The sequence below is a fragment of the Sphingomonas sp. S2M10 genome (assembly GCF_012650175.1).
Classification (GTDB): Bacteria; Pseudomonadota; Alphaproteobacteria; order Sphingomonadales; family Sphingomonadaceae; genus Sphingomonas.
On record NZ_JAAILI010000067.1, the window covers coordinates 1 to 99368 of the forward strand.

Consider the following 99368-nt stretch of genomic DNA (forward strand, 5'->3'; position numbering starts at 1 on the left):
GCAATGGCCCGGGCGGTGGGGGCGGGGTGCCGCTCCGCTGGATCGGCGGCGGGATCAGCGATGCCGATTATCCGCGGGCCGCGCTCGACGCCGGGGCCAGCGGCACGGTGGGGCTGCGCTTCGTGGTGGGCGTGAACGGTCGCGTGTCGAGCTGCACGGTGACGCGGTCGAGCGGCAATCGCGACCTCGACGAGACGACCTGCAAGCTGATCCGCAAGCGCTTCCGCTATGTGCCGAGCAGGGATGCGGCGGGGCGGCCCTATCCCGATACGGTGACCGGCGAGCATCGCTGGTATCTGTACGAGCGGCCGGATGGGGCGTGAGCTAGTCCAAAACCTCCCCTGAAAGGGGCGGTGGCATGCCGAAGGCATGACGGAGGGGTGTCCCGGCCGGTGAGGGCGGTTCCCGTCACCAGCGGGGACACCCCCTCCACCACCGCCTTCGGCGGTTGTCCCCCTCCCCCTCCGGGGGAGGATCGAAACCTACCCCGCCACCAGCGCGTCGATCGCCGCGGCCAGTTGCAGGTCCCTTGTCGACAGCCCGCCCGCATCATGCGTGGTCAGCAGGATGTCGACCCGGTTCCACACATTGGACCATTCGGGATGATGGTCCGCCTTCTCGGCGATCAGCGCGACGCGAGTCATGAAGCCGAACGCTTCGGTGAAATCGGCGAAGAGGAAACGGCGGGTAATCGCGTCGCGCCCCGGCTCGTAATCCCAGGCCGGCAGGGCCGCGAGCGATTCCTCGCGCAGGCCGTCGGTCAAACGCGCTACCATTGCATTCCCCTCCTTGCAGCTTCTCTGCCGCTCCGCCTATGCATTCGGCCATGCCGGAGCAAGCGCCAACCTTCGCCCCCGATGCGGCCCTGATCGAACGGCTCGCCCGCGCCGCGCTGGCCCGCATCCCCGAACCCTTCCAGACGCATCTCGCCGATGTGGTGCTGCTGGTCGAGGAGTTCGCCGACGAAGAGACGCTCGACGCGCTCGGCATCGACGATCCCTTTGCGCTCAGCGGCCTCTATCATGGCCGGCCGATCGGCGAGAAATCGGCGTTCGATTCGGGCGGGCTGCCCGACCGTATCCACCTCTATCGCCGTGCCATCCTCGACGAGTGGGTAGAGACCGGGGAATCGCTCGAACGGCTGGTCCACCATGTCGTGGTCCATGAGGTGGGCCATCACTTCGGCCTGTCCGACGACGACATGCACGCGCTGGAAGACGCTGCCGATTGAACCCCGGCCTCGCCTTTGACGCCGTGACGTGCCTGCGCGGCGGGCGAATCCTGTTCGAGGCGCTCTGCTTTACGCTCGCGCCCGGGGACGCCGGGCTGGTGCTGGGCCCGAACGGCGTCGGCAAGTCGAGCCTGATCCGCATCGCCGCCGGTCTGCTCGCGCCGCTGGGCGGCCGGGTGACGGGCGAGGGCGCACGCGCGCTGCTCAGCGAAACCGCCGCGCTGGATGCGGAGCGGACGCTGGCGGGCGCGCTCGGCTTCTGGGCCGGGCTCGACGGGCGCGGGGACGCGGTCGCCGATGCGCTGGACGCAGTGGGGCTGGCGGACATTGCCGATGTGCCGGTGCGGCTGCTCTCGACCGGCCAGCGGCGGCGCGCGGCCTTTGCGCGCGTGTTGGCGAGCGGCGCGCCGGTCTGGCTGCTCGACGAGCCCGGCAACGGCCTCGATACCGCTTCGGTCGCCATGCTGGAAGCGCGGATCGCCGCGCACCGCGCCGGCGGCGGCATCGTGCTGGTGGCGACGCACCAGCCGATCGCGCTGCCGGATGCGCGGGAGATCGCGTTGTGATCGCGCTGGTGTGGCGCGAGCTGCGGCGGGCGTGGAGCAGCGGCGGGCTGGTGCTGCCGATCGCCTTCTTCCTGCTCGTCGCGATCCTGTTCCCCTTCGCGGTGGGCCCCGGCGGACGGCTGCTCGCGCGGATCGGCGGCGGGGTGATCTGGGCGGCGGCGCTGCTCGCCGCGCTGCTGCCGGTGGAGCGGCTGGTGACGCCCGATGCCGAGAGCGGCGTGCTCGACCAGCTGGTGGTGCGCGGCTTTTCGGACGCGGGGATCGCCGCGGCGAAGATGCTGGGGCACTGGCTGGGCTTCGGGCCCGCGCTGCTGGCGGCGACCTGTGTCGCGGCCGCGTTGCTGCACGTGCCGGGCTCGGCGCTGGGCACGATCCTGCTCGGGCTGGCCATCGGTACGCCGGGACTGGCGGCGCTGGGCGTGGCCACGGCGGCGCTGGTGGCGGGATTGCGCGGTGCGGGCGCGCTGGCGGGGCTGGTGATGCTGCCCTTCGCGGTGCCGCTGCTGATCTTCGGCGCGGGCGCCACCGGCGGCGCGCCCGGCGCGATCAAGCTGCTTGCGGCGATCAGCCTGGTGCTGGTGGCGGGCTGCCCCTTCGTCGCCGGTGCGGCGATGCGCATGGGGCGCGGGTAGGGAGGTGTATCAATCCGTCGATCCTCCCCCTTGACGCAGGGCGATCGCATAGGGAGCCAAGGGCCGGCGGCATCTCAAAGGAACCATCGTCATTCCCGAGAAGGCGGGAATCCATTGGCCTGTGCGCGGGGGGAAAGAACCTCGGCATCAGCGCCAATGGATCCCCGCCTTCGCGGGGATGACGAGGTATTTTGGCCCTATGCGATAGTGCTGCCCCTCTCCCTCCCACCGCCTGCGGCGGTGGGCCCTCCCTCTCCCCGGTGGGGAGAGGGAGCAAAGGCCTCAGTTCCCTTCCGGGCCCGTATAGTTGGCCAGCTCGTCGCCGAGCAGCGTCACCACGTGCAGGACGTTGGTCGAGCCCGGCGTCTTGAACGGCACGCCGGCGCAGACGATCACCCGGTCGCCCGCCTTGGCGAGGCCGTGGCGCAGCGCCATGCGCTTGGCCTTGGCGACCATCTCCTCGAACGATTCGACGTCGCGCGTCTGCACCGCATGGGTGCCCCAGAGCAGGCCCAGCCGCCGCGCGGTGTCGCGCTCCGGAGTCAGCACCAGGATCGGCACCAGCGGCCGTTCGCGCGCGATGCGGCGCGCGGTCGAGCCCGAGCTGGTGAAGCAGATGATTGCCGAGGCCGAAACCGTCGCCGCGATGTTCTTCGCCGCCTCCGCCAGCGCGTCGGCGGTCGTCGGGTCCGGCTTGGTGACGGTGAAGTGGACGCGGTCGCCATGCGCCGGATCGCGCTCCACCGCATCGGCGATCGAGTTCATCATCGACACCGACTCGACCGGCCACTTGCCCGCGGCGCTTTCGGCCGAGAGCATGATCGCGTCGGCACCGTCATACACCGCGGTCGCCACGTCCGACACTTCGGCGCGGGTGGGCGAGGGGCTCTCGATCATCGATTCGAGCATCTGCGTCGCGACGATCACCGGGCGACCCAGACGGCGCGCCGATTCGACGATCCGCTTCTGCAACGGCGGCACGGTCTGCGGCGGCAGCTCGACGCCGAGATCGCCGCGGGCGACCATCACGCCGTCGCACTGTTCGAGGATTTCCTCCAGGCGCGCGATGGCCGAGGGCTTCTCGATCTTGGCGAGCAGCGCCGCCTTGCCGCCGATCAGGCGGCGGGCCTCCATCAGATCCTCGGGGCGCTGGACGAAGCTGAGCGCGATCCAGTCGGCACCCTGTTCCACTGCGAAGCTGAGGTCGCTGCGGTCCTTCTCGGTCAACGCTGCCAGCGGCAGCACCATGTCCGGTACGTTCAGGCCCTTGTTGTTCGACAGCGCGCCGCCGACTTCCACGATCGTGGTGAGCCGGTCGGGTGCCACGGCGGTCACGCGCAGCACCAGCTTGCCGTCGTCGAGCAGCAGGCGGGCATCGGGATGGGCGGCTTCGAAGATTTCGCGGTGCGGCAGCTCGACGCGGGTGGCGTCGCCCGGGGTGGGATCGCGGTCCAGCGTGAACTGATGGCCGGTGACCAGCATCACCTTGCCCTCGGCGAACTTGCCGACGCGGAGCTTCGGCCCCTGAAGATCGGCGAGGATCGTGGTCGGGCGGCCGGTGGTCGCCTCCATGCCGCGGATCGCCTCGAACAGCGGGATCTTCGAGGCCTGGTCGCCATGGCTCATATTGATGCGGAACGCATCGGCGCCGGCGCGGAACAGCTTCTCGATCATTTCGGGGGACGCGCTGGCCGGTCCCAAAGTTGCCAGGACGCGCACCTTGCGCGAGCGGGGGGAGATCGCCTGTGTCATCGTTGTCTTCCTCGGCTTGTGCGTGCCCGCCTCTAGCCACATATGCGTTAACATCAACTGCGGAGGTGCCGAATGGATGAACTAGATCGACTGGACGACGCAACAGCGGCCAAAGCGTTCCGCCGGCTGGTGCGCCATCTGCGGCACCGGCATGATGCGCAGAACATTGATCTGATGGCGCTTTCCGGCTTCTGCCGGAACTGCCTGGGCGACTGGATTCACGAGGCGGACCCGAACATCGCCAAGGCCGACGCGCGCCGAATCGTGTACGGCATGGATCAGGCCGAATGGAAGGCGAAGTACCAGGGCGAGGCCACGCCGGAGCAGCTGGCGCGCATGGAAGAGAGCCTGAAGAAGAACGAGGGCCGCGACGAGGCGCTCGACGAGGCGCTGGACGAATCGTTCCCGGCCAGCGATCCGCCGGCGATGACCGAGCCGGGCCGCTGACGCTTCGCGGGGCTTGAGCGGGAGCGCGCGCTTCTTTAAGCGCGCGTTTTCATCTCTTCCTTCCGGAACGGCTGGGCGACCCGACACGTGATTCGCGGCGCCCGTGCCGTCCGCGTCACGTTTCAGGAGCCAGAACACCCATGTCCGACAATATTTCCGCCGAGCAGCTCCGCCTCCTGATCGAGCGTGTCGAGCGTCTCGAAGAGGAGAAGAAGGGCATCGCCGACGACATCAAGGACGTCTATGCCGAAGCCAAGTCGACCGGCTTCGACGTCAAGACGATGCGCACCATTGTCCGCCTGCGGAAGATGGAAAAGCATCACCGCGAAGAGGCCGAGATGCTGCTCGAGACCTACAAGCAGGCGCTGGGCATCTAAGTCCGCCGCGATGGCGCTCGCCGGCCTTCCGCGCTAAGGCGAGCGCCTTCCACCTTCCTCCAGACCGCAGGCAGTTCGGGTTCACCATGGCAGGCCATTCCAAATTCAAGAACATCATGCACCGCAAGGGCGCGCAGGATAAGAAGCGCTCGGCGATGTTCTCCAAGCTCAGCCGCGAAATCACCGTGGCGGCGAAGATGGGTCTGCCGGACCCGGACATGAACCCGCGCCTGCGCGCCGCGATCAACGCCGCCAAGGCGCAGTCGATGCCCAAGGACAATATCCAGCGCGCGATCGACAAGGCGAGCAAGGGCGAAGGCGATAACTACGAAGAGATCCGCTACGAGGGCTTCGGCCCGGCGGGCGTGTCGCTGATCATCGAGGCGCTGACCGACAACCGCAACCGTACCGCCACCAACGTGCGCACCGCGGTGTCGAAGAACGGCGGCAACCTCGGCACGGCGGGTTCGGTGAGCCATGGCTTCGATCGCCTGGGCCTGATCTCCTATCCGGCGAGCGCCGGCGATGCCGAGAAGGTGTTCGAGGCGGCGCTGGAAGCGGGTGCCGAGGACGTGACCAGCAGCGAGGACGGCCACGAGATCTGGACCGCGCAAGGGGACCTGCACGAAGTCGCCAAGGCGCTGGAGCCGGTGCTGGGCGAGTCCGAAGGCGCGAAGCTCGCCTGGCGTCCGCAGACCATGGTGACGGTGGGCGCGGACGACGCGGCGACTTTGTTCAAGCTGCTCGACGCGCTGGATGACGACGACGATGTGCAGACGGTATGGGGGAATTACGAGATCCCCGACGACGTGATGGAGAAGCTGGGCTGATCTTCAACCTAAGCCCCTCCCCTTCAGGGGAGGGGTTGGGGTGGGGGCTGACCGAGTAGCCAAGCGCCCCGCCGGTGGTGCATCCTGTTTTCCAAGGGGAGGGCAGGGATGGTCACCGAGGACGAACTATACGCCAGAGCGCGCGAAATGCGGCGTAATCCTACCGAGCTGGAGAAGCGGCTCTGGCGGCATCTCTCCAACACCCAGCTTGGGCATAAATTTCGTCGCCAGCAGGTGATCTTCCCGTACATCTGCGATTTCTTCTGTCCCGCGAAAGGGCTGGTGATCGAAGTCGACGGCGACACGCATGATCCGGTTTATGACGAACGCCGCGACGCGTACCTTCTCAGCCAAGGATTTCTTGCCCTGCATTTCTCCAACCATGACGTGTTCGACAATATGGATGGCGTGCTCGCGGCGATCGTCGACGCTCTCAAAAACCGTCCAGATCGCTGGTCTGTCATGCCCCACCCCAACCCCTCCCCTGAAGGGGAGGGGCTAAGCGCGTGATCATCCTGGGCCTTGATCCCGGCCTGGGCACCACCGGCTGGGGGCTGATCCGTGCCGAGGGCAACCGGCTCAGCCATGCCGGCCACGGCAAGCTCGTCACCGACACCAAGGCCACGCTGCCGCGCCGGCTCGCCCATCTCGATGCGATGCTCGCCGCGCTGATCGCCGATCATGCGCCCGAGGCGGCTGCGGTCGAGGAAGTGTTCGTCAATTCCAACGCGCAGTCGACGCTCAAGCTCGGCCAGGCGCGCGGGGTGGTGCTGTGCGCCGCGGCGCGGGTGGGGATCGATGTCGGCGAGTACAAGCCGAGTACGGTCAAGAAATCCGTCGTCGGCGTCGGCAATGCCGACAAGGCGCAAGTCCATGCGATGGTCTCGCGGCTGCTGCCGGGGGTGAAGATCGTCGGCGCCGATGCCGCCGACGCGCTGGCGGTGGCGATCTGCCATGCGCATCATCTGGCGAGTGCGCGGTTCGGGGTGCTTCGGTAGCTAGCTGCCACCACGCACCCTCACCCTCCTCACTGCCTTCGGCGGCGGAGGCGCGTAGCGCCGGAAGGGTGACGGTGTGGGGTTCAAACGACCCCAACCAAACGAAAAGGCCGGAGCGTCGCCGCCCCGGCCTCCTCTAACCCATCCGCAAACCGGATCAGTACACCCGCTTCTTCGGCTTGATATAGTCGATCGCGTCGGTGAGCGTGTAGTCGTGGACCGGGCGGTAATCGATGTCGGTCTTGCCGCCCTTGCCGCCCCAGCCGTCGAACGTCGCGATGGTGTGCTTCATCCAGCCGGCGTCGTCGCGCTCGGGGAAGTCCTCGTGCATGTGCGCGCCGCGGCTTTCCTTGCGATTGATCGCGCTGCGGATCGTCACCATCGCCTGGCCGAGCAGGTTGTCCAGCTCCAGCGTCTCGACGAGATCGGTGTTCCAGATGAGCGAGCGATCGCTGACATGCACATCCTCCAGGCCCTTGTAGACCTGCTCCATGTGCGTCACGCCCTCGGCCATCAGCTCCTCGGTGCGGAACACGGCGCAGTGGCGCTGCATCGTCTTCTGCATGTCGGCGCGCAGCTGCGCGGTGCGGGTGCCGCCATTGGCGTTGCGGAAATGGTCGAGGCGACCCAGCGCCAGCGCTTCCGAATCCTTCGGCAGCGGGTGGTGCGGGGTGTTCGGCTTGAGGATGTCGACGATCCGCTTGCCGGTCGCGCGGCCGAACACCACGAGGTCGATCAGCGAGTTGGAGCCGAGGCGGTTGGCACCGTGCACCGAGACGCAGGCCGCTTCGCCGACCGCGAACAGGCCGGGGACCACCGCATCCGGGTTGCCGTCCTTCAGATGGACGACTTCGCCGTGATAGTTGGTCGGGATGCCGCCCATATTATAGTGGACGGTCGGCACCACCGGCAGCGGCTGGCGGGTGAGGTCGACGCCGGCGAAGACCTTGCCGGTCTCGGTGATGCCGGGCAGGCGCTCGGCCAGGATCTTCGGGTCGATATGGTTGAGGTGAAGGAAGATATGGTCCTTCTCCTTGCCCACGCCGCGGCCCTCGCGGATCTCCATCGCCATCGAGCGCGACACGACGTCGCGGCTGGCGAGATCCTTGGCCGAGGGGGCGTAGCGCTCCATGAAGCGCTCACCCTCGGAGTTGGTGAGATAGCCGCCTTCGCCGCGCGCACCCTCGGTGATCAGCACGCCCGCGCCGTAGATGCCGGTCGGGTGGAACTGGACGAACTCCATGTCCTGCAGCGGCAGGCCGGCGCGGAGCACCATCGCGTTGCCGTCGCCGGTGCAGGTGTGCGCCGAGGTGGCCGACTGGTAGACGCGGCCATAGCCGCCCGTCGCCAGCACCACCGCATGGCTGCGGAAGCGGTGGATCGAGCCGTCTTCCATGCACAGCGCGATCACGCCGCGGCACTCGCCATTTTCCATGATCAGGTCGAGCGCGAAATATTCGATGAAGAAGTCCGCGTCGTACTTCAGGCTCTGCTGGTACAGCGTGTGCAGCATCGCGTGGCCGGTACGATCCGCCGCGGCGCAGGTGCGCTGCGCGGGCGGGCCTTCGCCCATGTTCTGCATCATGCCGCCGAACGGGCGCTGGTAGATCTTGCCCTCGTCGGTGCGGCTGAACGGCATGCCGGCATGTTCGAGCTCGTACACCGCGGCCGGCGCCTCGCGGGTCAGATACTCGATCGCGTCCTGGTCGCCGAGCCAGTCGGAGCCCTTGACGGTGTCGTACATGTGCCAGGTCCAGTGGTCCGGACCCATGTTGCCGAGGCTGGCGGCGATGCCGCCCTGCGCCGCGACCGTGTGGCTGCGCGTCGGGAACACCTTGGTGATGCAGGCGGTCTTGAGGCCCGACTGCGCCACTTCCATCACCGCGCGGAGGCCCGAGCCCCCTGCGCCGACGACGACGGTGTCATAGATATGGTCGATAATCTTGTAGGCGGCGGACATCAGGCAGCCACTCCGGTGGTGGTGAAGGCGATCTTCAGGATCGAGAAGATCGCGAGCACGCGGACGGTGATCGTGAAATATTCGAGCAGGACCAGCAGCACGAAGCGGCTCTCGTCGTGCTGATAGTCCTCGATCACGACCTGGAGGCCGTGACGGAAGTGGAAGGTGACGCTGAGCACCAGGAGGATCAGCGGCACGGCGACCAGCGGCTGGCCGATCCAGGCGACCATCGTCGCATAGTCATAGGCAGGCAGCAGCGCGATCGAGACGATCAGCCACAGCACCAGCAGCAGGTTCGACCCGGCCGAAACCTTGTGCTTCCACCATTCGCCCGCGCCTTCATGCGCCGAGCCGAGGCCGCGCACGCGACCGAGCTGGGTTCCGTTACCCATTCGCCTTCTCCAGAAGCACGACCCAGAAGATCGCGGTGGCGAGGATGCTGACCGCGAAGGTGGTGAGCGCGCTGCGCTTGTTCGCGCGCAGCTCGAAATTCGCGCCGGCGTCGAGGAACAGATGGCGCACGCCCGAGGCCATGTGCTGGAAGAAGGACAGGCTCATCCCGATCCCGACGATATAGCCGAGGATGTTGAGCTTGCCGTTCGACAGCGTGAACACGTCGAGGAACGTCGCATAGGCATCCGGGCCATAGGCGAGCGCGACCAGCCACCAGACGAACAGCCCGGTGCCCACGGTCGCCATGCCGGAGCCGGTGGCGCGGTGGAGGATCGAGACCGCCATGTGCGGTCCCCAGGTATAGATGCCGAGATGCGGCGACAGCGGTCGTGCCGTGTTGCGGACGTTGGCCAACGATAAATCCTTTCGGTCGACGCGGGCTTCCTTAATCCCGCCAGACGAGGATGCAAGACGGATTGCCCTTAGGTTCAGCCGGGCGGTGGACGCAAGATGATGCGGGGCGGCAGTGGCGCACAGGCTCCTAACCGGCTCTTAACCACTGGACCGGCATAGCTTGTCCGGATGGGCCGAGGCACGGCCGCCGACCGGGGAAAAAAGTACGTGAGCGATTCGGTTTCCACCCAGGCGCTTGCCGCCGCCGGCACGATGAGCGCGCGGATCGACGTGGCGGCGCGGCTGCACGTGTTCGACTTCGAAGGCTCGCTGCAGCAGTCGAGCCGCGAATGCTGGGAAGTGCTGGAGCCGGAAATCGAAGCGGTTTCCGCCGCCTATTGGCATCAATGGGTGCGCTGCTTCCCCGAGGAGCGCGACTGGGCGCCCTCCGACACGGCAAAGATGATCGATGTGGGCGTGGTGTTCCTGCGCAGCCGCTTCCTGGAGACGACGACCAAGATCTGGATCGAATCGATCGAGCGTTCGGTCGCCGCCGCCTATGATCAGGGCGTGCCGCCGATGGCGCTGCTGTCGATGATCAGCGCCAGCGACCGGGCAGCGCTGGAAGTGCTGATCCGCAGGACCGGGGGCGCCGATCCTCGGCTGCCGGTGCTGGTCGACACGCTGATGCGGCTGTCCGCGCTGGAAGCCGACATCACCGTCGAAATCTACAACATGTACCGCGAGCACAGCGCCCAGGTGGCGCGCGACCGGCTGGCCAGCGAGTTCCGCGACTCGATCGGTGCGACCGTCGAGCAGGCATCGCGCGGCGGCGAGGAACTGCGCGGCCAGGCGGTGCATACCTCGGCCTCGGCGCGTGGCATGCTCGGCAAGGCCAGCGAAGTCGCGGCGGCGGCCGAACAGTCGGCGGTGGCGATGCGTGAGGCGGCGATGACCGCCGCCGGGCTGATCCGCGCGATCGAGGATGCGCGGACCGAAGTCGAAGCCGCGGCGGCGATCGCCACGCGCGCGAGCGGCCAGGCAACCGACGCGGTGGGGATGAGCGAAATGCTGTCCGACCATGCCAAGTCGATCGAATCGATCCTTGGGCTGATCCGCGACATTGCGGGGCAGACCAATCTCCTGGCCCTGAACGCGACCATCGAGGCGGCGCGGGCGGGCGATGCCGGGCGCGGCTTCGCGGTGGTGGCGCAGGAGGTGAAAAGCCTCGCCAGCCAGACCGCGCGCGCGACCGACGACATCGCCGCCAAGATCGCCGCGATCCAGTCCGCCACGCGCTCGACGGTGGAGACCAACGCCTCGATCCGCGCGACCGTTTCCGAAGTGCAGGAAAGCGCCAACCGCATCCGCACCGCGATGGAAGTGCAGGCGCAGACCGTCACCGCGATCACCGCGGCGGTGGACGAGACCGCGCTGGCAGCCGACTCGATGTCTGCCACGATCAGCGCGATCCGTGCGGACACCGAAGCGGTCGCTTCCGAAATCGATCGCGTGGGTCAAGGCTTCGCGGCGCTCGACGCGCAGCTCGGCACGCTGAAGGGCAGCGCCGGCGATTTCGTCGCCAAAGTCGCAGCCTGAGGAGAGGGGCATGACGGCAGTACGGCAACCCGGGCAATGGAGCGGCGGGACGCGTTCGCTGGGCGAACACCGTCAGGACTATGACTGGGACGGCACGCTGCTTGCCAGCTGCGCGGAGATCGCCGCGCTGATCGACGACATGCACGAGACGATCTCGCGCCGTTGCCAGCAGCATCTGTTGCGCAACCGCATGTCCAGCCGGATGCGCGCCGAGATCGACTCCGAAGCGCATGTGGCGGACGGGGCGCGCTACGACCGGCTGAAATTCGAGCAGCCGTTCAGCGAGGAATGGGCGCAGATGGTCTGCGACTATGCCGCGCGCACCTATGTCATGGGCGTGCCGCTGCCGGTGCTGATCTCGCATTTCGCCTATGCGCACAGCCAGACGCTCGACGTGCTGCGGCACAAGGTCGACGGCGATCTGGACCGCTATGCCCGGCTCAGCGACGCCGTGCAGCGCCTTGCCATGGCAGAGGTGGACCTGATGGCCGCGCATCTCGGCGCGCGCGATGCCGAGTCGGTACACGACGAACGCCGCGCGCGATCGGACCAGTTCCGCGCGAGCATCGCCGAATCGATCGAGGGCGCGACGATGCTCGGCAATCGCATCCGGGTGCAGGCGCAAGGCGCCTCCAGCGCCGCGCGCGGCATGCTGGGCAAGGCGAGCGAAGTCGCGGCGGCGGCCGAGCAGTCGGCGGTGGCGATGCGTGAGGCGGCGATGACCGCCGCCGGGCTGATCCGCGCGATCGAGGATGCGCGGACCGAAGTCGAAGCCGCGGCAGGGATCGCGACGCGCGCTCTGGGGCAGGCGAGCGAGGCGGTGGGAACGAGCGAGATGCTGTCCGACCACGCCAAGTCGATCGAATCGATCCTCGGGCTGATCCGCGACATCGCCGGGCAGACCAACCTGCTGGCGCTCAACGCGACGATCGAGGCGGCGCGGGCCGGCGATGCCGGGCGCGGCTTCGCGGTGGTGGCGCAGGAAGTGAAGAGCCTCGCCAGCCAGACCGCGCGCGCGACCGACGACATTGCCGCCAAGATCGCGGCGATCCAGTCCGCCACGCGCTCGACGGTCGAAACCAGCGCCTCGATCCGCGAGACCGTTTCCGAGGTGCAGGACAGCGCCAACCGCATCCGCACCGCGATGGAGGTCCAGGCGCAGACCGTGACCGCGATCACCGCCGCCGTGGACGAGACCGCGCTCGCGGCGGATTCGATGTCCGCCACGATCGGCGCGATCCGCGAGGACACCAAGAGCGTCACCAGCGAGATCGACACGCTCCAGCACGACGTGACCGAAGTGGACGACCGCCTGAACCAGCTGCGCGCGGCGGCAGAGGACTTCTCGACAGCGGTGGCGGCCTGAACCCCGCGCGGGATCAGGCCGTGGGAATGCGGGCGACGACCTTGATCTCGAAGTCGTAGCCGGCGAGCCAGTTCACCCCCACCGCGGTCCAGCTGGGAAAGGGCGTTTGGGGGAAGGCATCGGCCTTGCACGCCATGATCGTCGGGAACTGGGTTTCCGGATCGGTGTGGAAGGTCGTCACGTCGACGACATCGTCGAAGCTGCAGCCGGCGGCGGCGAGCACTGCCTCAAGATTGCGGAACGCCTGCCGCACCTGGTTTTCGAAGCCCGGCACTGGCTCGCCGTCCACACCGCTGCCGACCTGGCCGGAGACGAACAGCAGCTCGCCGCTTCGAATGGCGGGCGAATAGCCGTGCTTGTCATACAGCGCATGGCGGCTCTCAATATGAATGGCGTCACGAGGCATGGGAGGATTCCTTTGCTGGGAGGTGCCGATCGGCGACGGGCTTCCGATCGTTCGTTTCCGCCTATATACGGCACGTATGTGAATAGTTGACATACGGAGCGTATGTCAAACGAAATACGGTGCGTATGTGAAAAGGAGTGACGGCCATGCCCCCCGCCAAACGCGCGCAGACGATGGCGGAGAACCGCGCCAGATTGCTGGCGGCGGCACGCCGCGCGTTCGCCGCGCAGGGGTTTGCCGAGGCTTCGATGGACGAACTGACAGCCGCTGCCGGGCTGACACGCGGCGCGCTGTACCATCACTTCGGTGACAAGAAGGGGCTGCTCGCGGCGGTGGTGTCGCAGATCGACGAGGATATGGCGGTGCGTGCGCGAAAAGCGGCGCTCGGCGCCGCGGACGATTGGGACGCCCTGATTGTCGAGGGCGTCGCCTATATCGAGATGGCGCTCGATCCGGAGATCCGGCGCATCGTGCTGCTCGACGGCCCGGCCTTCCTGGGGGATCCGTCGCAATGGCCAAGCCAGAATGCCTGTCTCGACCTGACGCAGCAAAGCCTGGCGCGGCTGGCATCGGAAGGACGACTGAAACCGGTGGACGTCGAGGCAGCGGCGCGGCTGCTGAACGGGGCGGCGCTCAACGCGGCGCTTTGGGTGGCGGCAAGCGAGGTACCGGCGGTGACGCTGCCCAAGGCGGTAGCGGCGTTCAAAGCGATGGCCGCCGGGCTGCTGGCCGCACCCCGCTAGCGCACGGGGCGCCGCACGAAAGCCGTCCCCCGCTTGCTCGCCTGTCCCGCCCGTGCCAACGCGCCCGGATGTCCCATAGCTTTCCCCTTGCCGCGTTTATGTTGCTCGCCGGTATCGTTCCCGCACGTGCGCAGCAGGAAGACCGGCAGCTGTGGGAGCAGCTCAACGTCGTGATGCCCGTTACCAAGCAGGTGCGGGTGACGCTGGAGCAGATCGCGCGCACCAGCGACCGGCAGGGGGGCATCTACACGACCGAATATGGCGGGCTGCTGGGATGGCAGATCGCCAAGGGCGTCGAGCTGGGCGTCGGCTATCGCCGGGTCGGCTATTACAATGCCAATCTCGCGGCCGACGAGGATCGCCTTCGCCAGCAGATCGTGTTCAGCCGGGGACGCCTTGCCGCGCGCTTCCGGATCGACGAGCGGTTCAGCACGGTCGGCAGCGGCATCGGCGTGCGGGTTCGCCCGCTGCTGCGCTACAATCTGCCGCTCGGCCGGCCCCGACTGGCCCTGTTCGCCAGCCATGAAAGCTTCCTGCTGCCCAACAATACCCGCTGGGGGCAGCGGGCGGGCTATGAGCGGATGCGCAACCTGCTCGGCATCGCGGTGCCGCTGGGCAAGGCGGTGGGCGCCGATATCGGCTATCTCAACCAATATCGTTTCGGGCGGAGCGGCGCACGGCCGCAGATGGACCATGCGTTGAGCGTCCAGCTGACGGTAAATCTCGGCGCGCTGGGCGTAGAGGTCCTCAACGATTGAGGCCCGCCTGCCGGGGTGACGCGCCGCCGTGCCCGCGCTAGGGCAGAGGCCATGACCACTCATATCCTCCTTACCGGCAGCAGCCGGGGTATCGGCGCGGCGACGGCGGCGCTGCTCGATGCCGATGATCGTGTCGCGCTGGTCGGCCAGGGCACGCGCAGCGGCATCCCCGCCGACTTCACCGATCCCGCCGCCCCGCAGGCGCTCTGGCAGCAGGCGCTCGACGCGCTGGACGGCCGGATCGACGTGCTGATCAACAATGCCGGCATCTTCGAGGCCAATCCGCTCGCTGCCTCTCATGACGACTGGGTCGAAGGCTGGGAGCGCACGATGCGCGTCAACCTCACCGCCTCGGCCGAGCTTTGCCGGCTGGCGGTGCGCCACTGGCAGGAGCGCGGCACCGGCGGCCGCATCGTCAACGTCGCCAGCCGCGCCGCCTATCGCGGCGACAGCCCGGCGCACTGGCATTATGCCGCCTCCAAGGCGGGCATGGTCGGCATGACCAAATCGATCGCGCGCGGCTATGCGGGCGAGGGCATCCTCGCCTTCGCGATCTGCCCCGGCTTCACCATGACCGGCATGGCCGAAGACTATCTGGCGAGCCGCGGCGGCGACAAGCTGCTGGCGGATATCCCGCTCGGCCGGGTCGCAAGTCCCGAGGAGATTGCCGCCATCGCCAAATTCTGCGCGCTCGATGCGCCGCCCTCGATGACCGGCGCGGTGCTCGACGCCAATGGAGCCAGCTATGTCCGCTGAGATCGACAGCTGGAAGGTCAGCCTGCCCTGCACGCGCGCCGAGGCCGAGGCGATCGACGCCGGCACGATCGAGATCGACGCGGTGCTCATGACCACCGAGACGGTGGAGGACGATGTCGAGCATTGGCGGCTCGATGCCTATCTGGAGCAGCAGCCCGATGCAGCGATGCTCGCGGTGCTCAAGGCGCTGGTGCCGAGCGCTGCGGGGGTCGAGCCGCAGGTCGAGGCGCTGACCGCGCAGGACTGGGTGACGCTGAGCCAGGAAGGGCTGGAGCCGATCCGCGAGGGGCGGTTCGTCGTCCACACCAGCGCGCATCCGGTGGCAGCGCCGGAGGGCGGACGCGCGTTCCTGATCGATGCCGGGCGGGCGTTCGGCACCGGGCATCATGCGACCACCTCGGGCTGCCTCGCGATGCTCGACGGCATGGCGGATCGGCGCTTCGCCAACATCATCGATATCGGCACCGGCACCGGGCTGCTGGCCTTTGCCGGCGCGCATCTCTGGCCCGAGGCCAAGGTGATGGCAACGGACATCGACCCCGCCGCGGTGGACGTGACGCGCGAGAATGCGGCGGCCAACGAAATCGCGGGTGTGGATCTGGTGGTGGCGGACGGCGCGCTGTCGGACGCGATCACCGCCCAGGCCCCTTATGATCTCGTCATCGCCAACATTCTCGCCGGGCCGCTGGTCTCGATGGCGCCCGAACTCGCCGCCATCGCGGCGCCGAACGCAACGATCGTGCTGGCCGGGCTGCTGGAGACGCAGCGGGCGCAGGTAGTCGAGGCCTTCGAGGCGTGCGGCTGCACGCTGGAGGCGGTCGACCGGCGCGGCGACTGGACGATCCTGCGGCTGGCGGCCGGCGCGGTGCGCTATGTGCCCGCAAGCCCGCCGGACCCCAAGGGCCGAGACGGCTGGGCGCTGGATATTTGAGGCCCTTGCCATCCTCCCTTTCCGAGGTGGGAATCGCAGAAGGCCACAATAGGTCGTCATTCCCGCGAAAGCGGGAATCCATTGCCCTGAACGCTGGGGGAAGGAACCTCGGCACCAGCACCAATGGATCCCCGCCTTCGCGGGGATGACGGGGGTGGTTTGCCAAGCGGTTAACGGCTTGGAGGGCGTCGCCGCGCCTCAGCCCCGGTGCTCGCGGACGTAGGACAGGATATCCTCCGGCGTGCGGAACAGCGCGTCGGGGGACATGCCGGTCAGCAGGTCTTCGGCGGCATAGCCCCACAGCACGGATCCGGCGCGCATGCCGACTTCGCGCGCGGCGTCGACGTCGCGGGTCTCGTCGCCGATCGCGAGTGCGGCGTCCGGCTCCACGCCCATCTTGCGCAGCACACGGCGGAACTTGGGGGCCTTGCCGAACAGCGACGATCCGCAGGCGTAATAATGGATCTTGGCCGCATGGCGCGGACCCAGGATCTTGCGGGCATTCTCCTCCGAATTGGAGGTGACCAGCGCCAGCTTGACGCCGCTTTCGACCAGCCGCTCCAGCAGATTGGGGGTGCCGGGGAACAGCTCGATCCGGTGCGCCTCGCGACTCACCAGCTTGCGGACGTAGCGGGCGATCCACGGCATCTTCCAGCGCGCGATGCCGAGGAACTCGATCACCTCGCGCGAGCTCTTGCGCCGGAGCATCTCCACCTCGTCGGGCGCGATCTTGCGGAAGCGGAAGCGCTCGGCAAGGTCGTTGGCGACCGAGACGAACCAGTCGCCGCTGTCGGACAGCGTGCCGTCGAAATCGAAGATGACGAGGTCCAGCGGCCGGGTCGCGATGGCGCCCGTTTCAGCCATGTCCGCTACCAGTTCCATGCATCCGGCACTCCGCCCCGTTGCCCAACTCTATCTGTACCGTGCTGTGCCCGATCCGGAAATCGTGCGCGAGCAAATGCTGAAGATGAATCAGAAATGCGTCACCCGGATGACCGTTCGGCATCACGAGATGCGCGGTCAGCGCCGCGTCGGTGGTGCTCATCGGCCAGACATGAAGATCGTGGACGCGGGTGACCCCCGGCTGGGCGAGCAGCGTGTGCTCCACCGCCTCCAGGTCGATGCGGTCCGGCACCGCCTGGAGCACCATGGTCAGCGATTCGCGCAGCAGCCCCCAGGTGCCGACAAGGATCACGACGACGACGACGAGGCTGATTGCGGGGTCGATCCACCGCAGCCCGGTCCACCAGATCAGCGCGCCGGCCAGCACCACCGCAGCGGAGACGGCGGCATCGGCGGCCATGTGCAGATAGGCGCCGCGGATGTTGATGTCGTGCTCGCGGCCGCGCGCGAAGAGCAGCGCGGTGCCGAGGTTCACGACGATGCCCGCGCCCGCCACCAGCATCACCGGGATCGGCGCCACCGCGGGCGGATCGGCCAGGCGCTGGATCGTTTCCAGCAGGATCGCGCCGATCGCGACCAGCAGCAGCAGCGCGTTGGCGAGCGCGGCGAGGATCGAAGAGGCACCCAGGCCATAGGTGAAGCGCGGCGTCGCGGGGCGCTTGCCCAGCTCCGCGCCGACCCAGGCGATCAGCAGGCCCAGCACGTCGGAAAGATTGTGGCCCGCATCGGCGAGCAGCGCCATCGATCCGGTCCAGATCCCCGCACCACCCTCGATCAGCACGAAGGCGATGTTGAGCGCGGTGCCGATCGCGAACGCGCGGCCGAAATCGCCAGGCGCATGGCTGTGGCCGTGGCCATGACCATGATGGTGTGAGTGGCCATGATGATGGCCGTGCGCGTGACTTCCCGACATGTCCGGCGATCCTAGCGGGCGTCGCCCATGTGATGCTAGCCCATCGCAACGAAAGGGTTCAGCGGCGCCCGCGCTTGCCCTTGCCGTCCGGGGGGCTGAAAGCGGGCGGGCGGATCGTCACCAGCTCGCTCCGCTCGATGACCCCGTCCTTGTTCTTGTCGAACCGCGTCCAGATCAGCGCGAAGCGATCCTGGAATTCGCCCCAGCTCACCTTGTTGTCGCCGTCGCGGTCCATCTCGAACGGGCTGGGGAGCGTGTTGCGATCGCCCATCCAGCGCAGCGACCAGTCCGAATAGGCGATATAGCCGAGGCTGCCGGCGTGCCCGCTGTCGGCGCTGTCGAAGCTGTGCTTGAGGCCCGCGTCGAACTCGGCGCGGGTGACGCGGGCGTCGCCGTCCGCATCGAATCCGGCTATCAGCAGCGCGACCGGCTCGGCGATCACCGTCGCCTGGGGCTGCGCACCCGGCGCGTTGACCGTGATCGAATCGGACGCCGCGCGATCCTGGGCCAAGGCGGGCAGGGCGGCGGTACAGGCGGCGAACAGCAGGAACGGGCGCATCGAAATCCCTTTAGCGGGCGGGCAGCAACAGGCTGGAGTCACCGTAACTGTAGAAGCGATAGCCGGTTTCGATCGCATGGGCATAGGCCGCCTGCATGCGATCCAGCCCCATCAGCGCGGAGACCAGCATGAACAGCGTCGAGCGCGGCAGATGGAAATTGGTGATCAGCCCGTCAACGCCGTTGAAGCGATAGCCGGGGGTGATGAAGATCGCGGTATCGCCTTCGAACGGCTGGATCACGCGGCGCTCGTCCGCCGCGCTTTCGAGCAGGCGCAGGCTGGTGGTGCCCACCGCGATGATGCGATTGCCGGCCGCGCGCACCGCGTTGAGGCGGTCCGCCACCTCGGGCGCGATGCGGCCCCATTCGGCGTGCATCTTATGGTCGGCGGTGTCCTCGGCCTTGACCGGCAGGAACGTGCCGGCGCCGACGTGCAGCGTCAGCGTGGTGTGGCCCATGCCGGCGGCTTCCAGCGACGCCATCAGCCCGGGCGTGAAGTGCAGCGCGGCGGTGGGGGCGGCGACGGCGCCCGGCTCGGCCGCGAACATCGTCTGGTAATCGTCCGCATCGCGCGCGTCGGTCGGCCGCTTCGAGGCGATATAGGGCGGCAGCGGCATGCGGCCGCAGCGCTCCAGCAGCAGCTCGACCGGCTCGTCGCCCTGGAAGTCGAGTGCGAAGCTGCCGTCCTCGGCGCGATCCGAGGCAAGGGCGATAGCGCCCGGCCCGAAGTCGATGGCGTCGCCGTCGCGCAGGCGCTTGGCGTTGCGGATGAAGGCGCGCCAGCGGCGCGGCCCCTCACGCTTGTGGAGCGTCGCGCCGATCCGCGCCTCGCCGCGCATGCCCTCCAGCTGGGCGGGAATCACGCGGGTGTCGTTGAACACCAGGCAGTCGCCGGGGCGAAGCTGCGCGGCGAGATCGCGGACGATTTCGTCGCGCGTCTCCGCACCGTCGAGCACGAGCAGGCGGGCGGAGTCGCGCGGGGCAGCGGGGCGCAGCGCGATCCGCTCGTTCGGCAGGTCGAAATCGAAGAGGTCGACGTTCACGGGTTTCGTGCGATCACTTCTTCTTCGGTGCGGGCTTCTTTGCCGCCGGCGCGGGCCTAGTCGCCGGCACGCTGGGGCCCACTGGGATCAGCGTCGGGCCGGTCGCCGCCGGCGCGGCGGGCGCAAGCGGCTGATAGGCCGGGGGATTGTCCGATTCGATATAGGCGTGGATGATCACGGTCGGGTGCTGCGGCGGCTCGCCGCGCTCGATCTTGTCGACCCACTCCATGCCCGAGGTGACGCGGCCGAACACGGTATAGTCGTGGTCGAAGGCGAGCTTGGGCTGCATCATGATGAAGAACTGGCTGTTCGCGCTGTTCTCCGCCTCGGTCTTTTGCTCGGCGGTGGCGTTGTCCGGCGCGCCGCGGCGGGCGGCGGAGACGGTGCCGCGGACATGCGGCAGCGAGCTGAACTCGGCCGGCACGTTGGGCAGATCCGAATCGCCGGTGCCGTCGCCCTTGGGATCGCCGCCCTGGGCGATGTTGTAGGGATCGTCGACCACGCGGTGGAAGGTCAGGCCGTCATAGAAGTGGCGGCGGGTAAGCGTCTTGATCCGCTCCACCATTTTCGGCGCGACGTCCGGGCGGAGGCGGACCAGCACGCGGCCGCCGGTCGACAGATCGAGCACCCAGGTATTCTCCGGGTCGGCGGGAACCAGCACGGAGGGGCGCGTGTTAGCGTCGGAATTCACGCCCTTCAGCGGTTCGATGATGGGCTTTGGCTTGCCTCCGCCACCCTGGGCCAGCGCCGGCACGGCGAACAGCGTGGCGGCCATGGCGGCCATCGTGGCTAGGAAACGCATCGAACTTCCCACTCGTTTTCTGGTGAATGCGCGGCTCTACCGCAATCGCCGGGCAGCGCAAAGCCCGGTGCACGCCCGACTGGCGTTAGTTGCTGCCCTTGCGGCCGAGCAGTTCCACACGGGCGGCAACATCGGCCTCCACGCGCTCCGGAACGAAGCGATGGATCGGGCCCCCGTACATCGCGATTTCCTTGACCAGCCGGCTGGCGATCGGCTGCAGAGAGACGTCGGCCATCAGGAAGACCGTCTCGATCCGGTCGTTGATCTGCTGGTTCATGCCGGCCATCTGATATTCATATTCGAAGTCCGCCACCGCGCGCAGACCGCGGACGATCACGCTGGCGCGCTCGCGCTCGGCGAAATCCATCAGCAGCGAATCGAAGCTGACCACCTCGATCGTGCCGGGCAGCCCCTCCACCTCGCGGCGGACCATCGCCATCCGCTCCTCAACCGTGAACATCGGCGACTTGGAGGGATTGGTGGTGACCCCGATCACCAGCCGGTCGACCAGCTTCGCGCCGCGCCGGATGATGTCCATATGGCCGCGGGTGATCGGGTCGAAAGTGCCGGGATAGACCCCGATACGGCTGTGCATGCGGTGTCTCCCCTGGCGCCTAGCGGTCGCGTTCGAGCGTGAAGCGCGCCACGTCGCGCAGCAGATCGGCCTCGGGGCCGAAGGCGTGGAGATGGGCGATCGCCTGGTCGACCAGCATCCGTGCCTGTTCGCGCGCGCGATCGATGCCGAGCAGCGACAGGAAGGTCTCCTTGCCCGCCGCGCCGTCCTTGCCGAGTTTCTTGCCGACCAGCGCCTCGTCGCCCTCGGCATCGAGGATGTCGTCGACGATCTGGAAGGCCAGGCCGATATCGCGGGCATAGCCGCGCAGGCCGGTGCGTCCCTCGGGCGCGACGCGGCCGAGGATCGCCGCGCTCTCGACCGCGCAGGAGATCAGCGCGCCGGTCTTCATCGCCTGCAGCCGGGTGACGGTGGCGAGATCGAAGCTGGCCTTCTCCGCCTCCAGGTCCATCATCTGGCCGCCCGCCATGCCCGAGGGCCCAGAGGCGCGGGCGAGTTCGGAGATCAGTTCGACGCGGACGAACGGATCGGCATGCGTTGCAGCGTCCGCCAGGATCTCGAAGGCGAGCGCGTGGAGGCAGTCGCCCGCCAGGATCGCGGTGGCCTCGTCGAACGCCTTGTGCACCGTCGGCTTGCCGCGGCGCATGTCGTCATCGTCCATCGCCGGCAGGTCGTCATGGATGAGCGAATAGACATGGATGCATTCGAGCGCGGTGGCGACACGTGCGGCGCATTGCTTGTCAACCGCGAACAACTGCGCCGTGGCGAACACCAGCAGTGGCCGCAGCCGCTTGCCGCCGCCGATCGCGGCATGGCGCATCGCACGGTACAGTTCCGCGCGGGGATCGTCCGGCACGCCGAGCAGGCGGTCGAACTGCGCGTCGATCTCGGCCGCGACCTGGCGCAGCGCCGATTCGAGCGCGAGCGAGGCATGGGGCACGCTCGACACGCCTCAGCCGGCCGCGAAGGGAGTGGTGCCGGCGGCGCGGCCATCGGCATCGGTGCGGATCGCCTCGATCCGGGCCTGCGCCGCATCGAGCCGCGCCGCGCATTGCCGGCGCAACTGGTCGCCGCGCTCGTAGAGGTCGATTGCCTCCTGCAGCGCCGCTTCGCCGCTCTCCAGCCGGCTCACGATCTTCTCCAGTTCCTTCAGCGCCTCTTCGAAGGAGAGGGCCGTGATGTCCGCTTGTTCCGCCATGGGCTCGCTATGCGGCAGGGTGGGGGGCGATGGCAACCGGGGGCGGCGCGATTCCTCGCACAAGCCGGCGGTAGGATTGCGGCGGGCGGCACCACGCGCCTAGGTCCGCGTTGGGAAGCGCGAAGGAGACTTGCGGATGTTCGAGATCATCAACCCGGCGACCGGCGAGACCGTCGATCGCATCGCCGAGCTGGACGATGCCGGGATCGAGGCGGCGCTGGCGCGCGCAGCGGCCGGGTACAGGCAGTGGCGCGAGACGCCGATCGAGGCGCGGACGGCGCTGCTGAACCGGATCGCCGATGCCTGGGAGGCGAACAAGCAGCATCTCGCCGAACTGGCGGTGCGCGAAATGGGCAAGACGATCACCGGCGCGCTTGCCGAGGTGGAGAAGTGCATTTCGGGCTTCCGCCATTATGCCGAGCACGGCCCCGCCTATCTGGAGCCCACCACGGTCAAGACGCCCACGGGCCATGCGGTCGCGCGCTGGCTGCCGCTGGGACCGGTGCTGGCGGTGATGCCGTGGAACTTCCCCTATTGGCAGGCGGTGCGCTTCCTCGCCCCGACGATCCTCGCGGGGAACGTCGCGCTGCTCAAGCACGCGTCCAGTGTGCAGGGCTGCGCGGCGGCGATGGAGGAAATGGCGCGCAAGGCCGGGGCGCCCGCGGGGCTGTTCCAGAACCTCGCGATCAAGTCCGGGAAGGTCGACGCGATCATCGCCGACAAGCGAGTGGTGGCGGTGACGCTGACCGGATCGGAAGGCGCGGGGGCCAAGGTGGCCGAGGCCGCGGGCCGCGCGCTCAAGAAGGTGGTGCTGGAACTGGGCGGCTCCGACCCGTTCATCGTCATGCCCTCGGCGGATCTCGACGCGGCGGTGAAGACCGCGGTGACCGCACGGGTGCAGAATGCCGGGCAGAGCTGCATCTGCTCCAAGCGGATGATCGTCCATGCCGAGGTGTATGACGCGTTCTTGGAAAAATTCGTCGCCGGCATGGAGGCGGTGCAGATCGGCGATCCGATGGAGGAGGACACGGTGATGGGGTCGCTCTCCAGCGTCCAGCAGCGCGATACCGTGCTGGAGCAGTTGGAGAAGGCGCAGGCGGCGGGGGCGACGCTGCTGACCGGCGGGGCCAAGATCGACCGGGACGGCGCGTGGATGACGCCGGGGGTGCTGGTCGATCTCGATCCCGAGAGCGATGTGGCGAAGGAGGAGATCTTCGGTCCCGTAGCGGCGGTCTACAAGGTGGCGGATATCGACGCAGCGATCGCGCTGGCGAACGACGTGCCGTATGGCCTTGGCTCGTCGGTTTGGACGCAGGACGAAGCCGAGATCGAGCGCTTCGCGCGCGATATCGAAGCGGGGATGACCGCGGTGAATGCGCTGCTCGCCTCGGTGCCGGAAGCGCCGTTCGGCGGCGTCAAGCTGTCCGGCCATGGCCGCGAGCTCGGGCCCTGGGGGCTGCACGAGTTCATGAACCTCAAGGCGGTGATGTTCGGCGGCGGCAAGCCGGGGGATTGAGTTCGGAGTCTTCTTAGCCCCTCCTCCAGGGAGGAGGGGTTGGGGTGGAGGGATGCCAGAACGTCTGTTGGTCTCGGTGAGACACAGCCCCACCCCAACCCCGCATCAGGTGAACAGCGCCCCGCGCTGTTCAGGCGCTGCCGGGGGCAGCGCCGACCTGATGCGCCTGAAGGGGAGGGGCTTAACAGAAGGGACTCACCGCCCCGCCTTCACCTCCGCCAGCAGATCCTTGCGGCTGAGCTTGCCGATCATCGTCTTGGGCAGGGCGTCGCGGATCACCACTTCCTTCACCCGCTCATGCTTGCCGAGCTGGGCGTTGAGCCAGTCGCACATCTCCTTGGCGTCCGCCGTCATGCCCTCGTTGAGCGCGACATAGGCATGGGGCAGCTCGCCATGGTAGGGGTCGGGCAGGCCCAGCACGAGCGTCTCCTTCACCGCCGGATGGGTGTAGAGCACCGCCTCGATCTGGCTGGGGAACACCTTGAACCCGCCGACCGCGATCATGTCCTTCAGCCGGTCGACGATCTGGATATAGCCGTCCGCGTCGATGATGCCGACATCGCCGGTGCGCAGCCAGTGATCGTCGACGAAGGTGCCGATATCGGCCTCGGGGCGGTTCCAGTATCCCTGCATGATCTGCGGGCCCTGCACCACGATCTCGCCCGGCTCGCCCTCGGGGGCAGGCTTGCGCGGGTCTTCCTTGTCGACCAGCCGCACCCGCGTGCCGGCGATCGGCTGGCCGATCGTGCCGCTCTTGTTGAGCCCGACATAGGGATTGGCCGAGACCACCCCCGAGCTTTCGGACAGGCCATAGCCTTCGATGATGTGCGCGCCGGTGATCGATTCCCAGTTGAGCTTGAGCTGCTCGGGCAGCGGCGCGCCGCCCGAGATGCAGAAGCGCAGCGAGGAAAAGTCGCTCGGCTTCATCCCCGGCGCGTCGAGCAGCGCCTGGTACATGGTCGGCACACCCGGCAGCGAACGCGGCTTGGTACGCCGCAGTTCGGTCAGCACCTGCTGCGCGTTGAAGCGCGGCAGCATCACGATCTTGCCACCGGTGATCACGGTGCGGTTGAGCACGCAGGTGTTGGCGAAGACGTGGAAGAAGGGCAGCACGCCCAGCACCGAATCCTCGGCCTGGCCGAGTTCGGGGTCGAGTTCCGCCACCTGTCGGGCATTGGCCGAGAGATTCTGGTGGGTGAGCACCGCGCCCTTGGGGGTGCCGGTGGTGCCGCCGGTATATTGGATCAGCGCGACATTGCGTTCGGGATCGATATCGGGACGCGCGCAGTCGCCCTTGTTGGCGATCAGCCTGGAAAAGGCGAGGATGCGGGGATCGTGCGGGCGGGCGGTCACCTCGCTGCCGCGGAACAGCTGGTAGAAGAGCGACTTGGCGGTGGGCAGCGCGCCCGCCACCGAACCGACCACCAGCCGCTCCAGATCGCTCTTCTCGAGCACCTTGAGCGCGGTGGGCAGCAACGCGGTGGCGGAGAGGGTGAAGAGCAGCCGGGTGCCCGAATCGGCCACCTGCGCGGCAAGCTCGTCCACCGAATAGAGCGGCGAGAAGTTCACCACCGTCGCGCCGAGCTTGAGGATACCGTAATAGGCGGCGACGTAATGCGGCACGTTGGGCAGGAACAGGCCGATCCGGTCGCCCGGCCCATAGCCCAGCGCGCGCAACCCGCAGGCGACGCGATTGGCGCCGTCCAGCGTCTCGCCATAGCTGTAGATGCGACCCATGAAATCGAGAAGCGGGGCGTGCGGGTGGGCCGCCGCGCTCTCCTCGAACAGGTCTACCATGGACCGCGGCGCGTAGCTGCGATCCCACTCTCCTGGATGCCGATAGGCGGTCTTCCAGACCATTTCGGGCTTTGTCATTGACATCAGTGTAAGCAACCAGAATTTGCCATGCAAGGGCGGTTTTCACCGCACATGCAGAGTCGTCGCGCACCATGCGCGTTCTGTCTCTACGGCACTATCCGGGGTTGGTTCCGCGCCTCAGCGCGCGAGCTGGCGGCTCCAGGTGACGAGCACCGACACGGCGAGGATGCCGAGATCGATCGCGGCATGCACCTGTTGCGGGGCAGTATCGCCGGCATGATGGGTAAGGATTTCCAGATCGGCGTGCGGGCGAGGCGGGCGCGCGATCGCAACGACCAGCGCAATGGCCCCGGCGATCAGCAACAGGCGCTTGTGACGCGACATCATACCCCGCTTCCTCGGCCTTCCTCTACCGCGAGGCGGTGGCGCAGGCAAGCTCATGCGGCGTCGAGGTGCAGGGCACGGGCGCGATCCCTGCCGGCCGCCTTCGCTTCGAACAGCGCACAGTCGGCGCAGCGATAGAGCGCCTTCCAGTCCAGATCGGTGATCAGCGCGCCGGTGCAGGTGCCGATGCTGGCGGTGACGGTCAGATCGAACGGCATGCGTACCTTGCGCAGCGTGGCGAGCAGCGTATCGGCCTCGATTCGCTGGTCGGCCGGCGTGACCAGGGCGAATTCCTCGCCGCCCATACGGGCTACCAGTACCGGATCGGGCGCGACGTTGCGCAGCGCGGCGGCGAACAGGCGCAGCACCTCGTCGCCGCCGTCATGGCCCAGCGTCTCGTTGACGCGCTTGAAATGATCGATGTCGATCAGCAGCAACTGCTGGGGTTCGGTTCGGCCGATCGCGCGCTGCAGCAAGGCCCGACGGTTGAGCAGCCCGGTCAACGGATCGATGTCGGCGAGATTGCGGGCGACGATCTCGCGGGTGAGCGCAGCGTCGCGCTCGTCGCGCAGGAACTTGATCCGATAGGCGACGGCCAGCGACGAGATCATCGCCTCCGCCCCCATCGACACGACGGTCGAGTTGTCGATCCAGAAGTTCCAGCCGATCAGATGCAGCGAATTGAGCACCCGCAGCACCGCGAGCAGGATCGGCGCGCTCCAGGCGACGGCGAACAGCCACAGAAATTGCGAGCGCTGGTGCCAGGCGCCCCACAAGGTGGGAATTACGATGGCGAGCAGCCCGGCGATCGTCAGGGCGTAGAGCAGATCGGCGATGCGCAGGTTGATCGCGCCGAACGCCGCGACGCCGAATGCGGAGAGCGGCACCGCCATCGCGATCACGGTCGAGGAACGACCGAGCCAGCGCGGCAGGTCCTTGTCTTCGAAAAAGCTGCGCGTGAACAGGGCCGCGGCACCGCCCGCCAGACCCATGAACAGGTAGTTCAGCCGCAGGCGATCATTGTTCGCCAGCGCCGGCGCCAGCCAGGCAAAGGCCCCGGACGAGGTGATCGTGTAGCCGAGCAGCGCCGCCAGCAGCAGGCAGTAATGCAGCTGGAAGCGATGCCGCATCGCGCACCAGAGCGCGAGATTGTAGACGATCAGCGCCAGCGACATGCCGGCGAAGAAGGCGTAGAGCGCCGCGAGCACAAGATTGGCGGCATCTCCTTCGGCACGCGTGGCGATGCGAGGCCCCAGCAGGATGCCGCGGGCATTGGCGGCGTTGTCGACATGGAACAGCACGCGCACCAGCGCCGGATCGCGGACGGGGATCGGCAGCTGCGCGATGGCGCCGAGCTGGATCAACGGCGCGATACCGCGCGCATCACTGCGCCAGGTGCGGATCGCGCCGTCGGCATAGATCAGGTGAATCGTCAGCCCGTCTTGCCAGACGCTGGCGAAGCGTAGCGCCAGGGGATCCGCAAAAGTGGAGCGGTGATCGATGATGCTGGTCATTGCCCAGAAATCGCCGGAACCGAATCGGTGCTGCGGCGTCGTGCAGTCGAACCGTTCCGGGTGCCGGATCAGTTCGGCTTCCCGCTGCCCCTTGTCCGCCAGCAGGCACACGCCAAGTGGTTGACCGGCAACGCCCGCTTGGGCATGTGCCGGGGGCACGATGCACGCGAGCAGCGCGGCGAACGCGATGCAGAGCAGCCGGCGGAAAAGGGCGCTAACCATGATGGCGTCGCTACGCCTGTCGGACAAAGAAGACGTAAATGAGGCCGATGCCGGGCACTGCTGACATTGCCGGAACGCCGGAAAGCACGGGTTCGGCGCCGCCCACCAGCGGAAACGGAAGTTCTCCACGCGGCCGTCTGGATGTGGTGGATGTGCTGCGTGGCTTCGCGCTGATGGCGCTGTTCCTCGTGCACGTCATCGAAAGTTACGAGCTGTTCTGGGCCGCCGAAAAGCCCGGCATGATCACCGACATCGTGTTCGCCCTGTTCATGGGCAAGAGCTTCTCGCTACTCGCGCTTTGCTTTGGCTTCAGCTTTTTCATCCTGATGGACCGTGCCGCGCGGCGGGGGGAGGATTTCACCGCGCGCTTCGCCTGGCGGCTGCTCATTTTGGAAGGCATCGGCTTTCTGCATGCGCTGATCTACCGCGGCGACATCATGCAGACGCTGGCGGCGATCGGTTTCCTGCTGCTGTTGTTCAACCGCATCCGCAGCAATGCCGTGCTGCTCGGCGGCGCCGCCTTCTGCCTGATTGGCCCCAGCCTGATCGTGCAACTGGTCGCCGGGGCGCTGGGCGCCGGCTGGGCCAACGCCCCGGCGCAGTCCTCGGTCGATCCGGGCATGCCCGTCTATCTCAGCGGCGACCTGTGGCAGGTGCTGCGCGTCAACCTCTGGGCCGGGCAGCAATCCAAATACTGGTTCTTCCTCGAATATGGCCGGATGGTGCAGATCCTGGGCTTGTATCTGCTCGGGCTGGTGCTGGGACGCACCAATTTCTTCGGCGACCTTGCCAAGAGTCGCGGCTGGCGGCCGGTGGCCCTGATCGTCGCGGAGTTGCTCGCGATCCTGCTGTTCGTCGGCCGCGAACCGGCGCGCGAAGCCTTTGTCGGGCTTCAGCTGGGGGTGGGTGCGAACCGCGCTTTCTGGGCGCTGATCAACCTTTGGCTGGATCTGGCGGGCACCGCATTCTGGGCGCTGCTGGTGATCGCCCTGTATGACGGGCCCGCGCGGCGGCTGGTGCAGCCGCTCGCCGCGCCGGGACGGCTGACGCTGACCTACTATATCCTGCAATCGGCCGTGTTCGTGCCGATCTTCTACCACTATGGCCTTGGCAAGTACGACGATTGGGACGCGGCGACGCGGCTCTGGGTCGCGATGGGCGCGATCGCGGTGCAGATCCTCGTCGCGCACTGGTGGCTGGCGCGCTTCCAATACGGCCCGATCGAATGGGTCTGGCGGGCGCTGACCTATCTGCGGCGCGACGTGCCGTTCCGCCGCGAGGCCCCGGCGCGCGGCTGACGCGCCGGGAAGCCTCGCTCAGATGTCCTGGACGAGCCTGCCGTACAGTTCCGGGCGGCGATCGCGGAAGAAGCCGAAGGCGGCGCGGTGGCGCTTCACCCGCTCGAGGTCGAGCGTCGCGGTGATCACGCCTTCTTCCGCCCGGTCCAGCTCGGCGAGGATGTCGCCGCGCTCGTCGGTGATGAAGCTGGTGCCGTAGAAGGTCTGGCCATGCTCGGTGCCGATGCGGTTGGCGGCGATCACCGGCACGACGTTGGAGACCGCATGGCCGACCATCGCACGCCGCCACAGGCGGGCGGTGTCGAGGCTGTCGTCATGCGGCTCGCTGCCGATCGCGGTGGGGTAGAAGAGCAGCTCGGCGCCCATCAGCATCATCGCGCGGGCGGTTTCCGGATACCATTGGTCCCAGCACACGCCCACGCCCAGCTTGGCGCCGGGGCCGTCCCACACCTTGAAGCCGGTATTGCCGGGGCGGAAGTAGAACTTTTCCTCATAGCCCGGGCCGTCGGGGATGTGGCTCTTGCGATAGACGCCCGAGACCTTGCCGTCCGGGCCGATCATCGCGAGGCTGTTATAGTGATGCGGCCCGTCGGCTTCGAAGAAGCTGGTCGGAATGTGGATGGCGAGCTCGGCGGCGAGCGCCTGCATCGCCAGCACCGCCTTGTGCTCGGTCACCGGCTTGGCGGTGGCGAACAGGCCTTCGTCCTCGACGCGGCAGAAATACTCGCCTTCGAACAGCTCCGGCGGCAGCACGACCTGCGCGCCGCGTCCCGCCGCCTCGCGGACCAGTTCGGTCACGCGCGCGATGTTCGCATCGATATCGTTCGAGAAGGCGAGCTGGAGCGCGCCGACAATGATCTGGGTCATGCCGCGCCATGTAGTGGATGACGCCCTGGAATCCAGCCCCGAGATGCGCCGGCGCGACCTGCCCTTACTGTAGATTCCACCGAACATGCAGATTCCACCGTCCGGAGGCGAAACGAATCTATAAGAAACAGGAAACAGCCGATGCTTCCCGCTGCGCCTGATGATGGACCGAGATGCGCGGAACGGCGCTCCGGAGGCGCCGACACGCCATGACCGCCTCCTGCGTTGGAAATCCGGATGACGATCAAACAAAAGCTGCTCGGCTGCCTGATCCTGTTCGGCATCGCGACTCTGCTGCTGGTCGGGCTGGGCTATTGGTCGGCCCGGTCCAGCGAGCGCGCGCTGGCGACGCTGGTCGATGATCGCGTGCTTCCGCTGCGCGATCTCAAGATCGTCGCCGATCGCTATGCGGTCCAGATCGTCGATACCGCGCACAAGGCGCGCAACGGCAATATCAGCTTCGCCGAGGCGAGCCGCCACGTGGCCATCGGCAGCGGCGAACTGCACAAGGCCTGGGCGGAGTATCGCAATACCGAGATTTCCGGCGAGGAAAGCAGGCTTGCGCGGGAAGCGGAATCGCGCATGAAGGTGGCCGACCGGAAGGTCGAGCGGCTGAGCGCGATCCTGCGCGCCAAGGACGTCGCGGCGCTCGACGGCTTTGTGCGCAACGAACTCTATCCCGCGATCGACCCGGTATCGGAATCGATCACCAGCCTCGTCGATCTGCAGATCAAGATCTCGGACGAGGTGGCCCGCGGCGCCCGAACCGCCGCCGGCACCGCCCGCATCGGCATGGCCATGCTGGGTGTCCTGGCGGGCATCGTGCTGGTGGTCTCGTTCCTGACGATCACGCGCAAGGTGATCGCGCCGATCCGGAAGCTGGCGGAGATCATTGCCGAACTGGGCCGTTCGTCCGGCGCGGTGACGCTGCCGAACCTGGAGCAGCGGGACGAGATCGGCGACATCACCCGCTCGGTCGACGGCTTTCTCCAGGCGGCGATCGCCAAGGAGCGCGATCGCGCGGCCGCCGCCGCCGCCGAGCAGACCATGGTGACCAGCGCGCTGCGCGACAGCCTCGCTGCCCTCAAGGCCGGGGATCTCACCCTGCCGGTCACCGCACCTTTCCCGACCGCCTACGCGGCGCTGAAGAGCAACTTCAACGAAGCGCTGGACAATCTTCGCACGCTGATCGGCACCGTGATCCAGAGCGCGCAGGGAATCAGCAGCGGCGCCAAGGACATCGCGAACGCTTCCGAGGATCTCGCCCACCGCACCGAGCGCACCGCCGAGTCGCTGGCGGAGACCGCGGCGTCGATCGGCGAAATCGACGGCCGGCTGAAGGCCACCGCCGCGGCGGCGAGCAATACGGTCGACCGTGCCAATGGCGCGATCCAGACGGTGAAGGGCGGACGCGCCATCACCGACGAGGCGGTGCACGCGATGGGCCGGGTGGCGGACAGTGCCAAGGGTATCGACAGCGTGATCGAAGGGCTCGACAAGATCGCCTTCCAGACCCGCGTGCTGGCGATGAACGCCGCGGTGGAGGCGGGGCGTGCCGGCGAGGCCGGCCGCGGCTTTGCGGTGGTGGCGGATCTCGTCTCCGCGCTCGCGATGCGCGCCGAGGAAGAGGCGAAGCGCGCGCGCGACCAGCTGACCGTCACCCAGGCCGAGATCGGCACGGCCGTCGATGCGGTGCAGAAGGTGGACGGCGCGCTTTCGAACATCTCGGAGGATGTCGCGCAGGTGCACCAGCTGCTCGGGACGATGGCAACGGACAACAATGCCCAGGCCGCCGCGATCGTGCTGGTGACCACGGCGGTGCACAATATGGACGGCGCGACCCAGCAGAATGCCGCGATGGTGGAGGAGACCTCGGCGGCGGCGCGCAACCTGTCGAACGAGACGCGGCTGCTCAGCGACCAGGCGGCCAAGTTCCGCGTCTCGGGCGGGGGTGGCGGCGCGTCGCTTCAGCGCAAGTTCGCGACGCCGCCTGCCGAGGCGCGGCCGCTACCCGCCGCCGCCGTCCGGGCGATGACGCGCGACGTGGAGGACGAGCAAGGCTTTTGAGGAACTCGCGGGCCGGCCGGGCCGACCCGCAAATCGGTTCAGAGCGTCGGTATCTGCTGCGAGATGCAGTGGAAGCTGCCGCCGCCGGTAAGGATGTGATCCGCCCGCTGGCCGACGATGTCGCGGCCCGGGAAAATGCCCCGCAGCGTCTCGATCGCGGCCTGATCGTTCGGCTGGCCGTAGAGCGGCACCACCACCGCGGCGTTGCCGATGTAGAAGTTCATGTAGCTCGCCGGGATCACCTCCCCGTCCTCGTCGAGTACCGCGCCGGGGGAGGGCATGCGCACCACCTCGACGCCGAACGCTTCGGCGCGGGCGACCGCATCGGCATAGATGGCGGCGTTGGGATCGTCCTCGGCAGGTGTCGGGATCAGCAGCCGGCCCTCGCCGACGAAGCGGGCGAGATTGTCGACATGGCCGTCGGTATGGTCGTTGGCGAGGCCTTCGTCCAGCCACAGCACGCGCGTGTAGCCCAGGTCCGCCGCCAGCTTCGCCTCGATCGCGGCACGGTCGAGGTCCGGATTGCGGTTGGGATTGAGCAGGCACTGCTCGGTGGTGACGCACAGGCCGGTGCCGTCGCCGTCGATCGCGCCGCCCTCGAGCACCCAATCATGCTGGGCGGTAGGGAGCTGTCGGCGGGCGGCGAGCCGGGCGCCGATCGTGTCGTCGCCTTCCAGGTCGTACTTGCCGCCCCAGCCGTTGAAGCCGAAATCCTGCGCCACCCCGTCGCCGGTGACGATGCCGGCGGTGTCGCGCAGCCAGATGTCGCCGAACAGCTCGGTGACGACTTCGGCGGCATCGCCGGCCATGGCGCGGGCGGCGTCGGCGGCGGCCGCATCGGCGGCGACCAGGATTACGCGCTCGCCGCGGCCTTCGGCATGGACGGCGCGGGCAAAGGCGATCACTTCTTCGCGGGCGGGCTGCAGGTCTTCGACCCAGAGGTCGCCATGGCTGGGGAAGCCGATCCAGACCGCATCGTGCGGCGCCCATTCGGGGGGAGGAGTACGAGTCATGGCGGGGGCTTTAGCCGTGTCTCGTGACAGGGAAAAGGCCGGCGTCTTCTCCCTCCCAGCCGTCATCCCGGCAAAAGCCGGATCCATCGGGGTCGCCGTCGCGGCTCGTGCTGATGCCGAGGGGCGAATGGATCCCGGTTTTCGCCGGGATGGCGGAAAAGGAATGCGTCAGGCCGCCTTACTGCCCCGCCCGTGCCTTGTCGCGAATGCTTCGGAATTCGGCGTCCTTGAACCAGTTCGGCCAGCTGCTGCCCTCTGCCAGCTCACGGCCCAGGCCGTAATAGATCCGCAGGTCCGACAGCGCGCCCTCCCAGTTCCAGTTGGGATCATATGCGTCCTGCGGCTTGTGATAGCGCTGGTCGGTATAGTCCGCCGCGGCCTTGGCGCCGGCCGCCCTGCCGCCGACGACCAGATCGTCGCCGCTTTCACCGTAGAGCATCGGCACGCCCAGCTTGGCGAAGCTGAAATGGTCCGAGCGGTAATAGCCGCCCTTCTCGGGGGTAGGCTCGATGCCGATCACGCGGTCCTCGGCAGCCACCAGCGGCTTGACCAGCGCTTCCAGCTCCGACTTGCCCGCGCCGATCAGCACGAAATCCTTCGCCTTGCCGTGGATGTTGAGCCCGTCCATGTTCACGCCGCCGACGGTCTTCGCCAGCGGGTAGACCGGATGCTCGGCATAATATTGCGAGCCGATCAGCCCCTGTTCCTCGGCGGTCACCGCCAGGAACACCATGCTGCGCTTGGCGGGCCCGGCCTTGGCATTGGCCTCGGCGAGCGCGACCAGCCCGGCGGTCCCGGTGGCATTGTCCACCGCGCCGTTGCAGATGTCGTCGCCGTTCACCGGCTTGCAACGGCCGAGATGGTCCCAATGCGCGGAAAACAGCACGACTTCGTCCGGCCGCTCCGTGCCGGGGAGGATGCCGATCACGTTCTTCGATGCCTGGCGCTTGATGCCTATGCCGAAGCTCGCCGACGCTTTCACGCCCAGCGGCACCGCCGTGAAGCCCTTGCGCTTGGCCGCCTCGACCAGCGAGGCATAGTCCTTGCCCGCGCTGGCGAAGAGCGCCTTGGCCGCATCCTGCTGGATCCAGCCGATCAGCTGCGACTGGTCTTGATGGTCGCCCGGCGTGTCCTGCTCCAGCTTAGGGCCGCCCCAGCTGCTTTCCACCACGCCCCAGCCATAAGCGGCGGGTTCGGTATCATGGATGATGATCGCCGCCGCCGCCCCCTGGCGAGCGGCTTCCTCATATTTGTAGGTCCAGCGGCCATAATAGGTCATCGCCCGGCCGCCGAACGGGCCGTCGAGCGTCATCGTCTGCCAGTCGGGATCGTTGATCAGGATGACGACGGTCTTTCCCTTCATGTCGAGCCCGGCATAGTCGTTCCAGCCGCGCTCGGGCGCGTGGATGCCATAGCCGACGAACACGACCTCGCTGTCCTTCAGGTCGATCTTCGGGGTGACGCGATAGGTGGAGAACACCGCCTCGCTGCCATAGGCGAGCGACACGGGCGTCCTGCCTCCCGTGAAGGAGAGCTTGCTGGGGCTCTGCACGCTGAGTTCGACCAGCGGCACGTCCTGCACCCATTGCCCCTGGTTGCCGGGCTTGAGCCCCGCCTGCTGGAAGCGTTCGATCAGATAGGCGATCGTTTTCTCCTCGCCCGCCGTCGTCGGCTTGCGCCCCTCGAACGCGTCCGACGAAAGGGTCTGGGTGACGGTCTTGAGCGTGTTCACGGCGATGGCGGGGGCAGCGGTCTGCGCCTGTGCGGCGGTGGATGACAGCAAGGCAAGGGCAAGTAGCGAAACGCGCATCCAGGGCTCCATCGGTTCGGAACGAAAACTTTTGTCAGGTCGACCGCCGCTCTGCAATACAAGCGTCGGCAAGGGGGCGCGCCAGGGCGCAAGGGCCATAAAACCTTGTTGGGCAAATTGGGGGAATAGATGAAGACGTTACTTCGCGCAGTGCTGTTGGCTACTGCGGGGCTGCCGGTCACGGTGTCGGCGCAAGGCACGGACGCCGTCAATTTCGGCAGGCGGGAGTTTGTCCAGCAGATCAGCCTGTCACCGGACGGCAGCCATGTTGCCGTTCTCCAGCCGCTGATCGGCCGCGGCGGCGCGCTGATGGTGGCGGATCTTGCCACCGGCAGATCGGCAGTCGTCCTCCGCGCCAGCGGCGATCCCGAGCGACTGCGCAATTGCCACTGGGCCAGCAACACCGGGATCATCTGCAACGTCTACATGATCCAGCGGCTCGCCCAGACGCTGCCCTTCACGCGCATGGTTACCGTCAACAGCGACGGCACGGACCTGAAGGTGCTGAGCTCGCGCGAAAGCTCGAACGCTCTCGACATCATGCAGTCTGGCGGAACCATCGTCGATTGGGGGCCGGACGGTTCCGACGGGTCGGTGCTGATGACGCGCGATTTCGTCCCGGAATATTCCACCGGCACGCATTTGGCCAATACCAAGGAAGGGCGCGGGGTGGAGTTGGTCCACGCGACGACGCTGCGACGCAAGCAGGTGGAGGGGCCACAGTATGGCGCGCGGGAATATATCAGCGACGGGCATGGCTCGGTCCGCATCATGGGGGTGGAGAGCAGGAACGCCAGCGGGCTGCGGACCGGCCGGACCTCCTATAGCTACCGCTTGCCGGGCAGCCGCGAGTGGAAGTCGCTCGGCGAGTTGGTCGACACGCCGACGGGATTCACCGGCTTCGATCCCTATGCGGTCGATCGCGACGCCAACCTCGTCTACGGCTTCGAATCGGTCGACGGGCGGATGGCGCTCTACAGCATCTCGCTCGACGGGAAGCGGACGCGCACGCTGGTGTTCGCCAACCCTCTGGTCGATGTCGACGGGCTCGTCCGAATCGGTCGCCACCGGCGCGTGGTCGGCGCCAGCTACGCTACGGATCGTCGCGTCACCGAATTCTTCGATCCCGAACTGAAGAAATTGCGTACGGACCTCGCCAAGGCGCTGCCGGGCAAGCCGCTGGTGACATTCGTCGATGCCAGCGCGGACGAATCGAAGTTGCTGCTGTTTGCCGGCAGAGACAGCGATGCGGGCACCTATTATGTCTACGACAAGAAGACGCGGCACCTGGAAGAGGTCATGGCGTCGCGGCCGCAGCTGGCCGGTACCAAGCTGGCGAGCGTGCAGCCGATCACCTTCCCGGCCGCCGACGGCACGATAGTCCCCGGCTATCTCACGCTGCCGGCGGGCAGCGACGGCAAGAACCTGCCGGCGATCGTGATGCCGCATGGCGGCCCCGGCGCGCGCGACGAATGGGGCTTTGACTGGCTGGCGCAGTTCTTCGCGGCACGCGGCTTCGCGGTCCTGCAGCCCAATTATCGCGGTTCGACCGGCTATGGCGACGCCTGGTACCAGAAGAACGGCTTCCAGTCGTGGCGCACGGCGATCGGCGACGTCAACGATGGCGGGCGCTGGCTGCTGAAGCAGGGCATTGCCGCGCCGGGCAAGCTGGCGATCGTGGGCTGGTCCTATGGCGGCTATGCGGCGCTGCAGACCGCGGTGCTCGATCCGGACCTGTTCAAGGCGATCGTCGCGATCGCGCCGGTGACCGATCTGGAGACGCTGCGGGGTGAGGCTTCGGGCTTCACCAGCTACGCGCTGGTCGACGACTTTATCGGCCATGGCCGTCATGTCCGCGAAGGCTCGCCCGCACAGAATGCCGATCGGATCAAGGCGCCCGTGCTGCTGTTCCACGGCGACCAGGACCTGAATGTCGGCGTCGGCGAATCGCGGATGATGGCGTCGCGGCTGCGTGGTGCGGGCAAGCAGGTGGACTATGTCGAGTTCAAGGGGCTCGACCATCAGCTGGAAGACGATGCCGTGCGCGCCCGGATGCTCGACAAGAGCGACGCCTTCCTGCGCACCGCGCTGACCCTGCCGGCCAAGCCCTGACAAAAGAAAAGGGGCGGCCCGAAGGACCGCCCCGTTTCTCGTTTCCCGAAGGAGGCCGAAGCTTAGCGCGAGTAGAACTCGACGACCAGGTTCGGTTCCATCTTCACCGGGTACGGCACTTCGTCGAGCGTCGGCACGCGGGTGAAGGTGACCTTCGCCGCGCCGTCCGGGGCGACATAGTCGGGGATGTCGCGCTCGGCGAGGCTCTGCGCTTCCATGACCAGCGCCATTTCCTGCGCCTTGCCGCTCAGGCTGATTTCCTGGCCCGGCTTGATGCGGCGCGAGCCGATGTTGCACTTCTCGCCGTCGACGCGGACATGGCCGTGGTTGACCAGCTGGCGGGCCGCGAAGATCGTCGGCGCGAACTTGGCGCGATAGACGATCATGTCGAGGCGCTGCTCGAGCAGGCCGATCAGGTTCTGACCGGTGTCGCCCTTCATCTTCGAGGCGTCTTCGTACGAGCGCTTGAACTGCTTCTCGGTGATGTCGCCGTAATAGCCCTTGAGCTTCTGCTTGGCGCGCAGCTGGATGCCGAAGTCCGACATCTTGCCCTTGCGGCGCTGGCCGTGCTGGCCGGGGCCGTACTCACGCTTGTTCACCGGGGACTTCGGACGACCCCAGATGTTTTCGCCCATGCGGCGATCGAGCTTATGCTTGGCGCTGGAGCGCTTCGACATATAAAATCCTTTACCAATTGCTGTGACGTTGACCCGGGCAGCAAGCCGTCCTGATCGCGATCCCGGTATCGCCTGTGCTTCTCTGGTGAAAAGCGCAGGGCCACCGCTTCACCGGGGTGCGGGGCCAATTGCGAAGGGGCGCGCCTAGCGGGGTGGTGCGGGGGAGTCAAGGGCGCGGTAGGGCGCGGTGCTCAGTCGCCCGGGGTGTTTCGCGACGCGCGATTGCGCAAGGCGCGGTTCACGTTCGCGTCGTCGCGCTCATGGATGGACTGCCATTCGACGCGTGTGTGGCATTCGCGCTTGAAAAAGTTCGAGCCGGTAACCTGGGTGCGGCGGCAGATCGGCTTTTCATCTGCGGTCGTCTGGCTGCTGGTGGTACCGCCAGTGGACGGCGCCGCCTGTTGGGCAATGACCGGGGTCGAGAACAGGGCCAGAGCGGCGGCAAAAAACGTCAGCATTCGCATTCTCCCCAGAGATACGCTCGCCCGAGATATTGCAGCCGCGGGGCTGCGAAATCCCGTAGGAATACGCGCCAATCTATTCGGAACCAACCGCATTCCGCAAGTGATAGCGACGCCGTGGATCTACGCACCGCCGTCGCGAGATCATGCCGCCGCGTGCCATTCCGCAACGACCAGCGGATCCGGTTCGGCGGCGAGGTGGATCTGGCGCTCTTGACGCCAACGCGGCGGATCCAGCCGTTCCAACGCCCAGACGGCGGCCCCCCGCACCAGAGGCGCGGGATCGTCGAGCAGCGCGAGCACCGGCGCGACCAGCCGGGCACTCCCGCTGTTGCCGGCGGCGATCAGGCAGTTGCGGACCATCCGGTCCCGGCCGATCCGCTTGATCGGGGAGCCCGCGAAGACTTCGCGGAAGCTGGCATCGTCCAGTGCCAGCAGATCGGCGAGGTAGGGCACGGTCAGCTCGGCGCGGGGGTGAAAGGCCAGGTTTGCCTGCGCGGCGGCGGCGAACTTATTCCATGGGCACACCGCGAGGCAATCGTCGCAGCCATAGATGCGATTGCCGATTCCCTCGCGCAGGTCGCGGGGGATGGGCCCCTTGTTCTCGATCGTGAGGTAGGAGACGCAGCGGCGCGCATCGATGCGGTAGGGGGCGGGGAAGGCGCCCGTCGGGCATGCGGTCTGGCAGGCGTCGCAGCTGCCGCAGCCACCGCCGCTCGGGCCATCGGATGCGAGGTCGAGCGTCGTGTAGATCGCGCCGAGGAACAGCCAGCTGCCATGGCTGCGGCTGACCAGATTGGTGTGCTTGCCCTGCCAGCCGAGCCCCGCGGCTTCGGACAGCGGCTTTTCCATCACCGGCGCGGTATCGACGAACACCTTCACATCGGCCCCCGGCGCCTCGGCGACCAGCCAGCGGGCAAGCTCCTTGAGCCGGCGTTTCACGACGTCGTGATAGTCGGCGCCCTGCGCATAGACCGAGATGCGGCCGACCTCGCCTTCGTCCGCCAGCGCCAGCGGATCGGTAGCGGGGGCATAGCTCATCCCCAGCGCGATCACCGAGCGCACTTCGGGCCACAGGCCCTTGGGGCTGCCGCGCTGCTCGGCACGCTCCTCCATCCACAGCATGTCGCCATGCGCGCCATCGGCCAGCCACTGGCGCAGCCGTTCGGCAGTGCGCGGCGCGGCATCGGCGTGCGCCACGCCGCAGGCCGCGAAGCCGATCGCCGCCGCCTTCGCCTTCAGCCGTTCTTCGATGGACTTGTCTTGCCGCACCTGCACCCGCTACCACGTTGCGATTGCAAGGGGGAGGCATCGTTGCAGCAACTGGCCGTGAGTGCCTCCGGGCTGGTCAAGCATTTCGGCGATCGGCGTGCCGTCGACGGCGTCGGGATCGCCGTGCCCAAGGGGCTGATCTACGGCGTGCTCGGCCCCAACGGGGCGGGCAAGACCACGACGCTGCGCATGCTGCTCGGCATTATCGAACCCGATGGGGGCGAACGGACGTTGCTCGGCAGCCGACATCCGCGCGACATGAGCGATCAGGTCGGCTATTTGCCCGAAGAGCGCGGGCTCTATCCCAACATGAAGTGTCGCGAGGCGATCGCCTTCATGGGCGCGCTGCGCGGGCTGCCCTGGGCGACCGGCCGCAAGCGGGCGGGCGAGTTGCTCGAGAGCGCCGGTCTCGGCCATGCCGCCGACGACAAGATCCGCAAGCTCTCCAAAGGCATGGCGCAGCTGGTGCAGCTGCTCGGCTCGGTGGTGCACGAGCCCGATCTGCTGGTGCTCGACGAGCCCTTTTCGGGGCTGGACCCGGTCAACCAGGAACGGCTCGAACTGCTGATCCGCGCCCAGCGCGATCGCGGCGCGACGATCCTCTTTTCCACCCATGTGATGGCGCATGCCGAGCGGCTGTGCGAGCGCATCTCGGTGATCGCCGGCGGGAGGGTGCGGTTCGAGGGCACGGTGGACGATGCCCGTGCGCTGCTGCCGCTCCGCGCCCGCTACACGCCGCATCACGATGCGGACGCGATCGGCGCGATGCTGCCGGGCGACGCCGTGCGCGAGGGCGGCAGCTGGCGCTTCACCGTGCCCGATGGCGGGATAGAAGCGCTGCTGGTCCGGCTGATCGACGCCGGGCACGGCATTTCCGGTCTGTCGATCGAACGACCGGGCCTGCACGACGCCTTTGTCCGCATCGTCGGCGCCGATGCGCTGTCCGACCAGACGGAGACGGCCGCATGATGCCGCGCTTCCTTCGCCACGCGCTGACGATCGCGAGGCGGGACTTCACCGCGACGGTGATGACGCCGACCTTCCTGCTGTTCCTGCTCAGCCCGCTGCTGATGATCGGCTTCGGGGTGATCGGCGGACTGAGCGGGCAGGCGGCGAGCAGCGCCAGCGAGGCGCGGCAGCAGATCGTCGCGATCGCGCCGCTAGGCCAGCATGACGCGCTGCGCGCCGGCGATCGCGAGCTGCGCAGCGTGTTCACCCGCGATTCCGTCCGGCCGCGCCTGCGCCTCGAGCAGCCGCAAGCCGATCCGGCGCGGCAGGCACGCGCGCTGTTCGATGCGGATGCGAGCGAGGTGGCGGCGGTGCTGTACGGCCCGCTCGACCGCCCCATGGTGCTGCGCCGCGCGGGTGCCGAGGCCGAGGGGCGCTATCTCGCCGCGCTCGCCGCGCAGACGCTCCGCGCCGAACAGGCCGGGGGCATTCGCAGTACGCCGCGCTTCGAGACGATCCGGCGGGAAGCACCGACGGTCAGCGGGCGCGGGCAGGCAGCCTATTTCTCCACCTTCGCGATCTTCCTCGTCACGCTGATGCTGTCGGGCCAGGCAGTGGGCGCGATGGCCGAGGAGCGTTCGAACAAGGTGATCGAGATTCTCGCCGCCGCGGTACCGCTAGAAAGCGTGTTCTTCGGCAAGCTGCTCGGTGCCTTCGGGTCGGCGCTGCTGTTCGTCGCCTTCTGGGGCACGCTGGTCGCCAATCTGCCGCGGCTGCTGCCGGGGGACGCGGCGGGGATGCTGAGCAGCCTCAGCGTCGCGGTCGGGCCGATCTTCCCGCTGTTGCTCGTCGGCTATTTCGTGATGGCGTATCTGCTGCAGAGCGCGGTGTTCCTGGGCGTGGGTGCGCTTGCTTCCACCCAGCGCGAGATCCAGATGCTGTCCTTGCCGATCACCATCTTCCAGTTCGCGATGTTCGGCATGGCCTCCTATGCGGCCGGTAACCCGGGGAGCTGGGTGGCGACGGCGGCGGAGATCGTGCCGTTCAGCTCGCCGATGGCGATGGCGGCGCGGGCGGCGAATGCGCCGGAGCTTTGGCCGCATGCGCTCGCCTTTGTCTGGCAGGCGCTGTGGGTGGCGGGCACGCTGACGATCGCGGCACGGCTGTTCCGGCGCGGCGTACTCAAGTCCGGCAGCCCGAAGCGGGGGAAGAAGGCGGTGGCGTAGGACTGAACTCCTCCCCCTTGACGGGGGAGGATAGCGTAGCTTGGCAGCGTGCTGCCTAGCGAAGCTTGGAGAGGGTGAGCGGCGCGCAGCGCCGCGCGATTTGCGTTCGCAAATCGCTCCCCTCTCCCTCCCACTGCCTCCGGCAGCGGGCCCCTCCCTCCCCCGCAAGGGGGGAGGGAAAAGGACCTCAATGCGCCGCGTCGTCGATCGCGTTGCCGGTGCGATCGACGCCGTTCGCCAGCGCGTCACCGGTGTCGTCCGCGCCTTCGCGGATCGCGCGACCGGCGCGGTCCGCACCATTCTCGATCCGGTCGCCCAGCCGATCCGCCGCGTTGGACAGGGAGTCGCCGGTGCGCTCCAGCGAATTGTCGACGCGGTCCTCGGTGCTCGGCGAGCAGGCGGCGAGACCCAGCGCTAGCGCGGGCAACAGAACGGACAGAGTCTTCGGCATATGGTCTCCTGGGTGTCTAGTCAGCGGGCGCACACGCGCGTAGAGGGCCGCCATGCAGCATCGCATCGCCCTCGCCTCGGATCACGCCGCCTTCGCCATGAAGGCAGAACTCGCCGATTGGTTGCGTGGCCTTGGCCACGACGTGCTCGATCTGGGCACCAACGGACCGGAGAGCGTCGACTATCCGGATTATGGCTATCGCCTTGGCAAGGCGATCGAGAGCGGCGAGGCGACCTTTGGCATCGCGCTGTGCGGATCGGGGATCGGCATCTCGATCGCGGTCAACCGCAATCCCGCCGCCCGCTGCGCGCTCGTCTCCGAGCCGCTCTCGGCGAGCCTTGCGCGCCAGCACAACGATGCCAATGTCATCGCGCTCGGCGCCCGGCTGGTCGGCATCGAGATGGCCAAGGCCTGCATCACCATGTTTCTCGAAACGGCTTTCCTCGGCGACCGTCACCAGCGTCGCGTGGAGAAGCTGCGCAACCCCGAAAGGAGCCCCGCATGAGCACCAACCCCGTAACGGCAGGCCTTCAGCCGGATGGCTTCTTCACCAAATCGCTCGCCGAGGTCGATCCGGCGGTGTTCGCCGGCGTCGAGCATGAGCTCGCCCGCGAGCAATATCAGATCGAGCTGATCGCCTCCGAGAACATCGTCTCCAAGGCGGTGCTCGAGGCGCAGGGCTCTGTGTTCACCAACAAGTACGCCGAGGGCTATCCCGGCAAGCGCTATTACCAAGGCTGCCACCCGTCCGACGAGGTGGAGCAGCTGGCGATCGACCGCGCCAAGCAGCTGTTCGGCTGCGGCTTCGCCAATGTCCAGCCGCACTCGGGTGCGCAGGCCAACGGCGCGGTGATGCTCGCGCTGACCAAGCCGGGCGACACCATCCTCGGCCTCAGCCTCGATGCCGGCGGCCACCTGACGCACGGCGCCCGCGCGGCGATGAGCGGCAAGTGGTTCAACGCGGTCCAGTACGGCGTGCGCCCGGACGATCACCTGATCGACTATGACCAGGTCGCCGCGCTCGCCCGCGAGCATAGCCCCAAGCTGATCATCACCGGCGGCTCGGCCTATCCGCGCCACATCGATTTCGCCCGCTTCCGCGCGATCGCGGACGAGGTCGGCGCGATGTTCATGGTCGACATGGCGCACTTCGCGGGCCTGGTCGCCGGCGGCGTCCACCCGACCCCGTTCGGCCATGCCCATGTCGTCACCACCACCACGCACAAGACGCTGCGCGGTCCGCGCGGCGGCATGATCCTGACCAATGACGAGGGCGTAGCCAAGAAGATCAACTCGGCGGTGTTCCCGGGTCTTCAGGGCGGTCCGCTGATGCACGTGATCGCCGCCAAGGCGGTCGCCTTCGGCGAGGCGTTGCGCCCCGAGTTCAAGAGCTATGCGGCAGCCGTGGTCGAGAACGCCAAGGTGCTGGCGGCGACGCTCAAGGAGCGCGGTGCGAACCTCGTCTCGGGCGGCACCGACACGCATCTCGCGCTGGTCGACCTCACCCCGCTGGGCGTGACGGGCAAGGATGCCGACGAGGCGCTGGAGCGCGCGGCGATCACCTGCAACAAGAACGGCATCCCCAACGATCCGCTGCCGCCGATGAAGACCAGCGGCATCCGCGTCGGCTCGCCGGCGGGCACCACCCGCGGCTTCGGCCCGGCCGAGTTCCGCGAGATCGGCAACATGGTCGCCGACGTGCTCGACGGGCTGCGGAACAAGGGCGAGGCGGGCGACGCCGCGGTCGAGGCCGATGTGAAGGCCCGCGTCCGCGCGCTGTGCGAACGCTTCCCGATCTACGGCGGCTAAGTGCGCTGTCCCTTCTGTTCCAATGAAGCCAGCCAGGTAAAGGATAGCCGCCCCACCGACGACGGGGCGGCGATCCGCAGGCGGCGGCAATGCGAGGCGTGCGGTGCGCGCTTCACTACCTTCGAGCGCATCCAGCTGCGCGACCTGACCGTCGTAAAGAGCGGCGCCAATGGCAATGAGGGGCGGCGCGAGCCGTTCGAGCGCGAGAAGCTGATGCGCTCGGTCTCCACCGCCTGCCGCAAGCGCCCGATCCAGCCCGCCCAGATCGAGCGGCTGGTCTCCGGCATCCAGCGCCAGCTGGAGACGACGGGCGAGAGCGAAATCCTCTCCCAGCGCATCGGCGAGCTGGTGATGGAGGCGCTCAAGGGCCTCGATTCGGTGGCCTATATCCGCTTCGCCAGCGTGTATAAGGATTTCCGCGAGGCGAAGGATTTCGAGGAATTCGCCGGTAACGTCAGCGAGGTCGGCAAAAGTTGAATTCCCCCGTGATCGTGCTCGTCCGCCCGCAATTGGGCGAGAATATCGGCAAGGCCGCGCGCGCCATGCTCAACTTCGGGCTGACCGAGATGCGGCTGGTGTCCCCCCGCGACGGCTGGCCGAACCCTTCGGCCGGGCCGGCGGCAAGTGGCGCCGATCTGGTGCTGGAAAAGGCACAGGTCTTCGAGAGCGTCGCCGATGCGGTGGCGGATTGCACGCACGTCTATGCGACCACGGTGCGCAAGCGCGGCGTGACCAAGCCGGTAGTGACCCCCGAGGTCGCCGCGCGCGAGATCCACGGCGCGCCCACCCGCAGCGCGATCCTGTTCGGGCCGGAGCGCTCGGGGCTGGAGACCGATGATGTGGCCCTTGCCCGCACGATCGTCACCGTGCCGATCAACCCCGAATTCGGCTCGCTGAACCTGGCCCAGGCGGTGATCCTGGTCGCCTATGAATGGTCGAAGCATGTCGGGCTGGAGAGCCCGCCCGCGGTCGACCTTGATCCGCCGGCGCCGCAGGAGGAGCTGGACGGGATGATCGGCCAGCTCGACGCGATGCTCGACGATTCGGGCTATTATTTCCCGCCGGACCGTGTGCCCTCGACCAAACGGACGTTGCGCACGCTGCTGACCAAGCCGCGCTGGTCGAGCCAGGAACTGCGCACGCTGCGCGGGGTGCTGTCCGCGCTGGATGGACGCAAGCGGCATCGGGCGGAGTAAGAGGCCGGCGAAGGCACGCCCCGACCCGATAGTCGTCATTCCCGCGAAGGCGGGAATCCATTCGCCTGTGCGTTGGAGGAAAGAACCTCGGCTTCAGCGCCAATGGATCCCCGCCTTCGCGGGGATGACGACCAACAATCTGTGAGGAGGCCGGCTCCCCCTCCACGTCGGGAAGGGGAGCGTTGTCAGCTCAGCGCCCGCGCGGCGGGCCCTTGCGGAAGCCGCCGGGCTTGCCGTTGGCGTTGCTGCGGTTCGGCGGGCCGCGACGCACCGGGCCGTCGGCGCGCGCGCCGGGCTGGGGCGCATCGGCGGCGCGTTCGATGCGAATGCCGTCATCGTCGTCGCCCGCAGTCCGCGCGAACTTGTCGACTGCTGCCGAGAACTTCGCCGCCAGCGGCGCCGGAATCTGGAAGTGCGTCTCGTTCGCCGCGATGCGGATCGCGCCGACTTCGTTGCGGGTGATGTGCCCGCGGCGGCAGATCAGCGGGAGGATCCAGCGCGGATCGGCGTTCTGGCGACGGCCGATATCCATGCGGAACCACACCGTATCGTCGAAGCCGGGGCGATGCCGCTCCTGCTGCGCGGCGCGGCGTGCTTCCGGCGTCGCCTCGATCAGCTCTTCGGGCTCGGGCAGCTGCGAGCGGTGCGCACGCACCAGCGCGGCGGCGATCTCGGCCGGGGTCTTCTCGGCGAGCAGGCGCTCGGCCAGCGCCACGTCTTCCTCGTCGGTCTCGATCGGCTGGAGCAGGGCGGCGATCAGCCGCTCGCGATCGGCGGCACGAATCTGCTCGGGCGTCGGTGCGTCGATCCATTCGGCCGGGATGCGCGCGCCGTGCAGCATCTGCTCGACGCGGCGGCGGCGCGGATAGGGGACGATGAGCACCGCGGTGCCCTTCTTGCCCGCGCGGCCGGTACGGCCCGAGCGGTGCTGCAGCGTCTCGGCATCGCGCGGCAGTTCGACATGCACCACCAGCGTCAGCGTCGGCAGATCGATGCCGCGTGCGGCGACGTCGGTCGCGACGCAGACGCGGGCGCGACGATCGCGCAGCGCCTGCAGCGCATGGTTGCGCTCGGACTGCGAATGCTCGCCGGACAGCGCCACTGCCGCGAAGCCGCGCTCCATCAGGCTGGCATGGAGATGGCGGACATTGTCGCGGGTCGCGCAGAACAGGATCGCCGTCTCCGCCTCGTGCAGGCGCAGCAGGTTGATCACGACATGCTCGATATCGGCCGGGGCGACGGTCACCGCCTGGTAGCTGATGTCGCCGTGCCCGCGATCGTCGCTCTTGGTGGTGATCTGGAAGGCGTTGCGCTGGTAGCGCTTGGCCAGCGCGACGATCGGGCGCGGCATCGTCGCCGAGAAGAGCAACGTGCGGCGGTCTTCGGGCGTCGCGTCGAGAATCGCTTCCAGCTCTTCGCGGAAGCCCATGTCGAGCATCTCGTCGGCCTCGTCGAGCACCGCGACGCGGAGGCTCGAGAGGTCGAGCGCGCCGCGCTCCAGGTGGTCGCGCAGACGGCCCGGCGTGCCGACGACGATGTGCGCGCCGTGGTTGAGCGTGCGACGCTCCTTGGAGGCGTCCATGCCGCCCACGCAGGTGGCGATGCGCGCGCCGGCCGGGCTGTACAGCCAGATCAGCTCACGGCTGACCTGCAGCGCCAGCTCGCGCGTCGGCGCGATGATGAGGGCGAGCGGCGCGCCGGCGGGCGGCAGCATCTCTTCGCCGGCGAGCAGTTCGGGCGCCATGGCGAGGCCGAAGGCGACCGTCTTGCCCGAGCCCGTCTGGGCGGAAACGATGAGGTCGCGGCCCGCGGCCTGGTCTTCCAGGACGGCGGACTGAACGGGGGTCAGCGTGGAATAGCCACGCTGTTCCAGCGCCTCGGCGAGGCGCGTCGGTAGATTCGAAATAGACATTGAGACCCTAAAAGTTGGGGCTACGCGCGGCGCACCGCAAGCCCGTACGACAGTGGCAGGCGCGCCCCTCTAACCTCGCGCGCGATCGATAAGCCAGACGGCGAGCGTGAGAGCGAGCCCCACCGCCAGTCCGGCCAGCAGCCCCACCGTCGCTTGGCCGCGTAGGGCTCCGGCAACCGCGCCGACGAGAATGCTCGCCGTCAACAGGAAGCCGCCGGCCATCGGCGTGCGCGAAGGGGTGGACTGCATGGTGCCCCTTGCCACGAATCTGCGCGAGGCGCCAGCCTTCCCCATGGTTTCCCGATCGTTCACCAGCCTCGTCCACCGGAGCGGAAGGGAAACGGGCGTATCAGGCTGGCACGGGCTGGGGGCTCGCCCATGTGTTGGAGTAGCAATGGACGTCTATCCCTATCTGAGCGATCGGGACGAAGTGCACGACGCGGCCGATCTGATTCGGCGCTTCGGCCATGCCGCCTGTGGCGAAGCCGCGGCGCGTGCCGAGGCGAGCCGAGATCTCGGCAATGTCGTCCATTTCTGCCGCTGGCGCCAGATCGAACGGCTGGTGGTGCTGCTGTCCGTGCCCAAGGTGCTGGGCACGGTGCATTGAGCGCGGCCTGAGCGTGCAATCCTAAAAGCATATCCTCCCAAGAGGATGGCTATCGCACATGAAGCCGTTGGTCTGCGGCTTCAAAAACCAACGTCATTCCCGCGAAGGCGGGAATCCATTGCCCTGAGCGCTGGGGGAAAGAGCCGCGGCATCAGCGCCAATGGATCTCCGCCTTCGCGGGGATGACGACGTATTTTGGGCACATGCGATCGTCCACCCCCTCGCGGGGGAGGACATGGTTGGCCGCCGGAGCCAACCGCGCATCGCGGCGTTAGCTTCCTCGCACCCCCTTCCGCGAGGTTCGCTTGACCACTCCCCAGATCCTCTCCCTCCTCGTGCTCGGCGGCATGATGCTGCTCTTCATCTGGGGGAAGCTCCGCTACGACATGGTGGCGGTGCTGGCGCTGCTTGCGGCGCTGGCGGTGGGGGTGGTGAAGCCCAAGGAGGCGTTCACCGGCTTTGCCGATGACATCGTCATCATCGTCGCCTCCGCGCTCGTCCTCTCCGCTGCCGTCCAGCGATCGGGCGTGATCGAGCGGGCGATGCTGCTGCTCCAGCGGCGGGTAACGCGGGTGCGCTCGCAATTGCTGCTCTTGAGCGCGAGCGTCGGCTTCGCCTCGGCGCTGGTCAAGAATATCGGCGCACTGGCGATGATGATGCCGGTGGCATTCCAGATGGCCAAGCGCTCCAAGGCCTCGCCCGCCACCTTTCTGATGCCGATGTCGTTCGCCTCGCTGCTCGGCGGGCTGATCACGCTGATCGGCACCTCGCCCAACATCATCGTCAGCCGTGTGCGCGAGGAGATGACCGGGCAGCCCTTCGGCATGTTCGATTATGCGCCGGTGGGGCTGGGGCTGACGCTGGTCGGCCTGGTCTTCCTCCGTTTCGCCTATCGGCTGATCCCGCGCGACCGCCGCGCCGCGCCCACCCTGGGCGAGGCTCTCGACATCGAGGACTATGTCACCGAGGCGGCTGTTCCCGAGGGCTCCGCGGCGGTGGGCGAGACGGTCGCCGAATTCCGCGAGCGCCATGACCATGCCGTGACGGTCACGACGATCCTGCGCGGCGGCATCCGCAGCATGCCGTTCCCGGACAATCGGCTGTGCCCCGAGGATGTGCTGATCCTCACCGGCGCGCCCGACGATCTCGAACGCGTGATCGCCACCGATGCGCTGGTGCTGGAGGGGCAGGATCGCGCCCAGCCCGAAGGCGCCACCGGCGAGGTGGGCGTGATCGAGGCGGTGATCGGCACCGACTCCGCGCTGATCGGCCGCACCGCCGGTCGGCTGGGGCTGCACGAGCGGTTCGGCGTCAACCTGATTGCGGTGTCGCGCCAGGGTGCGCGGCTTTCGGCGCGGCTTGGCGACATCGCCCTGCGCGCGGGCGACGTGATCGTGCTGCAGGGCCCGCTCGACCTTTTGTTCGAGCGGCTGGGCGAGCTCGGCTGCCTGCCGCTCGCCCAGCGCGAGCTGCGGCTGGGCAGCGCGCGCAAGGGGCTGCTGCCGCTGGCCATCCTCGCCGTGGCGATGGCGGCGACCGCGACCGGCTATATCCCCGTCGCGGTCGCGTTCTTCGCGGCGGCGGGGCTCACAATCCTGCTCGGCGCGCTGCCGGTGCGCGAGGCGTACGAGCATATCGAATGGCCGATCCTGGTGATGCTCGGCGCGCTCATCCCGGTCAGCGATTCGCTGCGCACCACCGGCGCCACCAAGATCATCGGCGACAATCTCGGTCATCTCGCCGCAACGCTGCCGCCCTGGGGGGCGGTGGCGCTGATCCTGGCGGCGGCGATGGCGGTGACGCCCTTCCTCAACAACGCCGCGACGGTGCTGGTGATGGCGCCGATCGCCGCCACCTTCGCGGGCGAGCTCGGCTATCGGCCCGAGGCGTTCCTGATGGCGACGGCGGTGGGCGCGGGCTGTGACTTCCTCACCCCGATCGGCCACCAGTGCAACACGCTGGTGATGGGGCCGGGCGGCTACAAGTTCGGCGACTATGCCAGGCTCGGCGCCCCCTTGTCGTTGCTGGTGCTGCTGATAGGCACGCCGCTGATCATGGCCGTGTGGCCGATACATTGAGGGACGGAGTTTCCATGGAACAGAGGATTCGCTTCGAGCAGACCGGTGGCCCCGAGGTGCTGCAATGGGTCGAGGTCGACCTGCCCGAGCCCGGCCCCGGCGAAGTGCGGCTGCGGACGCAAGCGGCCGGGCTCAACTTCATCGACGTGTACCACCGTACCGGCGTCTACCCGGCGCAACTGCCCTCGGGCATCGGCGTCGAGGGCGCGGGGGTGATCGAGGCGGTGGGCGAAGGCGTCACCGGCTTCGCGGTGGGCGACCGCGCGGCGACCTTCGGGCCGGCGCTCGGTTCCTATGCCACCGCGCGCAACCTCAAGGCGGACACCCTGTTCAAGCTGCCCGAGCAGATCGACAGCGAGACCGCGGCGGCGGTGCTGCTCAAGGGCTGCACGGTCGAGTTCATGGTCGAGCGCGCGGCGAAGGTGCAGCCGGGCTGGACCGTGCTGGTCCATAGCGCCGCTGGCGGCGTCGGGCAGATCGCGGTCGGCTGGCTCAAGGGCCTCGGCGCGACGGTGATCGGCACCGTCGGCCACGAAGCCAAGGTGGAGAAGGCGAAGGCGGTCGGCTGCGACCATGTGCTGCTGTCGCGCGGGCAGGAGGATGTCGCCGCACGGGTGCGCGAGATCACCGGCGGCGAAGGCGTGCCGGTGGTGTTCGACGGGATCGGCAAGGCGACCTGGGAAGCATCGCTGGGATCGGCGGCGCGGCGCGGGCTGATCCTCAGCTATGGCAATGCCAGCGGCTCGGTGGAAGGCGTGAAGCTCGCCACGCTCAACCAGCATGGCTCGCTGTTCGTCACCCGGCCCAAGCTGTTCGATTATTATGTCACGCAGGAGGAGCGGCAGGCGGGGGCGGCGCGGCTGTTCGCGATGCTGGAGAAGGGCGCGGTGAAGCCGGAGATCGGCCAGCGGTTCGCGATCAAGGACGCGGCAGAAGCACACCGCGCGATCGAAGGCGGGCAGACCACGGGGTCGACGATCCTGCTGCCGTAGGATTGGAGGTCAGCAAGCGGAGAGAGTACGTCGCCCTCTCAAGAACAGTGTCATCCCCGCGAAGGCGGGGATCCATTGGCGCTGATGCTGCGGCTCTTTCCCCCGGACGTACAGGCGAATGGATTCCCGCCTTCGCGGGAATGACGATGGTTTCGTGTGGGGGGATGACTGCCCCCTACTTCCGCTTCCCCAGCGCCGCGACGCAGCTCGCCTGGTCGAGCGGGCTGCCGTTGCGCTGGCGCGCGTCCACCCAGGTCACCGCCGCCGCGCCATTTCCGCGCTCGGGCGGGTACAGATAGGCGTCGAGCACGCAGATCGGCCCGACGAACTGCAGCTTGCGGCCCTTGCCTTCGGTCACGTCGAGCCGCGGCTGGCCGAACCGGGCGAGCAGCTGCGGCGCGGTGAGCCCGCGGATCGGGGCGAGGTTCGCGGGCTGCTCGGGCATGCGGCCCGGCACCGGCAGCGGCGCCGCCGGCCGCGCGGCGGGCACCGTGCCCGAACAGGCGGCGAGCAACAGCGCGGCGAGCGGCACCGACGGCTTGGCAATACGCATGGCGTTCAAACGGTTTTCCCTCGGTTGCACTTGCACCTGCCTCTCTCTAGGGCGACGCCCATTACAATTGGAGCCCTGAACCTTGACCAACCCCAGCTTTGACGTGGTCGCGATCGGCAACGCGATCGTCGACATCCTCGCCCAGGCCGACGACGCCTTCATCGAATCGATCGGCGTGCCGAAGGGCTCGATGCAGCTGATGTTCTCGCCCGAAGAGGCCGATGCGCTCTACGCCAAGATGGGCCCGGGCCGCGAGGTTTCCGGTGGTTCGGCGGCGAACACCGTGGCGGGCATCGCCGCGCTGGGCGGCAAGGCCGCGTTCATCGGCCAGGTGGCGGACGACCAGATCGGCGAAGTCTTCGCGCACGACATCCGCGCCGCCGGCGTCCATTTCGACACCGCCGCCCGCCCCGGCCAGCCGACCTCGGCGCGCTGCCTGATCTTCGTGACGCCGGACGGCCAGCGCACGATGAACACCTTCCTCGGCGCCTCGCAGTTCCTGCCCGCCGCCGCGCTCGACGAGCAGCTGATCGCGAACGGCGCGATCCTCTATCTCGAAGGCTATCTCTGGGATCCGGAAGAGCCGCGCGCCGCGATGCGCAAGGCGATTCAGATCGCCCGCGCCGCCGGCCGCAAGGTGGCCTTCACCCTCTCCGACGTGTTCTGCATCTCGCGCCACGGCGACGATTTCCGCAAGCTGATCGAGGACGGGCTGATCGACATCCTGTTCGCCAACGAGGCCGAACTGCTCGCTTTGTGCGCGCATGCGGACTTTGAGGCGGCGGTGCAGCACATCCATGGCAAGGTGCCGCTACTCGTCGTCACCCGCAGCGAGAAGGGGGCGATGGCGCTCCAGGGCGACGAGCGGGTGGAAGTGCCCGCCGAACCGATCGCGGCGCTGGTCGACACCACCGGCGCGGGCGACATGTTCGCCGCCGGCTTCCTGCACGGCCAGGCCCAGGGCAAGGGGCTGAAGGAATCGCTCCAGCTCGGCGCGATCTGCGCGGCGGAGATCATCCAGCATTATGGCGCGCGTGCCGAGAAGGACCTGAAGGCGCTCGCCGCCGCGAAGCTGGGCTGAGCGGCTTCGGTCACCCTCTCCCTCCCACCGCCTGCGGCGGCGGGCCCCTCCCTCTCCCAAAGGGAGAGGGCCAAGAATCCCTCTCCCTTTGGGAGAGGGAGGGAGGCGCGAAGCGCCGGAAGGGTGAGGGTGACGATACCCAAAGAAGAAGGGCCGGAGGATCGCGCCTCCGGCCCTTTCCTTTTGTCCGCCCGATCCGAAGATCAGGCGTCCTTGTAGCCCGGCGTATGCGCGTCGCCGATCGGCGGCACCGGCTGGGGCGGGGCGTCGGCATCGGCTTCGGGCACCTCGACCAGCCCGCGGCCGACATGGCTGCGCGAACGGCTATAGGCATAATAGACCACCAGGCCCACCGCCGCCCAGCCGAAGAACAGCCCGATCGTCGGGCCGGAAAGGCTGAAGAACAGATAGACGCAGCCCGCGATCGCGATCGGCGCGGTCACCATGATCGCCGGGGTGCGGAACGGGCGGTGGCGGGTGGGATCCGTCCGGCGCAGCACGATCACCGCGATCGACACCGCGGCGAAGGCGAACAGCGTGCCCGAGTTCGACACGTCCGCCAGCAGGCCGACGGGGAAGAACGCCGCGAACAGCGACACGAACACCCCGGTCAGGATGGTGATGACGTGCGGGGTGTGGAACTTCGGGTGCACGCGCGAGAAGAATTCGGGCAGCAGCCCGTCGCGGCTCATCACGAAGAAGATGCGGGTCTGGCCGAACATCATCATCAGGATGACCGAGGGCAGCGCGATGATCGCCGCCGCACCCACCAGCCAGCCGAGGAACGGATGGCCGATCGAGCGCAGCGTCCAGGCCAGCGCTTCCTTCGAGCAGACCACCGCCTGTTCGGTCAGCGCCGAGCAGGCCTGCGACAGCGCGGGCGTGCCAGGCGAGAGCACTGCGCCGCCCGGGCCATAGACCGGCTGGGCGCCCACGGTGCCGATCACGCCGGCGGCGACGAGCATGTAGAAGATGGTGCAGATCGCCAGGCTGCCGATCAGCCCGATCGGCATGTTGCGCTGCGGGTTCTTGGTCTCTTCAGCGGCGGTCGAGACGGCGTCGAAGCCGACATAGGCGAAGAAGATCGAGGCGGCCGCCCCCGAAATGCCGGCGAAGCCCAGCGGCGCGAACGGCGTGAACTGGCCGGTCTTGAGCACCGGCAGGGTGACGACCACGAACATCGCCAGCGCGAGGATCTTGATGCCGACCAGCACCGCGTTGACCGAGGCGCTTTCCTTGGTGCCCTTGACCAGCAGCGCGGTGACGACGGCGGCGACCGCCATCGCCGGCAGGTTGATCATGCCGCCGTCGAACGGCCCGCGGATCAGCGCCAGCGGCACCTCGATGCCGAAATTATTCTGGACGAAGCCCATCATATAGCCGGACCAGCCGACCGACACGGCGCCCGCCGCGATCGCATATTCGAGGATCAGCGCCCAGCCGACCATCCAGGCGACCAGCTCGCCCATCACGGCGTAGCTATAGGTATAGGCCGAGCCCGATACCGGCACCATCGCCGCCATCTCGGCATAGCAGAGCGCCGCGACGGCGCAGACGAAGCCGGCGATGACGAACGAGATCATCATGCCCGGCCCGGCCTTCTGCGCCGCTTCGGCGGTGAGCACGAAGATGCCGGTGCCGATCACCGCGCCGATGCCGAGCATGGTCAGCTGGAAGGCGCCCAGCGAACGGTGGAGCGATTTCTTTTCGGCTGTCGCGAGAATGGCATCGAGAGGCTTTACGCGCCCGAATATCATTTCCTTGTCCCCTATGCGGCGAGCGTCGCGCCGCCCCCAAATTGGTAAAGCCGCGAGCCTAGCCCCAAACGCGGCCCGCGCAATCCCTTACCGCGTGCCAGGGCGAAACATTGTTGCGTGTTCGCGCAATCAGCGCGCGAGCATCGGCCCCAGCGGCTGCCCCGCGAAGATATGGACGTGGAGGTGCGGCACCTCCTGCCCGGCATCGAGGCCGGTATTGGCGAGCAGCCGGTAGCCGGGTTCGACGAACCCCGCCGCGCGGGCGACGGTGCCGACGGCGCGGACGAACCCGGCGATCTCCGCCTCGGAGGCGCGGGCCGAGAAATCGTCCCAGCTGACATAGGCGCCCTTGGGGATCACCAGGATATGGTGCGGCGCCTGGGGCGCGATGTCGTGGAACGCGAGGGCATGTTCGTCCTCGTAGACCTTCTTGGCGGGAATTTCGCCGCGCAGGATCTTCGCGAAGATATTCTGGTCGTCATAGGGCTGGGTAGGGTCGATCGGCATTGGTGGGCTCCGTTACTTAGATCCTCCCCGGAACGGGGAGGGGGACCATTCGCGCAGCGAATGGTGGAGGGGGCGTGCGGCAAGCGACTCCGGTGCGGAGGCTCCCCTCCACCACGCGGCTGTGCCGCGCGGTCCCCCTCCCCGTGCCGGGGAGGAATGAAGAGAGCCGCTGCGTTCACGCCCCCCGAGCCGCCTTTTCGGCAATCCCGGACACGCCCTCGCGCCGCGCCAGCTCGGCGCGGACGTCGTCGAGGCTCAGCCCCATGTCCGCCAGCAGCACGAGCAGGTGAAAGAGCAGGTCCGCCGATTCCTTCACGATCTCCGCGCGATCGTCCTGGATCGCGGCGATCACCGCCTCGGTGGCTTCCTCGCCCAGCTTCTGCGCGATCTTGGCGCGGCCGCGGGCGGTGAGCTTGGCGACATAGCTGGTCGCGGGATCGCCGGTGCGGCGGTCGCGGATGGTCTGTTCGAGCGTGTCGAGAAGGTCGGCCATGGTCTCCGGCTGCGGGAGCCGTGCGGCGCTGTCAATCCTGGGGCGCGGGATTGCGGGGCTTCCCCTATGGTGATTGCGAGCGATTCGCGGCAGCAGGGCAGGATGACGATGGTGCAGGAACGCGAATCGGGGGCAGGGCAGGGGCGGCTGTCGCGACCCTTATGGCTGGTGCTGGGCTTCGTGTTCGTCGCGCTCGGCTTCATCGGCGCGCTGCTGCCGCTGATGCCGACGACGATCTTCCTGATCCTCGCCGCCGGCTGCTTCGCCCGCTCCTCGCCGCGGCTGGAGGCCTGGCTGCTCGACCATCCGCGATTCGGCCCGACGCTGGTCGCGTGGCGCCAACAGAGCGCGATCCCGCGCAAGGGCAAGGCGATGGCGTGTGCGGGCATGGCGCTCGGCTACGGCCTGTTCGCCTGGGGCGCGCGGCCGGGGCCGTGGCTGGCGGTCGGCGTGGCGGCGGCGATGCTGGGGTGTGCGTGGTATGTGCTGAGCCGGCCGACGGCGGTGTAGAGCCCTTAGATCGGGGCCATTGCCTCGCGATCATGCGGCGCTAGGCTGCAGCTATGGAGATGGACGAACTACAAAGCCGCTTGGCAGTCATCCTCGATCTCGAAGAACAAGAACGACCCGATTGGGGCGAGATCGAGCGGCTCTCCAGTGAGCTTCAACGCGAACTGCCGATCGATGCAACGCCAGAGGCCGTCCACCACTACCTCGATGATGCGGACATTCGCGCGCGGGACGAGCCGTACGCGACGCGCCAAAAGAAGGATGTGCGCCGCTTCATTGAGTCAGGCGAATTCGATGATGGCACACCGATCCCGTGGTGGGGCTGTGCACTGGTACTTCTGCTCGGAGCAGGGCTTGTTAAGTGGCTGGTGGGGTAGGTGTTTATCGGTCCAGTTAGAGCCGTCTACCTACCCCCTCACCGGAATGCCCGCCGCCGCCAGCGCGGCATGAGCCTCGGCGATCGTCGCCTGGCCGAAATGGAAGATCGACGCCGCCAGCACCGCCGAGGCATGGCCGTCGCGAATTCCCGCCACCAGGTCCTCCAGCCCGCCGACGCCGCCCGAGGCGACCACCGGCACCGTCACCTGGTCGGCGATGGTGCGGATCAGGTCGAGGTCATAGCCGTCGCGGGTGCCGTCGCGGTCCATCGAGGTGACGAGCAGCTCGCCCGCGCCCAGTTCGGCGAGGCGGAGCGCGTGCTCCACCGCGTCGATGCCGGTTTCGCGGCGGCCGCCATGGGTGAACACCTCCCAGCGCCCGTCGCCGGTCCGCCGCGCGTCGACCGAGGCGACGACGCACTGGCTGCCCATCCGGTCGGCAATCTCGGCGACCACTTCCGGCCGCGACACCGCCGCGCTGTTCACCGCGACCTTGTCCGCGCCCGCCAGCAGCAGCGCGCGGGCATCCTCGACGCTGCGCACGCCGCCGCCGACGGTGAGCGGCATGAAGCACACCTCGGCGGTGCGGCGCACCACGTCGAGGATCGTGCCGCGCGCCTCGTGGCTGGCGGTGATGTCGAGGAAGCAGAGCTCGTCGGCGCCCGCCGCGTCATAGGCGCGGGCCTGCTCGACCGGATCGCCGGCGTCGCGCAGCTCGACGAAGTTGACGCCCTTGACGACGCGGCCGTTCGCCACGTCGAGACAGGGGATCACGCGGGCGCGGACGGTCATCGCCCGGCCTCGATCGCCTCGGCCAGGTCGAGCCGGCCGTCATAGAGCGCGCGGCCCGAGATCACGCCTTCGATGCCGTCTTCCACATGGCCGCGCAGGGCATGGATGTCGTGGATGTCGGTGACGCCGCCGCTGGCGATGACCGGGATCGACACGGCGCGGGCGAGCGCCACGGTCGCCTCGACGTTACACCCCTTAAGCAGCCCGTCGCGGCCGACATCGGTGAAGAGCAGCGCGGCGACGCCGGCATCCTCGAAGCGGCGGGCGAGATCGACCACGCTGACGTCCGACACGTCGGCCCAGCCATGCGTCGCGACCATGCCGTCGCGGGCGTCCACGGCGACGACGATCTGGCCGGGATGCGCGCGGGCGGCTTCGCGGACGAGATCGGGGTTCTCAAGCGCGGTGGTGCCGATCACGACGCGAGTGACGCCCATGTCGAGCCAGCGGCGGATCGATTCGTGGTTCCGGATGCCGCCGCCGAGCTGCACCTTGGCAGGCGTCCTGGCGAGGATGTTGGCGACCGCGAGGCCGTTGACCGATTCGCCCGCGAATGCGCCGTCGAGGTCGACGACGTGGAGCCACTCGGCGCCGGCCTCCGCGAACAGCGCGGCCTGGGCGGCCGGGTCGTCGCCGTACACGGTGGCGCGCGCCATGTCGCCTTCGGCGAGGCGAACGACCTGGCCGGCCTTGAGATCGATGGCGGGGAAGATGTGCAGAGTCATTGGTTCTTCCAAACTGCCTCCCCCCTTGCGGGGGAGGCCGCGAGACTTGGGGAGCGAAGCGAGCCTAGTCGCAGCGGGAGAGGGGGAGCGCTTGCATGGCAAGCGCGCGCGGCTGCGCCGCGCTCACCCTCTCCAACCTTCGCTAGGCGCTGAAGCGCCAAGCTACGGTATCCTCCCCCGTCAAGGGGGAGGAGGGGCAATGCGCTCACGGCTTCCACGCCAGGAATCGTTCGAGCAGCGCGATGCCGTAGCGCTGGCTCTTTTCCGGGTGGAACTGCAGGCCGACGATATTGTCGCGGCCGATCGCGGCGGTCACCGGGCCGCCATGTTCGGTGGTGGCGAGCACCGCCTCGCCATTGAAGGCGAAGCTGTGGAGGAAATAGGCCTCGCCGCGCTCGATCAGCGGATGATCGACCGTCGGGACCACGTCGTTCCAGCCCATATGCGGGACGCGCAGCTCGGGGCTCGCGGGGATCTGGCGGACTGTGCCCGGGATCCAGCCGAGCCCGGCATGGCTGCCCAGCTCTTCGCCGGTCGTCGCGAGCAGCTGCATGCCGACGCATACGCCGAGGAAGGGCACTGCGTCGCGCAGCACCCGCGTCTCCAGCGCCTCGATCATGCCGGGCAGCGCCCGCAGGCCCGAGGCGCAGGCGCCGAACGCGCCCACGCCGGGCAGCACCACGCGGTCGGCGCTCAGCACCACTGCCGGGTCCGCCGTCACCGCGATATCGGCGGCACCCGCCGCCTTCAGCGCATTGTGCACCGAGTGGAGGTTGCCCGCGCCGTAATCGATCAGCGCGACCGTCACTGGCCGAGCGCTTCCAGCCCCGGCGCGAGGATGCTGGGCGCGACTTCGACGAATTCATATTCGGCGGCGCCCGCCGTGGCGAAGGGATCGCCCGCGGCCCAGGCCTGCACCTCGTCCAGCGAGCCGCGCGCCATGAAGAAGCCGCCGGTCACCGGCACCTTGCGGCCCGCGACCAGCAGGCGGCCGTCGGCGACGCCCTGCTTGAGCCATTCGACATGCGCGGGGCGCAGTGCGTCGATCTGGGCGATGTCCACCTTGTAGGTCAGCAGCACGAGGATCATCACAGCACTCCCTTGGTCGACGGGATGGCATCCGCCTTGCGCGGATCGATCTCCACCGCCTCGCGCAGCGCGCGGGCCAGGCCCTTGAATGCGGCTTCGGCGATATGGTGGTTGTTGCTGCCGTACAAAGTCTCGACGTGCAGCGTCAGCCCTGCGGTCTGGGCGAAGCTGTGGAACCAGTGCTCGAACATCTCGGTGTCCATCTCGCCGAGCTTCTTCTGGCTGAATTCGGTCTTCCACACGAGGTACGGCCGGCCCGAAATATCGATCGCGACGCGGGTCAGTGTCTCGTCCATCGGCGACAGCGCATCGGCGTAGCGGCGGATGCCCTTCTTGTCGCCCAGCGCCTTGGCGATCGCCTCGCCGATCGCGAGCCCGGTATCCTCCACCGTGTGGTGCTGGTCGATATGGAGGTCGCCCACGGTCTTGATGTCCATGTCGATCAGCGAGTGTCGGCTCAGCTGCTCGAGCATGTGATCGAAGAATCCGATGCCCGTATGGATGGTATAGACGCCGGTGCCGTCGAGGTTGACGGTGACGTCGATCGAGGTTTCGCTGGTCTTCCGGCTGATCGTCGCGGTGCGCATGGAGGTGCACATAACGCTGCCAGCGTCGCATGCAATCTTGACCGTAATTTTCCAGCCGCTACCCAAGGGGCATGAATGCCTCCGTGCCCGATAGTTTGATTCCGTATGACGAGATCGTGCAGGAAGCCCTGCGCGCCGTGGTGGGCCGCGTGCTCGGATCGGTGGCGCAGACCGGCGGCCTGCCGGGCACGCATCATTTCTACATCACCTTCAAGACGCAGGCGCCGGGAGTCGACATCCCGCAGCGGCTGATGGAACGGTTCCCGGACGAGATGACCATCGTCCTTCAGCACCGCTTCTGGGACCTGACGGTGGACGACCGGAAATTCTCGGTGGGGCTCAGCTTCAACCAGATCCCGTCGATCCTGACGATCCCGTTCGCGGCGATCACCGGCTTCCATGATCCGGCGGTCAATTTCGAGCTGCGCTTCCAGGCGAGCGAAGGCCCCGAGGGCCCCGAGCCGCACGAGCACGATGATGCCGAAAATGACGGCGACGGCCCGATGGCCAAGCCCGCCGAGGACGGCTCGAACGTCGTGTCGGTGGACTTCAAGCGGAAGAAGTAAGGGGCGGAAGCCCATAGCGTTTCCTCCCCCGCCAGGGGGAGGTGGCGCGCGTCAGCGCGACGGAGGGGGAGGATGCCAGAACCTCTCAGGCCGTCGTGCTTCCTCCCCCTCCGAGCCGCTGCGCGGCCCACCTCCCCCTGGCGGGGGAGGAAACGCTCTTTCCGGCCTCCCTAAATTCCCTAAATCAGCCCCTTCGCCCTTAGGCTGGCATGGCCTTTGCTGCCGATGATGATATGGTCGTGCACCAGAATCCCGAGCGGCCTGCCGGCCTCGATGATCTTGTGCGTGACTTCGATATCGGCGCGGCTGGGGCTCGGGTCGCCCGAGGGGTGGTTGTGGATAATCCTTGCCATCTCGGCAATGTATTGAAAAATATCAATAATATTACGATCAGTCCAAAACTGGAGCCGTTAATTGGGATCGGTATAGAGCGATCGATTCTCATCGTCACACTCGATCATCCGGCGGCACGATCAGTCCCTGCGGCGCACGGCAAATCACCGTATTCCTTTTGTCCCAAGCATCAAGTTCCTCGACGGGATAGAGAATGGTCCTCCCGATCTTCAGGAATGCCGGCCCATATCTCTTGAGTCTCCAGTTGCGAAGCGTGCCGACCGAGACAGCATCCCGGTAGCGTTCGGCCACTTCTTCAGGCGTAAGAAATTTCCCTTCGGTCATTGTCAGCTCCTGTCGGCAGCCCCCGTAAAGTTCGTATCCAGAGCGGGGGATCTTAGTTGTAGTGCCGAGGTTACTCCTGCTCGACACCTTGCAGATCACGGAGATGAAAACCGGCTCACGGTCCTGCATGTGCGTACATTGCGGCTCGTTCTCGCGCATGGGAAGCGGAGAAGAGGAGGAGTAGGGAGAACGGATAGTGTGGGCTATACATGGGAGGGTGGTGCTTACTACTGTGAGCCGGCGGTCTCAATCAGATGCCAGGAACCCGCTGACGGCCGAACCAACGTTAAAGCACTCGACGCCCGCCAACCCAAATTCCGAACAACAGGTAGCCCGTCGATCTCCACGACCCCGGATCAGATCGGACCCGCGCTTTTGGCAATTCGCCCTCGGTCTGCGAGGCCGAACAACACAGCCGGGTTTTCTTACTGCACAGGGCTGTGGCCGCAGGCAAGGGGAGGGGGAAGGGCGAACGTGTCAACCGCCTAATATTGTGTAAAGGCTGGCGGGGATGCAGTCCGAACACAATTCGTCGACCATGTCGCATCCGACCAAATCACCAACCGACAAATTGCCAAGCGCGCGCTACATGGCGAACTGCGCACGATCCTCGACCGGACGGAGCGTCAAGCTATTGGAAAGAATTCCAAAATAACAAAGTCCACGGATTCGTCGGTCTTAATGATTGCGGAAGCCTAAACAGCATCGCACTATAGCGGCGGCTTTCATCTACAGGGCAACATTCAGGTATTTGATTTCGAGGTAATCCTCAATTCCGTATCGGGAACCTTCGCGCCCGAGGCCAGAGGACTTCATGCCGCCGAAGGGCGCGACCTCGGTGGAAATCGCCCCTGAATTGATACCGACCATGCCATATTCCAGCGCCTCGGCGACGCGGAAGATGCGGCCCAGATCGCGGGTGTAGAAATAGGCGGCCAGGCCGAATTCCGTATCGTTCGCATATCCCACCGCCTCGGCTTCGTCGGTGAAGCGAAACAGTGGCGCCAGTGGGCCGAATGTCTCCTCACGCGCAACCAGGGCGTCGCGGGGTACGTCTGTCAGGACAGTCGGCTGGAAGAACGTGCCTCCCAGTGAATGCGGCTTGCCGCCGGTGAGGATTTTTGCACCCTTTCCGACCGCATCCTCGATGTGCGACTGGATCTTGCGCACAGCCGCGGCATCGATCAGCGGCCCCATCGTGACACCATCCTGCAAACCGTCGCCAAGCCGGAACGCCTCGACCGCCGCTGCCAGCTTTTCGGCGAAGGCGTCGTAAACCTTGTCATGGACGTAAAGACGATTGGCGCAAACGCAGGTTTGTCCATTGTTGCGGTACTTCGATGCCAGCGCGCCTTCGACGGCCGCATCAAGATCGGCATCCTCGAAGACGATGAAGGGGGCATTGCCGCCAAGCTCCAGCGACAGTTTCTTGATGTCTTGGGCGCATTGCGCCATCAGCAGTCGGCCGACTTGGGTCGAGCCAGTGAAGCTCAGCTTGCGCACGACCGGATTGCCGGTCAACTCGCCGCCGATCTCGGTCGCAGAACCCGTGACGACGTTGAATACTCCGGGCGGTATCCCCGCGCGTTCGGCAAGATCGGCCAGCGCCAACGCGGAAAACGGTGTTTGCGGGGCCGGTTTCAGAACCATGGTGCAGCCCGCCGCAAGGGCCGGAGCGGCCTTCCGCGTCACCATGGCCGAAGGGAAGTTCCAAGGCGTGATCGCCGCCGTCACCCCGATGGGCTGCTTGAGCACCAGGATACGCTTCTCCGCCTGCGGCGAAGGAATGACGTCGCCATAGACCCGCTTGGACTCTTCGGCGAACCATTCGACGAAGGAGGCGGCATAAAGGATCTCGCTGCGCGCTTCTGCCAGCGGCTTGCCCTGTTCCAGCACCATCAGATAGGCCAGTTCATCCTGATTCTGAATGATGAGGTTGAACCATTCGCGTAGTCGGGCGGCACGATCCTTGGCCGTCAGCGCGCGCCAGGGGCCAAGCGCCCGCTCGGCGGCCTCAATGGCCTGCCGGGTTTCCTTCGCTCCCATCAGCGGCGCCGTGCCGATCAGCTCGCCATTGGCCGGGTTGTGGATCGGCTGGGTCTGCCCATCAAGGGCATCGACCCAGCGGCCATCGATATGGGCTTGTTGCCGCAACAGGGCAGGCTTACGCATCGTCGGAAATCCTTTTCGTTGCGCCGGATCGACCGGCGTTATTTACCGTTTTCCGGCCCGCGATCTGGGGCAGGTTGAGTATTTCGGCCGCCTGAAGAGCCAGCCACAGTGCCGTCACATCCGCCGTGTTGTTGAGCGAACGTCCGGTAAGGCCCTCGATGCGGCGGATGCGATAGGTCAGGCTGGTCTTATGGATGTGCAGCTTTCCGGCGGTGGACTGCCAGGACCTGTTCTGTTCGAGAAAGATCTTCAGCGTATAGAGCAGCGAGGCACGGGATTCCTCGTCATGCTCGGCCACACTGCCCAGCACTCGGCGGAAGGTTTCTCGCGCCTCGTCCAGGTTCTGCGGCAGCCACGGCAACTTGTCGGCCACCTGCGCGTAGAACACCGTCGGCTGGCCCGGATCGGCATGCGCGACGGCAAGACGCGCCTCGCGCAAGGCTTCCGAAAACCGCTCGAAATAGGCGATCTGGTCACTCAGCCCCATCCTGGCATCCAGAATGGCCTCTACGGATGAAACCGAGCCGGACGGCAGCAGCAGTAGAAGCTCTTCGCCTTGCGGGGACAGCAAGACCGGCGCATCCGAGTGCTCGAACAGCATGGCCCAGTCCGACAATGAGAGCCCGCCGCGCCGCGCCACCGCCAGATGCGCGGTTTCCAGATGGATGCCGAATTGCGCCATACGTTTGACCGCCTGCTGGCGGGCCAGGCGAAGATGCTGCAAATCGTCCAGCAGTTCCGAGCCGATATGGACGGCGCGCTCCTTTTCGACATGCAACCGCTCAAGGGCGATACCGAAAACCGCCGCTATGTGGTGCAGCAGACCGTAATCGAGGAAATCACGCCCGCTGCGCCGTGCCAGCAGAACGCATTTGCGGCGTGAAGGAATGACAATGCCGAGAACTTCTCCATCTTGGAGCGCGTATCGGCGCACCATCGGCTGGGAATCCGCGGCATCCGGTTTTTGATTGTGCAGGGCTTCGCGAAGCCTTTCGGGCAAATTGACGTTCTTCGGCAACCACGGCCGCTGCGTTTGAGGATCCCAGAGCACCAGACCGGCCTGCGCATCCTCTTCCAGACGGCGCAGGAGCACGTCCAGATCGATCCCTTCGATGGCAAGGCGGGCGCTGACGTAAATCCTGGCGATGGCGTTGCGCCGCTCGATCTCCTCCGTGCGGGTCGCATCGACGATTGCCTTCGTCACGCTTGCGAAGGGAACGCCGTAATGCGTCATCAGGACGGGAAAGCCCAGTCGCTCCGCAGTTTCCTGCAATGCGTGCAAATCGCCGGGAGCCTGCATGTTCTCACCGATCATCATGCCCGCCAACCCTGCCTGCGCCAGCGCTTCCACATACTGCTCCTGCGCAACGGGATCGTTCGGAATGCCGATCCCCGTCGTCATCAGCAGATCGCCTTCTCCCAGCCATTCCGTCGGATTGGGCAATTCACAGACATGCGCCCAGCGAACCATCCGTTCCGTTGCCGCGCCGCCGGTCAGTAAACGGGTGCGCAATTCCGGCATGTTGATGATGTCCATGATCCGTAGAGGCATTGAACGGTCCTGCAAGTGAGTTGAGACGGCTTGCGCGACTGTACGCCGGGACTGGCGAAAATACAGAGGCGCCGTTTCTGCCGTCAGCCCCATACCCTCTTGCGGTCGCTTCCCGCAGCCTCTCAGCCCAGAATCAGATAGGCCTTGCGAACGGTGTTTCGGATTTCCCATTCTCCCTGCGCGTTGGCAGGGAAATAGATCGAATCTCCGGCGCGGAACTCGACGGTCTGGCCGTCATCGGGGGTAAAGCTGCCCTCACCCTCGATGAAGTAGCTGTATTCGGCCTGGGCGACCTGACGGCGGAAACGGCCGGGCGTAGATTCCCAGATACCGGCGTTGCCGGCAGGGGTTTCCGTAATGCCGGCGATGCGTGTCATTGCGATCTGCTCGCTGGTCGGAGCGCCCACGGGGGCTGGTGCGCTGAAGGCGCTTTCGTCTTCGATGCGGATCAGGACAGGCGCCATGATGAACTCCTCAAGATTTGTCTTCGAGACCGGAAGGGGCGAGACGGGCAAGCAGCTTGTCGAACAGCGCCGGAGGCTTGCTCTGCAACTCGGCCCTTTCCTTGCGCAGGACGGCATTACGCACCATCCTGCCGCCCAGATAGCGGAAGGGTTCGGGCGGGAAGCCCTTGCATGCCCTGCCGACGAGGGAACAGCGGCTCCATTCGTCATCGCGGCCAAGCGCAAGGCCGGCGAGGATACGCCCTCCCAGGCGGCTTGGACCGACGCCATTGCCGCTCCAGCCGATGCCATAGAAAAGATTGGGCTGGCCACCCAGCCTACCGAATACCGGCAGGCTGTCATAGGTGCGGTCGACGGGGCCGGACCAACTGTCGGCGACCACGTTCCCGTCCAGATCCGGATAGGTCGAGAAGAGATCGGCGCTGGTCAGCGCGATGCTGTCGGCGTCCTCGCTGAACACCCCATTGATTTCCGAGCGATAGGCGATCGCGCCCGTGCCCTTTCCAAAGGCGATGCGCCCGTCACGCGTGGTGCGGTAGTAATCCACGAGCAACTGGGAGTCGGTGATGGATTCACCGCCGGTCCAGCCGATCTCGTCGAACTGATCGCCCAGCGGCCGGGTCACCACGATGGAACTGTTGACCGGCGTGATGAGGCGCAAAAGCTCCGGAAGCACCGCCGACCAGGCATTGGTCGCCAGCACAACCCTATCTGCCGCCAGCGCACCTGCCCGGCTGATGAGCTTCGCCGGCGTGCCCGGCTCGATGCGTTCGACGGCACTCTGTTCGTGAATGACGACGCCCGCCTCAAGCGCCACGCGACGCATGCCCTGAACCAGCGCATAGGGCTGCACGGTGGCGTTGGAGGCTTCGAACACGCCGCCAAGATGCACGGGCGAGCCGGTGCGGCGGCGCACCTCTTCGGGCGAAAGGCGCTCGAACGGGCGGACGCCCAGCTTCTCGCAGGCTTGCAACGTACCGTTCCACGAATCCACATGGGCGGGCGTGGTCGCCGTCCACAGCCAGCCCTTCTGCACGAAATGGGCGTCGATTCCGTGCTGATTGCAGAATTCGCCGAGCTCCGAAATGGCCACCTCGGCGCTTCGCCCCAGAAACAGCGCCTCCTCGACGGTGCAGAAGGAGCGGATGGTGCCGATCTTCGGCCACCAAGACATGACGAAACCGCCATTGCGACCGGACGCTCCGCCACCGCAAACATCCTGTTCCAGCAGCACGACCCGGCAATCCGGTTCGTGCTGCTTGATGGTTAGGGCGGTCCACAGGCCGACGAAGCCGCCGCCGATGATCGCGACGTCAGCGCGGCTCTCGCCCACCAGCGGCGGGCAAGGCTCGGACGATACCATCGAGTCCTGCCAGTAGCTGCGCTTGAGCGGCTTTGAAATGCGGAATTTCATGGTCTTTCCCTGTCGTTCGGCCGGCCTGCCGACGCAAATCCGGCGCGGGCGCGGCACAAGTCCTGTCCGTTGGTGCAGCCCGTTTCCGGGCCACGCCAATCGGTCCTCTCATGTCGCAGCGTCCGGAACGCCGGTCTTTCAGCCGCGCAGCGCGGCGGTTGCAGCTTCGTCGACCTTGAGCAAGTTCGGGTCGATGACCACGCCATAGAGGCGCTTGGCCGCATCGAGGCTGATATACTCGTCGAGCACGTCTTCCAGCACATCCTCGGCCGAGCGCTTCAGCGGGTTGCCCCAGCCGCCGCCGCCCGTGCTTTCGAACATGAAGGTCTCGCCTGCGCCGAACTTGTGCGAGGCCAGCAGCGGATTGTGCCAGTTCCCCGTGTCGTCGATGCCGCCGATCACCTCCAGCGCGCCATCGGCTCGGATATGGCTGGACCGCTGCACGGCGCTGGTTAGACCGCCGGCAGCGCCGGGGCTGCCGGCCAGCGTGCGCGAGGTTTCCATGCCCAGCTCGCCGCCGCCGAAGAAGCGTACCTTGAACACCGAACCGAGGCCGCCGCGATACTGGCCGGCGCCGGCGGAATCCTTCCTGAGTTCGAAGGCTTCGTAAGCGATCGGGAAGAACAGTTCCGCCGTCTCGGCCGCCATGTTCATGCAGTTACCCAGCGGGTCCATGGTGACGTTCATGCCATCCGAATAGGGCGTGCCGCCCCAGCCGCCGGCGGGCAGGTCGGAGAACACGTCCGCCCGGCCTTCGGCGTCGACGCAGCTTGCCACGAACCAGTTGGCATCCGAGCACGTCGATCCCGTGACTCGTTCAGGGATCGCCTTCGCAAGAGCCTGCCAGATCGCGCTGGTGATCTTGGATGCCGTCAGCGTCGTGCAGCCGATGGTCGGGGCCGGCCATGTGGCATTCAGCCAGCAGCCTTCCGGCAGGACAACCTCGATCGGGTTGAACAGGCCCTGGTTCTGCGGAGCGTCCGGCGCCAGGAAGAACTGGAGCGAATAGAGCGCCGCGGACATGGTATTGGCCTTGGGCGAGTTGATCGCACCCTGGCACATCGGATCGGTGCCGGTGAAGTCGACCTTGATCGAGGTATCCCCGATTTCAAGCCGCACCTTTACCATGACGCGCTTCTGGGTGATGCCGTCGGTATCGGCATAATCTTCTGCCTCGTAGATACCGTTCGGGATCGTGCGGATGCTCTCGCGCACCATCTTTTCGGTATAGGCCTGGATCTTCTTCATCGCCGCGCGGACGATGTCGACGCCGTAGCGCTCGCATGCCCGCTGCATCTCCTGCTCGGCCGCCAGCAGCGCGCCGAGATGAGCCTGTACGTCGCCCTTGATGAAGTGCGGCGTGCGCGAGTTGTTGAGGATGATCGCCAGAAGGTCTTCGTTGAGCTTGCCGCCGGAATAGATTTTCAGCGGCGGCAGGCGCAAGCCTTCGGCGGCAATGTGGGTGCTGAACGCTTGGCCACCGGCGCCGCCGCCGCCCAGGTCCATCCAGTGACCACGGCTGACGCCGTAGCCGATCAGTTCCTTCTTGTAGAAAATCGGTTTGGTGAAGGTGATGTCGTTGATGTGGGTGCCGCCCCGATAGGGATCGTTGAGCACAAGCACGTCGCCTTCATGCACGTTGTCCTTGCCGACGCCCTTCACGGCTTCCTCCGCCGAGAACTTCATCGCCGCAAGGTGGACCGGGCAATTCGCCGCCTGGCTTAGCAGTTGCAGATCCGCGTCATAGATCGCGTTCGAGAAGTCGAGCATATCCGCCAGGATCGGCGAGAACGACGACCGCTGAAGAACGGTGGCCATCCGGTCGGAGGCGAATTCGAAGATGCTGCGCATCACCTCGAAGGTGATGGGGTCGATGTCTATATCGGTATGAACGATGTTCTGGCTCATAATTTTTCCTCCCCCTCAGATTTCGATGTCGATGACCAGCGCACCCATCGCGTTGACATGGGCGTGGGTCTTCGGCGGCAGGACCGTGCAGGCGTGATCGTATTCGATGATTGCCGGGCCATGGATCTGGTGGTGAGTGGTCAGCGCCTCACCCTCATAGATATCGCATCTGGTCCATTCACCGTCGAAGTAGACGTCGCGCTGCCCCTTGATAGCCGCCTTCTCGTCGGCCGAGTAATGGACTTCGACCGGCGGCGGATCGTCCATCCGGCCAATGGCGGTGACGCTGAACGACACGAAGGCCGGGGCAAAATCATCCGAGCTGACGCCGAATTCCTGCAGGTGAACACCGTGGAACTCGTTCTCGATGCCCGGCAGATGGGCGGTGGTCAGCACACCGTTCGGCAACGGGGTGTCCACCTCGTAGGACTGGCCCACATAGCGCATCTGCGCGCTGCGGATGATTTCGATTTCCTGCTCGTTGGCGAAGCCTTGCTGGACGAGTTCCTTCCTCGCACTGGCTTCGAGGTCGTTCAGGATCTCGTTCACCTTGCCCGGATCGGCCTCCATGACCGGCGAGTAATAGAAGTGCTCAATGTCCTGACGCAGATCCATGACGGTCGCGCCGAAGGCCGAGGCGACGCCCGCATGCGGCGGCACGATGACCTTGGGGATGTTCATTGATCTGGCGACGAAACACGCCGCAAGAGCGCCGGCGCCGCCGAAGCTGGCATAGACGAAATCGCGCGGGTCGCGGCCGCGGGCGACCAGAACCTTTTTCACCGCCTGCGCCATGTATTCACAGCCGATGCGGATCATGCCTTCGGCGGTCGCCAGGGTCGTCAGGCCGATCTCGCCGGCCAGCTTGTCCATCGCCTTACGGGCCGCCTCGATATCGAGGTCGATCTTGCCGTTCAGGGTCGGGTCAAGACGGCCAAGCAGCAGGTTGGCGTCGGTGATGGTGGGCTGTGTGCCGCCACGGCCATAGCAGACCGGGCCGGGCTCGGAGCCGGCACTCTTCGGACCGACACGCAGCGAGCCACCCGCGTCGACCCAGCCGATCGAGCCGCCGCCGGAACCGACGCTGTGGATGTCGAGCATCGGAACGACGATCGGCACTTCCCATTCCAGCTCATGGTCGCGGGTGATCAGGCCCTTGCCGTGTTCGACGATTGAAACGTCGAAACTGGTGCCGCCGACATCGGTGTGCAGGATACGGTCGAAACCGCTCTGTTCGGTCAGATAGCCGGCATAGGCCACGCCGCCGGCGGGGCCGGATTCCAGCATGTCTTCAGGATGCTGACGCGCCGCGCCCGCGGACATGACGCCGCCGCTGCTCTTGAGGATCAGCAGCTTGCCGGTGAACCCGTGCTGGTCCAGCCGCTTTTCCAGATCGTCCATATACTTGACCATCACCGGCATACACGCGGCGCGCACTGCGGTGGTGACGAAACGGCCATGCTCGCGGAAGATTGGACGGGTCTCGGACGACAGCACGATATGAAGATCCGGGCAATATTCCCGCAAGATGTCGCGCATCTGTTCTTCATGCTCGCCGCTGGCATAAGAGTTGATGAAGCCGATCGCGACGGACTGGATGCCCGCGGCCTTGATCTTTTCGGCCACTCCGCGCGCCACGGCAACATCGAGCGGGCGCTCGGTTTCACCGCGCACATTAGTGCGCTCGGGAACTGTATAGCGATAGCGGCGCTTGATGATCGGCTTGGGCTTGGTCTGGTAAGGATCATAGAGATGCTGGCGATGCTGGCGCCCGATCTCGATAGTGTCGCGGAAGCCCTCTGTCGTAATGAAGGCGGCATCCGGATAGCTGCGCTCGATCAAAGCATTGGTGGCCGTCGTCGTGCCGTGCATCAGATATGAGATGTCAGAGATGCTGATCCCGGCTTTTTCGATCGATTCGAGAACTGCGATCGAGCGATCCTGCTTCGTCGTGAGAACTTTGGCGGTAACTTGCTTGCCGGTCTTCTCCTCCCATGCAAACAAGTCTGTAAACGTACCGCCGACGTCGATTCCGACCCTCCACATTGCTTCCTCCCTTTCGTGCATATGTTGTAGGCCTGTCATGATTTCCTCGGGCAAGGCCCTCCGGTCAATCATGTGAAAGCAGGAAATGAAGCGGTGAATTCCGCCTTTGGATCTATAGACATCACCTTTCGGGCAAGCGATTTTTCTGAGAGATTCACACTGGCCGCGCATCGCGTAAGAGAGGATGTCGGCCAGCTTCATCGCGGAATGCGTGAACGCAATCCTCGACCAGCGTTCCTCGCGTAGCGGTGGCGTGCCGATCGCGATGTGGCGCACGGCAGTCGCTGGATCGACGAACCCAACCAGGGAACGGGGAAATGAGGGCTACGGCAATCGTCGAGGTCAGTATCTGTCTTTGCCGCGATCACGGGGATTGCAGCATATGCGAGATTTGAGAGGGATGCCCACGATTGCAGATAGAGGTGCGACATCTGCGCTATATGATCGCCGCCGCGGAGCACGGAAGTTTCCGACGCGCCGCAGCGGCGCTCGGGGTCGAATCTTCGGCCGTCAGCCGGCGTATTCGTGATCTCGAAGATAGTGTCGGCGCCAGTTTGTTTTCCCGATATGCGGGCGGTGTTCGCCTGAACGAAGCCGGTGAGCGCTTCCTTCACCATGCGCGTCAGGCTCTCGGTCAGATCGATGCCGCCGGGAACCATGCCGCCACGATCGGGCGCGGTGAAAGCGGGACGGTCAGGATCGGAATACTCGATTCCTTCGCTTCGACCTTCGTGACCGAACTGCTTCAAGGCTATGACACGAGGCATCCTGGCATCAGGCTTGACTATGTGGAGAAGGAACCCGCCGGGCTTATCGCGGCAATCCGCCAGCGTCAGATCGATATTGCCTTCCTGATCGGAATATTCGAAGCTCCCGGTTGCGAAATCGCCCAGCTCTGGAACGAGCGCGTCTATATCGCCATGGCCGAAGCCGACGATCTGACCAGACTGGAGGCTATCGGCTGGCCGGACATCAAGGATCGACGGTTTGTCGTGACCGAGGTCGCACCGGGGCCGCAGATCACCGACTATCTCCGGCTGCGATTGGCGATGCTGGGGGCAAGCCCCATCGTCGAGAGGCAGGCCGTCTATCGGGATACGCTCATGCAGATCGTGGCGGGCGGCCAGCAGGTGACGCTCGTCATCGAATCCTACACGGCGATGAGCTTTCCCGGGGTCGTCTATCGCCGGCTGGGCAATGAGGTCATACCGCTCTGCGCTGTCTGGTCGCCGGCCAATGAAAACCCGGCGTTTCGCAGGCTGCTCAGCCTCGCCAAAGCATTCTCGAAGAAATATCCGGCTCGTCTTGCAAAGGCAGACGGGGAGAAGGCAGTTCGCGAGGACTAGGCTGTCCCGTCGGCGCTCCGACCCGGTGATCGCCGTGCCTTTGCAAAACCGCGATCCGTGGCGATGAACCGCTCCAGCATCGGCACGATGAGCCTGACGGGATCGGCAGCGGGCTGCCCGGTCTCGCGGGCCAGCACCTCGGCATAGGCGATGAGATCGCGGTGAAGCTGCGCGGGCATTTCCACCGTCATCTTCACCGGCTTGTCGTCGGCCAGCGGGCCGAGCTTCAGCTTCGTCATGGTCAGCCTCGGTAGGATTCGAGAACAAGGTCGCGGGTGACGATGATCCTGACCGGAAAACCGGGCCTGATCGTCAATGTCGGCGCAACCTGCAACTGGCGCTGGATGATCTGCTGTCCGGCCTGGTTGATGGTGTCCTGCGCCCCGTCCTGGATAGCGCGGATCAGCCGGTCCTCGTCGTCGGTCGCCAGTTCCGTGCCGATGGCGAGCAGGGTGGACAGGCCGGCGGCCTTCATCAGATCCCACCAGTGATAATCGACACCATCCTCGAGGCCGGCGTAGCCGGCGGCATCCGCGCCGGGCTGCCGCTCCAGCACGATGGAGCGGCCGTTGGGCAGGATGAGGCGATTCCACACCAGCAGCACCCTGCGCTGGCCGAAGGTCACGCCGGCATCGTATTGGCCGATGATGCGCGTTCCCTGCGGGATCAGGAGCAGGCTGCCGGTCGGGCTGTCATAGACATTTTCCGTGACCTGCGCCGTGATCTGGCCGGGGAGATCGGAACGGATGCCGGTAATCATCGCGGCCGGGATCACAGCCCCGGCCTGAAGGATGTAGGGCGAGGCCGGCGCGGCGATGCGATCCGTGGCGACTGTCCGCCGATCTACCGGGCCATTCAGGAAGGCAGTATGCCGGTCCTGTGTCGCGGGCTGGCCACCGAGGCCGAGACCGGCAAGGCTTGGATTGGCGGTGTCGGGGGCGGTCCCCGTTGTCGGCGCGGTCTGGAAGAAGACGCGGCTGACGCGCGCGGCCTCTTCCTCGGCGAGACGGCGCTGTTCAGCCGGATCGACGGCAGGCGTCATCACGACGGGGGCTGCGACGGGCTGGCCCCGATTCCGGGCATCGAGGATCGGGCCGCCGAGATCGCCCGGCAATGCCGGTCCCAGGATGGGGCCGGTATAGTCCCGCGGCAGGCCGGACAGACCATCGGCCGTAGGCCGGTTTTCGGTCGAATAGAGTTCCTCGCCGCCCGATCCCATGTCGCGGGTCTGGAGGGCGTAGATGAGCGCTCCGCCGATGCCGAGAAGGGCGGCGGCTCCGACACCGGCGAGCATCTTGCGGGACAGGCGGGTGACACGCGGCGGCGCGGCCCGCAGCCGCATCGGCGCTGTGGTGTCCGTGGTGGCGCTGTCTTCGGTCATGACGGGGATTCTCCGGTTGCTACGGGTCGCGTGGCGGCCTGGCGCTCTTCAACGCGGACGATCCTGACCGTCTGCTGCTGCTTGCCGCTGCCAAGGCGCAGCTCGGCCGCGCCGAACAGGCGGTCCACGATCAGGACATTATGATAGATGCGGCTGTTGACGATTTGGGTCTCGCCATCGGTACCGATGACGAAGATCGGCGGCATCTCGCCCTGCACGATGCCGCGCGGGAAGACGATATAGACGCGGCGGCCATCGTCGAAGACGGAGATGGGCCGCCAGGGAGGGTTGTCGCCGGTCAGGCCGTAGCGATAATTGCGCGCGGCCTCGGCCGGGATGATCGGTGCGACGGGAACGCTCTGGCGCTGGCCGGGCGGCGGTGCCGGATAGGCCCAGGCCACGGCGGGCATGTAGAGCGCCTCCCGCGCGCGCAGCTCGATCATATAGGTGCGGCGGTCGGTGGTGACGACGAGGTTGGTGGTGATGTCCGGCCGGGTCGGCTTGACGAGAATATGGACCCGGCGCGTCGTGCCGGAGCCGCTTTCCGTGTCGCCGATGATCCAGCGGGCGGTGTCGCCTGCCGCAATCGGTCCCGCGCCGGTCAGGCTCTCGCCCGGCTCCAGCGCAATGGTCGTGATCTGTCCCGGCGCGGCATAGACCTGATAGAGCGCGCCTTCCGACCAGGGATAGATCTGGATGGCGTTATAGTAGCCCTCGCGGCGCGGCTCTACGCGCGCGGCGGCGTTGGCGTTCTCGACACGACCGGCCGGTGTTCCGGCAGCGGTGCCGCCGCGCGCAACCGTCCAGGCCGGTGGCGTGTGCAATGGCCGGGGTCGGTCGTCGGTCGCGGCAGCCTGCACGATGGGCAATGGCGGCACGTCGGCATCGTAGCTGAATTGCGGAGGGCGATTGGTGGCGCAGCCGGCCAGCATGGTTGCGGAAAGCAGCAAAGCCGCCATTGCGGATTTACGGAAAGCCGGAACGGCCGAGCTGCGATGGGATATGTTCATTGTGTCATCTCCCGCGACCAGGAGATCGCATTGACATAGATACCGAGGGGATTGGCGCGCAGGCGCTCGGCGTTGCGCGGGGGCTGGATCACGATGGTCAGAATCGCCGTCCAGCGCTCGGTCGCGGAGAGCTGGCCGTTCTCGTAGTGCCGCTCGGTCCACGCGATGCGGAAGCTGTCGGGCGAGGCGCGGATGACCGACGACACTTCGACGGCGATCTGCTGCTTGCCGACCTTCGTGAACGGGTCGTTGCTGCGCGCATAATCGTTCAAGGCCGCCGCGCCGCGATCCGTCGTCCATTCGTATGCGCGCAGCCAGTTTTGCCGGACAATGATCGGGTCGGCCGGGATGCTCCTGACCTGTTCGATGAACCGGCCGAGATGCCATGCCACCTGCGGATCGGTAGGACGGTAGTCGGCAACGGCAGGCGCGACGGTCTGCGCCTGTCCGAGATTGTCCACCTGCACCACCCAGGGAACGACAGTCCCGCGCGCCGACTGCCAGACAAGGGCGGCGGCGAAGCCGGCCGAGAGGATCAGGGAACCGAAGGCCATGTATCGCCAGTTCTTCGCCTGGACGCGGGCCGAGCCGATCCGCTCGTCCCAGATTTGTCCGGCCTTCTGATAGGGCGTTTCGGGTTCCGGCGACTTGCCGTAGTGGGTTGCGGGTCGTTTGAAGATGCTCATATGCGGTCGCTTTCGGAAAGATTGACGGAGGAGCCGCCGCCATGACTGTCGCCGGATCGAACGGCGTGGGCGGCGGCCGAGACGCCGTGGCTGAGGGTCTGGCTGCGTTTCATGTGCCTGGCCCAATCCGGTGCGCCACCACGGGGGCCGGAGACGGAAGCGCTATCCGCAGGGTCGGAACCGCCTATCGTGCCGAGCGTCGAGGAACCGCCGGTCACGCCGAAGCCGCCTTTCGCGCCATCGGAGAAGCTGGATTTCATGCTTTCGGTTGCTTTCGAAGCGGCACGCTTCAGCGGCGATGCCGCGGCGGAACCGGCCGCGCTTGCGACCCCACCGAGACCGGATGCCACGCCTGCTGCGCCGGACTGGCCCATCGAGCCGAGGCTGTAGGCGGTCGATGCCGCACCTGCGGCGGCTGAACCGCCACGGACGGCTGCGGCGCCGCCGGAAAGGGCAGCAGCACCGCCTCTCAGGGCGAGGCCGGCAGCGCCGCCGGCAGCAAGCGCTGCACCGCCGACCGCAAGGCCGGTGCCGACAGCGGCGCCCGCGCCAAGCTGCGGGCCGCCGCTGACCAGGCCATTGGCGATGCCGGGGCCGAAAATGCCGAGACCGAGAAGGGAAAGCGCGGCGAGAACGATTGCCATTGCGTCGTCGATCGTCGGCGTCGCGCCCCCGAAGCCTGCGGTGAACTGCGAGAACAGCGTCGAGCCGATGCCGATGATGACGGCCAGCACCAGGACCTTGATGCCGGACGACACGACGTTGCCGAGGACTTTTTCGGCCATGAAGGCGCTCTTGCCCCAAAGCCCAAATGGAATGAGGACGAACCCGGCGAGCGTGGTCAGCTTGAACTCGATCAGGGTGACGAAAAGCTGGACCGAGAGAATGAAGAACGCCAGCAGCACCAGCACCCAGGCGAACATCAGGCAGGCGATCTGGATGAAATTCTCGAAAAAGGCGACGAATCCCATGAGATCGGAGATGGCTTCGAGCAGCGGCCGGCCGGCATCGAGGCCGGTCTGCGCAACACGGCCGGGACGCAGGAGATCCGCCGCGGAAAAACCGGTGCCGGTGGCCATCAGGCCAAGCCCCGCAAAGCTGTCGAAGACGATCTGGGCGAGCGAGTTCCAGTTGCCGATGATGTAGGCGAAGACCCCGACAAACAGGGTTTTCTTGACCAGCCGGGCGATGATGTCGTCGTCGGCCCCCCAGGACCAGAACAGGGCGGCCAGCGTCACGTCGATGACGATGAGTGTGGTGGCGATGAAGGCGACTTCGCCGCCGAGCAGGCCGAAGCCGCTGTCGATATAGGATGTGAAAATCCCAAGGAAATTGTCGATGACGCCGGTGCCGCCCATCGGATCACTCTCCCTCGACGGGGCGCGGCGGGAGCGGTGCGGGTGTCCGGCCGAGAAAGCGGTCGCGGGATTCGGCCCAGGTGGCGAGGCAGCCGGGATTGCTCACGGCCGCCTCGCCGAGCTGCTGGCAGTTGCGCAGGCTCTGGCTCAATTCGTCCGAGGGCTGGCGAGGCCTCGGCACCATTCTGTCGGGCGCCGTTTGGTCTTGCCGGCTCATCTCGATCACCGTGGCGGTGATTGCGATGGCGACGAATATGATTGCCCCGAGCCGGGCCAGCAGCTTGCCGTCCATGGTGTCCCCCGTTTCCCGGTTTCTCAGTTGTTGAACATCACCGCGTTGCCGGGCTGATAGCCGCCGCCGGGTGTCAGGAAGCGCTGGCGCTGGACGCGCCCCTGTTCGGCAGCGGTGGCGCGTTCCGCTTCCGTCAGCGCGTCGGCCCGGCCATTGGCGGAGATGAGCGCGATCAGATCGGAAAGCTGCTGCGACTGGAGGGCGAGGAGCTGGTTTCCCGCCTGCGTCGCCTGCAAGGCGCCGGTGGCACCCTGGCTCTGATCGACCAGCGCGGACATCTCGGTGCGGTTGGTGTCGATATTGCCCACTACGCCCGCCTGCACGCGGAGCGCATCCTGCAAGCCGCCGACCGTGTTGTCCCAGCGCGACCGGGCATCGGCGACGAGCTGGGCATCGGTCGAGGACAGGGCGACATTGCCGTATTGGGTCTGGAACATTTGGTCGATCTGGCCGACTTCGAAGGCAATGTTCTGAGCCTGATCCAGAAGCTGCTTGGTGCGGCTCACGTTCTGCTGAAGCTGCTGGAGCGAGGAATACGGCAGGCTTGCCAGATTGCGCGCCTGGTTGATGAGCATCTGCGCTTCGTTCTGAAGGCTGGTAATCTGGTTGTTGATCTGCTCCAGCGTGCGTGCGGCCGTCAGCACGTTCTGGGCGTAGTTCGACGGGTCATAGACGATGCGCCAGGCATAGGCGGGCGCCGTCAGCATGGGCGACAGTGAGACCGGCACGGCGAGGGCCAGCGCGAGGGCGGAAACGCCCGCGATACGGGACATGGGAATAAGGGTCATGGAAGGCTCTCCTCTTCATGGGAACTATCCGGCACGGGGGTTTCCGGCCGCTCAGTGAGATTGGTGAGATCGGGGATGAGATCGGCCGCCCAATCGACGCCGCGATGGCGCAGCCAGGCGGCGAGGAAGCCGTCGCGGCCGACCTCGGTGACGATCTCGGCGATCAGGGTCTGGTCGGATTTGGCGGAGGCGGCGCAGAGCGCGAGGCCGACTTCGGACAAGCCCAGCTCGAACAGGCGGTTGCCGCGCCTCGACTGGCAGTAATAGTCCCGCTTGGGCGTCGCCCGCGCGAGGATCTCGATCTGCCGGTCATTGAGGCCGAAGCGCCGATAGATGGCGGTGATCTGTGGCTCGACGGCGCGTTCGTTCGGCAGGAGAAGCCGTGTCGGGCAGCTTTCGATGATGGCAGGCGCGATATTGCTGCCGTCGATGTCGGAGAGACTCTGCGTGGCGAAGATGACGGAGGCGTTCTTCTTCCTGAGCGTCTTCAGCCATTCGCGGAGCTGGCTCGCAAAGCCCTCGTCGTCCAGCGCCAGCCAGCCTTCGTCGATGATGAGCAGCGTCGGGCGGCCGTCGAGCCGGTCGCCGATGCGATGAAACAGGTAGGCGAGCACAGCGGGCGCGGCCCCGGTGCCGACCAGCCCTTCGATTTCATATGCCTGAACATCGGCCGAGCCGAGATGTTCGGTCTCTGCGTCGAGCAGTCGGCCATAGGCCCCGCCAATGCAGTAGGGTCGCAATGCCTGTTTCAGATCATTGGATTGGAGCAGCACCGTCAGGCCGGTGATGGTGCGTTCCCCGACTGGAGCGGAGGCGAGCGAGGTCAGCGCCGTCCAGATATGTTCCTTCACCTCGGGCGTGATGGCGACGCCTTCGCGCATGAGGATGGCGACGATCCAGTCGGCGGCCCAGGCGCGCTCATAGGTATCGTGGATGCGGGCGAGCGGTTGGAGCGAGACGGATGCCTCGTCGCCTTCGGTCAGCCCGCCGCCGAGGTCATGCCAGTCGCCGCCCATGGCGAGCGATGCGGCCCGGATCGAGCCGCCGAAGTCGAAGGCGAAGACCTGGTTGCGGTCGTAGCGCCGGAACTGGAGCGCCATGAGCGCCAGCAGGACGGATTTCCCCGCGCCGGTCGGGCCGACGACGAGGGTATGGCCGACATCGCCGATGTGAAGGGAAAGCCGGAACGGAGTGCTTCCCTCGGTCTTGCCGTAGAGCAAGGGGGCGCTACCCAGATGATCATTCCGTTCCGGCCCCGCCCACACGGCCGACAGCGGGATCATGTGGGCGAGATTGAGAGTCGAGACCGGCGGCTGCCGGACGTTCGCATAGGCGTGTCCGGGGAGCGAGCCGAGCCAAGCGTCGACGGCATTGACGGATTCAGACATGGCGGTGAAGTCACGGCCCTGAATGATCTTCTCGACCAGCCGCAGCTTTTCGTCGGCCAGACGCGGATCTGTGTCCCAGACCGCGACCGTGGCTGTGACATAGGCCATGCCCGCCATGTCGGCCCCCAGTTCCTGCAAGGCCATGTCGGCATCGGCGGCCTTGTTGGCGGCATCGGTGTCCACGAGCACGGATTGCTCGTTGGTCATGACTTCCTTCAGGATCGCCATGATCGACTTGCGCTTGGCGAACCATTGCCGCCTGATTCTGGTCAGCAGTCGCGTCGCATCGATCTTGTCCATGAGGATGGCGCGGGTGGACCACCGATAGGGGAACGGCAGGCGGTTCATCTCGTCGAGCAGGCCGGGCGTCGTCGCGGTCGGGAATCCAATGATGGTCAGGACGCGCAGATGCTGGTTGCCAAGGCGCGGCTCCAACCCGCCGGTCAGCGGCTGGTCGGCCAGCAGCGCGTCGAGGTGCATCGGCACCTCCGGCACGCGCACGCGATGCCGGTTGGTCGAGATGGTGGAATGGAGATAGGTCAGCGTGCCGGCGTCATCGAGCCAGCGGCATTCCGGCATGAAGCCGTCGAGCAGCGCCAGCACGCGGTCGGTGCGGTCCACGAAACCGCGCAACAACTCCCAGGGATCTGCCCCGGTTTTGTCGCGGCCCTCGTAGAGCCAGGTTTCGGCGCGGGCAGCGTCCTCGGCGGGCGGCAGCCAGAGGAAGGTCAGGAAGTAGCCGGACACGAAATGCGTGCCCGCCTCCTCGAACGCCGCCTTGCGCTCGGCGTCAAGCAGCGCGGAGGCCGGATCGGGAAAGCGGCTGTCGGGATAGGTGGCGGCCTCGCTACGCTGCGCCTCGACGAAAATGCTCCAGCCCGATCCGAGACGGCGGACGGCGTTGTTGATGCGGCCTGCGACGGCGACCAGCTCGGCGGCGATGGAGGAATCCAGATCGGGACCGCGAAACTTCGCCGTCCTCTGGAACGAACCGTCCTTGTTCAATACGACGCCGGAGCCGACCAATGCGGCCCATGGCAGAAAATCCGCGAGACGGCTGGCGGTGCGGCGGTATTCGGCAAGATTCATCATGGCCGCGCCCTCACACCGACAGATGACCGGGAATGCGCAGATGCCTGCGGCCCACCTCGACAAAGAGCGGATCGCGCTTGGCCGCCCAGACGGCGGCGAAGTGGCCGATGGCCCATATGGCGAGGCCCACCAGCCAGAGGCGCAGGCCGAGGCCCACGGCCCCGGCCAGCGTCCCGTTCATGATGGCGATGGCGCGCGGAGCGCCGCCGAGCAGGATATGCTCGGTCAGCGCCCGATGGACCGGGATGGTGAAGCCCGGCACCGCGTCGAGTTGTTCGAGGCCGCCCGCCATCAGACGAGCGCCCCGCCGCCGAACGAGAAGAACGACAGGAAGAAGCTCGACGCCGCGAACGCAATCGACAGGCCGAACACGATCTGGATCAGGCGACGGAAGCCACCCGACGTGTCGCCGAACGCGAGCGCCAGGCCGGTGGCGATGATGACGATGACGGCGACGATCTTGGCGACCGGCCCCTCGATCGACTCAAGGATGCTTTGAAGCGGCGCTTCCCAGGGCATCGATGAACCGGACGCATGGGCGGCCGGTGCCATGAACAGGCTGACATAGGTGAAGGCGGCGGCCGTCGCGATGTGACGGCGCAGGCGCAAGGCGTGACGGATCATTCGGGATTTCCTTTCGGGGTGGTTGCCAAGGTGATGGGATGCGTGATGCGGTAGTCCCCGTCCGGCCCCAGCCCGTCGACGCGGGCAAGTTCAGCCAGCCGACGCGCGGAACCGCGCCCGGCAAGCACGGCCACCAGGTCGATGGTCTCGGCGATCAGCGCGCGCGGGACGGTGACGACGGCTTCCTGGATGAGCTGTTCGAGGCGGCGCAGCGCGCCGATGCCGGAACCGGCATGGATGGTGCCGATGCCGCCGGGGTGTCCGGTGCCCCAGGCTTTGAGCAGGTCGAGGGCTTCCGCGCCGCGCACCTCGCCGATGGGGATACGGTCGGGACGTAGACGAAGGCTGGACCGGACCAGATCGGACAGGGTGGCAACGCCGTCCTTCGTCCGCATGGCGACGAGGTTCGGCGCGGCACATTGCAGCTCGCGGGTGTCCTCGATGATGACGACGCGATCCTGCGTCTTCGCCACCTCGGCGAGCAGCGCGTTGGTCAGCGTGGTCTTGCCGGTGCTGGTGCCTCCGGCGACGAGGATGTTGGCGCGCACCGTGACGGCCTCGCGCAGCGTTGCCGCCTGCTCTGTGGACATGATGCCGGCGGCCACATAGTCGTCGAGCGTGAACACGGCGACCGCCGGCTTGCGGATGGCGAAGGTCGGGCCTGCGACCACCGGCGGCAGCAGGCCCTCGAACCGCTCCCCACTTTCCGGCAATTCGGCCGAGACGCGCGGGGAGCGGGCATGAACCTCGGCGCCGACATGATGGGCGACCAGTCGGACGATCCGCTCGCCATCGGCGGGTGACAGCAACTCGCCCGTATCGGCCAGACCTTCGGAGAGCCGGTCTATCCAGATGCGGCCGTCCGGGTTCAACATCACTTCGATGACGGCCGGGTCTTCCAGAAACCGGGCGATGGAAGGACCGAGCGCGGTGCGCAGCATCCGCGCGCCGCGTGCGATCGCCTCCGATTTCTGGTGATGTGCAGTCATGGCGGCCCCGATTTATCGCGGGGCGCACCAGGCAGTCCCCGCATCGGGGTCGATTAAGAGAGACCGAAATTGGGCCGAATCAACAAGTATTTACGCGCGTGCGGGCATCGGCGGGCATCGGCGGCAAATAGGATGGATCGCGTTTTTCCACTCAGTTCTCAGGCGGGTCCGACGGGTCGGAAACGGGGGGCGGCGATTCGATGTCGCGGGACAGTTCCTTAAGCAGCCGGTCGCCGGTGGCCAGCCGTCGGCCGAGTGTCTGCATGAAGCCCTCGAACCGCTCTGTTCCTTTGGCCCGGGCGACGGCTTGCGCGGTTTCCGACATCGGCGGGGTGATGGTCAGCCAGAACTGGACGAACAAGGAGAGCATTTCGCCGAGGATGGCGAGATCTTCGTCCAGGCTGTCGATCCTGCGGCCGAGCCTGTCGAGGCGGCGGGACATGGCGGCTTCAAGCTGCTCTGCGGAATCGCCGGACAGGAAGGATGCGACCGCCGCCTCGATGATGGCGGATTTCGACACTTTCCGACGCAGCGCCAGGGTTTCGACCTGAGTGAGCAGCGCGGGGTCGAAATAGACGTTCATGCGGGTGCGGGTTGTCATGGCGGCTCCTCAAAGCTCGATGTCGTCGGCCGGATTCATCGACGCTTGCCGTGCGACCATCCGCATCCGCTGGCGCATTGCGCGGGCTTTCGCCGCGTCCACGTCCGGCTCGTCGTCCAGCATGTCGAACTCTTGTGCGGGGGAGGGCGGCGAGGGGATGATTTCCTCATGCTCTGGCAATTCCGGCTCACGGCGGATGCCGGCATTGTCGGGATCGTCACCGACTCCGCTGGCGGCGTTCGCTGCTGACCGGCTTGCTGCTGCGATCACGAGGCTCGTCCAGTCGTCGGCTGACGGAGCCGGGGCGATAGCCGACATGGCGGCCAGGTCGGGCGGCGGCAGGATGCGTTCCCGAAACCGCGCGTCCTCGAAATAGCGTGCCTTCTTCGCCCGGATCGGCGCCGTCCCGGCGACCATGACGATTTCGTCTGTGGGCGGGAGCTGCATGATCTCTCCGGGAGTCAGCAGCGGCCGCGCAGTTTCCTGCCGCGACACCATCAGATGTCCGAGCCAGGGCGCAAGCCGATGGCCGGCATAGTTGGTGGAGTCGCGCATCTCGGTCGCGGTGCCGAGCGCGTCGCTCACCCTCTTGGCCGTGCGTTCGTCGTTGGTGGCGAAGGCGACGCGCACATGGCAGTTGTCGAGGATCGAGTTGTTCGCGCTGTAAGCCTTTTCGATCTGGTTGAGGCTCTGGGCAATCAGGAAAGATTTGAGGCCGTAGCCGGCCATGAATGCCAAGGCGGATTCGAAGAAATCCAATCTGCCGAGCGCGGGAAATTCGTCCAGCATCAGCAGCAGGCGATGGCGCTCGGCTGTAGTGGACAGATCCTCGGTGAGCCTGCGGCCGATCTGGTTGAGGATGAGCCGGATCAGCGGCTTGGTGCGGTTGATGTCGCTCGGCGGCACGACGAGGTAGAGCGTGACTGGCTTGCGGCTGCCGACCAGATCGGCAATGCGCCAGTCGCAGCGCGACGTGACGCGCGCCACGACCGGATCACGATACAAGCCCAGGAACGACATGGCGGTAGAGAGCACGCCCGACCGCTCGTTCTCGCTCTTGTTCAGCAGCTCGCGCGCCGACGAGGCGATGACGGGATGAACTCCGGCCTCGCCCAGATGCGGCGTGTCCATCATCGCGCGCAAGGTCGCCTCGACCGGGCGGCGGGGATCGGACAGGAAGTTGGCGACGCCCGCCAAGGTCTTGTCCTTCTCCGCATAGAGAACATGCAGGATCGCGCCGACCAGAAGGCTGTGTGAGGTCTTTTCCCAATGGTTGCGCTTGTCGAGACTGCCTTCGGGATCGACCAGGATGTCCGCGATGTTCTGCACGTCGCGGACTTCCCATTCGCCCCGCCGCACCTCCAGCAACGGATTATAGGCCGACGACTTCGCATTGGTCGGATCGAACAGCAGCACCCGACCGTGCCGGGCGCGAAAACCTGCGGTCAGGCCCCAATTTTCGCCCTTGATGTCGTGAACGATGGCCGAGCCGGGCCAGGTCAGCAGCGTCGGCACCACCAGGCCGATGCCTTTGCCCGACCTGGTGGGCGCAAAACACAGCACATGCTCCGGACCGTCATGGCGCAGGTAGTCGCGATCATAGCGGCCGAGCACGACGCCATCGGGACCGAGCAGTCCGGCGCCGTGGATTTCCCTGTCCTCGGCCCATCGTGCCGAGCCGTAGGTGGCGACGTTGCGGGCTTCGCGCGCCCGGATGATCGACATGAGGATTGCGGCCGCTATGGCGAGGATACCGCCAGACGTGGCGATGGCCGCGCCCTCCATGAAGATCGCGGGCGCGTAGGCGTCGAAAGAGAACCACCACCAGAAGAAGGCGGGCGGATAGTGGATCGGCCAACCGGCCAGTTCGAACCATGGGTCGCCGAGCTGCAGCTGAAAGCCGAGACGGAACCCCACCCATTGCGTCGCCGCCCAGGTCATCACCAGAACGATGGTGAAGACCACGGTGATCTGACCCCAAAGGATTCGGCCTCCGCGCATACGGGCTCCAGTCGGCAAAAGAGACGGAGCCGATCAGAGAGTAGGCATTTCCGGGACAGGCAACAGGAAACATGACGTCGAAGGGCTGCCGGATACTGCTTCGCGCGAATAGGACAGTTCGGTCAGAGCGAGATCCCGCGAGACCGTCCCAACTGCCACGACACCGATCCGCCCTGCACGACACCCATGACCTCGCGACCGAGCTGGCGGTCGATGACCGGCCGCCAGGGGACAAGGGTGAACTCGTGCGATTTCTCGACCAGGGCGAATTTGCCGCTCGATAGCTGCACGGTGCCGGTGAATCTGCCGCTGATATTCTCGCCGTCCGCGGCCGTGCGGAACGGCAGGCCCTTGTTCTCCGCTATCTCGGCGCCGACGCGGGCAACCTCCCGCTCGCGCAGGGTGGCGAGAAGGTTGCGCCGATAGATGACCCGGCCGTCGCGCTGGCGTGTGGCATCGCCCTGTTCGATGTGATGCTCTCGGCGCTGATCCATCGCCTCGCGCACCTGCTGACCGAAGCCGGTGGGCGCGAGATCGGCAACCTCGGCATGGAGCAGCCGCCGGTCGAGCCAGGTCGCCCCGTCGCCGCTGATCTGCTTCTCCAGATCGAAGGTCGAGATGACGCGGATGGTCGCCTGCCGGTTCCGGCCCGCATCGTATGCGGCGGCACGGCTCTCGAAATCCTCGGGGATGCGCCATTGGTCCGCGTCGATCCGTTCGACGATCCCGGCGCGACGCAGCGCCTCCAGCCGTCGGACATGGGCATCGACAAACCCGTCATAGTCGCCTTCCGGCACGCGGCCCTCGAACTTCGCCTGTTCCAGATGACGGCTCGGCCGATAGATGCCGCCCTCGGCGATGGCTGCGATCGTGCGGTCGGAAGGCCGAGCCGTCACCTCGGCAGGGCCGATTTCGATGATGCTGCCGATGCGGGCATCCTCAAGCCGTTCGGGGGCGATACCGGAGATATGGTGCGTGCGGCCGTCGGTCCCGTCCAATATCACGGTCAGATTCTCGCCCAGCTCGTCGGACAGGTGCTTGTCCACGACGCGGCCGACGATGGGCGCTGCCGGCATGGCCTCGTGGATATGGAAGCTCATCGGATCGCGTCCGGCGCTGTCCGGTCCGAGCGCCTTTTGCATGGTGCGGATGATGTCACCGCGCTCGCCCAGCGCGCGCAGGGTCGGCTCCATGTCCTTGCTCAACTCCCAGACGCCGGGCGCGTGCTCGGTCGCCAGCCCCATCTTCTCCAGCTTGGCGAGGCGGCGCAGGCGTAGCGTCCGCTCGAACTGCCGTCGGGGTGCGGCAGGCTCGTGGCGCAGGTCGAGGGAGCGGTCATCGGCTTCCTCGGTCATCGCCCGGTCAATGTGGGTGAAGCGATCGTGGTCGATCTCGTCTGTGAGCTTTCGGGTCAATTCGATCTCGGTGACGGGACCGAGTTCGAGGCTGGCAAACTCGCTGGCGCGCTCGCGCAGGCCGTTGGCGAGATAGTCGCCATTGACGACCAGATCCGCGCCGGTGTCGTCGCGGCCGTTGACGATGACATGCACATGGGGATGGCCGGTATTGTAGTGATTGACGGCGACCCAATCGAGCCGGGTGCCAAGGTCGGCTTCCACCTGCCGCATGAGATTGCGCGTATAGTCGGTCAGATCGGTCATCTCGGCGGCGTCCTCGGGCGAGACGATGAACCGGAACTGGTGGCGGTCGTCCAGGCCGCGCTCAAGGAAGGCGTCGCCATCGGCGCGGTCGTCATGGGCGGAATAGAGCTGGCCACGGTCGCCGTCATGCGATGTGCCGTCGCGCTGGACATAGCGCAGATGGGCACGGGCACGGCCATCCTTTCCGGCGGCCCGGACGCTGCGCTGCTTGACGATGACGCGGCGGCTCCCGGGCTGGCGATGATGCCATTGGCCAGAGATGTTGCGGGCGCGCACGAAGCTCGCGCCTCGGCCGCGCTTCACGCCCTTGCCGCTGGCGACGATAGGGCGAGAGCTGCCCGGCGAGGACGGGCGCGTGAGCGACGACGACGGCTTGGTGGACGACGGCATGGACGGGGCGCGGGATGCGGCGGCCTGATGCTGGCGGGTGATCTTCTTGACCTGGGTGAGAAAGCTCCTGGCCTTGCCCGCCTTCGCGCCGCCGGATCGGACGCGGCCGGGCTTCGGCCGGAAGCGGTTTTCGTCGTCAGCGCTCATCGGCGCATTCCTGGGCGGAAACGCCCGAAACTGGCCGATTTCGGCCTATAGTGCCGGACGAAACCCAACAAAGCCAAGGCTTTGCGAGAAATCGCGGCACGCGGGGTCCAAAACCACGGTGCCGCGCGCGGCCCCGCTAACCAGTGTGCAGACAAGGACAATTTCAGGAAGCGGCGCCGGATGGTGCCGTCTTCTTTAATCTTGCCCTCCTTTCTTACCGCCTTTTCCGCCTCTCCAGCCGGTCCTTCATCCAAGCCCGACGCTTGCCACCTGCACACCGAAACGGCCGCTGCCGCGCGGGGGAACGCGATCCTCATTGCGCTCCTCCGTCGTTTGCGCGGGCCACGAAAATGCCGCTGTCCCGCGGCTCCGCATTGGCGTCATTGCCCACTGGGGCGGCCGGGTGGATGTCGCCGGATTGCGCATCGGGCGACAGCGTGGCGGTAGCCCGCGTGTCGGCCGAGCGCGTGGCGAACAGCGGAGCCTCGCGCCAGTCCGATGGCCGCGGCGTCAGGATTTCGGCGGGAACCTCGCCGCCGATAAGGGGGGCGAGGGCGGCGATATAGGCGCGAGTTTCCGCAGGCAGAGCACGACCGGAGGCGAGATACTCGTCATAGCGCGCGGGACCGGCATTGTAGGCGGCGAGCATCGCCGCCACATTGCCGTAGCGGTCCCACATCTCGCGCAGGTAGGCGGTGCCGGCGTGAATGTTGTCGCGTGGATCGTAGGGATCACGCCCGAAACCGTGGCGGATGCGCAGCATTGCCCAGGTATCGGGCATTACCTGCATCAAGCCTAGCGCGCCGGCGGGCGAGATCGCGCGCACGTCGCCCGCGCTCTCGGCGTGCAGGACGGCGCGAATCCAATGCTCGGGAATGCCGAAGCGCCGCGACGCCTCGGCAACGAACCCGGCATAGGGATCGGCAGCGGTCGAGCCGATGCCGGGCGGCGATTGCGCGACGGCCGATCCGCTACCGAGCGACAGCAAGGCGGCGAACAGAAGCGCCGGGATGACGCGATACCGCATGGCGTCAGTCCCGCTCATGGCGTGGCTTCGGGCGGCTCCAGTGCAGCGACCATGCGGTTTCGTCGTCCTCGGACTGGAACAGATTGGCGCGGATCGGATGCGCAAGCGTCGGGTCGTCGAGCTGGAAGGAGAGATAGTCGCCCGCCTTCTCGCCGGTCTCCTTCCATGCCGCGCCGACTTCGGTGCCGTTCTCGCCGCCGACAAGGATGCGGAAGTCCGGCGCGTTTTCCGTGTCGGATTTCCTGGTGGCGACGAGCACGACTTCGGCGTCGATGACGAGGGTGCGGATGCGGCCGGAATAGCCGGTCCTGGTCTTCTGGAATGCACCGATATTGGCCATGGGAACCTCCTTGATTGCGGGTTGAGGGACGTGTCAATGCGTCGGCGCGCGCCATTCGAAGCTGCCGTCGCCTTCCTCATCGGTCCAGAGCGGCAGCGCCCGGCCGATGACGGAACTTGCGGGGATGGGGCCGAAATAGCGGCCGTCAAGGCTGTCGCGGACCTCCCAGTTCATCAGGAAGATTTCGTTGTCTGCGATGATCCTGCAGCCCTGCCAGACGGGCAGGTCGCGGCCGCGCCGGTCGTAGTCCAGCGCTGCGCCCATCTCCACGCCGTCCACCGTGATCGTGCGCGCATTGCGGCAGACTTGTTGCCCCGGCAGGCCGAGGACGCGCTTGAGGAGCGGAACGCCGCGTCCGATATAGCCGCGTTCGGCCATGAACCGCTCCAGCGGTTCGGGCGGCATGACCGCGACGAGATCGGGCACGATGTAGGTGGTTTCCGACGCAACGGTGTAGAAGCCGACGGGTGCGCTGGCGCTTGCGTTCCAGATCAGCCGCGGCGTGATGTCGAGCAGCGACAGGCCGCCGATGGTGAGCGTGGTGAGATACGTCACCCAGAAGTATCCGGCGGGCGTCATGGGGCGATCCTCCGGCGCCGGAGCCAGGCCGCATGGCGCTCTGGCGTGTAGATGTTCGGTTCCAGACCGGTGGCCAGCCGGTTGTGGACATGCCGCCAGTGATCCGGCGAGGCGTCTGCGGGATCGAGGCCGAGCGCGTCCACGGCGTCGATCGCCGCGAGCGCGCGCTGAACCCTCGGCCAGCCGTCGATGCGCAGGAGGATGTCGCCGCCGGGGCGGACGAACGGCAGCGTCTGGAACGGCTCGCCGCGACGAACCGCGCGCACGATGTCGATGCGCGAAAGGATCGTGCCGAAATCGCTGGCCGCCCAGCGAACGAAGGCGAAGATGCTGCCGGGCGCGAAGCCGACGATGCTGCGGCGGCGGTCGAGGATATGTTCGTAGGTCTTGTGGCCGAACCTGATCCAGTGCTCGATCTTCTGCTTCTGGAAGGTCAGTTCGACCAGGGTGATGAAGGGCGGGGGCTCGTCCGGCAGCGGACGGCCGCCCATGCGGCGCGTCGGCTGGCCGGTCATGGTCGTTCTCCGTTCGGGGGTGGAAATTCCTGCGCGAGCAGGTCGCGCAGCATGTCGGCGACGGTCACGCCGCGCTGGAAGGCGGCGACCTTGATGCGGCCGCGCAGCTCGGGCGTGATGTCGATGGTCAGCCGGGCCGTGAAGGTGGCGGCGCCGTCCTTCCGGCCGGGCGGCGCATCGGCTGCCCTGATCCAGCTTTCGGCATCGCCGGGGCGGGACGCGAAGCCGCGCTTGTCGCCACGCGCGTTCATGCCGTGCCTCCTGCATGGAATGGCAGCACGGCCGCGAGCCGCGTGCGAGCGCGCTCCGCGGTTGCGGCATCGATCTCGCAGCCGAGATAGCGGCGGCCTGCGAGCCGGCAGGCTTCGCCGGCGGCGCCCGATCCGGCGAACCAGTCGCCGACCAGGCCGCCCGCTGGGCAGCTTGTGCGGATCAGGATTTCGAGCAGTCCGGCGGGTTTCTCGGTCGGATGGATTGCCCTTCCGTGGCAGTTGCGAGCGTAGATGACCGAGCGCATGAGGCGCGGCCCGCCGTCCTGGCTCACGTAGTGGCCGGCGTCGATCCGGCCGGTATGCGGCGGCCGCTGCTTGCGCCGGACGCTGCGGGCGGTCGCATCCGGCGTGGTCTGGACCTCGTTGTAGATTTCGCGCCAAGGCGTCTCGGCGGGATAGAACTGGACGGCCAGTTCATGCACCCGCTTGAAGCGGTCGGCATGAAAGCTGGAGCCGTTCTGCTTCTCCCAGACCACCTCCTGCGCCAGCCGCAGGCCCGCGTCGGCGAACTGATCGGCGGTTGCCATGAAGCAGCGCAGCGAGCCGAAGACCCAGAGCGAGCCGGTCGGCCGCAACGCGGCGCGGGCGAGCGGCAGCCAGCCGTCGACGCGGCGATCCCAGGCAAGCGATGTATCGCCATAGGGCGGATCGGCGAGGATCAGGTCAAAGGGGCCGAAGCCAGGCATCAGATCGCGGCAATCGCCGGTGAGGATCGTCATGGGGCGATCCTCTCGATGCGCAGCCGGTCGATTTCGGCGGCGAGCGTGGCGATTTCATCGGCGGCCCGGCTGTGGTGGTCGATCTCGAAGGCAAGCCGACCGGATTGCGCGGCGTCGGCGAAGACGACGCGCTGGCCGACGGTGCTGCCGAGAAGCGGAGGATCGTGGTCGGCCAGCGTTTCGGCGGTTTCACGAGCGATGACAGTGCGGGCGCCACAACGGTTCAGGATGAACCGCGCGGCGAGGCCGGGCCGGTAGATGCGCGCTTCGTGCAGAAGCGCGAGCATCTCGGCCGAGGCCCAGCCGTCCAGCGGCGAGGGCTGCACCGGGATCAGCACCAGATCGGCGGCGAGAAGCGCGGAGCGCATGAGGCCGGCGACACGGGGCGGCCCGTCGATGACGATATGATCGGCATCGCGGGCCAGTTCCGGGGCCTCCCGATGCAGCGTATCGCGGGCGAGGCCGACAGTGCCGAACAGGTGCGGGAGGCCCTCGCGCGAACGCTGCTCGGACCAGTCGAGGGCGGAGCCTTGCGGATCGGCGTCGATCAGGGTGACGCGGCTTCCCCGACGCGCCCATTCGCCGGCGAGATTCAAGGCCAGCGTCGTCTTGCCGACGCCGCCCTTCTGGTTGAGAAGCGCGACGATCATCGGGCGTCTCCCGAACGATCATCGAGGGGCAGCTCTGGCGAATCCGGCTCGTGCGGCTTTCCGATCCGGTGGGAGGCAGGGGTGCTTCCGCTTCTCTTCGCGGCTATGCTGAGGCTTCGCGCGGTATCGCGGATGAGGTTTTCCACATCGCGCGCGCGCTCTTCAAGGTTAGATTCTGTGTTAGACTCTAAGTTAAGGGCGCGATTTTCGCTTTTGCTGTCGTGGGTTAACCCCTGTTTCCGTTCCCGATAGCACGATACCGGCGTTCCTGATGGCACGATAGTTCGCGTTCCCGATAGCACGAGGCCGTCCACAGCTTGTCCACAGGGCGCGAAGGCGAGCAGCATCTGGCCGCCGGCCTCGATTTCCATGAACAGCGTGTAGCCGGGCAACGGCTGGCGACGGATGATGTCGCGCAGCTCAAAGACGAAGCGACGAAAGGGAGAGAGGCTGCCGGATTTCTGATGGAGGTGGCGAAGATCGAAGCGCCAGCCGTCGCGCTGGCGGCCGCCGTGCTTGCGGACGATCCGGTAGAGCCAGCGGTCGAGGCCGCCCGTGAGATCGAAGTAGGCCCGGTCGATGGTCAGGACGAGCGCGTCGTCGAGCACGGCCTGATAGAACCAGTCCGGCACGATCATCTCGATTCCATCGGGGCGGCCGGCGCGATCCGTGCGTTCCTTCCATTCGTTGATCCAGGAGAAACGATGCCGACGGCCCTCGGCCGGCTGGCGGATCGTCGTCGATACGGTCGTCGATTGCAGCCGGTCGAGGGCCGCCTTCAGGCGCTGATAGTCCCGGAGCGAAGTGCCGCGGCCGACGAATTTGAGGATTTCGTAGGGCGTGGTGGCCATCAGACGGGAGGTGCGCAAACCAGCATCGCGCGCTTCGACGATCTGGCTGGCCGCCCAGATCAGGATGTCGGCGTCCCATATGGTCGCCATGCCGTGATCGGGCACGGCCTCGACCCGAATCGTCACGTTACCGGCGGAAAAGTCGATCGGTGCGACGCGATGGGTCTTGGAAAGGGAGAAGAAGGGATAGGCCATGAGATCCTGCGCATCTCTTGGCGCGAAGTCACCGGGGAGCGCCCGAAACAGATCGAGCTGTTCGCGCTCCGAAGGGGATCGACGACGCACCACCATGAAGGACTGCGATCGCGGTCAGCGCGCGAAGCGGCCGGACGGCCCGCGGACGGGAAGTGGCTGGCGCTTTGCCGGCAGCACCTGTCCGCGCGGGTCGGAGGTGGATGTGACAGCGCCGAGCGCGGCCCAGGCTTCGAGATCGTCGACCGAGTAGACCACCCGGCCGCCGAGCTTGCGGTATGAGGGGCCGGTTCCGTAAGTCCTGTGCTTCTCAAGCGTCCTGGCGGACAGGCTGAGAAAATCTGCGGCTTCCTTGGTGCGCAAGAAGCGTGGCGGCAGAACGGCGAGATCGGGTCGCATGGATCGGGCCTCCGTGGGGTTGCGGGTGGCCGCTGCGGTTCAGCGGCGGACGGCGACCACGGTGGCGGAGGAAGGGCTGCGAGGGGGATGGGGAACTTTGGGGGGGCAAAGATTCCCACCCCCGCATTGCGCAAAGCGGTCAGGATTTGCGGCGATGGCGCAGAAGCTGGAGATACCCGCCGCCGATGGCGGCCAGGCCGCCTTCGACGAGGTTGATCACCGCGTCGCGCAGCGGGGAGGTCTTCCACGGCTCGGCAGCGACACGCGCCGCACCATATATGACCGTGCCGATCTCGCGGTAGCTGGCGCCGCTCATCCGGCCATCCGCGGCTTGGATCATCAGGCGCAGGCGGCGGCGCTGCTGGACGGTCATGCGGGTGTCGGCGGGCACCTTGCGGCCATAGAGGCTTCGCCAGAAGCGGGTGAGCGCCTCGATCCGGTCGAGCATATCGGCATCAATGGGGATCAGGGCGACCAGCGGGCCGGCGGGATCGGCGCCGGGAAGAAACAAGACCTGTATGGTGGCGTCGCCGACATGAAGGGCGTAGCTGCCTTCGGGACTATCGCGCCTGACGCCGATACCCGTAAGTGGCATATATGGGCCAGCCGCGAGAATATCGGGAAGTCGCATGAGGGTCAGGACCGCCGGAACTGCGGCCGGGGACCAGAAAACGCTCTGCGCCAGGGCGGACAGGCCGGGGCGGGCCGGGAAATCGAAGACCCCAGCGGCGTTGGACTTCCTGCGGAAACGGCAGGGTGTGGGTGTTTGCGGTCACGAGCGCCCGATACTGGCCCTGATAGGGTTCGTGGCGGCGCAGGCATTCCCAGGCGAGACCTTCAACGGGCAGCATATCGAAGAAATCGTAACTGTCACGGTCCCGCCAACGCGATACATCGGGTCTCATGCGTCAGCTCCTTCAAGATGCCGCATAGGCGAGTTGACATGAAACCGCACATTTGCAGGTTGATGGAAGTCCGGCGTGCGGCATCGCCCGGTGCCGCAATGGCAGCACGAAACCGGCGATAGCCTTTGCTTGACAATCAGTTGCGGGGTTCCCGCAGCAGGTGCCTATAGCCGGTATGGGTCATCCAGCGGGCGCGGGCGAGATGGCTGTCATGGATGAGGCGGGCACGATCCGGTTCATGGTTCGGGTTGACCCCGAACAGCACTTCGACCGCTTCGCGCCAATCGGCACCATCGGCGGCGGCGTCGAGCAGCCGCATGTAGAGCTTGACGTGGGATTTGTCGTATTCGGTCAGCTCCTGACCGGATGGTGCTTCATCCTCGAAAGCGTCGATCACAGCTCTGCCCCATGTTTCGGTCTGGATACCATGCGAACGGGACACTTTGACGAATGGCCTCCGGTGCCGAACTCTTTGCTTCTGGCGTTTCCGGCCGAAAGCCGATCAGGATTTCCGATTTTCGCCTCGCTCATCGACAAGCAGCACCCCAATTCCGCGATCCGTTAACAGGAGAACGATGCCGGCTGCCTCAAGCGCCCTGCGAACCTGATCGCGCGTCGTCTCATAGACCTCGAGATCGCTTGCCGATTCGAGGCGCTTGAGCGCGGTCAGTGATACCTGGGCCTTGTCAGCGAGCGTCTCCTGCGTCCAGCCAAGCAACGCGCGCGCGGCCCGAGATTGTCGGGCGGTGATCATACATGATCACCTCCCAGACCGACCAAAGCGTATGCTAGAACTACGGCTATTTTAGTCGTTCTTTGCGTCGGATGCCAGTTGGAAGTGGTTTCAGATGCTGGTTTTTCGATAGCTCCGGCCGAACTGATTCGGTTCGGTGTGATGCGTGAATGCGTCCATCGGACCAGGGAGAGGAGGATGGGTTTGGGAAGGAGGGCGAGGGAACCGTCGCCTCCTTCCCTTGGGGGTGGATGTTTGAAGGAGGGGGCTTGCCCCTTCCTTCATGGGGAGAGTGTTGAGAGGGGGGATCGCCCCCCTTTCATCAGCAGCGGCGGTCGATCGATTCGACCGCCGCTGCTTGCGACGGTGCGGTGGCGAGAGGCGGCGAAAGCCGCCTCTCGCCGGAGGCTCAGTTGGTGCCAATCCACCAACGGCTGCCGCGCCCCTGCGCGGCGAGAATGCTCATCGCCGCCTCATCGGCTTCGACGGCCCGGATCGCGTCCTCCAGCTCATCATGGGGGCCGAGGTTTTCAACCGGGACGACGTCGCCATCCTCGTCGTAGCCGCCATGCAGATACATTGGGGCTTCGGCGAGGCGTTTCGCGGCAAGCTCGGCCTCGCGGATGAGCCGGAAGGCGTGCTTGCGCTTGCGCCAGTAGTCGGGGCTGCCGCCATCGATGGGGGTGATGATCGGACGTCAGAGAGCAGAAAGTTCGCGGCCCCATCGGGGCCGCGCTCCTCGCTTCCGCTCACAGCAACCGATGGAGATCTTTCTCGGCTGGCGCGGAGATCTTCCGCGAGCATGAAAACCCGGCGGCTCGCGCCGCCGGGCTCCAGGCATCCCGCTCAGAACGGGATGTCGCCGTCGTCGATGAACTTGCCGTCGTCGTTTTCGGTCTGCTTCGCCCGGCTCAGGAAGTCCACCGTCTCGGCAATGATCTCGCAGCCGTAGCGGTCGACCCCGGCGGCGTCGGTCCATTTCGTGTAGTGGATGCGGCCGCGCACCAGGACCTTCATCCCCGTTTCGCAATATTGCTGGATCGACTTGCCGAGACCGTTGAAGGCGGTGATCCGGTGCCATTCGGTGTCCTGGACCCGGTAGCCCTTCTCGTCGCGGACGATCCGGCCTTCCGAGTAGCGGGGGCGCGAGGTGGCCAGGGTGAAGTGGGTGATCGCGGTGCCGCCCATGGTGGTGCGGGTTTCGGGGGCCTGGCCGATGTTGCCGGCGAGAATGACGATGTTCTGCATTGTAAGTCTCCGTTGCTCCTCGGAGGGACCATCCCTCCGACGAGACCCGGCCAAGTCCGTCGGGAGACGCCAGCAACTGCCGCCTTCACGGCAGCTCGCCCCCAAGGCCCGGAGTGGTGCGGGCCGGCGCTTGCGCCAACACGGTCCGGAGCCGCGGGGGTTGCGGTCGGAAACCGAACGGGCTTAGGGGATCAGTCAGTCGGAGGGATTGGTGCCTCTGAGAGCATGAACCGGGGACGCACAGCGGAACCTTCGTCATCGCTGGCAACAATGTCCTGACAGGCTCGTGGAACCTGCCCACCTATGCCGGCGCCTCGTGAGAACACCGTCACCGGCAGCCTCGCGTTTCCGCTCGGACAGGCAAGGTCGGCCGGAAAGAGAAGAGGACAGCTACCGGGTTCAGGGCGAATGGCCCGCATCCGCCTCGATGGGCGAAGGTGCGATCCGGCGAATTGCCTAAACGGGGATGAAGGTTCCGGTGTGTGGCCTGATTCCCACGATGGAATGGGCTGGCGTGGTGGGTGAGATTGAGCAACTGCGGGATATTCGCTCGATGACTGACTTCCTTGCCGGGCGAAGCAGACCGAAAATGACGGCGCGGATTTACCGATGACCCGACTGTTCCGCCTTGTGCGGGATGCCCGGAGCCCGGTGGCGCGAGCCACCGGATTGCCTCATGGGAGCGGTCCGTGGCGAAGCGTCAGCGCGAAAAGACGGCGGTTCCGAGTGCGTTGAGGTTCACCATCGCGGCGGCACCGATGATGAAACCGCCCATGCCTCCGAGCAGGTTGAGCAGGATCGCCGAGTCCGTGGCATTCTTGGTGACGCCATAAACGAGCGCATATCCGGCGACGGCGGCGGGAATGGCGAAGGCGGTCAGCGCGACAAGCCGCAGGGCCGGGTTCCGGGCAAAGCCGAGAACGGCAATGACCAGCGCGACCGAAAGAAGCGCCGCGCCGATGGCGGCGAGACCGGACATCAGCAATCCGGCGTCGGCACCGTAGACATACTGGAATGCCGTGAGCCCGACCATGAATGGCAAGGCGTATATGGCGAAATGATAGGCGATGACGCAAAGCGCGATCGACAGGGAGATGGCAAGCAGGATCAGCGTCATGGCAGCCTCCGCATGAACGGTTGAGGATCACGACAGGCTGCCGGGAGATGGGCTCCGCCTGCGACTATGCTGCTTCGCCGGTTCTGCAAGGATGACTTATTTGACCCCGAATACGGACCTGCGTCAAGTAAAGGCGGCTGAAGCAGCCGCCGGACGGCGGCGCTTTACGCGCCGCCGTCGAACTTCATGACGGGAATGCCGAGTTCATTCGCCCGGCGAGCGAACTGTTCCTGTATCCCGGAGCCGGGGAAGACCATGACCCCGATGGGAAGGGTGTCGAGCATGGCATCGTTGCGCTTGAAGGGCGCGGCCTTGGCGTGCTTCGTCCAATCGGGCTTGAAGGCGACCTGCGGCACTTTGCGGGAATCTGCCCAGCGGGAGGCGATCAGTTCGGCGCCCTTCGGTGTGCCGCCGTGTAGAAGCACCATCTCGGGATGCTTTGCATGGACCTGATCGAGCTTCGCCCAGATCAGGTGGTGATCGTTGAAGTCGGCGCCGCCGGTGACGGCGACCCTGGGACCGGCGGGCAGCAGCACCTCGGTCTCGGCCCGGCGTTTCGCGGCAAGGAAGTCGCGGCTGTCGATCATCGCCGAGGTGAGGTTGCGATGGTTGACCATCGAGCCGCTGCGCGGCCGCCAGGCGCTGCCGGTGTGGTGCTCGAAGGCGTCGGCGGAGAGGTCGCGAAACAGTTCCATCGCGTTGCGCCGTTCGATCAGGGTCTGGCCCTCTGCCGTGAGGCGTTCGAGTTCGACGCTCTTGACCTCGCTGCCATCCTGTTCCCGCTGAAGGCGGCGCTGCGCCTGCTCGTTGAAGTCGAGATCGCGTTCCACTCGGTTGGCGGCACGGTGGAAGAGGTTGGCAGCCCCCCAGAGCAGATCTTCGAGATCGGGTTCAAGGCGGGTGTCGGCAAGCGTCGAGACGAGGGCGTCGAAGATGTCTGCGACGGCGGTGGCGACGATGTTGCCCTCCGGCAGCGGCCGCGGATCGGGTTCGTCCTGAAACGGACGCCAGCCGTAAAGCTGGAGTTCGGTGAGGATGTGATCGGTAGGGGATGAGGTATGGACCGGCTCGAAACCTGCGGTATCGTCTTCGTGCGTCATCGGGAGCGTCCTTTGTCTGGAGACCGCGCCCATCGCGGCCTTCGCAGGCGTCGAAGCTCACGGCCGGGACGGTCTGGCAGCCCTCGCGCTCCCGCGAGGGCCTTGATGGCCAAGGCCGGCTAATTTGTTTCGCGCTGCAAAGGCGGGGAGCCACCCCACGCGACCTGTCGCGTGGGGTGGCTCCCCGCCGGCGGAAATTAGTCGGCCGCCGCCATTGCCCGACCGGCCGGGCTGTGAGCCGATCGCCCTCTCAGAAGGCCGTGGGCGCCGGCTTTTCCGACAAGGAAGGATGCTTCCGGTGACGGGCGGAGACGGCAGGTGAAGAGACGCGGATCAGGCCCATCCCCTTGCCGGGCATGTCCTCATACCTCCAGAAACCGGCGGACGTCTTCAGGATGAAGCTGGTCCTTCAGGGCCGCCCGGAGGGCATCGGTGCCGTAGCGTCGAAGATCGTCGTTGAAATCGCCATCGACCGGCGTGAGTGACATCGCCTCGATCCCGAGGCTCGCTGCTCTGGCAATCAGGCTGTCTCTTGCACCGTCCCCGGCCGGGTCGCGGTCCCGGACGACATAGAGACGGCGCAGCGTTGCCGGAAACAGGATGGCTGCGAGGTGAGCGGCCGAAAGCGCCGCCAGCATCGGCATGTGGGGCAGAACCTGACGGGGCGACAGGACTGTTTCGATACCTTCTCCGGCGGCGAGAACCTCACCGGCGGCACCGAAGCGGACGCCGTGGCCGAGAAGGTCACCCATTGCGCGCCTCGGTGTTTCGACAGACGCCTTGCCGGAACCGTCGCGGGCGAGCCAGGTGCGGTGCGCGCCGGTCTGTCGTCCGTCAAGGTCGGTGACGGATGCGACCATCGCCGGCCAGATCTCGGTCGGCGAATGCTCGTCAGGCCGATAATAGCACCGGGAATGGTAGCGCAGAGCGGTGATGCCCTCGAGCGACGTGATCGCCCGCCCGCCGAGGTAGAGCGCCGCAAGCGTGCCGGGGAGCGGCTTCGACATGGCGAAGAGCCGCCGAGACGCTTCAGGCGAACCGACCGCCATGCCCGGTACCCGGCTGGTGGGTGTTCTGGTTTTTTCCGGTTCGGGATGCGGGAGCGACAGGAACCGGCGCGCTTCCTCGGCCACGTCCTTGAAGTCGGCGAGGCCAAGTGTCTGGCGGATGATGTCGAGCAGATCGCCATGCTCGCCGGTGGCGCTGTCGGTCCATTTCCCGGCGGGGCCTTTGGCAGAATCCCGCAAGCGCACATAGAGAGAGCGGCCGGGATTGTTCTGGAGATCCCCGACCAGCCAATAATTGCCAGCGCGCTTGCCGGAGGAGAGATATTCGCGGCATACCGCCTCGGCCTCCCGGCCGAGACGGTGTGCCAGATCCGGTGCGGAGTGGGGCTGCATCATGCGGCCTCCCGCTCGCCGATGCGTTCGACCGGCCAGCGGTCGAAGAGCCGGGCGAGAGCGGCGGGGCCGGAGGTATCGACCGGCACGAACATCCTGAGCTTCCACGAGATGATCTCGTGGAAAAGCCCGTATGCGGTCAGGCGTTCGCGCATCGTGTCGGTGAAACCCGAGAGTTCGATGCGCAGCGCGCCCATGACCCGGACCCTGCGAAGCTGGAGGCCTTCGGCAAGATCGAGGATGGTGCGGCCGTCCATCAGCGCCGTGAAGGCATCTTCGGGCGAAAGAGTGGTCGTGCCGGTCACGGTCGCATGGGCGACCCAGGCGGGCGAGACACGGCGGCCGATGATCCGTTCACCGGCATCGGTCTGAAGCCGATAGACGTGGGTGCTGTCGGTCGGGAGCCTCTTCCAGATCGGCAGCAGCAGGCCGGTCACCATATGCAGGGTGGCGTCGGAGAACTCCGGCACATCCGCCACCTCGGCATTCCAGGCCGATGCGAAGGCATCCCGGTCGGCCTCGACCCAGCGGGTTTCCGGCATGGCCTTGACCGGGATATTCTGTCCTTCCATCGGCCGGATCAGCCGGACCCGGCGCTCGATCTCGCCATCGTCGAGCATGACGCTGGTGGTGGGCACCTGCACAGCGGCGCGGCCCGACCGATCATTGACCAGCAGGACGGCACGCGGATCGTCGAGATACGACAGCGCCTCGGCCAGCGTGACCGGATGGTTGCGCTTGCGTTCGGTGATGGTCAGCAGGCGGGTTTCTGCGCCGGTGCGCGGGTGGGTGTAGATCGTCTGGCGGTCGGTGACGATGAAGCTCTCGGCCGTCAGCGTCTCCAGCCCAGCGTCATAGGTGCCGGACGCGATGGCGCCCTCGATCTTCGCCGACAGAAGCTGCTCGAAGGCGGTGAAGAGGATGCCCTGAAGCTCGATGGTGAGCGCCAGCATTCGGTTCAGAAAGGTCGTGATGCCGGGAAGATCGTCCTTGATCCCGTTTGAGTCCATCAGCTTCAACCCGGTCGCCGCCTCGAAACGGTCGAGGCTGCAACCCTCGACCTTGCCGCGCACCAGCAGGAGATAGAGCTGGCGCAGAGCGTCGCGCGCGTAGTGCGATTCCAGATTGTCCTCGGGCCGGAACAGGCCCTGACCGCCGGTCTGGCGCTGGCCGCGGGTGATTGCGCCCAGCGTGTCGAGGCGGCGGGCAATGGTCGAGAGGAAGCGCTTCTCGGCTTTCACGTTGGTCGAGATCGGCCGGAACAGCGGCGGTTGCGCCTGATTGGTCCGGTGGGTGCGGCCAAGGCCCTGAATGGCCGTGTCCGCTTTCCATCCGGCTTCAAGCAGGTAATGGACGCGCAGCCGGGTGTTCCGCGCCGACAGTTCGGCGTGGTAGGACCGGCCGGTGCCGCCGGCGTCCGAGAACACCAGTGCGCGCTTGCTATCGTCCATGAAGGCCTGCGTCTCGGCGAGGTTGGCGGAACCGGCACGGTTCTCGACGACGAGGCGATCCAGCGTGACGCCATTGCCCGGCTTGCGGATGATACGCCGCGAGCGCCCCGTGACCTCGGCCACGGTATCCGTGCCGAAATGCTGGATCACCTGATCCAGCGCGCCGGGAACCGGCGGCAGGCTGGCGAGATGGGCGATCAACTCGTCGCGCCGGGCGACGGCCTCGCGGCTTTCGACCGGCTGGCCGTCTCGGGTGACGGGCCGCGACGACATATTGCCCTCGCTGTCGGTGAAGGGCTCGTAGAGTTGGGTCGGGAAGGAATGGGCGAGGTAGTCCAGGACATATTCTTTGCAGTCGCAGTTTATGTCGAGCGTGGCGGCGAGAGACGCAGGTTTCCTTCGGTTTTCCATGATTTCACTCCAGATAATTACGGTTCCCTCGACCTGAACAAGTCGAAGGAACCAA

108 protein-coding genes and 1 pseudogene are annotated in these 99368 nt (G+C 66.7%); 34 read left to right on the plus strand and 75 right to left on the minus strand.

Features of this window, described 5'->3' with window-relative positions:
* The coding region (locus tag S2M10_RS16430) for an energy transducer TonB (RefSeq protein WP_168847022.1) at nt 1-323 on the plus strand (323 nt) is incomplete at its 5' end.
* Nucleotides 324-482: 159 nt separating this feature from the next.
* Here the strand turns inward: S2M10_RS16430 and S2M10_RS16435 are convergent.
* Nucleotides 483-776 (minus strand): 4a-hydroxytetrahydrobiopterin dehydratase, encoded by a 294-nt coding sequence (locus S2M10_RS16435; RefSeq protein WP_168847023.1) that lies wholly within the window; start codon nt 774-776, stop codon nt 483-485.
* Nucleotides 777-826: 50 nt separating this feature from the next.
* Here S2M10_RS16435 and S2M10_RS16440 point away from each other — a divergent pair, with 50 nt between their 5' ends.
* Genes S2M10_RS16440 through S2M10_RS16450 form a run of 3 tightly spaced genes read left to right on the plus strand, consistent with a single transcriptional unit; the run spans nt 827 to nt 2429 of the window.
* Nucleotides 827-1231, plus strand: a complete 405-nt coding sequence (locus S2M10_RS16440) for a metallopeptidase family protein (protein WP_211091097.1) — start codon at nt 827-829, stop codon at nt 1229-1231.
* The gene (ccmA, locus tag S2M10_RS16445) at nt 1228-1797 is read left to right on the plus strand and encodes a heme ABC exporter ATP-binding protein CcmA (RefSeq protein WP_168847025.1); all 570 of its coding nucleotides are present in this window, start codon (nt 1228-1230) and stop codon (nt 1795-1797) included. Before S2M10_RS16440 ends, ccmA begins: the two co-directional genes overlap by 4 nt.
* Complete coding sequence (locus S2M10_RS16450) at nt 1794-2429, plus strand: heme exporter protein CcmB (protein ID WP_168847026.1); 636 nt, start codon at nt 1794-1796, stop codon at nt 2427-2429. The genes ccmA and S2M10_RS16450 overlap by 4 nt, the downstream gene beginning before the upstream one ends.
* A 282-nt stretch (nt 2430-2711) precedes the next feature.
* On the opposite strand, the gene pyk is transcribed toward S2M10_RS16450, so the two are convergent.
* Nucleotides 2712-4181, minus strand: coding sequence for a pyruvate kinase (gene pyk, locus S2M10_RS16455; protein ID WP_168847027.1), 1470 nt, complete (start codon nt 4179-4181; stop codon nt 2712-2714).
* A gap of 72 nt (nt 4182-4253) precedes the next feature.
* Between pyk and S2M10_RS16460 the strand changes: the two genes are divergently transcribed.
* The 5 genes from S2M10_RS16460 to ruvC all read left to right on the plus strand — a co-directional run bounded on the left by S2M10_RS16460 (nt 4254) and on the right by ruvC (nt 6833).
* A complete protein-coding gene (locus tag S2M10_RS16460; RefSeq protein ID WP_168847028.1) occupies nt 4254-4628 on the plus strand; it encodes a DUF1244 domain-containing protein in 375 nt (124 codons plus the stop codon).
* A gap of 140 nt (nt 4629-4768) precedes the next feature.
* A complete protein-coding gene (locus S2M10_RS16465) occupies nt 4769-5005 on the plus strand; it encodes a DUF2312 domain-containing protein (RefSeq protein ID WP_010543233.1) in 237 nt (78 codons plus the stop codon).
* A gap of 86 nt (nt 5006-5091) precedes the next feature.
* On the plus strand, nt 5092-5835 hold the full coding sequence (locus S2M10_RS16470) for a YebC/PmpR family DNA-binding transcriptional regulator (protein WP_010543234.1): 744 nt from the start codon (nt 5092-5094) through the stop codon (nt 5833-5835).
* A 108-nt stretch (nt 5836-5943) separates the two neighbouring features.
* Nucleotides 5944-6345, plus strand: coding sequence for a DUF559 domain-containing protein (locus S2M10_RS16475; RefSeq protein ID WP_168847029.1), 402 nt, complete (start codon nt 5944-5946; stop codon nt 6343-6345).
* Nucleotides 6342-6833, plus strand: coding sequence for a crossover junction endodeoxyribonuclease RuvC (gene ruvC, locus S2M10_RS16480; protein WP_168847030.1), 492 nt, complete (start codon nt 6342-6344; stop codon nt 6831-6833). The genes S2M10_RS16475 and ruvC overlap by 4 nt, the downstream gene beginning before the upstream one ends.
* A 157-nt stretch (nt 6834-6990) precedes the next feature.
* Here ruvC and sdhA read toward each other — a convergent pair whose 3' ends face one another.
* The 3 genes from sdhA to sdhC are packed head-to-tail and all read right to left on the minus strand — an operon-like array spanning nt 6991 to nt 9600.
* Nucleotides 6991-8793, minus strand: coding sequence for a succinate dehydrogenase flavoprotein subunit (gene sdhA, locus S2M10_RS16485; protein ID WP_168847031.1), 1803 nt, complete (start codon nt 8791-8793; stop codon nt 6991-6993).
* Nucleotides 8793-9185: a succinate dehydrogenase, hydrophobic membrane anchor protein gene (gene sdhD / locus S2M10_RS16490; protein WP_168847032.1), complete on the minus strand. Its 393-nt coding sequence runs from the start codon at nt 9183-9185 to the stop codon at nt 8793-8795. The genes sdhA and sdhD overlap by 1 nt, the downstream gene beginning before the upstream one ends.
* Entirely contained in the window at nt 9178-9600 is a 423-nt protein-coding gene (gene sdhC, locus S2M10_RS16495) for a succinate dehydrogenase, cytochrome b556 subunit (RefSeq protein ID WP_168847033.1), read from the minus strand. Before sdhC ends, sdhD begins: the two co-directional genes overlap by 8 nt.
* A gap of 252 nt (nt 9601-9852) precedes the next feature.
* Between sdhC and S2M10_RS23005 the strand changes: the two genes are divergently transcribed.
* Together S2M10_RS23005 and S2M10_RS16505 are read left to right on the plus strand one after the other, a co-directional pair.
* Nucleotides 9853-11178 carry a methyl-accepting chemotaxis protein gene (locus S2M10_RS23005; protein ID WP_168847106.1) on the plus strand — a complete coding sequence of 442 codons (1326 nt, stop codon included), beginning with the start codon at nt 9853-9855 and terminating at the stop codon, nt 11176-11178.
* A 10-nt stretch (nt 11179-11188) separates the two neighbouring features.
* A complete protein-coding gene (locus tag S2M10_RS16505; RefSeq protein ID WP_168847034.1) occupies nt 11189-12544 on the plus strand; it encodes a methyl-accepting chemotaxis protein in 1356 nt (451 codons plus the stop codon).
* 13 nt (nt 12545-12557) lie between these two features.
* Here the strand turns inward: S2M10_RS16505 and S2M10_RS16510 are convergent, their stop codons facing one another.
* On the minus strand, nt 12558-12950 hold the full coding sequence (locus tag S2M10_RS16510) for a RidA family protein (RefSeq protein WP_168847035.1): 393 nt from the start codon (nt 12948-12950) through the stop codon (nt 12558-12560).
* 146 nt (nt 12951-13096) lie between these two features.
* On the opposite strand from S2M10_RS16510, the gene S2M10_RS16515 reads away from it, so the two are divergent.
* From S2M10_RS16515 to S2M10_RS16530, 4 genes are all read left to right on the plus strand, one after another.
* The gene (locus S2M10_RS16515; RefSeq protein ID WP_247650865.1) at nt 13097-13693 is read left to right on the plus strand and encodes a TetR/AcrR family transcriptional regulator; all 597 of its coding nucleotides are present in this window, start codon (nt 13097-13099) and stop codon (nt 13691-13693) included.
* A gap of 98 nt (nt 13694-13791) precedes the next feature.
* Nucleotides 13792-14451, plus strand: coding sequence for a DUF2490 domain-containing protein (locus tag S2M10_RS16520; protein WP_247650866.1), 660 nt, complete (start codon nt 13792-13794; stop codon nt 14449-14451).
* Nucleotides 14452-14502: 51 nt separating this feature from the next.
* A complete protein-coding gene (locus tag S2M10_RS16525; protein WP_168847037.1) occupies nt 14503-15207 on the plus strand; it encodes an SDR family oxidoreductase in 705 nt (234 codons plus the stop codon).
* Nucleotides 15197-16138, plus strand: coding sequence for a 50S ribosomal protein L11 methyltransferase (locus S2M10_RS16530; protein ID WP_168847038.1), 942 nt, complete (start codon nt 15197-15199; stop codon nt 16136-16138). Before S2M10_RS16525 ends, S2M10_RS16530 begins: the two co-directional genes overlap by 11 nt.
* 198 nt (nt 16139-16336) lie before the next feature.
* Here S2M10_RS16530 and S2M10_RS16535 read toward each other — a convergent pair whose 3' ends face one another.
* From S2M10_RS16535 to S2M10_RS16570, 8 genes are all read right to left on the minus strand, one after another.
* A complete protein-coding gene (locus tag S2M10_RS16535; RefSeq protein WP_168847039.1) occupies nt 16337-17020 on the minus strand; it encodes an HAD hydrolase-like protein in 684 nt (227 codons plus the stop codon).
* The gene (locus S2M10_RS16540) at nt 16995-17954 is read right to left on the minus strand and encodes a cation diffusion facilitator family transporter (RefSeq protein WP_168847040.1); all 960 of its coding nucleotides are present in this window, start codon (nt 17952-17954) and stop codon (nt 16995-16997) included. The genes S2M10_RS16535 and S2M10_RS16540 overlap by 26 nt, the downstream gene beginning before the upstream one ends.
* A 58-nt stretch (nt 17955-18012) precedes the next feature.
* Entirely contained in the window at nt 18013-18513 is a 501-nt protein-coding gene (locus tag S2M10_RS16545) for an EF-hand domain-containing protein (protein WP_168847041.1), read from the minus strand.
* Nucleotides 18514-18523: 10 nt separating this feature from the next.
* Complete coding sequence (queA, locus tag S2M10_RS16550; protein WP_168847042.1) at nt 18524-19555, minus strand: tRNA preQ1(34) S-adenosylmethionine ribosyltransferase-isomerase QueA; 1032 nt, start codon at nt 19553-19555, stop codon at nt 18524-18526.
* 13 nt (nt 19556-19568) lie between these two features.
* Nucleotides 19569-20357 carry a peptidylprolyl isomerase gene (locus S2M10_RS16555; RefSeq protein WP_247650867.1) on the minus strand — a complete coding sequence of 263 codons (789 nt, stop codon included), beginning with the start codon at nt 20355-20357 and terminating at the stop codon, nt 19569-19571.
* An 85-nt stretch (nt 20358-20442) separates the two neighbouring features.
* Nucleotides 20443-20952: a pantetheine-phosphate adenylyltransferase gene (gene coaD / locus S2M10_RS16560; protein WP_066720155.1), complete on the minus strand. Its 510-nt coding sequence runs from the start codon at nt 20950-20952 to the stop codon at nt 20443-20445.
* A gap of 19 nt (nt 20953-20971) precedes the next feature.
* Nucleotides 20972-21880 carry a polyprenyl synthetase family protein gene (locus S2M10_RS16565; RefSeq protein WP_168847043.1) on the minus strand — a complete coding sequence of 303 codons (909 nt, stop codon included), beginning with the start codon at nt 21878-21880 and terminating at the stop codon, nt 20972-20974.
* Nucleotides 21881-21883: 3 nt separating this feature from the next.
* Nucleotides 21884-22129, minus strand: a complete 246-nt coding sequence (locus S2M10_RS16570; RefSeq protein ID WP_010544449.1) for an exodeoxyribonuclease VII small subunit — start codon at nt 22127-22129, stop codon at nt 21884-21886.
* A 136-nt stretch (nt 22130-22265) separates the two neighbouring features.
* Here S2M10_RS16570 and S2M10_RS16575 point away from each other — a divergent pair, with 136 nt between their 5' ends.
* Nucleotides 22266-23645 carry an NAD-dependent succinate-semialdehyde dehydrogenase gene (locus tag S2M10_RS16575; protein WP_168847044.1) on the plus strand — a complete coding sequence of 460 codons (1380 nt, stop codon included), beginning with the start codon at nt 22266-22268 and terminating at the stop codon, nt 23643-23645.
* 195 nt (nt 23646-23840) lie between these two features.
* Here S2M10_RS16575 and S2M10_RS16580 read toward each other — a convergent pair whose 3' ends face one another.
* The 3 genes from S2M10_RS16580 to S2M10_RS16590 all read right to left on the minus strand — a co-directional run bounded on the left by S2M10_RS16580 (nt 23841) and on the right by S2M10_RS16590 (nt 27583).
* Nucleotides 23841-25520, minus strand: a complete 1680-nt coding sequence (locus S2M10_RS16580; RefSeq protein ID WP_168847045.1) for a long-chain fatty acid--CoA ligase — start codon at nt 25518-25520, stop codon at nt 23841-23843.
* A 120-nt stretch (nt 25521-25640) separates the two neighbouring features.
* Nucleotides 25641-25850 carry a hypothetical protein gene (locus S2M10_RS16585; protein WP_247650868.1) on the minus strand — a complete coding sequence of 70 codons (210 nt, stop codon included), beginning with the start codon at nt 25848-25850 and terminating at the stop codon, nt 25641-25643.
* A 50-nt stretch (nt 25851-25900) separates the two neighbouring features.
* Nucleotides 25901-27583, minus strand: coding sequence for a diguanylate cyclase (locus tag S2M10_RS16590; RefSeq protein WP_168847046.1), 1683 nt, complete (start codon nt 27581-27583; stop codon nt 25901-25903).
* Nucleotides 27584-27630: 47 nt separating this feature from the next.
* Between S2M10_RS16590 and S2M10_RS16595 the strand changes: the two genes are divergently transcribed.
* Entirely contained in the window at nt 27631-28881 is a 1251-nt protein-coding gene (locus tag S2M10_RS16595; RefSeq protein WP_168847110.1) for a DUF418 domain-containing protein, read from the plus strand.
* An 18-nt stretch (nt 28882-28899) separates the two neighbouring features.
* Here the strand turns inward: S2M10_RS16595 and aguB are convergent, their stop codons facing one another.
* Entirely contained in the window at nt 28900-29748 is an 849-nt protein-coding gene (gene aguB, locus S2M10_RS16600; RefSeq protein ID WP_168847047.1) for an N-carbamoylputrescine amidase, read from the minus strand.
* Between the two features lie 237 nt (nt 29749-29985).
* Here aguB and S2M10_RS16605 point away from each other — a divergent pair, with 237 nt between their 5' ends.
* Nucleotides 29986-31815, plus strand: a complete 1830-nt coding sequence (locus S2M10_RS16605; RefSeq protein ID WP_168847048.1) for a methyl-accepting chemotaxis protein — start codon at nt 29986-29988, stop codon at nt 31813-31815.
* A gap of 38 nt (nt 31816-31853) precedes the next feature.
* Here S2M10_RS16605 and S2M10_RS16610 read toward each other — a convergent pair whose 3' ends face one another.
* On the minus strand, nt 31854-32828 hold the full coding sequence (locus S2M10_RS16610) for an agmatine deiminase family protein (protein ID WP_168847049.1): 975 nt from the start codon (nt 32826-32828) through the stop codon (nt 31854-31856).
* A gap of 178 nt (nt 32829-33006) precedes the next feature.
* Complete coding sequence (locus S2M10_RS16615; protein WP_168847050.1) at nt 33007-34638, minus strand: M28 family metallopeptidase; 1632 nt, start codon at nt 34636-34638, stop codon at nt 33007-33009.
* 129 nt (nt 34639-34767) lie between these two features.
* Here S2M10_RS16615 and S2M10_RS16620 point away from each other — a divergent pair, with 129 nt between their 5' ends.
* Nucleotides 34768-36750, plus strand: coding sequence for a S9 family peptidase (locus S2M10_RS16620; RefSeq protein ID WP_168847051.1), 1983 nt, complete (start codon nt 34768-34770; stop codon nt 36748-36750).
* A 62-nt stretch (nt 36751-36812) separates the two neighbouring features.
* On the opposite strand, the gene rpsD is transcribed toward S2M10_RS16620, so the two are convergent.
* The 3 genes from rpsD to queG all read right to left on the minus strand — a co-directional run bounded on the left by rpsD (nt 36813) and on the right by queG (nt 39160).
* Nucleotides 36813-37427, minus strand: coding sequence for a 30S ribosomal protein S4 (rpsD, locus tag S2M10_RS16625; protein WP_066720121.1), 615 nt, complete (start codon nt 37425-37427; stop codon nt 36813-36815).
* Nucleotides 37428-37618: 191 nt separating this feature from the next.
* Nucleotides 37619-37885 (minus strand): hypothetical protein, encoded by a 267-nt coding sequence (locus tag S2M10_RS16630; protein WP_168847052.1) that lies wholly within the window; start codon nt 37883-37885, stop codon nt 37619-37621.
* 147 nt (nt 37886-38032) lie between these two features.
* Nucleotides 38033-39160, minus strand: a complete 1128-nt coding sequence (gene queG, locus S2M10_RS16635) for a tRNA epoxyqueuosine(34) reductase QueG (RefSeq protein WP_168847053.1) — start codon at nt 39158-39160, stop codon at nt 38033-38035.
* Nucleotides 39161-39202: 42 nt separating this feature from the next.
* On the opposite strand from queG, the gene S2M10_RS16640 reads away from it, so the two are divergent.
* Together S2M10_RS16640 and S2M10_RS16645 are read left to right on the plus strand one after the other, a co-directional pair.
* Nucleotides 39203-40129, plus strand: a complete 927-nt coding sequence (locus S2M10_RS16640; RefSeq protein WP_168847054.1) for an ATP-binding cassette domain-containing protein — start codon at nt 39203-39205, stop codon at nt 40127-40129.
* Nucleotides 40126-41334, plus strand: a complete 1209-nt coding sequence (locus S2M10_RS16645; RefSeq protein WP_168847055.1) for an ABC transporter permease — start codon at nt 40126-40128, stop codon at nt 41332-41334. The genes S2M10_RS16640 and S2M10_RS16645 overlap by 4 nt, the downstream gene beginning before the upstream one ends.
* A gap of 187 nt (nt 41335-41521) precedes the next feature.
* Here S2M10_RS16645 and S2M10_RS16650 read toward each other — a convergent pair whose 3' ends face one another.
* Entirely contained in the window at nt 41522-41785 is a 264-nt protein-coding gene (locus tag S2M10_RS16650; RefSeq protein ID WP_168847056.1) for a hypothetical protein, read from the minus strand.
* 52 nt (nt 41786-41837) lie between these two features.
* Between S2M10_RS16650 and rpiB the strand changes: the two genes are divergently transcribed.
* Genes rpiB through S2M10_RS16670 form a run of 4 tightly spaced genes read left to right on the plus strand, consistent with a single transcriptional unit; the run spans nt 41838 to nt 44790 of the window.
* A complete protein-coding gene (gene rpiB, locus S2M10_RS16655) occupies nt 41838-42290 on the plus strand; it encodes a ribose 5-phosphate isomerase B (RefSeq protein WP_168847057.1) in 453 nt (150 codons plus the stop codon).
* Nucleotides 42287-43594, plus strand: a complete 1308-nt coding sequence (gene glyA / locus S2M10_RS16660; RefSeq protein ID WP_168847058.1) for a serine hydroxymethyltransferase — start codon at nt 42287-42289, stop codon at nt 43592-43594. Before rpiB ends, glyA begins: the two co-directional genes overlap by 4 nt.
* Nucleotides 43595-44071 carry a transcriptional regulator NrdR gene (gene nrdR / locus S2M10_RS16665; RefSeq protein WP_168847059.1) on the plus strand — a complete coding sequence of 159 codons (477 nt, stop codon included), beginning with the start codon at nt 43595-43597 and terminating at the stop codon, nt 44069-44071. It begins immediately after the preceding gene.
* Between the two features lie 8 nt (nt 44072-44079).
* Nucleotides 44080-44790: an RNA methyltransferase gene (locus tag S2M10_RS16670; protein ID WP_348770621.1), complete on the plus strand. Its 711-nt coding sequence runs from the start codon at nt 44080-44082 to the stop codon at nt 44788-44790.
* A gap of 190 nt (nt 44791-44980) precedes the next feature.
* Here the strand turns inward: S2M10_RS16670 and S2M10_RS16675 are convergent, their stop codons facing one another.
* Nucleotides 44981-46702 carry a DEAD/DEAH box helicase gene (locus tag S2M10_RS16675; protein WP_168847061.1) on the minus strand — a complete coding sequence of 574 codons (1722 nt, stop codon included), beginning with the start codon at nt 46700-46702 and terminating at the stop codon, nt 44981-44983.
* Nucleotides 46703-46771: 69 nt separating this feature from the next.
* Nucleotides 46772-46951 (minus strand): hypothetical protein, encoded by a 180-nt coding sequence (locus S2M10_RS16680; protein WP_168847021.1) that lies wholly within the window; start codon nt 46949-46951, stop codon nt 46772-46774.
* A 145-nt stretch (nt 46952-47096) separates the two neighbouring features.
* Between S2M10_RS16680 and S2M10_RS16685 the strand changes: the two genes are divergently transcribed.
* The 3 genes from S2M10_RS16685 (at nt 47097) to S2M10_RS16695 (ending at nt 50379) form a co-directional block, all read left to right on the plus strand.
* Entirely contained in the window at nt 47097-47309 is a 213-nt protein-coding gene (locus tag S2M10_RS16685) for a hypothetical protein (RefSeq protein ID WP_066720093.1), read from the plus strand.
* A 305-nt stretch (nt 47310-47614) separates the two neighbouring features.
* Nucleotides 47615-49387: an SLC13 family permease gene (locus S2M10_RS16690; RefSeq protein WP_168847062.1), complete on the plus strand. Its 1773-nt coding sequence runs from the start codon at nt 47615-47617 to the stop codon at nt 49385-49387.
* 14 nt (nt 49388-49401) lie between these two features.
* The gene (locus tag S2M10_RS16695; protein ID WP_168847063.1) at nt 49402-50379 is read left to right on the plus strand and encodes a quinone oxidoreductase; all 978 of its coding nucleotides are present in this window, start codon (nt 49402-49404) and stop codon (nt 50377-50379) included.
* A gap of 175 nt (nt 50380-50554) precedes the next feature.
* Here S2M10_RS16695 and S2M10_RS16700 read toward each other — a convergent pair whose 3' ends face one another.
* The gene (locus S2M10_RS16700; RefSeq protein ID WP_348770622.1) at nt 50555-50932 is read right to left on the minus strand and encodes a hypothetical protein; all 378 of its coding nucleotides are present in this window, start codon (nt 50930-50932) and stop codon (nt 50555-50557) included.
* Nucleotides 50933-51014: 82 nt separating this feature from the next.
* Between S2M10_RS16700 and S2M10_RS16705 the strand changes: the two genes are divergently transcribed.
* Entirely contained in the window at nt 51015-52013 is a 999-nt protein-coding gene (locus S2M10_RS16705) for an adenosine kinase (RefSeq protein WP_168847065.1), read from the plus strand.
* A gap of 203 nt (nt 52014-52216) precedes the next feature.
* On the opposite strand, the gene S2M10_RS16710 is transcribed toward S2M10_RS16705, so the two are convergent.
* From S2M10_RS16710 to S2M10_RS16720, 3 genes are all read right to left on the minus strand, one after another.
* Nucleotides 52217-53770: an amino acid permease gene (locus S2M10_RS16710; RefSeq protein ID WP_168847066.1), complete on the minus strand. Its 1554-nt coding sequence runs from the start codon at nt 53768-53770 to the stop codon at nt 52217-52219.
* 129 nt (nt 53771-53899) lie between these two features.
* Nucleotides 53900-54277 carry a histidine triad nucleotide-binding protein gene (locus S2M10_RS16715; RefSeq protein WP_168847067.1) on the minus strand — a complete coding sequence of 126 codons (378 nt, stop codon included), beginning with the start codon at nt 54275-54277 and terminating at the stop codon, nt 53900-53902.
* A gap of 175 nt (nt 54278-54452) precedes the next feature.
* Nucleotides 54453-54770, minus strand: a complete 318-nt coding sequence (locus tag S2M10_RS16720) for a phosphoribosyl-ATP diphosphatase (protein WP_168847068.1) — start codon at nt 54768-54770, stop codon at nt 54453-54455.
* A gap of 108 nt (nt 54771-54878) precedes the next feature.
* Here S2M10_RS16720 and S2M10_RS16725 point away from each other — a divergent pair, with 108 nt between their 5' ends.
* Nucleotides 54879-55280 carry a YbaN family protein gene (locus S2M10_RS16725; protein ID WP_168847111.1) on the plus strand — a complete coding sequence of 134 codons (402 nt, stop codon included), beginning with the start codon at nt 54879-54881 and terminating at the stop codon, nt 55278-55280.
* A 53-nt stretch (nt 55281-55333) separates the two neighbouring features.
* Nucleotides 55334-55657, plus strand: a complete 324-nt coding sequence (locus S2M10_RS16730) for a hypothetical protein (protein ID WP_168847069.1) — start codon at nt 55334-55336, stop codon at nt 55655-55657.
* 30 nt (nt 55658-55687) lie between these two features.
* Here the strand turns inward: S2M10_RS16730 and hisF are convergent, their stop codons facing one another.
* From hisF to hisB, 5 genes are all read right to left on the minus strand, one after another.
* Nucleotides 55688-56449, minus strand: a complete 762-nt coding sequence (gene hisF / locus S2M10_RS16735; RefSeq protein ID WP_168847070.1) for an imidazole glycerol phosphate synthase subunit HisF — start codon at nt 56447-56449, stop codon at nt 55688-55690.
* Entirely contained in the window at nt 56446-57174 is a 729-nt protein-coding gene (gene hisA, locus S2M10_RS16740; protein WP_168847071.1) for a 1-(5-phosphoribosyl)-5-[(5-phosphoribosylamino)methylideneamino]imidazole-4-carboxamide isomerase, read from the minus strand. The genes hisF and hisA overlap by 4 nt, the downstream gene beginning before the upstream one ends.
* Nucleotides 57175-57379: 205 nt before the next feature.
* Entirely contained in the window at nt 57380-57982 is a 603-nt protein-coding gene (hisH, locus tag S2M10_RS16745) for an imidazole glycerol phosphate synthase subunit HisH (RefSeq protein ID WP_168847072.1), read from the minus strand.
* Nucleotides 57979-58263 carry a YciI family protein gene (locus tag S2M10_RS16750; protein WP_168847073.1) on the minus strand — a complete coding sequence of 95 codons (285 nt, stop codon included), beginning with the start codon at nt 58261-58263 and terminating at the stop codon, nt 57979-57981. Before S2M10_RS16750 ends, hisH begins: the two co-directional genes overlap by 4 nt.
* Complete coding sequence (gene hisB, locus S2M10_RS16755; RefSeq protein WP_141988612.1) at nt 58263-58850, minus strand: imidazoleglycerol-phosphate dehydratase HisB; 588 nt, start codon at nt 58848-58850, stop codon at nt 58263-58265. Before hisB ends, S2M10_RS16750 begins: the two co-directional genes overlap by 1 nt.
* Before the next feature lie 71 nt (nt 58851-58921).
* Here hisB and S2M10_RS16760 point away from each other — a divergent pair, with 71 nt between their 5' ends.
* Nucleotides 58922-59416: a ClpXP protease specificity-enhancing factor SspB gene (locus tag S2M10_RS16760; protein ID WP_168847074.1), complete on the plus strand. Its 495-nt coding sequence runs from the start codon at nt 58922-58924 to the stop codon at nt 59414-59416.
* A 179-nt stretch (nt 59417-59595) separates the two neighbouring features.
* Here S2M10_RS16760 and S2M10_RS16765 read toward each other — a convergent pair.
* The 8 genes and pseudogenes from S2M10_RS16765 to S2M10_RS16800 form a co-directional block, all read right to left on the minus strand.
* Nucleotides 59596-59766: pseudogene (locus tag S2M10_RS16765) on the minus strand (JAB domain-containing protein); the annotation flags it as partial.
* Between the two features lie 97 nt (nt 59767-59863).
* Nucleotides 59864-60094, minus strand: a complete 231-nt coding sequence (locus tag S2M10_RS16770) for a helix-turn-helix domain-containing protein (protein ID WP_168847075.1) — start codon at nt 60092-60094, stop codon at nt 59864-59866.
* Between the two features lie 729 nt (nt 60095-60823).
* Entirely contained in the window at nt 60824-62266 is a 1443-nt protein-coding gene (gene gabD, locus S2M10_RS16775; protein ID WP_168847076.1) for an NADP-dependent succinate-semialdehyde dehydrogenase, read from the minus strand.
* Nucleotides 62259-63803, minus strand: a complete 1545-nt coding sequence (locus S2M10_RS16780; RefSeq protein ID WP_211091098.1) for a PucR family transcriptional regulator — start codon at nt 63801-63803, stop codon at nt 62259-62261. The genes gabD and S2M10_RS16780 overlap by 8 nt, the downstream gene beginning before the upstream one ends.
* A 137-nt stretch (nt 63804-63940) precedes the next feature.
* On the minus strand, nt 63941-64282 hold the full coding sequence (locus S2M10_RS16785; protein ID WP_168847078.1) for a cupin domain-containing protein: 342 nt from the start codon (nt 64280-64282) through the stop codon (nt 63941-63943).
* Nucleotides 64283-64292: 10 nt separating this feature from the next.
* Nucleotides 64293-65696, minus strand: a complete 1404-nt coding sequence (locus S2M10_RS16790; RefSeq protein ID WP_168847079.1) for an FAD-dependent oxidoreductase — start codon at nt 65694-65696, stop codon at nt 64293-64295.
* A 138-nt stretch (nt 65697-65834) separates the two neighbouring features.
* A complete protein-coding gene (locus S2M10_RS16795; protein WP_168847080.1) occupies nt 65835-67604 on the minus strand; it encodes a hydantoinase B/oxoprolinase family protein in 1770 nt (589 codons plus the stop codon).
* Nucleotides 67605-67619: 15 nt separating this feature from the next.
* Nucleotides 67620-69926, minus strand: coding sequence for a hydantoinase/oxoprolinase family protein (locus S2M10_RS16800; RefSeq protein ID WP_211091099.1), 2307 nt, complete (start codon nt 69924-69926; stop codon nt 67620-67622).
* Between the two features lie 146 nt (nt 69927-70072).
* Between S2M10_RS16800 and S2M10_RS16805 the strand changes: the two genes are divergently transcribed.
* Complete coding sequence (locus S2M10_RS16805; RefSeq protein ID WP_348770624.1) at nt 70073-70996, plus strand: LysR family transcriptional regulator; 924 nt, start codon at nt 70073-70075, stop codon at nt 70994-70996.
* Here S2M10_RS16805 and S2M10_RS16810 read toward each other — a convergent pair.
* The 28 genes from S2M10_RS16810 to S2M10_RS16945 form a co-directional block, all read right to left on the minus strand.
* Nucleotides 70993-71235: a DUF2274 domain-containing protein gene (locus S2M10_RS16810; RefSeq protein WP_168847081.1), complete on the minus strand. Its 243-nt coding sequence runs from the start codon at nt 71233-71235 to the stop codon at nt 70993-70995. The genes S2M10_RS16805 and S2M10_RS16810 overlap by 4 nt on opposite strands.
* A gap of 2 nt (nt 71236-71237) precedes the next feature.
* Nucleotides 71238-72377: a TrbI/VirB10 family protein gene (locus S2M10_RS16815; protein ID WP_211091100.1), complete on the minus strand. Its 1140-nt coding sequence runs from the start codon at nt 72375-72377 to the stop codon at nt 71238-71240.
* On the minus strand, nt 72374-73387 hold the full coding sequence (gene trbG, locus S2M10_RS16820) for a P-type conjugative transfer protein TrbG (protein WP_168847082.1): 1014 nt from the start codon (nt 73385-73387) through the stop codon (nt 72374-72376). Before trbG ends, S2M10_RS16815 begins: the two co-directional genes overlap by 4 nt.
* A complete protein-coding gene (gene trbF, locus S2M10_RS16825) occupies nt 73384-74073 on the minus strand; it encodes a conjugal transfer protein TrbF (protein ID WP_168847083.1) in 690 nt (229 codons plus the stop codon). Before trbF ends, trbG begins: the two co-directional genes overlap by 4 nt.
* Nucleotides 74070-75431, minus strand: a complete 1362-nt coding sequence (gene trbL, locus S2M10_RS16830; RefSeq protein ID WP_168847084.1) for a P-type conjugative transfer protein TrbL — start codon at nt 75429-75431, stop codon at nt 74070-74072. Before trbL ends, trbF begins: the two co-directional genes overlap by 4 nt.
* A 4-nt stretch (nt 75432-75435) precedes the next feature.
* Nucleotides 75436-75723: a putative entry exclusion protein TrbK-alt gene (gene trbK-alt / locus S2M10_RS16835; protein ID WP_168847085.1), complete on the minus strand. Its 288-nt coding sequence runs from the start codon at nt 75721-75723 to the stop codon at nt 75436-75438.
* A 23-nt stretch (nt 75724-75746) separates the two neighbouring features.
* The gene (gene trbJ, locus S2M10_RS16840; RefSeq protein ID WP_168847086.1) at nt 75747-76511 is read right to left on the minus strand and encodes a P-type conjugative transfer protein TrbJ; all 765 of its coding nucleotides are present in this window, start codon (nt 76509-76511) and stop codon (nt 75747-75749) included.
* Nucleotides 76508-78991, minus strand: coding sequence for a conjugal transfer protein TrbE (trbE, locus tag S2M10_RS16845; RefSeq protein ID WP_168847087.1), 2484 nt, complete (start codon nt 78989-78991; stop codon nt 76508-76510). The genes trbJ and trbE overlap by 4 nt, the downstream gene beginning before the upstream one ends.
* 10 nt (nt 78992-79001) lie before the next feature.
* Entirely contained in the window at nt 79002-79283 is a 282-nt protein-coding gene (locus S2M10_RS16850; RefSeq protein WP_168847088.1) for a VirB3 family type IV secretion system protein, read from the minus strand.
* Nucleotides 79283-79615 (minus strand): TrbC/VirB2 family protein, encoded by a 333-nt coding sequence (locus tag S2M10_RS16855; RefSeq protein WP_168847089.1) that lies wholly within the window; start codon nt 79613-79615, stop codon nt 79283-79285. The genes S2M10_RS16850 and S2M10_RS16855 overlap by 1 nt, the downstream gene beginning before the upstream one ends.
* On the minus strand, nt 79612-80604 hold the full coding sequence (gene trbB / locus S2M10_RS16860; RefSeq protein WP_168847090.1) for a P-type conjugative transfer ATPase TrbB: 993 nt from the start codon (nt 80602-80604) through the stop codon (nt 79612-79614). The genes S2M10_RS16855 and trbB overlap by 4 nt, the downstream gene beginning before the upstream one ends.
* Nucleotides 80605-80755: 151 nt before the next feature.
* Complete coding sequence (locus S2M10_RS16865) at nt 80756-81205, minus strand: CopG family transcriptional regulator (protein WP_168847091.1); 450 nt, start codon at nt 81203-81205, stop codon at nt 80756-80758.
* 9 nt (nt 81206-81214) lie between these two features.
* On the minus strand, nt 81215-83206 hold the full coding sequence (locus tag S2M10_RS16870; RefSeq protein ID WP_168847092.1) for a conjugal transfer protein TraG: 1992 nt from the start codon (nt 83204-83206) through the stop codon (nt 81215-81217).
* 122 nt (nt 83207-83328) lie between these two features.
* Entirely contained in the window at nt 83329-85404 is a 2076-nt protein-coding gene (locus S2M10_RS23145; RefSeq protein ID WP_348770623.1) for a DUF3363 domain-containing protein, read from the minus strand.
* A 313-nt stretch (nt 85405-85717) separates the two neighbouring features.
* Nucleotides 85718-86431, minus strand: a complete 714-nt coding sequence (locus S2M10_RS16880; protein ID WP_168847116.1) for a lytic transglycosylase domain-containing protein — start codon at nt 86429-86431, stop codon at nt 85718-85720.
* Nucleotides 86432-86435: 4 nt separating this feature from the next.
* Complete coding sequence (locus S2M10_RS16885; protein WP_168847093.1) at nt 86436-86771, minus strand: DUF736 domain-containing protein; 336 nt, start codon at nt 86769-86771, stop codon at nt 86436-86438.
* 33 nt (nt 86772-86804) lie between these two features.
* Nucleotides 86805-87350 carry a S26 family signal peptidase gene (locus S2M10_RS16890; protein WP_168847094.1) on the minus strand — a complete coding sequence of 182 codons (546 nt, stop codon included), beginning with the start codon at nt 87348-87350 and terminating at the stop codon, nt 86805-86807.
* Entirely contained in the window at nt 87347-87841 is a 495-nt protein-coding gene (locus tag S2M10_RS16895; RefSeq protein ID WP_247650874.1) for a DUF2840 domain-containing protein, read from the minus strand. The genes S2M10_RS16890 and S2M10_RS16895 overlap by 4 nt, the downstream gene beginning before the upstream one ends.
* Nucleotides 87842-87861: 20 nt before the next feature.
* Nucleotides 87862-88116: a hypothetical protein gene (locus S2M10_RS16900; protein ID WP_168847096.1), complete on the minus strand. Its 255-nt coding sequence runs from the start codon at nt 88114-88116 to the stop codon at nt 87862-87864.
* On the minus strand, nt 88113-88856 hold the full coding sequence (locus S2M10_RS16905) for a site-specific DNA-methyltransferase (RefSeq protein ID WP_168847097.1): 744 nt from the start codon (nt 88854-88856) through the stop codon (nt 88113-88115). Before S2M10_RS16905 ends, S2M10_RS16900 begins: the two co-directional genes overlap by 4 nt.
* The gene (parA, locus tag S2M10_RS16910) at nt 88853-89506 is read right to left on the minus strand and encodes a ParA family partition ATPase (RefSeq protein WP_168847098.1); all 654 of its coding nucleotides are present in this window, start codon (nt 89504-89506) and stop codon (nt 88853-88855) included. Before parA ends, S2M10_RS16905 begins: the two co-directional genes overlap by 4 nt.
* Nucleotides 89503-90648, minus strand: a complete 1146-nt coding sequence (locus S2M10_RS16915; RefSeq protein WP_168847099.1) for a replication initiator protein A — start codon at nt 90646-90648, stop codon at nt 89503-89505. The genes parA and S2M10_RS16915 overlap by 4 nt, the downstream gene beginning before the upstream one ends.
* Nucleotides 90649-90666: 18 nt before the next feature.
* Nucleotides 90667-90948, minus strand: coding sequence for a helix-turn-helix domain-containing protein (locus S2M10_RS16920; RefSeq protein ID WP_168847100.1), 282 nt, complete (start codon nt 90946-90948; stop codon nt 90667-90669).
* Nucleotides 90949-91087: 139 nt separating this feature from the next.
* Nucleotides 91088-91543 (minus strand): DUF2285 domain-containing protein, encoded by a 456-nt coding sequence (locus S2M10_RS16925; RefSeq protein ID WP_247650869.1) that lies wholly within the window; start codon nt 91541-91543, stop codon nt 91088-91090.
* A 446-nt stretch (nt 91544-91989) separates the two neighbouring features.
* A complete protein-coding gene (locus S2M10_RS16930; RefSeq protein WP_168847101.1) occupies nt 91990-92250 on the minus strand; it encodes a DUF2285 domain-containing protein in 261 nt (86 codons plus the stop codon).
* Nucleotides 92251-92355: 105 nt separating this feature from the next.
* Nucleotides 92356-92607 carry a helix-turn-helix domain-containing protein gene (locus tag S2M10_RS16935; RefSeq protein ID WP_168847102.1) on the minus strand — a complete coding sequence of 84 codons (252 nt, stop codon included), beginning with the start codon at nt 92605-92607 and terminating at the stop codon, nt 92356-92358.
* A gap of 388 nt (nt 92608-92995) precedes the next feature.
* A complete protein-coding gene (locus S2M10_RS22440) occupies nt 92996-93166 on the minus strand; it encodes a hypothetical protein (protein WP_211091101.1) in 171 nt (56 codons plus the stop codon).
* A gap of 266 nt (nt 93167-93432) precedes the next feature.
* Nucleotides 93433-93834, minus strand: coding sequence for a single-stranded DNA-binding protein (locus S2M10_RS16945; RefSeq protein ID WP_168847103.1), 402 nt, complete (start codon nt 93832-93834; stop codon nt 93433-93435).
* Between the two features lie 466 nt (nt 93835-94300).
* Here S2M10_RS16945 and S2M10_RS22445 point away from each other — a divergent pair, with 466 nt between their 5' ends.
* Nucleotides 94301-94447 (plus strand): hypothetical protein, encoded by a 147-nt coding sequence (locus S2M10_RS22445; RefSeq protein ID WP_211091102.1) that lies wholly within the window; start codon nt 94301-94303, stop codon nt 94445-94447.
* Between the two features lie 87 nt (nt 94448-94534).
* On the opposite strand, the gene S2M10_RS16950 is transcribed toward S2M10_RS22445, so the two are convergent.
* The 4 genes from S2M10_RS16950 to S2M10_RS16965 form a co-directional block, all read right to left on the minus strand.
* Nucleotides 94535-94951, minus strand: coding sequence for a hypothetical protein (locus tag S2M10_RS16950; RefSeq protein WP_168847104.1), 417 nt, complete (start codon nt 94949-94951; stop codon nt 94535-94537).
* 164 nt (nt 94952-95115) lie between these two features.
* Nucleotides 95116-96051, minus strand: a complete 936-nt coding sequence (locus S2M10_RS16955; protein WP_168847119.1) for a DUF2493 domain-containing protein — start codon at nt 96049-96051, stop codon at nt 95116-95118.
* Between the two features lie 362 nt (nt 96052-96413).
* Nucleotides 96414-97451, minus strand: coding sequence for a toprim domain-containing protein (locus tag S2M10_RS16960; RefSeq protein WP_168847120.1), 1038 nt, complete (start codon nt 97449-97451; stop codon nt 96414-96416).
* Nucleotides 97451-99368, minus strand: a 1918-nt coding sequence (locus tag S2M10_RS16965) for a strawberry notch C-terminal domain-containing protein (RefSeq protein ID WP_247650870.1), incomplete at its 5' end; no start/stop codon positions are given. The genes S2M10_RS16960 and S2M10_RS16965, both read right to left, overlap by 1 nt.

Coding starts and splice junctions, on each gene's coding strand:
- S2M10_RS16435 (WP_168847023.1), bottom strand. CDS start 776: ATGGTAGCGCGTTTGACCGACGGCCTGCGCGAGGAATCGCTCGCGGCC.
- S2M10_RS16440 (WP_211091097.1), top strand. CDS start 827: ATGCCGGAGCAAGCGCCAACCTTCGCCCCCGATGCGGCCCTGATCGAA.
- pyk (WP_168847027.1), bottom strand. CDS start 4,181: ATGACACAGGCGATCTCCCCCCGCTCGCGCAAGGTGCGCGTCCTGGCA.
- S2M10_RS16460 (WP_168847028.1), top strand. CDS start 4,254: ATGGATGAACTAGATCGACTGGACGACGCAACAGCGGCCAAAGCGTTC.
- S2M10_RS16465 (WP_010543233.1), top strand. CDS start 4,769: ATGTCCGACAATATTTCCGCCGAGCAGCTCCGCCTCCTGATCGAGCGT.
- S2M10_RS16470 (WP_010543234.1), top strand. CDS start 5,092: ATGGCAGGCCATTCCAAATTCAAGAACATCATGCACCGCAAGGGCGCG.
- S2M10_RS16475 (WP_168847029.1), top strand. CDS start 5,944: ATGGTCACCGAGGACGAACTATACGCCAGAGCGCGCGAAATGCGGCGT.
- sdhA (WP_168847031.1), bottom strand. CDS start 8,793: ATGTCCGCCGCCTACAAGATTATCGACCATATCTATGACACCGTCGTC.
- sdhD (WP_168847032.1), bottom strand. CDS start 9,185: ATGGGTAACGGAACCCAGCTCGGTCGCGTGCGCGGCCTCGGCTCGGCG.
- S2M10_RS23005 (WP_168847106.1), top strand. CDS start 9,853: ATGAGCGCGCGGATCGACGTGGCGGCGCGGCTGCACGTGTTCGACTTC.
- S2M10_RS16505 (WP_168847034.1), top strand. CDS start 11,189: ATGACGGCAGTACGGCAACCCGGGCAATGGAGCGGCGGGACGCGTTCG.
- S2M10_RS16510 (WP_168847035.1), bottom strand. CDS start 12,950: ATGCCTCGTGACGCCATTCATATTGAGAGCCGCCATGCGCTGTATGAC.
- S2M10_RS16515 (WP_247650865.1), top strand. CDS start 13,097: ATGCCCCCCGCCAAACGCGCGCAGACGATGGCGGAGAACCGCGCCAGA.
- S2M10_RS16520 (WP_247650866.1), top strand. CDS start 13,792: ATGTTGCTCGCCGGTATCGTTCCCGCACGTGCGCAGCAGGAAGACCGG.
- S2M10_RS16525 (WP_168847037.1), top strand. CDS start 14,503: ATGACCACTCATATCCTCCTTACCGGCAGCAGCCGGGGTATCGGCGCG.
- S2M10_RS16530 (WP_168847038.1), top strand. CDS start 15,197: ATGTCCGCTGAGATCGACAGCTGGAAGGTCAGCCTGCCCTGCACGCGC.
- S2M10_RS16535 (WP_168847039.1), bottom strand. CDS start 17,020: ATGGAACTGGTAGCGGACATGGCTGAAACGGGCGCCATCGCGACCCGG.
- S2M10_RS16540 (WP_168847040.1), bottom strand. CDS start 17,954: ATGTCGGGAAGTCACGCGCACGGCCATCATCATGGCCACTCACACCAT.
- S2M10_RS16545 (WP_168847041.1), bottom strand. CDS start 18,513: ATGCGCCCGTTCCTGCTGTTCGCCGCCTGTACCGCCGCCCTGCCCGCC.
- S2M10_RS16555 (WP_247650867.1), bottom strand. CDS start 20,357: ATGCGTTTCCTAGCCACGATGGCCGCCATGGCCGCCACGCTGTTCGCC.
- coaD (WP_066720155.1), bottom strand. CDS start 20,952: ATGCACAGCCGTATCGGGGTCTATCCCGGCACTTTCGACCCGATCACC.
- S2M10_RS16570 (WP_010544449.1), bottom strand. CDS start 22,129: ATGGCGGAACAAGCGGACATCACGGCCCTCTCCTTCGAAGAGGCGCTG.
- S2M10_RS16575 (WP_168847044.1), top strand. CDS start 22,266: ATGTTCGAGATCATCAACCCGGCGACCGGCGAGACCGTCGATCGCATC.
- S2M10_RS16580 (WP_168847045.1), bottom strand. CDS start 25,520: ATGACAAAGCCCGAAATGGTCTGGAAGACCGCCTATCGGCATCCAGGA.
- S2M10_RS16585 (WP_247650868.1), bottom strand. CDS start 25,850: ATGATGTCGCGTCACAAGCGCCTGTTGCTGATCGCCGGGGCCATTGCG.
- S2M10_RS16590 (WP_168847046.1), bottom strand. CDS start 27,583: ATGGTTAGCGCCCTTTTCCGCCGGCTGCTCTGCATCGCGTTCGCCGCG.
- S2M10_RS16595 (WP_168847110.1), top strand. CDS start 27,631: ATGCCGGGCACTGCTGACATTGCCGGAACGCCGGAAAGCACGGGTTCG.
- aguB (WP_168847047.1), bottom strand. CDS start 29,748: ATGACCCAGATCATTGTCGGCGCGCTCCAGCTCGCCTTCTCGAACGAT.
- S2M10_RS16605 (WP_168847048.1), top strand. CDS start 29,986: ATGACGATCAAACAAAAGCTGCTCGGCTGCCTGATCCTGTTCGGCATC.
- S2M10_RS16610 (WP_168847049.1), bottom strand. CDS start 32,828: ATGACTCGTACTCCTCCCCCCGAATGGGCGCCGCACGATGCGGTCTGG.
- S2M10_RS16615 (WP_168847050.1), bottom strand. CDS start 34,638: ATGCGCGTTTCGCTACTTGCCCTTGCCTTGCTGTCATCCACCGCCGCA.
- S2M10_RS16620 (WP_168847051.1), top strand. CDS start 34,768: ATGAAGACGTTACTTCGCGCAGTGCTGTTGGCTACTGCGGGGCTGCCG.
- rpsD (WP_066720121.1), bottom strand. CDS start 37,427: ATGTCGAAGCGCTCCAGCGCCAAGCATAAGCTCGATCGCCGCATGGGC.
- S2M10_RS16630 (WP_168847052.1), bottom strand. CDS start 37,885: ATGCTGACGTTTTTTGCCGCCGCTCTGGCCCTGTTCTCGACCCCGGTC.
- S2M10_RS16645 (WP_168847055.1), top strand. CDS start 40,126: ATGATGCCGCGCTTCCTTCGCCACGCGCTGACGATCGCGAGGCGGGAC.
- S2M10_RS16650 (WP_168847056.1), bottom strand. CDS start 41,785: ATGCCGAAGACTCTGTCCGTTCTGTTGCCCGCGCTAGCGCTGGGTCTC.
- rpiB (WP_168847057.1), top strand. CDS start 41,838: ATGCAGCATCGCATCGCCCTCGCCTCGGATCACGCCGCCTTCGCCATG.
- glyA (WP_168847058.1), top strand. CDS start 42,287: ATGAGCACCAACCCCGTAACGGCAGGCCTTCAGCCGGATGGCTTCTTC.
- S2M10_RS16675 (WP_168847061.1), bottom strand. CDS start 46,702: ATGTCTATTTCGAATCTACCGACGCGCCTCGCCGAGGCGCTGGAACAG.
- S2M10_RS16680 (WP_168847021.1), bottom strand. CDS start 46,951: ATGCAGTCCACCCCTTCGCGCACGCCGATGGCCGGCGGCTTCCTGTTG.
- S2M10_RS16685 (WP_066720093.1), top strand. CDS start 47,097: ATGGACGTCTATCCCTATCTGAGCGATCGGGACGAAGTGCACGACGCG.
- S2M10_RS16695 (WP_168847063.1), top strand. CDS start 49,402: ATGGAACAGAGGATTCGCTTCGAGCAGACCGGTGGCCCCGAGGTGCTG.
- S2M10_RS16700 (WP_348770622.1), bottom strand. CDS start 50,932: ATGCGTATTGCCAAGCCGTCGGTGCCGCTCGCCGCGCTGTTGCTCGCC.
- S2M10_RS16710 (WP_168847066.1), bottom strand. CDS start 53,770: ATGATATTCGGGCGCGTAAAGCCTCTCGATGCCATTCTCGCGACAGCC.
- S2M10_RS16715 (WP_168847067.1), bottom strand. CDS start 54,277: ATGCCGATCGACCCTACCCAGCCCTATGACGACCAGAATATCTTCGCG.
- S2M10_RS16720 (WP_168847068.1), bottom strand. CDS start 54,770: ATGGCCGACCTTCTCGACACGCTCGAACAGACCATCCGCGACCGCCGC.
- S2M10_RS16725 (WP_168847111.1), top strand. CDS start 54,879: ATGGTGCAGGAACGCGAATCGGGGGCAGGGCAGGGGCGGCTGTCGCGA.
- S2M10_RS16730 (WP_168847069.1), top strand. CDS start 55,334: ATGGAGATGGACGAACTACAAAGCCGCTTGGCAGTCATCCTCGATCTC.
- hisF (WP_168847070.1), bottom strand. CDS start 56,449: ATGACCGTCCGCGCCCGCGTGATCCCCTGTCTCGACGTGGCGAACGGC.
- hisA (WP_168847071.1), bottom strand. CDS start 57,174: ATGACTCTGCACATCTTCCCCGCCATCGATCTCAAGGCCGGCCAGGTC.
- S2M10_RS16750 (WP_168847073.1), bottom strand. CDS start 58,263: ATGATCCTCGTGCTGCTGACCTACAAGGTGGACATCGCCCAGATCGAC.
- hisB (WP_141988612.1), bottom strand. CDS start 58,850: ATGCGCACCGCGACGATCAGCCGGAAGACCAGCGAAACCTCGATCGAC.
- S2M10_RS16760 (WP_168847074.1), top strand. CDS start 58,922: ATGAATGCCTCCGTGCCCGATAGTTTGATTCCGTATGACGAGATCGTG.
- S2M10_RS16770 (WP_168847075.1), bottom strand. CDS start 60,094: ATGACCGAAGGGAAATTTCTTACGCCTGAAGAAGTGGCCGAACGCTAC.
- gabD (WP_168847076.1), bottom strand. CDS start 62,266: ATGCGTAAGCCTGCCCTGTTGCGGCAACAAGCCCATATCGATGGCCGC.
- S2M10_RS16780 (WP_211091098.1), bottom strand. CDS start 63,803: ATGGACATCATCAACATGCCGGAATTGCGCACCCGTTTACTGACCGGC.
- S2M10_RS16785 (WP_168847078.1), bottom strand. CDS start 64,282: ATGGCGCCTGTCCTGATCCGCATCGAAGACGAAAGCGCCTTCAGCGCA.
- S2M10_RS16790 (WP_168847079.1), bottom strand. CDS start 65,696: ATGAAATTCCGCATTTCAAAGCCGCTCAAGCGCAGCTACTGGCAGGAC.
- S2M10_RS16795 (WP_168847080.1), bottom strand. CDS start 67,604: ATGAGCCAGAACATCGTTCATACCGATATAGACATCGACCCCATCACC.
- S2M10_RS16810 (WP_168847081.1), bottom strand. CDS start 71,235: ATGACGAAGCTGAAGCTCGGCCCGCTGGCCGACGACAAGCCGGTGAAG.
- S2M10_RS16815 (WP_211091100.1), bottom strand. CDS start 72,377: ATGACCGAAGACAGCGCCACCACGGACACCACAGCGCCGATGCGGCTG.
- trbG (WP_168847082.1), bottom strand. CDS start 73,387: ATGAACATATCCCATCGCAGCTCGGCCGTTCCGGCTTTCCGTAAATCC.
- trbF (WP_168847083.1), bottom strand. CDS start 74,073: ATGAGCATCTTCAAACGACCCGCAACCCACTACGGCAAGTCGCCGGAA.
- trbL (WP_168847084.1), bottom strand. CDS start 75,431: ATGGGCGGCACCGGCGTCATCGACAATTTCCTTGGGATTTTCACATCC.
- trbK-alt (WP_168847085.1), bottom strand. CDS start 75,723: ATGGACGGCAAGCTGCTGGCCCGGCTCGGGGCAATCATATTCGTCGCC.
- trbJ (WP_168847086.1), bottom strand. CDS start 76,511: ATGACCCTTATTCCCATGTCCCGTATCGCGGGCGTTTCCGCCCTCGCG.
- trbE (WP_168847087.1), bottom strand. CDS start 78,991: ATGATGAATCTTGCCGAATACCGCCGCACCGCCAGCCGTCTCGCGGAT.
- S2M10_RS16850 (WP_168847088.1), bottom strand. CDS start 79,283: ATGGCGGGCGGCCTCGAACAACTCGACGCGGTGCCGGGCTTCACCATC.
- S2M10_RS16855 (WP_168847089.1), bottom strand. CDS start 79,615: ATGATCCGTCACGCCTTGCGCCTGCGCCGTCACATCGCGACGGCCGCC.
- trbB (WP_168847090.1), bottom strand. CDS start 80,604: ATGACTGCACATCACCAGAAATCGGAGGCGATCGCACGCGGCGCGCGG.
- S2M10_RS16865 (WP_168847091.1), bottom strand. CDS start 81,205: ATGACAACCCGCACCCGCATGAACGTCTATTTCGACCCCGCGCTGCTC.
- S2M10_RS16870 (WP_168847092.1), bottom strand. CDS start 83,206: ATGCGCGGAGGCCGAATCCTTTGGGGTCAGATCACCGTGGTCTTCACC.
- S2M10_RS23145 (WP_348770623.1), bottom strand. CDS start 85,404: ATGAGCGCTGACGACGAAAACCGCTTCCGGCCGAAGCCCGGCCGCGTC.
- S2M10_RS16880 (WP_168847116.1), bottom strand. CDS start 86,431: ATGCGGTATCGCGTCATCCCGGCGCTTCTGTTCGCCGCCTTGCTGTCG.
- S2M10_RS16885 (WP_168847093.1), bottom strand. CDS start 86,771: ATGGCCAATATCGGTGCATTCCAGAAGACCAGGACCGGCTATTCCGGC.
- S2M10_RS16890 (WP_168847094.1), bottom strand. CDS start 87,350: ATGACGCCCGCCGGATACTTCTGGGTGACGTATCTCACCACGCTCACC.
- S2M10_RS16895 (WP_247650874.1), bottom strand. CDS start 87,841: ATGGGCGGCCGTCCGCTGCCGGACGAGCCCCCGCCCTTCATCACCCTG.
- S2M10_RS16900 (WP_168847096.1), bottom strand. CDS start 88,116: ATGAACGCGCGTGGCGACAAGCGCGGCTTCGCGTCCCGCCCCGGCGAT.
- S2M10_RS16905 (WP_168847097.1), bottom strand. CDS start 88,856: ATGACGATCCTCACCGGCGATTGCCGCGATCTGATGCCTGGCTTCGGC.
- parA (WP_168847098.1), bottom strand. CDS start 89,506: ATGATCGTCGCGCTTCTCAACCAGAAGGGCGGCGTCGGCAAGACGACG.
- S2M10_RS16915 (WP_168847099.1), bottom strand. CDS start 90,648: ATGGTGGTGCGTCGTCGATCCCCTTCGGAGCGCGAACAGCTCGATCTG.
- S2M10_RS16920 (WP_168847100.1), bottom strand. CDS start 90,948: ATGCGACCCGATCTCGCCGTTCTGCCGCCACGCTTCTTGCGCACCAAG.
- S2M10_RS16925 (WP_247650869.1), bottom strand. CDS start 91,543: ATGCCACTTACGGGTATCGGCGTCAGGCGCGATAGTCCCGAAGGCAGC.
- S2M10_RS16935 (WP_168847102.1), bottom strand. CDS start 92,607: ATGATCACCGCCCGACAATCTCGGGCCGCGCGCGCGTTGCTTGGCTGG.
- S2M10_RS22440 (WP_211091101.1), bottom strand. CDS start 93,166: ATGTATCTGCATGGCGGCTACGACGAGGATGGCGACGTCGTCCCGGTT.
- S2M10_RS16945 (WP_168847103.1), bottom strand. CDS start 93,834: ATGCAGAACATCGTCATTCTCGCCGGCAACATCGGCCAGGCCCCCGAA.
- S2M10_RS22445 (WP_211091102.1), top strand. CDS start 94,301: ATGAAGGTTCCGGTGTGTGGCCTGATTCCCACGATGGAATGGGCTGGC.
- S2M10_RS16950 (WP_168847104.1), bottom strand. CDS start 94,951: ATGACGCTGATCCTGCTTGCCATCTCCCTGTCGATCGCGCTTTGCGTC.
- S2M10_RS16955 (WP_168847119.1), bottom strand. CDS start 96,051: ATGACGCACGAAGACGATACCGCAGGTTTCGAGCCGGTCCATACCTCA.
- S2M10_RS16960 (WP_168847120.1), bottom strand. CDS start 97,451: ATGCAGCCCCACTCCGCACCGGATCTGGCACACCGTCTCGGCCGGGAG.